Annotated in this window: 104 protein-coding genes, 1 tRNA gene and 2 pseudogenes (1 of these 107 running past the window's edge); 65 read left to right on the top strand and 42 right to left on the bottom strand. The window is 72.4% G+C overall.

The genetic code is table 11. The features are described from left to right. A pseudogene (locus ABZ671_RS12695) lies at positions 1-220 on the bottom strand (IS110 family transposase); the annotation flags it as partial. A 323-nt stretch (positions 221-543) separates the two neighbouring features. Between ABZ671_RS12695 and ABZ671_RS12700 the strand changes: the two are divergent. Further along, positions 544-1506, top strand: coding sequence for a zinc-binding dehydrogenase (locus ABZ671_RS12700; RefSeq protein WP_357855785.1), 963 nt, complete (start codon positions 544-546; stop codon positions 1504-1506). On the opposite strand, the gene ABZ671_RS12705 is transcribed toward ABZ671_RS12700, so the two are convergent. After that, positions 1503-2627: an alpha/beta hydrolase gene (locus ABZ671_RS12705; protein ID WP_357855788.1), complete on the bottom strand. Its 1125-nt coding sequence runs from the start codon at positions 2625-2627 to the stop codon at positions 1503-1505. The genes ABZ671_RS12700 and ABZ671_RS12705 overlap by 4 nt on opposite strands. A gap of 158 nt (positions 2628-2785) precedes the next feature. Here ABZ671_RS12705 and ABZ671_RS12710 point away from each other — a divergent pair, with 158 nt between their 5' ends. Continuing rightward, on the top strand, positions 2786-2956 hold the full coding sequence (locus ABZ671_RS12710) for a hypothetical protein (RefSeq protein ID WP_357855791.1): 171 nt from the start codon (positions 2786-2788) through the stop codon (positions 2954-2956). Positions 2957-3001: 45 nt separating this feature from the next. On the opposite strand, the gene ABZ671_RS12715 is transcribed toward ABZ671_RS12710, so the two are convergent. The 8 genes from ABZ671_RS12715 to ABZ671_RS12750 all read right to left on the bottom strand — a co-directional run bounded on the left by ABZ671_RS12715 (position 3002) and on the right by ABZ671_RS12750 (position 13888). Then, complete coding sequence (locus tag ABZ671_RS12715; RefSeq protein WP_357855793.1) at positions 3002-4123, bottom strand: acetate kinase; 1122 nt, start codon at positions 4121-4123, stop codon at positions 3002-3004. Further along, positions 4120-6192: a phosphate acetyltransferase gene (gene pta / locus ABZ671_RS12720; RefSeq protein ID WP_357855795.1), complete on the bottom strand. Its 2073-nt coding sequence runs from the start codon at positions 6190-6192 to the stop codon at positions 4120-4122. Before pta ends, ABZ671_RS12715 begins: the two co-directional genes overlap by 4 nt. Before the next feature lie 75 nt (positions 6193-6267). Beyond that, a complete protein-coding gene (locus ABZ671_RS12725; RefSeq protein ID WP_357855798.1) occupies positions 6268-6975 on the bottom strand; it encodes a DUF998 domain-containing protein in 708 nt (235 codons plus the stop codon). Between the two features lie 101 nt (positions 6976-7076). After that, positions 7077-7256, bottom strand: coding sequence for a DUF6104 family protein (locus ABZ671_RS12730; RefSeq protein WP_091570976.1), 180 nt, complete (start codon positions 7254-7256; stop codon positions 7077-7079). 92 nt (positions 7257-7348) lie between these two features. After that, entirely contained in the window at positions 7349-11068 is a 3720-nt protein-coding gene (locus ABZ671_RS12735; protein ID WP_357855801.1) for a multifunctional oxoglutarate decarboxylase/oxoglutarate dehydrogenase thiamine pyrophosphate-binding subunit/dihydrolipoyllysine-residue succinyltransferase subunit, read from the bottom strand. Positions 11069-11319: 251 nt separating this feature from the next. Further along, entirely contained in the window at positions 11320-12132 is an 813-nt protein-coding gene (locus ABZ671_RS12740; protein ID WP_357855804.1) for an ABC transporter permease, read from the bottom strand. Further along, a complete protein-coding gene (locus tag ABZ671_RS12745) occupies positions 12129-13067 on the bottom strand; it encodes an ATP-binding cassette domain-containing protein (RefSeq protein WP_357855806.1) in 939 nt (312 codons plus the stop codon). The genes ABZ671_RS12740 and ABZ671_RS12745 overlap by 4 nt, the downstream gene beginning before the upstream one ends. Before the next feature lie 164 nt (positions 13068-13231). Then, positions 13232-13888: a hypothetical protein gene (locus tag ABZ671_RS12750; protein WP_357855809.1), complete on the bottom strand. Its 657-nt coding sequence runs from the start codon at positions 13886-13888 to the stop codon at positions 13232-13234. A 261-nt stretch (positions 13889-14149) separates the two neighbouring features. Here ABZ671_RS12750 and ABZ671_RS12755 point away from each other — a divergent pair, with 261 nt between their 5' ends. The 9 genes from ABZ671_RS12755 (at position 14150) to ABZ671_RS12795 (ending at position 23368) form a co-directional block, all read left to right on the top strand. Beyond that, entirely contained in the window at positions 14150-14923 is a 774-nt protein-coding gene (locus tag ABZ671_RS12755) for a GNAT family N-acyltransferase (RefSeq protein WP_357855812.1), read from the top strand. After that, positions 14920-15780: a lysophospholipid acyltransferase family protein gene (locus ABZ671_RS12760; RefSeq protein WP_357855815.1), complete on the top strand. Its 861-nt coding sequence runs from the start codon at positions 14920-14922 to the stop codon at positions 15778-15780. Before ABZ671_RS12755 ends, ABZ671_RS12760 begins: the two co-directional genes overlap by 4 nt. 110 nt (positions 15781-15890) lie before the next feature. After that, a complete protein-coding gene (locus ABZ671_RS12765) occupies positions 15891-16727 on the top strand; it encodes a DUF4097 family beta strand repeat-containing protein (protein WP_357855818.1) in 837 nt (278 codons plus the stop codon). Then, positions 16724-17341, top strand: a complete 618-nt coding sequence (locus tag ABZ671_RS12770; protein ID WP_357855821.1) for a PadR family transcriptional regulator — start codon at positions 16724-16726, stop codon at positions 17339-17341. The genes ABZ671_RS12765 and ABZ671_RS12770 overlap by 4 nt, the downstream gene beginning before the upstream one ends. A gap of 85 nt (positions 17342-17426) precedes the next feature. After that, positions 17427-18128 carry a response regulator transcription factor gene (locus ABZ671_RS12775; RefSeq protein WP_357855824.1) on the top strand — a complete coding sequence of 234 codons (702 nt, stop codon included), beginning with the start codon at positions 17427-17429 and terminating at the stop codon, positions 18126-18128. Continuing rightward, positions 18125-19678: a HAMP domain-containing sensor histidine kinase gene (locus ABZ671_RS12780; RefSeq protein ID WP_357855827.1), complete on the top strand. Its 1554-nt coding sequence runs from the start codon at positions 18125-18127 to the stop codon at positions 19676-19678. The genes ABZ671_RS12775 and ABZ671_RS12780 overlap by 4 nt, the downstream gene beginning before the upstream one ends. 62 nt (positions 19679-19740) lie before the next feature. Further along, on the top strand, positions 19741-21333 hold the full coding sequence (locus ABZ671_RS12785; protein WP_357855830.1) for a trypsin-like peptidase domain-containing protein: 1593 nt from the start codon (positions 19741-19743) through the stop codon (positions 21331-21333). Positions 21334-21493: 160 nt separating this feature from the next. Continuing rightward, positions 21494-22162 carry a BON domain-containing protein gene (locus ABZ671_RS12790; RefSeq protein WP_357855833.1) on the top strand — a complete coding sequence of 223 codons (669 nt, stop codon included), beginning with the start codon at positions 21494-21496 and terminating at the stop codon, positions 22160-22162. A gap of 147 nt (positions 22163-22309) precedes the next feature. After that, complete coding sequence (locus ABZ671_RS12795) at positions 22310-23368, top strand: glycosyltransferase family 4 protein (protein ID WP_357856128.1); 1059 nt, start codon at positions 22310-22312, stop codon at positions 23366-23368. On the opposite strand, the gene ABZ671_RS12800 is transcribed toward ABZ671_RS12795, so the two are convergent. Beyond that, the gene (locus tag ABZ671_RS12800) at positions 23358-24881 is read right to left on the bottom strand and encodes a serine/threonine-protein kinase (RefSeq protein ID WP_357855836.1); all 1524 of its coding nucleotides are present in this window, start codon (positions 24879-24881) and stop codon (positions 23358-23360) included. The two genes, ABZ671_RS12795 and ABZ671_RS12800, sit on opposite strands and share 11 nt — an antisense overlap. Before the next feature lie 176 nt (positions 24882-25057). On the opposite strand from ABZ671_RS12800, the gene ABZ671_RS12805 reads away from it, so the two are divergent. The 6 genes from ABZ671_RS12805 (at position 25058) to ABZ671_RS12830 (ending at position 33316) form a co-directional block, all read left to right on the top strand. Next, positions 25058-25891 carry a patatin-like phospholipase family protein gene (locus tag ABZ671_RS12805; RefSeq protein ID WP_357855840.1) on the top strand — a complete coding sequence of 278 codons (834 nt, stop codon included), beginning with the start codon at positions 25058-25060 and terminating at the stop codon, positions 25889-25891. Further along, entirely contained in the window at positions 25891-26913 is a 1023-nt protein-coding gene (locus tag ABZ671_RS12810) for a 1-acyl-sn-glycerol-3-phosphate acyltransferase (RefSeq protein WP_357855843.1), read from the top strand. The genes ABZ671_RS12805 and ABZ671_RS12810 overlap by 1 nt, the downstream gene beginning before the upstream one ends. A gap of 49 nt (positions 26914-26962) precedes the next feature. Then, complete coding sequence (gene cutA / locus ABZ671_RS12815) at positions 26963-27283, top strand: divalent-cation tolerance protein CutA (RefSeq protein ID WP_357855846.1); 321 nt, start codon at positions 26963-26965, stop codon at positions 27281-27283. 47 nt (positions 27284-27330) lie between these two features. After that, positions 27331-30786: a hypothetical protein gene (locus ABZ671_RS12820; RefSeq protein WP_357855849.1), complete on the top strand. Its 3456-nt coding sequence runs from the start codon at positions 27331-27333 to the stop codon at positions 30784-30786. A gap of 148 nt (positions 30787-30934) precedes the next feature. Further along, the gene (locus ABZ671_RS12825) at positions 30935-31984 is read left to right on the top strand and encodes an acyl-CoA desaturase (protein ID WP_357855851.1); all 1050 of its coding nucleotides are present in this window, start codon (positions 30935-30937) and stop codon (positions 31982-31984) included. Positions 31985-32167: 183 nt separating this feature from the next. Continuing rightward, complete coding sequence (locus ABZ671_RS12830; protein WP_357855854.1) at positions 32168-33316, top strand: FHA domain-containing protein; 1149 nt, start codon at positions 32168-32170, stop codon at positions 33314-33316. A 60-nt stretch (positions 33317-33376) separates the two neighbouring features. Here ABZ671_RS12830 and rocD read toward each other — a convergent pair whose 3' ends face one another. The 4 genes from rocD to ABZ671_RS12850 all read right to left on the bottom strand — a co-directional run bounded on the left by rocD (position 33377) and on the right by ABZ671_RS12850 (position 36908). Then, positions 33377-34591, bottom strand: coding sequence for an ornithine--oxo-acid transaminase (rocD, locus tag ABZ671_RS12835; protein WP_357856131.1), 1215 nt, complete (start codon positions 34589-34591; stop codon positions 33377-33379). After that, a complete protein-coding gene (gene ddaH / locus ABZ671_RS12840) occupies positions 34591-35409 on the bottom strand; it encodes a dimethylargininase (protein ID WP_357855857.1) in 819 nt (272 codons plus the stop codon). Before ddaH ends, rocD begins: the two co-directional genes overlap by 1 nt. 298 nt (positions 35410-35707) lie before the next feature. After that, positions 35708-36418 (bottom strand): DUF4190 domain-containing protein, encoded by a 711-nt coding sequence (locus tag ABZ671_RS12845; protein WP_357855860.1) that lies wholly within the window; start codon positions 36416-36418, stop codon positions 35708-35710. Positions 36419-36677: 259 nt separating this feature from the next. Then, a complete protein-coding gene (locus ABZ671_RS12850; RefSeq protein WP_357855863.1) occupies positions 36678-36908 on the bottom strand; it encodes a GntR family transcriptional regulator in 231 nt (76 codons plus the stop codon). Between the two features lie 176 nt (positions 36909-37084). Here ABZ671_RS12850 and ABZ671_RS12855 point away from each other — a divergent pair, with 176 nt between their 5' ends. Both ABZ671_RS12855 and ABZ671_RS12860 read left to right on the top strand, forming a co-directional pair. Next, positions 37085-37621 (top strand): hypothetical protein, encoded by a 537-nt coding sequence (locus ABZ671_RS12855; RefSeq protein WP_357855867.1) that lies wholly within the window; start codon positions 37085-37087, stop codon positions 37619-37621. A 33-nt stretch (positions 37622-37654) separates the two neighbouring features. Then, on the top strand, positions 37655-38467 hold the full coding sequence (locus ABZ671_RS12860; protein ID WP_357855870.1) for a DNA-formamidopyrimidine glycosylase family protein: 813 nt from the start codon (positions 37655-37657) through the stop codon (positions 38465-38467). Between the two features lie 45 nt (positions 38468-38512). On the opposite strand, the gene ABZ671_RS12865 is transcribed toward ABZ671_RS12860, so the two are convergent. After that, on the bottom strand, positions 38513-39373 hold the full coding sequence (locus ABZ671_RS12865; RefSeq protein WP_357855873.1) for an aminoglycoside phosphotransferase family protein: 861 nt from the start codon (positions 39371-39373) through the stop codon (positions 38513-38515). 85 nt (positions 39374-39458) lie between these two features. Next, positions 39459-40829 (bottom strand): FAD-dependent oxidoreductase, encoded by a 1371-nt coding sequence (locus ABZ671_RS12870; RefSeq protein WP_357855876.1) that lies wholly within the window; start codon positions 40827-40829, stop codon positions 39459-39461. Between the two features lie 130 nt (positions 40830-40959). Between ABZ671_RS12870 and lysX the strand changes: the two genes are divergently transcribed. From lysX to fabG, 5 genes are all read left to right on the top strand, one after another. After that, on the top strand, positions 40960-44289 hold the full coding sequence (gene lysX, locus ABZ671_RS12875) for a bifunctional lysylphosphatidylglycerol synthetase/lysine--tRNA ligase LysX (RefSeq protein ID WP_357855879.1): 3330 nt from the start codon (positions 40960-40962) through the stop codon (positions 44287-44289). A 124-nt stretch (positions 44290-44413) separates the two neighbouring features. After that, complete coding sequence (locus ABZ671_RS12880) at positions 44414-45841, top strand: carbohydrate-binding protein (RefSeq protein WP_357855882.1); 1428 nt, start codon at positions 44414-44416, stop codon at positions 45839-45841. Between the two features lie 187 nt (positions 45842-46028). Further along, complete coding sequence (locus ABZ671_RS12885; protein ID WP_357855885.1) at positions 46029-47594, top strand: cellulose binding domain-containing protein; 1566 nt, start codon at positions 46029-46031, stop codon at positions 47592-47594. Positions 47595-47726: 132 nt separating this feature from the next. Further along, positions 47727-49379: an alpha-amylase family protein gene (locus tag ABZ671_RS12890; RefSeq protein ID WP_357855888.1), complete on the top strand. Its 1653-nt coding sequence runs from the start codon at positions 47727-47729 to the stop codon at positions 49377-49379. Between the two features lie 69 nt (positions 49380-49448). Next, complete coding sequence (fabG, locus tag ABZ671_RS12895; protein ID WP_357855891.1) at positions 49449-50207, top strand: 3-oxoacyl-ACP reductase FabG; 759 nt, start codon at positions 49449-49451, stop codon at positions 50205-50207. 85 nt (positions 50208-50292) lie between these two features. Here the strand turns inward: fabG and ABZ671_RS12900 are convergent, their stop codons facing one another. Then, positions 50293-50697, bottom strand: coding sequence for a hypothetical protein (locus ABZ671_RS12900; RefSeq protein ID WP_357855893.1), 405 nt, complete (start codon positions 50695-50697; stop codon positions 50293-50295). Then, positions 50690-51085: a hypothetical protein gene (locus tag ABZ671_RS12905; protein ID WP_357856134.1), complete on the bottom strand. Its 396-nt coding sequence runs from the start codon at positions 51083-51085 to the stop codon at positions 50690-50692. The genes ABZ671_RS12900 and ABZ671_RS12905 overlap by 8 nt, the downstream gene beginning before the upstream one ends. Positions 51086-51258: 173 nt before the next feature. Here ABZ671_RS12905 and ABZ671_RS12910 point away from each other — a divergent pair, with 173 nt between their 5' ends. Continuing rightward, a complete protein-coding gene (locus ABZ671_RS12910; protein WP_357855896.1) occupies positions 51259-52158 on the top strand; it encodes a Gfo/Idh/MocA family oxidoreductase in 900 nt (299 codons plus the stop codon). 9 nt (positions 52159-52167) lie between these two features. On the opposite strand, the gene ABZ671_RS12915 is transcribed toward ABZ671_RS12910, so the two are convergent. After that, complete coding sequence (locus ABZ671_RS12915; protein WP_357855899.1) at positions 52168-52359, bottom strand: DUF2795 domain-containing protein; 192 nt, start codon at positions 52357-52359, stop codon at positions 52168-52170. A 76-nt stretch (positions 52360-52435) separates the two neighbouring features. On the opposite strand from ABZ671_RS12915, the gene ABZ671_RS12920 reads away from it, so the two are divergent. Beyond that, positions 52436-53692 carry an erythromycin esterase family protein gene (locus tag ABZ671_RS12920; protein ID WP_357855902.1) on the top strand — a complete coding sequence of 419 codons (1257 nt, stop codon included), beginning with the start codon at positions 52436-52438 and terminating at the stop codon, positions 53690-53692. A gap of 95 nt (positions 53693-53787) precedes the next feature. Here the strand turns inward: ABZ671_RS12920 and ABZ671_RS12925 are convergent, their stop codons facing one another. The 3 genes from ABZ671_RS12925 to ABZ671_RS12935 all read right to left on the bottom strand — a co-directional run bounded on the left by ABZ671_RS12925 (position 53788) and on the right by ABZ671_RS12935 (position 58296). Then, on the bottom strand, positions 53788-55956 hold the full coding sequence (locus tag ABZ671_RS12925) for an MMPL family transporter (protein WP_357855905.1): 2169 nt from the start codon (positions 55954-55956) through the stop codon (positions 53788-53790). A 23-nt stretch (positions 55957-55979) separates the two neighbouring features. After that, positions 55980-56525, bottom strand: coding sequence for a TetR family transcriptional regulator (locus ABZ671_RS12930; RefSeq protein ID WP_357855908.1), 546 nt, complete (start codon positions 56523-56525; stop codon positions 55980-55982). A 346-nt stretch (positions 56526-56871) separates the two neighbouring features. Beyond that, on the bottom strand, positions 56872-58296 hold the full coding sequence (locus ABZ671_RS12935) for a PLP-dependent aminotransferase family protein (RefSeq protein ID WP_357855912.1): 1425 nt from the start codon (positions 58294-58296) through the stop codon (positions 56872-56874). Between the two features lie 46 nt (positions 58297-58342). Between ABZ671_RS12935 and ABZ671_RS12940 the strand changes: the two genes are divergently transcribed. Both ABZ671_RS12940 and ABZ671_RS12945 read left to right on the top strand, forming a co-directional pair. Continuing rightward, the gene (locus ABZ671_RS12940; RefSeq protein ID WP_357855915.1) at positions 58343-59131 is read left to right on the top strand and encodes an isocitrate lyase/phosphoenolpyruvate mutase family protein; all 789 of its coding nucleotides are present in this window, start codon (positions 58343-58345) and stop codon (positions 59129-59131) included. Further along, the gene (locus tag ABZ671_RS12945) at positions 59128-59607 is read left to right on the top strand and encodes a cupin domain-containing protein (protein WP_357855918.1); all 480 of its coding nucleotides are present in this window, start codon (positions 59128-59130) and stop codon (positions 59605-59607) included. Before ABZ671_RS12940 ends, ABZ671_RS12945 begins: the two co-directional genes overlap by 4 nt. A 4-nt stretch (positions 59608-59611) precedes the next feature. Here the strand turns inward: ABZ671_RS12945 and ABZ671_RS12950 are convergent, their stop codons facing one another. The 4 genes from ABZ671_RS12950 to ABZ671_RS12965 all read right to left on the bottom strand — a co-directional run bounded on the left by ABZ671_RS12950 (position 59612) and on the right by ABZ671_RS12965 (position 61959). Then, complete coding sequence (locus ABZ671_RS12950; protein ID WP_357855921.1) at positions 59612-60355, bottom strand: rhomboid family intramembrane serine protease; 744 nt, start codon at positions 60353-60355, stop codon at positions 59612-59614. 95 nt (positions 60356-60450) lie between these two features. Further along, a tRNA-Arg gene (locus ABZ671_RS12955) sits at positions 60451-60522 on the bottom strand. Between the two features lie 175 nt (positions 60523-60697). Continuing rightward, positions 60698-61393 carry a winged helix-turn-helix domain-containing protein gene (locus ABZ671_RS12960; protein WP_357855924.1) on the bottom strand — a complete coding sequence of 232 codons (696 nt, stop codon included), beginning with the start codon at positions 61391-61393 and terminating at the stop codon, positions 60698-60700. Between the two features lie 152 nt (positions 61394-61545). After that, positions 61546-61959, bottom strand: coding sequence for a hypothetical protein (locus ABZ671_RS12965; RefSeq protein WP_357855927.1), 414 nt, complete (start codon positions 61957-61959; stop codon positions 61546-61548). A 270-nt stretch (positions 61960-62229) separates the two neighbouring features. Here ABZ671_RS12965 and ABZ671_RS12970 point away from each other — a divergent pair, with 270 nt between their 5' ends. Beyond that, the gene (locus ABZ671_RS12970; protein WP_357855930.1) at positions 62230-64098 is read left to right on the top strand and encodes a BTAD domain-containing putative transcriptional regulator; all 1869 of its coding nucleotides are present in this window, start codon (positions 62230-62232) and stop codon (positions 64096-64098) included. 52 nt (positions 64099-64150) lie between these two features. On the opposite strand, the gene ABZ671_RS12975 is transcribed toward ABZ671_RS12970, so the two are convergent. Together ABZ671_RS12975 and ABZ671_RS12980 are read right to left on the bottom strand one after the other, a co-directional pair. Further along, entirely contained in the window at positions 64151-64813 is a 663-nt protein-coding gene (locus tag ABZ671_RS12975) for a DUF305 domain-containing protein (RefSeq protein ID WP_357855932.1), read from the bottom strand. A 2-nt stretch (positions 64814-64815) separates the two neighbouring features. Beyond that, positions 64816-65625 carry a DUF3105 domain-containing protein gene (locus ABZ671_RS12980; protein WP_357855934.1) on the bottom strand — a complete coding sequence of 270 codons (810 nt, stop codon included), beginning with the start codon at positions 65623-65625 and terminating at the stop codon, positions 64816-64818. Positions 65626-65722: 97 nt separating this feature from the next. On the opposite strand from ABZ671_RS12980, the gene argS reads away from it, so the two are divergent. The 8 genes from argS to rho all read left to right on the top strand — a co-directional run bounded on the left by argS (position 65723) and on the right by rho (position 79418). Then, on the top strand, positions 65723-67387 hold the full coding sequence (gene argS, locus ABZ671_RS12985; protein ID WP_357855937.1) for an arginine--tRNA ligase: 1665 nt from the start codon (positions 65723-65725) through the stop codon (positions 67385-67387). A 6-nt stretch (positions 67388-67393) separates the two neighbouring features. Next, positions 67394-68779: a diaminopimelate decarboxylase gene (gene lysA, locus ABZ671_RS12990; RefSeq protein WP_357855940.1), complete on the top strand. Its 1386-nt coding sequence runs from the start codon at positions 67394-67396 to the stop codon at positions 68777-68779. After that, positions 68776-70101: a homoserine dehydrogenase gene (locus tag ABZ671_RS12995; protein ID WP_357855943.1), complete on the top strand. Its 1326-nt coding sequence runs from the start codon at positions 68776-68778 to the stop codon at positions 70099-70101. Before lysA ends, ABZ671_RS12995 begins: the two co-directional genes overlap by 4 nt. A gap of 116 nt (positions 70102-70217) precedes the next feature. Next, positions 70218-71267 (top strand): threonine synthase, encoded by a 1050-nt coding sequence (gene thrC, locus ABZ671_RS13000; protein ID WP_357855946.1) that lies wholly within the window; start codon positions 70218-70220, stop codon positions 71265-71267. 207 nt (positions 71268-71474) lie between these two features. Then, positions 71475-74744, top strand: coding sequence for an efflux RND transporter permease subunit (locus ABZ671_RS13005; protein WP_357855949.1), 3270 nt, complete (start codon positions 71475-71477; stop codon positions 74742-74744). Between the two features lie 110 nt (positions 74745-74854). Next, positions 74855-76105, top strand: a complete 1251-nt coding sequence (locus tag ABZ671_RS13010) for an MFS transporter (RefSeq protein WP_357855952.1) — start codon at positions 74855-74857, stop codon at positions 76103-76105. 75 nt (positions 76106-76180) lie between these two features. Continuing rightward, on the top strand, positions 76181-77119 hold the full coding sequence (thrB, locus tag ABZ671_RS13015; protein ID WP_357856137.1) for a homoserine kinase: 939 nt from the start codon (positions 76181-76183) through the stop codon (positions 77117-77119). A gap of 295 nt (positions 77120-77414) precedes the next feature. After that, complete coding sequence (gene rho / locus ABZ671_RS13020; protein WP_357855955.1) at positions 77415-79418, top strand: transcription termination factor Rho; 2004 nt, start codon at positions 77415-77417, stop codon at positions 79416-79418. Positions 79419-79549: 131 nt separating this feature from the next. On the opposite strand, the gene ABZ671_RS13025 is transcribed toward rho, so the two are convergent. Beyond that, complete coding sequence (locus ABZ671_RS13025; protein ID WP_357856140.1) at positions 79550-80446, bottom strand: AAA family ATPase; 897 nt, start codon at positions 80444-80446, stop codon at positions 79550-79552. Positions 80447-80708: 262 nt separating this feature from the next. Between ABZ671_RS13025 and rpmE the strand changes: the two genes are divergently transcribed. Both rpmE and prfA read left to right on the top strand, forming a co-directional pair. After that, the gene (rpmE, locus tag ABZ671_RS13030; protein ID WP_357855960.1) at positions 80709-80933 is read left to right on the top strand and encodes a 50S ribosomal protein L31; all 225 of its coding nucleotides are present in this window, start codon (positions 80709-80711) and stop codon (positions 80931-80933) included. A gap of 115 nt (positions 80934-81048) precedes the next feature. After that, positions 81049-82137, top strand: a complete 1089-nt coding sequence (prfA, locus tag ABZ671_RS13035; RefSeq protein WP_357855963.1) for a peptide chain release factor 1 — start codon at positions 81049-81051, stop codon at positions 82135-82137. A 19-nt stretch (positions 82138-82156) separates the two neighbouring features. Here the strand turns inward: prfA and ABZ671_RS13040 are convergent, their stop codons facing one another. Next, a complete protein-coding gene (locus ABZ671_RS13040; RefSeq protein WP_357855966.1) occupies positions 82157-83710 on the bottom strand; it encodes a GGDEF domain-containing protein in 1554 nt (517 codons plus the stop codon). Positions 83711-83782: 72 nt separating this feature from the next. Between ABZ671_RS13040 and prmC the strand changes: the two genes are divergently transcribed. The 18 genes and pseudogenes from prmC to ABZ671_RS13130 all read left to right on the top strand — a co-directional run bounded on the left by prmC (position 83783) and on the right by ABZ671_RS13130 (position 99222). After that, on the top strand, positions 83783-84730 hold the full coding sequence (prmC, locus tag ABZ671_RS13045; protein WP_357855969.1) for a peptide chain release factor N(5)-glutamine methyltransferase: 948 nt from the start codon (positions 83783-83785) through the stop codon (positions 84728-84730). Continuing rightward, positions 84730-85371 (top strand): L-threonylcarbamoyladenylate synthase, encoded by a 642-nt coding sequence (locus ABZ671_RS13050; protein WP_357856143.1) that lies wholly within the window; start codon positions 84730-84732, stop codon positions 85369-85371. Before prmC ends, ABZ671_RS13050 begins: the two co-directional genes overlap by 1 nt. Beyond that, entirely contained in the window at positions 85372-85983 is a 612-nt protein-coding gene (locus ABZ671_RS13055) for a phosphotyrosine protein phosphatase (protein WP_357855972.1), read from the top strand. It begins immediately after the preceding gene. 150 nt (positions 85984-86133) lie between these two features. Next, positions 86134-88245, top strand: a complete 2112-nt coding sequence (locus ABZ671_RS13060) for a transglycosylase domain-containing protein (protein WP_357855975.1) — start codon at positions 86134-86136, stop codon at positions 88243-88245. 125 nt (positions 88246-88370) lie between these two features. Beyond that, the gene (gene glyA, locus ABZ671_RS13065; protein ID WP_357855978.1) at positions 88371-89660 is read left to right on the top strand and encodes a serine hydroxymethyltransferase; all 1290 of its coding nucleotides are present in this window, start codon (positions 88371-88373) and stop codon (positions 89658-89660) included. Then, positions 89653-90084: a hypothetical protein gene (locus tag ABZ671_RS13070; protein WP_357855981.1), complete on the top strand. Its 432-nt coding sequence runs from the start codon at positions 89653-89655 to the stop codon at positions 90082-90084. The genes glyA and ABZ671_RS13070 overlap by 8 nt, the downstream gene beginning before the upstream one ends. A 192-nt stretch (positions 90085-90276) precedes the next feature. After that, positions 90277-90513: a hypothetical protein gene (locus ABZ671_RS13075; protein ID WP_357855984.1), complete on the top strand. Its 237-nt coding sequence runs from the start codon at positions 90277-90279 to the stop codon at positions 90511-90513. Between the two features lie 11 nt (positions 90514-90524). After that, on the top strand, positions 90525-91322 hold the full coding sequence (gene atpB / locus ABZ671_RS13080) for a F0F1 ATP synthase subunit A (protein WP_357855987.1): 798 nt from the start codon (positions 90525-90527) through the stop codon (positions 91320-91322). Positions 91323-91389: 67 nt separating this feature from the next. Then, positions 91390-91620: an ATP synthase F0 subunit C gene (locus ABZ671_RS13085; protein ID WP_357855989.1), complete on the top strand. Its 231-nt coding sequence runs from the start codon at positions 91390-91392 to the stop codon at positions 91618-91620. 28 nt (positions 91621-91648) lie between these two features. Then, positions 91649-92179, top strand: coding sequence for a F0F1 ATP synthase subunit B (locus ABZ671_RS13090; protein WP_357855992.1), 531 nt, complete (start codon positions 91649-91651; stop codon positions 92177-92179). Beyond that, entirely contained in the window at positions 92179-93000 is an 822-nt protein-coding gene (locus tag ABZ671_RS13095) for a F0F1 ATP synthase subunit delta (RefSeq protein ID WP_357855995.1), read from the top strand. Before ABZ671_RS13090 ends, ABZ671_RS13095 begins: the two co-directional genes overlap by 1 nt. Before the next feature lie 86 nt (positions 93001-93086). Then, positions 93087-94739 carry a F0F1 ATP synthase subunit alpha gene (gene atpA, locus ABZ671_RS13100; RefSeq protein ID WP_357855998.1) on the top strand — a complete coding sequence of 551 codons (1653 nt, stop codon included), beginning with the start codon at positions 93087-93089 and terminating at the stop codon, positions 94737-94739. A gap of 2 nt (positions 94740-94741) precedes the next feature. Next, positions 94742-95680, top strand: a complete 939-nt coding sequence (locus ABZ671_RS13105; protein ID WP_357856001.1) for a F0F1 ATP synthase subunit gamma — start codon at positions 94742-94744, stop codon at positions 95678-95680. Next, positions 95680-97116: a F0F1 ATP synthase subunit beta gene (atpD, locus tag ABZ671_RS13110; protein WP_357856004.1), complete on the top strand. Its 1437-nt coding sequence runs from the start codon at positions 95680-95682 to the stop codon at positions 97114-97116. Before ABZ671_RS13105 ends, atpD begins: the two co-directional genes overlap by 1 nt. A gap of 111 nt (positions 97117-97227) precedes the next feature. Beyond that, a pseudogene (locus tag ABZ671_RS13115) lies at positions 97228-97353 on the top strand (LCP family protein); the annotation flags it as partial. A gap of 181 nt (positions 97354-97534) precedes the next feature. After that, positions 97535-97813, top strand: a complete 279-nt coding sequence (locus ABZ671_RS13120) for a F0F1 ATP synthase subunit epsilon (protein WP_357856007.1) — start codon at positions 97535-97537, stop codon at positions 97811-97813. Between the two features lie 12 nt (positions 97814-97825). Further along, positions 97826-98281, top strand: coding sequence for a DUF2550 domain-containing protein (locus ABZ671_RS13125; RefSeq protein WP_357856010.1), 456 nt, complete (start codon positions 97826-97828; stop codon positions 98279-98281). Between the two features lie 380 nt (positions 98282-98661). Next, entirely contained in the window at positions 98662-99222 is a 561-nt protein-coding gene (locus ABZ671_RS13130) for a hypothetical protein (RefSeq protein ID WP_357856146.1), read from the top strand. 151 nt (positions 99223-99373) lie between these two features. Here ABZ671_RS13130 and ABZ671_RS13135 read toward each other — a convergent pair whose 3' ends face one another. Continuing rightward, positions 99374-100480 (bottom strand): CapA family protein, encoded by a 1107-nt coding sequence (locus tag ABZ671_RS13135; RefSeq protein ID WP_357856013.1) that lies wholly within the window; start codon positions 100478-100480, stop codon positions 99374-99376. Positions 100481-100544: 64 nt separating this feature from the next. On the opposite strand from ABZ671_RS13135, the gene ABZ671_RS13140 reads away from it, so the two are divergent. After that, positions 100545-101345, top strand: coding sequence for an inositol monophosphatase family protein (locus tag ABZ671_RS13140; RefSeq protein WP_357856017.1), 801 nt, complete (start codon positions 100545-100547; stop codon positions 101343-101345). On the opposite strand, the gene ABZ671_RS13145 is transcribed toward ABZ671_RS13140, so the two are convergent. From ABZ671_RS13145 to ABZ671_RS13165, 5 genes are all read right to left on the bottom strand, one after another. After that, complete coding sequence (locus ABZ671_RS13145; RefSeq protein ID WP_357856020.1) at positions 101342-102196, bottom strand: alpha/beta fold hydrolase; 855 nt, start codon at positions 102194-102196, stop codon at positions 101342-101344. The two genes, ABZ671_RS13140 and ABZ671_RS13145, sit on opposite strands and share 4 nt — an antisense overlap. Next, positions 102193-103074, bottom strand: a complete 882-nt coding sequence (locus ABZ671_RS13150; RefSeq protein WP_357856023.1) for an SDR family NAD(P)-dependent oxidoreductase — start codon at positions 103072-103074, stop codon at positions 102193-102195. The genes ABZ671_RS13145 and ABZ671_RS13150 overlap by 4 nt, the downstream gene beginning before the upstream one ends. Continuing rightward, on the bottom strand, positions 103067-104578 hold the full coding sequence (locus ABZ671_RS13155) for an NAD(P)/FAD-dependent oxidoreductase (RefSeq protein WP_357856026.1): 1512 nt from the start codon (positions 104576-104578) through the stop codon (positions 103067-103069). The genes ABZ671_RS13150 and ABZ671_RS13155 overlap by 8 nt, the downstream gene beginning before the upstream one ends. 53 nt (positions 104579-104631) lie before the next feature. Then, entirely contained in the window at positions 104632-104757 is a 126-nt protein-coding gene (locus ABZ671_RS13160; RefSeq protein WP_357856029.1) for a hypothetical protein, read from the bottom strand. A gap of 169 nt (positions 104758-104926) precedes the next feature. Continuing rightward, entirely contained in the window at positions 104927-105403 is a 477-nt protein-coding gene (locus ABZ671_RS13165) for a hypothetical protein (RefSeq protein WP_357856031.1), read from the bottom strand. Between the two features lie 43 nt (positions 105404-105446). Between ABZ671_RS13165 and ABZ671_RS13170 the strand changes: the two genes are divergently transcribed. After that, complete coding sequence (locus tag ABZ671_RS13170; RefSeq protein WP_357856034.1) at positions 105447-106421, top strand: WYL domain-containing protein; 975 nt, start codon at positions 105447-105449, stop codon at positions 106419-106421. 76 nt (positions 106422-106497) lie between these two features. Here ABZ671_RS13170 and ABZ671_RS13175 read toward each other — a convergent pair whose 3' ends face one another. Beyond that, a complete protein-coding gene (locus ABZ671_RS13175; RefSeq protein ID WP_357856037.1) occupies positions 106498-107973 on the bottom strand; it encodes a PLP-dependent aminotransferase family protein in 1476 nt (491 codons plus the stop codon). 29 nt (positions 107974-108002) lie between these two features. On the opposite strand from ABZ671_RS13175, the gene ABZ671_RS13180 reads away from it, so the two are divergent. From ABZ671_RS13180 to ABZ671_RS13190, 3 genes are all read left to right on the top strand, one after another. Continuing rightward, positions 108003-108614 (top strand): LysE family translocator, encoded by a 612-nt coding sequence (locus ABZ671_RS13180; RefSeq protein ID WP_357856040.1) that lies wholly within the window; start codon positions 108003-108005, stop codon positions 108612-108614. A gap of 9 nt (positions 108615-108623) precedes the next feature. After that, complete coding sequence (locus ABZ671_RS13185) at positions 108624-109337, top strand: phenylalanine--tRNA ligase beta subunit-related protein (RefSeq protein WP_357856043.1); 714 nt, start codon at positions 108624-108626, stop codon at positions 109335-109337. Between the two features lie 598 nt (positions 109338-109935). Further along, complete coding sequence (locus ABZ671_RS13190; protein WP_357856046.1) at positions 109936-110364, top strand: archease; 429 nt, start codon at positions 109936-109938, stop codon at positions 110362-110364. A gap of 17 nt (positions 110365-110381) precedes the next feature. On the opposite strand, the gene ABZ671_RS13195 is transcribed toward ABZ671_RS13190, so the two are convergent. Next, a complete protein-coding gene (locus ABZ671_RS13195; protein ID WP_357856049.1) occupies positions 110382-111806 on the bottom strand; it encodes an RtcB family protein in 1425 nt (474 codons plus the stop codon). A 154-nt stretch (positions 111807-111960) separates the two neighbouring features. Here ABZ671_RS13195 and ABZ671_RS13200 point away from each other — a divergent pair, with 154 nt between their 5' ends. The 3 genes from ABZ671_RS13200 (at position 111961) to ABZ671_RS13210 (ending at position 113732) form a co-directional block, all read left to right on the top strand. Next, complete coding sequence (locus ABZ671_RS13200; protein ID WP_357856052.1) at positions 111961-112851, top strand: pentapeptide repeat-containing protein; 891 nt, start codon at positions 111961-111963, stop codon at positions 112849-112851. A 40-nt stretch (positions 112852-112891) separates the two neighbouring features. Beyond that, on the top strand, positions 112892-113383 hold the full coding sequence (locus ABZ671_RS13205) for an RNA-guided endonuclease TnpB family protein (protein ID WP_357856055.1): 492 nt from the start codon (positions 112892-112894) through the stop codon (positions 113381-113383). A gap of 115 nt (positions 113384-113498) precedes the next feature. Continuing rightward, positions 113499-113732, top strand: a complete 234-nt coding sequence (locus tag ABZ671_RS13210) for a preprotein translocase YidC (RefSeq protein ID WP_357856059.1) — start codon at positions 113499-113501, stop codon at positions 113730-113732. A 28-nt stretch (positions 113733-113760) separates the two neighbouring features. On the opposite strand, the gene ABZ671_RS13215 is transcribed toward ABZ671_RS13210, so the two are convergent. The 3 genes from ABZ671_RS13215 to rnhA form a co-directional block, all read right to left on the bottom strand. Beyond that, positions 113761-113973, bottom strand: a complete 213-nt coding sequence (locus ABZ671_RS13215) for a ferredoxin (protein ID WP_357856061.1) — start codon at positions 113971-113973, stop codon at positions 113761-113763. Positions 113974-113988: 15 nt separating this feature from the next. Then, entirely contained in the window at positions 113989-115209 is a 1221-nt protein-coding gene (locus tag ABZ671_RS13220) for a cytochrome P450 (protein WP_357856064.1), read from the bottom strand. A gap of 84 nt (positions 115210-115293) precedes the next feature. Beyond that, a protein-coding gene (gene rnhA, locus ABZ671_RS13225; protein ID WP_357856067.1) for a ribonuclease HI crosses the window boundary here: on the bottom strand, positions 115294-115343 show its final stretch. Its footprint extends 424 nt past the window's final position; only the last 50 of its 474 coding nucleotides appear in the window; the start codon falls outside the window, past its right edge; it ends in the stop codon at positions 115294-115296.

Raw genomic sequence — 115343 nt, forward strand, 5'->3', positions numbered from 1 at the left:
ACGCCTGCACCCACGGGCCCCGGTCCGTCTCGATCCCGACCTTCACCCGCCCGGCGGCGTCCTCGGCGTCCTCGGCGAGATGCTCACCGATCATCACGTGCAGCCGGGCCATGCCCGCCACGCCCTCGGGCAATCTGGCCTTGGCCAGCCTGCGCCCAGCGGCGTCCATCAGCTCCACGTCGTGGTGGTCCTCGGCCCAGTCATCTCCCACGAACAGCAACGCATCTCCCGTCCTCGACACCAGCAGCCGCAGCCGGCAGCCGGCAGCCGGCAGGAGAACCATCAGCGACCTAATGAAGCAGTGCTCACGCCGCAAACCAGCGGGCACGACATCCCATCAGCGATCAACTCTCCCGGCCATCCGGCAGGGGCACGGTCTTACATCAGGACTCAAGATCCAGGAGGGACGAGTGCTCACCCACCGGCGGCTACCACCGGACGAGTCTGCCTGAGGCCGACCCGCAACACTCATTAGGAGGGGCCCCTTCCTATCGTGTTGTGCATAGGAAGGGCCCCTTCTTAACGCCAGCTCAGCTTGTTACCGTGCGGATCATGCGTGCCGCCTATGCCTCCGCCCTGGACGCCGACAACCCGCTCGCCGCGCTGGCCGTCGGCGACCGCCCCGAGCCGACCCACCCCGATTCGGAGTGGGTCACCGTGCAGGTGCGGGCCAGCTCGCTCAACCACCACGACCTCTGGTCGCTGCGCGGGGTGGGGCTCACCGGTGACCAACTCCCGATGATCCTTGGCTGCGACGCGGTCGGCACCGACCCGGACGGCAACGAGGTGGTCGTCTACCCGGTGGTGCCCACCCCGGGTGACCCGCGCGGGGTCTCCATCCTCTCCGAGCACTTTCCCGGCACGTTCGCCGAGCGGGTGGCCGTACCCCGGATGAACCTGCTGCCGCTGCCGGACGGCCTGTCGGCGACCGACGCGGCCTGCCTGCCCACGGCCTGGCTCACCGCGTGGCGGATGCTCACCACCAAGGGCCGGGTGGCCGAGGGCGAGTCGGTGCTGGTGCAGGGGGCCGGCGGGGGCGTGGCCACCGCGGCCGTCGCGCTCGGCGTCGCGCTCGGCAAGCGGGTGTACGCGACCAGCCGTGACGCCGCGAAGCGGGAACGGATCGCCGAGCTGGGCGCGACCGCGCTGGAGCCGGGCGCCCGGCTGCCCGAGCGGGTCGACGTGGTGATCGAGACGGTTGGGGCGGCCACCTTCGATCACTCGCTGAAGTCGGCCGCGCCGTTGGCCCGGATCGTCGTCTCCGGCGCCACCGCCGGTCACGAGCCCAAGGTCAACCTGCGTCGGGTCTTCGCCATGCAGCTGGAGATTCTCGGCACCTCGATGGGCACCCCGGGCGAGTTGACCGAGCTGCTCTCGTTCTGCGCCGAGCACGGGGTGCGCCCGGTGATCGACAGCGTGGTGCCGTTCAACCGGATCGAGGACGCGTTCGCCCGCCTCGCCTCGGGCGACGTCTTCGGCAAGGTCGTCATCGACCACACCCCCTAACCCAACACGCCCGGGCTCCGGGGCAGCCCGACGCGGTCGATCATGGAGCCGTGGTGCCCGATCCAGGTGATCTGCCCCATTCGTCCGGCGCCACTACTCCATGATCGGCCCAGGGCTGGGGGCGGCAGGGTAACGGGGGTTAGGGGGGGGAGGTGGTGGGTGGTGAGGGTGGTGACGTTGGGGAGGTGGGCGTCGGTGGGGAGGCGGTGTAGGGCGGCCCGGTCGTCGTAGAGGGTCCATCGGAGGAAGTCGGTGGTGGTGGCGAGGACCTGGGGAAAGCCGGCATGGCCGGGGGTCAGGTACGCGCCGTGGTTCTGACCGGTCAGGCTCAGGAAGGCGGCTGGCCCGGGCGCGTGGGCGTACGCGGCACGGCCGACCGACTCGGGCACGGTCGGATCGGCGCTGCCGTGCACGAACAGCAGCGGCGCCACCGGGCCGGCGAAGCCGCCGGGCAGCTCACCGCCGGCCAGCACGATCCCGGCGCGCAGCCGGGCCGAGTGCCCCGCGCTGAACATGCCGGCCGTGGTGTAGCCGCCCGCCGAGTGGCCGGCCGCGGCGATCCGGTCGACGGCCAGGTGCCCGGCGAGCGGGTCGCTGAGGCGGGTGTCGAGGCGTACCAGCTGGCGGATCAGCCGCCAGCAGTCGGCGGGCTGGTTACGGACGTCATCCCGGGTGAAGTCCCGGGCCCGCTGGTTGGTACGCGGAAACGTCGGTGCGGCCACCACAAAGCCGGCGGCAGCCCAGCGGGTGATCAGCGGCGCGTGCATCTCGGGCAGGGCGCGCAGCCCGTGGCTGTAGATCACCACTGGGAACCGCCCGGCGGCCACCGGCGCGCCGGGCCGGACGACGGGCGCGTTCGGAGCGGCCGTGGACGCCGCTGGCCGCGTGGCCGGAATGGGTGCCGGCAGCGTGGCGGGTGCGGCGGCCGGATACCAGACGGTGACCGGTAACGGCCGGGGGCCGCCCGGGTCGACGACGAACTGCTGCACACCGACGGCGTACGCCCGTTGCGGGGCGTTCCGGACTGCGGACGGGCTCGGATCGCCAGTCGCGACGGTGGCCGGCCCACAACCCGCCAGCAGCGCCGTCACCAGCGTGGCGACCAGTCGCGGTACCTTCACGTCCTAACGGTAGGCGGCCGGGCGGCCGGTGCGGCCTGGACGACCGGACCAGGAGCCGCCGCTGACCGGCCGATGCGCCTGGGCCGGGCGGATTGTGTTGTCGCCACCGGCATGGCGGGAGACCGTCCGGGTGGACGAGCTTTACTAGGGTCACGCACATGGCTGAGAACTACACCGACCAGAGCGGCAACACGGCCCAGTTCCGTGCCTTCGTCGAGTCGCCCGACGCGGCGGCGACGGCAGAGGCGCCGTCCCGGCTGCCGTTGATCGCCGGCATCGGCGTCGCCGTCGTGGTGATCGCCCTGGTCGCCTGGCTGGCGCTGAGCTGACCCGACGCCGGCTGGTCGCCGGCATCGAGGCCACCCGCCGCCGGGTCAGCCGCGCGAGGTGAGCACCTCCCGGGTCTCCCGGGCGATCTCGCGCTCCTCGTCCGTGTTGACCACGCAGACCGCGACCTCGGCGCCGTCCGAGGAGATCACCCGGTCGCCGCTGCCGTCGTTGCGGGCCGGGTCGACGGAGATCCCGAGCCGCTCCAGGCCGGCCAGCGACGCGGCCCGGACCGGCGCGGCGTGCTCGCCGACGCCGGCGGTGAAGGTGACCGCGTCGACCCGCCCGAGCAGGGCGTAGTACGCGCCCACGTACGCCGTGATGCGGCGCTGGTAGACGTCGAAGGCGAGTGCGGCCGCCGGGTCGCCGGCGTCCCGCCGGGTCAGCACCTCGCGCATGTCGTTGACCCCGGTCAGGCCGAGCAGGCCGCTGCGGTGGTTGAGCAGGTCGTCGATCTCGTCCACGCCCATCCCGGCCTCGCGCCGCAGGTGGAAGATGACGGTCGGATCCAGGTCGCCGCTGCGGGTGCCCATGACCAGGCCCTCCAGCGGGGACATGCCCATCGAGGTGGCCACGCTCCGCCCGCCGCGGACCGCGCAGGCGCTCGCCCCGTTGCCCAGGTGCAGGGTGATCGTGTTCAGCTCCGCGTACGGCCGGTCCAGGAGCTCAGCCGTGCGGCGCGAGACGTACGCGTGCGAGGTGCCGTGGAAGCCGTACCGGCGGATGCCCCACCGCTGCGCGGTGTCCCGGTCGATCGCGTAGGTGGCGGCGGCCTCGGGCAGCGTGTGGTGGAACGCCGTGTCGAAGACGGCGACCTGTGGGATGCCCGGCAGCGCCTCCCGGGCGACCCGGATACCGGCCAGGTTCGCCGGGTTGTGCAGCGGCGCGAGCGGCACCAGGTCCTCGATCGCGGCGAGGACGGCGTCGTCGATCAGCACCGGCTCGCTGAACGTGCGCCCGCCGTGCACCACCCGGTGCCCGACCCCGGTCAGCCCGCCCAGGTCGAGCCGGCTGATGATCTCGCGTACCGCGCTCTCGTGGTCGACCGGCCCGCCGCCCGGCTCGCCGATCCGCTCGACGGTGCCCTTGTCGCGGACTTCCTCGCCGTCGTAGAGCCGGTACTTGACCGACGAGGACCCGCAGTTGAGCACCAGCACCCGGTCGGTCACGCGACCCCTCCCGACGACGCAGCGGCCTGAATGGCGGTGATCGCCACCGTGTTGACGATGTCCGGCACGGTGGCGCCCCGGGACAGGTCGTTGACCGGGCGCCGCAGGCCCTGCATGACCGGGCCGACGGCCACCGCGCCGGCCGACCGCTGCACGGCCTTGTACGTGTTGTTGCCGGTGTTCAGGTCCGGGAAGATGAACACGGTTGCCCGTCCCGCCACCGGGCTGTCGGGCAGTTTGGTGGCCGCGACCTGCGGGTCGATCGCCGCGTCGTACTGGATCGGGCCTTCCACCAGCAGCTCCGGCCGGCGCTGGCGGACCAGTTTGGTGGCCGCCGCGACCCGCTCCACGTCCGCGCCCAAGCCGGAGTCTCCGGTTGAGTACGACAGCATCGCCACCCGCGGCTCGATGCCGAACCGGGCCGCCGTGTCGGCCGACGAGATGGCGATGTCGGCGAGCTGGGCGGCGTCCGGGTCCGGGTTGACCGCGCAGTCGCCGTAGACCAGCACCCGGTCGGCGAGGAGCATGAAGAAGACGCTGGAGGCGACGGAGACGCCCGGCACCGTCCGGATGATCTCGAAGGCCGGCCGGATCGTGGCCGCGGTGGTGTGCGTGGCACCGGAGACCATGCCGTCGGCGCGCCCGCAGTGCACCATCATCGTGCCGAAGTAGTTGGGCTGCGCCACGATGTCGTGCGCCAGCTCGACCGTGACGCCCCGATGCGCGCGGAGCCTGGCGTACTCGGCGGCGAACTCGTCCCGCCACTCGCTGTCGGCCGGGTCGACCACCTGCGCGTCGCCAATGTCCACGCCCAGCTCCCGGGTACGCCGGGAGACCTCCGCCGGCCGCCCGAGCAGGGTGAGGTCGGCGACGCCCCGGCGCAGCAGGATCTCCGCCGCGCGCAGGATGCGCTCCTCCGCGCCCTCCGGCAGCACGAGCCGCCGGCGCTGCGCCCGCGCCCGGTCGATCAGGTCGTTCTCGAACATCAGCGGGGTGACCCGCCCGGACCGGCTGACCCGCAGCCGGCCGGCCAGGTCGACGGTGTCCACGCAGCGTTCGAAGGCGCCGAGCGCCGCCTCCACCTTGCGGGGGTGCGCCGTGCTAGGGCGGCCCTCGATCCGGCTGGACGCCGCGACCGTGTCGTAGCTGTCGCTGGTCACCGAGAGCACGGCCAGCCCGGTGTTCAGCCGCTCGACCAGCCGCATCGCCCGCGGGTCGGGCTGCTCGCCGAGGGTGAGCACCAGGCCGGCCAGGGAGACCTGCCCGGCCACGTGCGCGGCGCCGGCCGCCACCAGCAGGTCGGCGCGGTCACCAGGAGTGATCACCAGTGCCCCGTCGGTGAGGTGGTCGAGCAGGGTGGGCACGTGCGCCGCGCCCACCACGTAGTCGAGCACGTCCCGCTCCAGCGCGGTGTCGTCGCCGGAGAGCAGGGTGGCGCCGAGCGCCGCCGCCACCTCGGCCACCGTCGGCGCCGACACGGTCGGCACCTCCGGGATGGCGTACGCGGGGACGGGCAGCTCGGGCAGGGTCATCGGCCCGGGCACCCGGTTGGCCACCACGGCCACCACGGTCGCGCCCAGGTCCTCCAGGTCGTGGTACGCCCCACGCGCTGCCGCCGCGATCGCCTCGGGCTGCTGGCCGAACCCGTCAACCACCGGCACCACCACGCTGCCGAACTCGGTGGCCAGCCGAGCGTTGAAGGCCAGCTCGCGAGGGCCGGCACCATCCCCGTCGGCGAAGTCGCTGCCCACCACGACCACCGTCGGGCAGCGCCGTTCGACCTCGCGATAGCGGGCGACGATCCGAGAGATCAGCTCCTCCCGCCGGCCGTCGGCGACCAGCGCGGTCGCCTCCGAATACGTCGAGCCGTGCAGCTCGTCAACCGGCAGCTCCACGCGGTAGCGCTCGGTGAGCAGGGCGAGGATGTGGTCGGGGCCGGTGCCGGAGACCAGCGGCCGGAACGCGCCGATCCGCTCGACCTGCCGGGACAGCAGCTCGGCCAGCCCGAGGGCGACTGTCGACTTGCCACCGCCCGACCCCACGCCGGTCAGGTACACGCTGCGCGCCACGACCCCACGCTACAAGATCGCGCCACCTCTCGCCCGGGTCCTTGTGCCCGCCGGTCGCCCGGCCCGTGCCCAGCGTCAGGACGTCGTCGGCGCGACCGGCCGGGGGTCCGGGCCCGCGCCGATCGCGTCGACCGACGCCGCGGCCCGCAACAGCGCGTCGCTCTTCGCCACCCAGGCCGCTCCGAAGGCGAACACGGCGACCGCCTCGCACCACAGCAGCGGCCTGAGCGTGTCGCGTACGTGCGCGGGGAGCAGCGTGCTCGCGAGCGCGAGCGCGATCGCCGCCAGGATGAGCCCGCCGCAGCCCCGGTAGAACCGGACGGCCGGCCGGGACGGCGGCACCCCGACCCGGTCGGGGCGGGTGAAGAGGAAGAGGCAGAAGGCCGCGAGGAGCACGAAGAGCGCCGAAGCGGCGACCTGGTGCATCATGCCGACCATCCGGTCGTCGCGGCTGGTGCTGCCGGCCGACGCGCTCGCCGTGGTGGGGAAGAGGGCCACCACGATCGCCAACACCCCGGCGACGGTGCCGAGCGCGTTGTCCGGCCGGCGGTACCGGTAGGCGATCAGGAACACCCCGATGGCGCACAGCGAGCCGACGAAGACGTCGCGCATCTCGGTGTAGTAATACGCGCTGAGCGAGTCGAGCAGGGTGAGCCGGCGGGTCGCGACCAGGTGACCGACCACCAGCACGACCGGCAGTGCGATGCCGACGGATCCGATGCCGAGGCGCAGATGACGTACGGTCACCGCGTCCTGCGGCGGCTTGCGGGGTTCAGGATTCATCTCCGCCTCCCTGGCGTCGGGCGGCGTGTGGGTCCTCGTCGGACCCTGGACGCTGCTTTCCAGTTGACGCCCGGGAACGGCCTGCCGTCAACCCGTCACGGTCAGTCCTCGTCCTCGTCGTCGAGCCGGGCCAGCCAGGTGGCGAAGCGTTCGATCGGGGTCTCGAACTCGGGGTTGAGGTCGACGAAGTCGCGCAGCCGCTCGCCCAGCCACTCCAGGCTGACCTGCTCGTCGCCCCGGCGCTCGACCAGTTCCTCGATGCCACGGTCGGTGAAATACATGGGTGTCCTCTCAGCGAACGAAGAGCCGCCACGCGAGCGGGGCAGCGGCCGTCGTACGGTCGCTGCCCCGCTCGCGTGGCGGTGTGGTCAGGTCACGGGCGGGGGAGGGCCGCCTCGATCAGCGCCGACTGCTCGACCTCGTGCATCTTCGCCGAGCCGACCGCCGGAGCGGCGGCGGCCGGGCGGGAGATGCGGCGCAGCCGGACGTCGGTCAGGTGCTCCAGCAGGTTGAGCGCGACGAACGACCAGGCACCCTGGTTGGCCGGCTCCTCCTGGACCCAGGCGAAGTCCTCGGCGTTCGGGTACTGCGCCAGGGCGGCCCGGATCTCCTCGACGGGCATCGGGTAGAGCTGCTCCATCCGGATGATCACGGTGTCCGTGACCCCCCGCTCCTGCCGGGCCTGGAACAGGTCGTAGTAGACCTTGCCCGAGCAGAGCAGCACCCGCTTGACCTGCTCCGGGGCCGGGGCGGCGGGGTCCGGCAGGACCGGCTGGAAGGTGCCCGAGGTGAAGTCTTCCACCGGCGACACGCAGAGCTTGTGCCGCAGCAGCGACTTCGGCGTGAACACCACCAGCGGCTTGCGCTTCGGCGACAGGGCCTGGCGGCGCAGCAGGTGGAAGTAGTTCGCCGGGGTGGTCGGGATGGCCACCCGCATGTTGTCCTCGGCGCAGAGCTGGAGGAACCGCTCCGGGCGCCCGGAGGTGTGGTCCGGACCCTGGCCCTCGTGGCCGTGCGGCAGCAGCAGGGTGACCGCGGAGCGCTGGCCCCACTTCACCTCGCCGGAGGAGATGAACTCGTCGATTACCGACTGGGCGCCGTTGACGAAGTCACCGAACTGGGCCTCCCAGCAGACCAGCGCGTTGACGTTCTCCACCGAGTAGCCGTACTCGAAGCCCATCGCGGCGTACTCGGACAGCAGCGAGTCATGCACGAAGAAGCGGGACCGCTCGCCGTCGCCGGTGAGCGAGTTCAACGGGACGTGGTCCTCGCCGGTCTTCGAGTCCACGATCGAGGCGTGCCGTTGGACGAAGGTGCCCCGGCGGGAGTCCTGCCCGGCGAGCCGGACGGTGACCCCGTCGTGCAGCAGCGCGCCGAACGCGATGATCTCGCCGAAGCCCCAGTCGATGCCGCCCTCGACCGACATCTTCGCCCGCCGGTCCAGCAGCTGCTGGATGCGCTTGTGCGGGGTGAAGCCCTCCGGCAGGTTGACGTGCGCCTCGCCGATCGCCTTGACGACGGCGGCGTCGGTCGCGGTGTCGACCTGCGGCTCCGGCTCCTCCTCGCGACGGGGCCGGCTGACCTGGCGCGGCGTGGTGGCTGCGTCCCGGGTGGCCTTGAACACCCGCTCCAGCTGCGACTGGTAGTCGCGCAGCAGCTCCTCCGCGTCCTCGACGGTGATGTCACCCCGCCCGATGAGCTCCTCGGTGTAGAGCTTCCGGACCGACCGCTTCGAGTCGATGATCTTATACATCTGCGGGTTCGACATCGACGGGTCATCGCCCTCGTTGTGCCCGCGCCGGCGGTAGCAGACCATGTCGATCACGACGTCCTTGTTGAACGTCCGCCGGTATTCGAAGGCCAGCCGGGCCACCCGGACGACGGCCTCCGGGTCGTCGCCGTTGACGTGGAAGATCGGCGCCTGGATCATCCGGGCCACGTCGGTGCTGTAGAGGCTGGAGCGGCTGTATTCCGGGGCGGTGGTGAAGCCGACCTGGTTGTTGACCACCACGTGCACTGTGCCGCCGGTGCGGTAGCCGCGCAGCTGCGAGAGGTTGAGCGTCTCGGCGACCACGCCCTGGCCGGCGAAGGCGGCGTCACCGTGCACCGCCAGCGGCAGCACGGTGTAGCCCTCCAACTTGAGGTCTATGCGGTCCTGCTTGGCGCGGACTATTCCCTCCAGCACCGGGTCCACGGCCTCCAGGTGGGACGGGTTCGCCACCACCGAGACCTTGACCGCGTGCGCGCCGCTCGGCGTGGTGAACTTGCCGTTCTGGCCGAGGTGGTATTTCACGTCACCCGAGCCCTGGGTGGAGCGCGGGTCGAGGTGACCCTCGAACTCGGAGAAGATCTTCTCGTACGGCTTGCCGACGATGTTGGCCAGCACGTTGAGCCGGCCGCGGTGGGCCATGCCGATGACGACCTCGTCCAGGCCGGCCTCGGCCGCGCACTCCAGCACCTCGCCCAGCAGCGGGATCAGCGACTCGCCGCCCTCCAGCGAGAAGCGCTTCTGGCCGACGTACTTGGTCTGCAGGAAGGTCTCGAACGCCTCGGCGGCGTTGAGCCGGTTGAGCACGTGCTTCTGCTCGTCCGGGGACGGCTTCTCGTACTTGCGCTCGATCCGTTCCTGGATCCAGCGCCGCTCCTCTGGATCCTGCACGTGCATGTACTCGATGCCGACCCGGCGGCAGTACGAGTCGCGCAGCACGCCGAGGATCTGGCGCAGCTTCATCCGCTGCTTGCCGGCGAAGCCGTTGACCGGGAATACCCGGTCCAGGTCCCACAGGGTCAGCCCGTGCTGGAGGACGTCCAGGTCCGGGTGCTTGCGGATGGTGAACTCCAGCGGGTCGGTGTCGGCCATCAGGTGGCCGCGCACCCGGTACGCGTGGATCAGCTCGTGCACCCGCGCGGTCTTGTTGATCTGGCCCTCGGAGTTGACGGCCACGTCCTGCACCCAGCGCACCGGCTCGTACGGGATGCGCAGCGAGGTGAAGATCTGGTCGTAGAAGCCGCGCTCGCCGAGCAGCAGCTCGTGCATCACCTTGAGGAACTCGCCGGACTGCGCGCCCTGGATGATCCGGTGGTCGTACGTGCTGGTCAGCGTGATGACCTTGCTGACCGCCAGCTCGGCCAGGGTGGCCTCGCTCATGCCCTGGTACGGCGCCGGGTATTCCATCGCGCCGACGCCGATGATGGCGCTCTGGCCCTGCATCAGACGCGGGATCGAGTGGACGGTGCCGATGCCGCCCGGGTTGGTCAGCGAGATGGTGGTGCCGGAGTAGTCGTCCATGGTCAGCTCGTTGCGGCGGGCACGCCGGACCACGTCCTCGTACGCCTGCCAGAACTGCCGGAAGTCCATCTGCTCGCAGGCCTTGATGGACGGGACCACCAGGGTGCGGGTGCCGTCCGGCTTGGCCAGGTCGATGGCGATGCCCAGGTTGACGTGCTCCGGGCGGACCAGTGCCGGCTTGCCGTCGACCTCGGCGTAGGAGTTGTTCATCTCCGGGTGCTCGACCAGCGCCCGGATCATCGCGTAGCCGATGAGGTGGGTGAAGCTCACCTTGCCGCCGCGGCCGCGAGCGAGGTGGTTGTTGATGACGATGCGGTTGTCCACCAGCAGCTTCGCCGGGACCGCGCGGACGCTCGTCGCGGTCGGCACGGCGAGCGAGGCGTCCATGTTCTGCACGATCTTGGCGGCGACCCCGCGCAGCGGGGTGGTGCCGGCGGCGGTCGCGGTCGGGGCCTTGGCGGCCGGCTTCGGCGCGGCGGCCGGCTTGGCGGCGGGCCGCTCCGCCGGCTTGACGGTCGGCTTCACGGGGGCGGGCTTGGCGGCGGGGGCCGGCTGCTGGGCCACGCTCGCGACGGCCTCCTGCTGCTCACCCGGCTCGGGCCGAGCGGCCGGCGTGGCCTTGCTCTCCGGGCGCGGGGTGGCCGCGCCCGGGGCCGGCCGGTAGTCGGCGAAGAAGTCGTGCCAGGCCGGGTCCACGCTCGAGGGGTCGGTGAGGTAACGCTGGTACATCTCCTCGACGATCCACTCGTTCGGGCCGAAACCCGCCAGTGGGTTGTCCTGCGACGAAGTTTGCTGGGTCGACACGGCCGCTGATCGCCTCTTTCACGCCGGTTCGTATGCACGCGGTGTCCGCCGGTGCCCGCAAATGGGCACACGGACGGCTCCCAGGCTACGCCGTACGAATCGCGGGGGCATTTCCGCCTCCGACGGGTGGCTGGTTTCACAGAAGATGCCAGAAGTTCGACAAACGCTGCGTGTCCGGTCGACTCCTGCTAAGTGCGAAACGGCCCGACGGGCGGCAGGTCGCCACCCGTCGGGCCGTCTCCCGGTACGACTCAGGCGATGTCGCGCCGCCGCGTGATCAGCACGCCGGCGACCCCGCTGACCAGGGCGTAGCCGGCCAGCACGAGGGCGCCCACCCACCAGGCGGGCAGGAACTGGTTGGCTTCCCCGCCGATCATCACCTGGGAGGCGGTGGCCGGCCAGACGACCATCCACTTCAGCACGCCCTCGTTGTGGAGCGCGTTGGAGAGCAGGAAGAACAGCAGCTGCACGACCTGGGTGCCGATCAGGTAGAGCACCGCCGCGGTGATCACCGCGCCGAGCTGGTTGGGGATCAGCGTGCCGATGCCGACCCCGAGGATCGTCCAGATTGCGTACGCCAGCAGGTTGAACAGCAGCGCGCGCTGCACCTCCCACTCGCCGAGCTGAACGCCGTGGCCGTCCAGGGAGAGGAAGGCCGCCCCGGCGAGCAGGTCGAGCACCGTGGTGGCCAACCAGAAGCCGAAGCCGAGCAGCGACGCCGCGCCGAGCTTGCCGAGGATGACCGACGTGCGGCGCGGCGTGGTGAGGAAGGTGGTGGTCGCCGTCTGGTGGAAGAACTCGTTGGTGACCATCAGGATGCCGATCAGCATCACGAACATCAGCCCGAGGAACTGCCCCGAGGTGTAGAGGTTGGCGGCCATCGACGGCGCGCTGGCCTGCTCCCCGGTGACCCCGACCTCCTCGCCGTGGCCGCTCAGGACGGTGTGGGCGTACCAGGCGTTGAAGGCGAAGGCCAGGGCCGTGGCGAGGAACGCCCCGAGGCCCAGCAGCCACCAGGTGCTGGTGGTACGGATCTTGAGCAGCTCGGATCGGACCAGGTTCATCGAATGCCCGCCTTTCCGGCCGTCAGCTCCAGGAACACGCCCTCCAGGTCGGGCCGCTCCGTGGTCAGTTCGTGCAGTTCGACCTTGGCCGCGAGGGCGGTGCGGCCGATCGTCGGGGCATCCACCCCGCTGACCAGCAGCGCGCCGTGCTCGTCGGTGTCGACGGTGGCCGCCTGCTCGCGCAGCGCGGCGGTCAGTTCGCTCGCCTGGGGGGTCTGCACCCGTACCCGGGTGCCGTGCGCCATCGAGCCGATCACCTGGTCCACCGGACCCTGCCGGACCAGCTTGCCGGCCGCGATGATCACCACGTCGTCGGCGAGCAGCTGCATCTCGGAGAGGAGGTGGCTGGAGACCAGCACGGTGCGCCCCTCGGTGGCCAGCCCCTTGAGGAAGCCGCGCATCCAGCGGATGCCCTCCGGGTCGAGGCCGTTGGCCGGCTCGTCGAGGATCAGCACCTTCGGGTCGCCGAGCATCGCGGCCGCGATGCCGAGCCGCTGCTTCATGCCCAGCGAGTAGCCCTTGAACTTGCGGTTCGCCGCCGGGGTCAACCCCACCAGCGCGAGCGCCTCGTCGGCCCGCTCCCGGGGCAGGCCGGCCGCCGCGCAGATCACCCGCAGGTGGTTGATGCCGGTACGGCCCTTGTGCGCGCTGGACGCCTCCAGGACCGCGCCCACCGAGCGCAGCGGATCGGTCAGGTCGGCGTACCGGTGGCCGCCGATGGTCGCCTGACCGGCGGTCGGGGTGACCAGGTTGAGCAGCATGCGCAGGGTGGTCGTCTTGCCGGCGCCGTTCGGGCCGAGGAAGCCGGTCACCCGACCCGGCTCGACGGTGAAGGACAGGTTGTCGACCGCCCGGACGTTCTTGTACTGCTTGGTGAGTCCGGACACCACGATCTGGCCGGTCCCGGCGCTGGGCTTTGACTGCCCGTCAGACATTGCTCTCCTCTCCTGGCACGGCGCGCGGACGCGCCGGTGGGGGCGCGGTTGCGGATAGCGCCGTGGCATAGCCTGGCAACCTCACGCAACCAGGTCAATCCGGCGGGATGCGTACCACCCTCCTCCGTCGCGGGCAGGAGGTGATCATCCTCAGGGTGGACAGGTCAGGCCGCCGGCAGCGCGATCCAGGTGGCCCGGGCGTGGCCGAGCAGCGCGCCGTCGGGGCCGTAGAGGCTGGAGTGCGCCTCGGCCTTGCGTCCCTCGCCGCCGACCATCGCGCCGGTCACCACGCACCCGTCGCCCGGACGCGGCAGCGCCGCGACCACCACGGCGATCCGACCCAGGACGTACGGTCGGCCGGGCGCGATCACCGCCCAGCCGCCGGGGCAGTCCAGCGCGGCCCAGACCGTCGCCGGCACCACGTCGGCCGGGGCGCGGAACGGCGCGGCGGTCCGTCCGTCCGGCAGCCGACCCGGGAAGATCCGCAGGCCGTCCGGATTCTCGGGGCCGCACACGTAGCAGCCGGGGAAGGGGTGGGCGGTCAATCCCGGGTACGCCTTGGCGGCGGTCTCGGCCGTCGGCCGGTCCACCGGCGGGACCACGGCGTCGAACTCCTCGACCCGGCGTACCTGCGCGATCACCTGGCCATCCGGGTCGCGTACCTCGCCGTCGACGGCGGTCAGCGGGGTCTCCAGCGGGGGCGGCTTGCGCAGGGTGACCTCCACCGGCCCCCGGTCGTCGATCGCCGCCGCGAAGATGCCGGCGCTCCACCCGCCGTTGCCCGAGCCGAAGGGCCCGTGAAACCGGGACTCGATGATCATGCCGTTCCTCCGAAGCGCTCCGCCCGCCGGCCCGTCGGCCGGCCCCGCCCCGAGCCTCCCACGCCCGCCTCCACCCCTCCACCGCCCCACCGTCGCTGCCCCTCCACCCGGTCGATCATGAGGTTGGCGGCACCTTTCGCCCGATTTCCCGCTGTCAACCTCATGATCAGCGTGTCTGGTGGCGGGTGGTGGGCGGGGGTTTACCGGGGTGACATCCGTTGGCACTGCGGGCGGCAACCTGAGACATCTACACAGATACCCATGGCTGTTCTGCACGTCGCTGGCACCCCCCTCACGACCAGCGGCTACACCCTGCTGATCGCCGACGACCCGGCGCTGGTCGCGGCCGCGCAACGCCTGCGTCACGAGGTGTTCGCCACCGAGCTCGGCGCGACCCTGGACCCGGGTGTCGCCGGGCTCGACACCGACGAGTTCGACGCCCACTGTGATCACCTCGTCGTGCTGCGGGAGGGCACCGACGAGGTGGTCGGCACGTACCGGCTACTCCCGCCGGGGCGCACCGCCCGCTGGTACGCCGAGGGCGAGTTCGAGCTGACCCCGCTGGCTCCGCTCCGGGACGATCTGGTCGAGGCGGGCCGCTCCTGCGTGCACCCGGACCACCGCTCCGGCGCGGTGATCAACCTGATGTGGGCCGGGATTTGCCGCTACCTGCACCTGCGCGGTGCGCGCTGGCTCGGCGGCTGCGCCTCCGTGCCGGTGGCCGACGGCGGCACGGCGGTCGCCGAGGTGTGGCGGCAGGTCACCGCCCGGCACCTCGCCCCGCCGCCGCTGCGGGTCACGCCGCACCGTCCGTGGTTCGCCGAGGCGCCTCCCGTCATCGACCCCGACCTCGTGCTCGATCGTCGGACCCTGGTCCCTCCGCTGCTCCGCGGCTACCTGCGGCTCGGTTCATGGGTCTGCGGGGAACCGGCGTACGACCCGGATTTCGGCTGCGCCGACTTCTACGTGCTGTTCTCGCTGGACCGAATGAACCCGCGCTATCTGCGGCACTTCCTCGGCGGGGAGCCGTCGTGACCGCCGACGACCTGTGGCGACCCACCTCCGGCTGCGGGCCGTGCTGTCTGCCGGCCGGCACCGGGCCGGTCGTGTCGCTGCCGCGCCGGGTGGGGCGGCTGCTGAGCCTGGTCGGGATGCTGCTGGCCGGGATCGGGCTGGCCGTACTGCTGCCGCTGCTACCCGCGCGGCACCGGCGGGCGGCGCTGCGCGGCTGGGCCCGGGGCACCCTGCGTGCCGTCGGCGTACGGCTGGTGGTCCGGGGCCGGCTGCCGCGCCGGCCCGCTCTGCTGGTCGCGAACCACGTCTCCTGGCTGGACATTCTCGCGGTGCTCGCGGTCGGGCCGGCCCGGCTGGTCGCCAAGCGGGAGGTGCGGGAGTGGCCCGTGGTGGGGCCGCTGGCCGCCGCCGGCGGCACGGTCTTCGTGGACCGGTCCCGGCCGCGTGACCTGCCAACCACGGTCGGCCGGGTGACCGCCGCGCTGCGCGCTGGGCACTCGGTGGCGGTCTTCCCCGAGGGCACGACCTGGTGCGGCACGGCGGTCGACTGCCGGCCCGGGCGGGGATTCCGGCCGGCCGCGTTCCAGGCCGCGGTGGACGCTGGTGCGCCGATCGTGCCGCTGCGCCTCACCTACCGGTGCGCGGGTGTCCCGACCACCCTGGCCGCCTTCCTCGGTGCGGAGACGCTCTGGGCGTCGCTACGCCGGGTGCTGGCCGCCGAGGATCTGACCGTGTCGGTGGTGATCGCCGCCGCGCTGCACCCGGTCGGGAACGCGGACCGGCGGGTGCTGGCCCGGGCGGCCGAATCGGTGATCCACCTGCCCCCGGCCCGTCCGGTGCCCGCCGACCGGGCGGCGGTGCTGGACCTGGCCGCCTGACCCCCGCACGACATAGCTCGCGACAGTCTTGTTCAGTCGCGATGTATCGCGTTATGCTTCGTCTCGTCGCTCGACGCGCCGTCGGCGCGCGTTACCGAGGGGAGGCAGTCATGGCCAACTGGAAGGTCGACAGCCCGCAGCAGATCATCCTGGACGAGCCGGTCGCCCAGCTCGATGTCCGGCTGATCAGCGGCCGGCTCAACGTGGTGGCCACCGATGGCCCGGCCAGGGTCGACGTCACCCGGGTCAGCCGCCGCCCGATCCTCGTCGAGCTGCGCGACGGTCGGCTCAGCGTCGGCCACGAGCGACCTCCACGCTGGCCCGGGGTGTTCTGGTGGCTGGGGCAACTCGGCCGCCACTTCCGGGCCGAAGTTTCCATCGCCGTGCCCGCCCACGTGCTGGCCGACCTGCACCTGGTGTCCGGTTCGCTGGTCGCCTCCGGCCTGCGCCGGGACACCCGGGTCGACGTCACCTCCGGCCAGGTCACCCTGATGGGGCTGCGCGGGCACACCACCGCCAAGGTCACCTCGGGTCCGGTGGAGGCGCTCGGCGTGAGCGGCGATCTCAACCTGGAAACGGTCTCCGGCGAGCTGATCCTCGCCGACAGTGCGCCCGAGCGGGTGCGTGCCCATGCGGTCTCCGGGTCGATCACCTGCGACCTGGACAATCCCCGCGGCAGCGACATCCGGCTCAGCACCATTTCCGGCAGCATCACCGTGCGGGTCCGCGAGGACAGCGACCTCACCGTCCACCTGCACACCACCTCCGGGCGGATCACCAGCGGCTTCGCTCAGGTGTCCGGTGGCCCGGGGTTCGGCGCGGTGAAGGACAGCCACGGGGTGCTCGGCGCGGGCGAGGGTAGGCTCTGGGCCTCCGCGACGTCCGGCAGCATCGCCCTGCTCGCCCGGCCCGTCGAGGACGCCGACGACCTGAAGGAGCAGCCGTGACCGCCGTGTTCAGTCACGGGCGGCTCCGGCTCTATCTGCTCAAGCTGCTCGACGACGGCCCGAAGCACGGCTACGAGCTGATCCGGCTGCTGGAGGACCGCTTCCTCGGCCTGTACGCGCCGAGCGCCGGCACCATCTACCCCCGGCTGCAACGCCTGGAGGTCGAGGGGCTGGTCGTCCACACCGCGGCCGGCGGCCGCAAGGTCTACGAGATCACCGAGGCGGGCCGCGCGGAGCTGCGGCAGCGGGCCGATGAGCTGGCCACCCTGGAATCGGACATCACCGCCTCCGTCGAGGACCTCTCCGCCCTGGCGAGCGAGATCCAGACCGAGGTACGCGGCTCGGTGCGCGACCTCAAGCGGGAGCTGCGCGAGGCGGCCCGGCAGACCCGGCGGGGCAACTGGGAACCGCCGCCGGTCCGGCCCGTGGCCAACGGTGGCCCGACGACGCGCGCCGAGTCGCCCACGCTCGCCGAGTTCGACCAGCGGCTGGCCGCGTTCACCGTCGAGGTGGGCGCGCTGGTGCGCGCCGGCCGGCTCACCGACACCCAGCTGCGTACGGCCATCCGGCTGCTCGACGGCGCGCTGGACGGGCTGCGTCGGCTGCTCCGCTGAGCCCCGGGTGCCCGTCGCCCGGCTCACAGCTTGTTTTCAGGATTCATCCAGCGCGACCGCAGGCGAGGCGCGGATGATGGGTGCCATGGTGGCTACCCAGACCGAGGCTCGCCTGCTCGTCGTCGAAGACGACCCGAACATCCTCGAGCTGCTCTCCGCGAGCCTGCGCTTCGCGGGCTTCGATGTCGCCACCGCGACCAGCGGCAGCGCCGCCCTGGCCGCAGCCAAGGACCACCGGCCCGACCTGGTCGTGCTCGATGTGATGCTGCCCGACCTCGACGGTTTCGAGGTCATCCGGATGCTCCGGGAGGGCGGTACGCGTACCCCGGTGGTCTTCCTGACCGCCCGTGACGCCACCGACGACAAGATCCGCGGGCTCACTCTCGGCGGCGACGACTACGTCACCAAGCCGTTCAGCCTGGAGGAGCTGACCGCGCGGATCCGGGCGGTGCTGCGGCGTACCGCCACCGGCGAGCAGGCACCCGCCCGGCTCACCTTCGCCGACCTGGAGCTGGACGAGGAGACCCACGAGGTGCACCGGGCCGGCCAGCGGGTGCAACTGTCGCCGACCGAGTTCAAGCTGCTGCGCTACCTGATGCTCAACGCCAACCGGGTGCTCTCCAAGGCGCAGATCCTCGACCACGTCTGGAACTACGACTTCCGGGGCGACGACAACATCGTCGAGTCCTACATCTCCTACCTGCGGCGCAAGGTCGATAACACGCAGCCTCGGCTGATCCACACCCTGCGCGGGGTCGGGTACGTGCTGCGTAAGCCGGCGGCGTGAGCCCCGTCAACGACGCGAAGGGCTGGCTGCGCACCATCCCGCTGCGGGTCAAACTGGTCGCCTCGGTGCTGGCGCTGGTCGCCGCTGCGCTGGTCGTGATCAGCGCGCTGACCGCGTTCTTTCTGGGGAGCTACCTGGTGGGCCGGGTCGACGACCAGCTCAGCTCATACCTCAACCGGGTCGAGCAGGCGTTTCCCGTCGACACGACCGAAAACACCCTGCCGACCGACTACATGTTGGTCGTCGCCAATCGGACCACAGGCCTGGGTGACGTTCGTTACGACAAGAAGTCCTTCGCTCTGGAAGACCTGCCCGGCCCGCTCACTCAAATCTCCTGGTATGAGCAGCACGCCAACCGCGGGGCCTTCACCACCGACGCCGCTGACAAGCATCTGCGCTGGCGGGTGGTGATTAAGCAGGTGAGCCCGGACCAGTACATCGCGGTCGGGCAGAACATGGTCAACGTGGACATGGCGGTCAAGCAGCTGATCTGGATCGACCTGCTGGTCGGTGGGGCGGTACTGATCATCATGGCCTCGGTGGGCGCGGGGGTCGTGCGTACCAGTCTCAGGCCGCTCGTCGAGATAGAGCGGACCGCGGCGGCCATCGCCGGCGGCGACCTGACCCGGCGGGTGCCCGACCCGGAGGAGGGAGTGCCGGTGCCGACCTCCGAGCTGGGCCGGCTCTCCCGGGCGTTGAACGCGATGCTCGCCCAGATCGAGGCGGCCTTCACCGCGCGGGCGGCGTCCGAGGCGGCGGCCCGCAGCGCGGAGGCCGGCGCCCGGGACGCGGCGGCGCAGGCGCAGGCGTCCGAGGCGCGGGCCCGCCGCTCCGAGGAGCGGATGCGGCAGTTCATCGCGGACGCCTCGCACGAACTGCGTACCCCGCTGACGACCATCCGGGGCTTCGCGGAGCTCTACCGGCAGGGTGCGGCCCGGCAGCCCGAGCAGACCGCCGGCCTGCTGCGCCGGATCGAGGACGAGGCGGCCCGGATGGGGCTGCTGGTGGAGGACCTGCTGTTGCTCGCCCGGATGGACCGGGAACGGCCGATCGCGCTGGCCCCGGTGGAGCTGCCGATGCTCGCCTCGGACGCGGTGCAGGCGGCCCGGGCGGTCGACCCGGAGCGCCGGATCGAGCTGGACATCGCGCCCGGCGCCGGGCCGCTGGTGGTGCTCGGCGACGACGCCCGGCTGCGGCAGGTGATCGGCAACCTGATGACCAACGCGCTCACCCACACTCCTTCGGACGCGTCGCTGACCCTGCGGCTGCGGGTCGAGCCCGGCGACCTGGCCGTGATCGAGGTGGCGGACACCGGTCCGGGCCTCACGCCGGAGCAGGCCGAGCGGGTCTTCGAGCGGTTCTACCGGGTGGACGCGGCCCGGACCAGGCGGGCCGGCGGGCCGACCAGTACCGGGTTGGGGCTGGCCATCGTGGCCGCGCTGGTGGCGGCGCACCACGGCACGGTCGAGGTGGGCGAAACGCCGGGCGGCGGGGCCACCTTCCGGGTCAAACTTCCGCTGTTGCCCCAGCCGGTCGAACCGGGCGACTGACTTTCAGAAAACATTCAGGCGTATTCCAGGCTGATCGCAGTGCCAGCGGAGAAGGTGGAACCATGACCGACCACGAGACCGACCCCCAGCGGTCGCCGGCTCCCGCCGACGCCGAGCCGTCGCACCCCACCGCCGAGCTCCCCCGCACCGGGAGCGTGTCCTCGGACGCCAGCTTCACCCCGGCCGCCGCGCCGGTTCCGGCCGACTCCCCGGCCGCCGGGACCGCCGACGAGGCCGCCTCCGCCGCCCGCACCGAGATGGTACAGCCGGTCAGCCCGTACGCCCGGCCGACGGAGACCCCGTCCGCGCCGTCGTACCCGGTCTCCGGGCAGCCGCAGCAGCCCGGCTCGTGGTACGGGGGGCAGCAGCCCGGCGGCTGGACCGCCGACCCGCACCACACCGCCGGCGCGCAGTACGCCGCCGCCCCCGGCACGCACTACGGCTCCGGCACGCATTACGGCTCCGGCACCCACCACCCCGCCGGCTACCCGACGGCGGCCGGCGGGCCGGTCCCGCCGTACCAGGAGCACCAGCCCTATCCCGGTGCGCAGTCGCACCAGCCCGGCCAGCCCGTCCCGCCGTGGGGCCCGCCGCAGCCGGCGCGACCGAGCCGAGCGGGGAAGTTCATCGGTGCGGGCGCGCTGGTCCTGGCGCTGATGTTCGGCTCCGGGGTGGCCGGCGGCGCGCTCGCGCTCGCGGTGGGCAGGCACACCACCATCACCCGTACCTACTCGGCGGCCCCGGTGATCAACAGCGCCGACCTGCCGAGGATCGCGGCGTCCGTCCAGGACAGCATCGTCACGATCATGACGGACAGCGGTGAGGGCTCCGGGGTGATCCTCAGCGCCGACGGGTACGTGCTGACCAACAACCACGTGGTCGCCTCCGCGAGCGGTGACATGGTGAAGGTGGTCTTCGCCGACGGCAAGACCGCCCAAGCGAAGATCGTCGGCACCGACCCGAAGACCGACCTCGCGGTGGTCCAGGCCGAGGGGGCGAGTGGCCTGAAGGCGGCCAAGCTCGGCGACAGCGACGCGATGCAGGTGGGCGACCAGGTCCTCGCCCTGGGCAGCCCGCTCGGCCTGCAGGGCTCGGTCACGTCCGGCATCATCAGCGCCCGCGACCGCACCATCCAGGCCGGCGAGAGCGGCCAGCAGATGGCGCAGCGGCAGGGAATCAGCTCGATCTCCGGCCTGCTCCAGACCGACGCCCCGATCAACCCGGGCAACTCCGGCGGCGCGTTGGTCAACACCCGCGGTGAGGTGATCGGCATCAACACCGCCATCGCCACCGCCGGACAGGGCAGCAACGGCAACATCGGCGTCGGCTTCGCCATCCCGAGCAACAAGGCCAAGGACGTCGCCGGGAAGCTCCAGCGCGGCGAGAAGGTCAGCCACCCGTCGCTCGGGGTCAGCGTGAGTGGCGCCGAGGACGGTGGCGCACTGATCGGCTCGGTCATCCCGGGCAGCGCCGCGGACAAGGCCGGGCTGCAGCGGGGCGACGTGGTCACCCGGTTCGGCGACACGGTGATCAACGACTCGAACGACCTGGTGGCCGCCGTCCAGTCGGGCAAGGTCGGCGACCGGGTCGAGGTGCAGTACAAGCGGAACGGAACTGCCCAGACGGCAACCGTGACGCTCGCCGAGACGTCGTAACGACAAAGACCTGCCTCCTCCCGGGCGGCGGGTGACGGAGTCAAGGGGGTTGGCTCCGTCACCCGCCGCCCCCTTTCGTCTCCACCCGGTCCGGGTGAGCCCGACTCACCCCGTCCGGCGGGACCCTCGACTCACCGCCGCACGCACGGGAGGGGACGCCATGACGACCACCGCCGTCCGTATCGATCCGGAGATCCAGCGGGACGTGCTCGCCGAGCTGGACTGGGACGCGCAGACCCGGCCGACCGACATCGGGGTGACCGTCGCCGACGGCGTGGTGACGCTCACCGGCCAGGTGGACAGCTACGCCCGGCGTTGGGCGGCCGAGCGCTGCGCGCATCGGGTACGCGGGGTCCGCGCCGTCGCCAGCGATCTCGAGGTACGCCTGCCCGCCATCGAGGAGCGCACCGACGCCGACATCGCCATCGCCGCCAGTCGGACGCTGGAGTGGGACAGCTTCGTCCCGGCCGAGCGGCTGGACGTGACCGTCGCCGACGGCTGGATCATGCTCCGCGGCGAGGTGGAGTACGGGTTCCAGCGGCGTACGGCCGAGCGGGAGCTGCGCCGCCTGCGCGGCGTACGCGGGGTGACGAACCTGGTCGAGGTTCGGCCACCCGCCCCGTCCACGGCCGAGCAGACCCGCCGTGACCTGCAGCGGGTCCTGCTACGGCGGACCGGCACGGACCGCATCCGGGTAGGGGTCAGCGGGGACGCCGTGCTGCTCGACGGGGTAGTCCGGTCGTGGTGGCAGCGGGAGGAGGCGGAACGGGCCGCCTGGGCCACCCCGGGAATCCGCGAGGTGCACGACCGGATCATGGTCACCGGCTGACCGTTCCGCCCCCGCCAGCCGGCCGCGCCCGTTTACTCCCGGTCACGCCGGGAAAGCGTCGTCGATCAGCAACGCCGGGACCCTCGGGGAGGACTCGTGAACCACCAGCCGTCGGACCGTACGCCGGCCCGGCCGTTGCGGGTCGCCATGGTGGTGCCGCCGTGGCTGTCGGTGCCGCCGCCCGGCTATGGCGGCCTCGAACAGGTGGTGGCCGGGCTGGTGGACGCGCTGATCGACCGCGGCAACGCGGTGACCGTCTTCGGCACCGGGCGGGAACACGGCACCAGTGCCGATTTCGTGTCCACCGGTGCGGAACTCCAGTACCCCCGGCTCGGCGAATCCCTGCCCGAGCTGGCTCACCTGGCCCGGGTCAACCATCTGGTCGGACCCGCCGAATTCGACGTGATCCACGACCACACCACCATCGGGCCGCTGGTCGCCGGCCGTCGGGCGGTGCCCACGGTGGCCACCGTGCACGGCAACCCGGTGGGGGAGTACGGCACGGTGCTCAGCGACACCGACCAAGGGGTGGGGCTGGTGGCGATCTCACACGCCCAGCGCCGGGCGAACCCGGGCCTGCCCTGGGTGGGAACGGTGCACAACGCGATGCCGCTGCGGGGCTTCCCGCGTAAGCGGGCGCCGGGACGCGGACCGGTGCTCTGGCTCGCCCGCTTCAGCCCGGACAAGGGGCCCGACGTGGCGATCCGCGCCTGCCGTCAGGCCGGTTTGCCGCTCACCCTGGCTGGCAAGTGCAATGAGCCGGCCGAACGCCGCTACTTCGAGCAGGTGGTCGAGCCGTTGCTCGACGAGGCCGTGACTCTGGTGTTGAACGCCGACCGGGAGGCGAGCCTGCGGCTGCTGGTCGACGCCCGGTGCCTGATCATGCCGATCCAGTGGGAGGAACCGTTCGGCATCGTGATGTTGGAGGCGATGGCGACCGGCACGCCGGTGGTGGCGCTGCGCCGGGGCGCCGTACCGGAACTGGTCCGCCCCGGCCTGACCGGGCTGATCTGCGACCACCCCGACGAGCTGCCGGCGGCGTTGCTCGATTCGTCCCGCCTGGACCCGGCCGACTGCGTGGCGCACGTCGCGGAGAACTTCTCCGCGGAGCGGATGGCCGGCGACTACGAGTCGGTCTACCGCAGCTTCCTCGCCGCCGGGGCGGCGCGTCCGGGGCGGCGGGAGCCCACGCCGGTCACCCGTTGAGCGATCCGGACCGGGCCGCGGCGAGCTGGGCGGCGGCCGCGTCGAGCCGGGTGGCGTACGCCGGGCTGATGCTGCCCTCGCGCTGCCGCTCGCCGATCTTCGCGCGGAGCCGCTCCACCGCGCTGGTCAGCGCGCCCTCGCCGGTCGCGGCGGCCGCGTTGCGCAGCAGGTTGCGCAGGTCGACGCCGACGTCGTCCCGGATCTGACCGGCCGCCAGCCCCGCCTCGATGAGCCTGTCCATCCGGTCGGCCGCGTCGAGCAGGCCGCCGCCCGGCGGCACCGACACGTCGCTGCTGGTGGTCGGGGCCGGCCGGGTCGGGCTGGGGGGCGGCGGTTCCGTCCGCGGCGGGTCGGGGCTCGACGGCGCCGCGGAGGGGACCACCGCCGGCGCGGTGGTCGGGAGCGCCCCGGGCGATGGCTCCCGCTCCGGAAGCAGGGCGGGTGCCAGCAGAGCGATACCGCCGCCGACCACCACGACCACACCGACCACCGCCAGCGGCAGCCCTCGCCGGCGTTCGTTCCGCCGCGGCCCGGCCGTCCCCGGTCCGTCGCCGTCTGGACCGGAGGGCACCGGCACCCCGGCGGCGTCCGGAACGGTCCCGGCGGCCCCGGCCTCTTCGACGGCGTCCGGAGCGGTCCCGGCGGCCCCGGCCTCTTCGACGGCGTCCACACCGGTCCCGGCGGGCAGGAGCTGGTCGCGCAGCACGGTGGCCACCTGGTGCGCGGTGGGCCGCCGCCGCGGGTCGCGGTCCAGGCAGCGCAGGCAGACGTCCGCGACCGGCGGCGGCAGGCCGGGTACGTCCAGCGCCGGCGGCCCGGTCTCGGCGAGCGTCACGCTGAGCTGCTCCCAGGTGTCCGCCGGGTACGGCGGCTGGCCGGTCAGCGTCTCGAAGAGCAGCACGCCCAGCGAGTAGACGTCGGTGGCGGGCTGGGCCGGCGCCCCGTCCAGCCGCTCCGGTGCGACGTACGCCGGGGTGCCGAACGTGCCGCCGTCCTCGTCCTCGTCGGGTGCGCCGACCCGGGTGGCGATGCCGAAGTCGAGGACCTTTGCGCCGACCCGGGTCATCATCACGTTCGCCGGGGTGATGTCCCGGTGCACGATGCCGAGCCGGTGCGCGGCGGACAGCGCCTCGGCGACCTGGGCCCCGATCTCCACGGCTTCCGGCCAGGGCAGTGGCCCGTCGATCAGCCGGTGCTCCAGCTCCTCGCCGCTGAGCAGCTCCATCACCACGAACGGGGTGATGCCGCCGTCGGGCGCCAGCGTCTCGCCGTAGTCGTGCACGGCGGTGACGTGCGGGTGCACCAGTTGGGCGGCGGAACGGGCCTCCTCGCGCACCATGTCGCGGAACCGGGCGTCGGCGGCGAGGGAGGGGGCGAGCACCTTCAGCGCCACGACCCGGTCCAGCACCTCGTCCCGGGCACGCCAGATCACCGACATGCCGCCGGCCCCGATCTGGTCGATGAGCCGGTACCTGCGGGCCAGCAGCCTGCCGGCGTGCAGTGAGGCCTTCACATGGCACCTGCCTGGGCTTGGGAGAGGTATCAGGTTGCGGGAATGTGTCCGGGCTGTCAACGGCTGTCCGGTCCTCCATTGCAAAGTGCACTTCGACAGTTGCTCGGGGTGACCGCGGGTGTCCCGCCGGTCGGCTCGGGCGGGCCGTCCTTCGGGCCCATGCCAGGATGATTGGCATGGCTGGCGGTCCCGTGGCGTTCGTGCTCGGCGGTGGAGGCGTGCTCGGCGCGGTCGAGGTGGGCATGCTCCGCGCCCTGTTCCGGGCCCGGATCCGGCCCGACATGGTGCTCGGGACCTCGATCGGCGCGGTCAACGGCGCCCTGGTCGCCGCCGACCCGACCGAGGCGGTCACCGACCGGCTGGTGCGGCTCTGGGCCTCGCCGGAGGCGAGCGAGGTGTACGGCGACTCGGTGGCCCGGCAGCTGCGCCGCTTCGCCGCACGTACCCACCTGCACTCGCCCCGGCCGCTGCGCCGGTTGCTGGAGAACGAGCTGGGCGAGGAGACCACCTTCGCCGACCTGAAGGTGCCGTTCCGCTGCTGCGCGGCGAACATTGAGCGCGCCGCCGAGCACTGGTTCCACAGCGGACAGGTGGTGCCCGCGGTGCTCGCCTCCGCCTCGGTGCCGGGGCTGCTGCCGCCGACCGAGATCGACGGCCAGCACTACATCGACGGCGGGGTGGTCAACTCCATCCCGGTCGGGGAAGCCGTCGCCGCCGGCGCCACGCAGATCTTCGTCCTCCAGGTGGGGCGGATCGAGCGCGAGCTGAGCCCGCCGCAGCGCCCCTGGGAGATCGCCCAGGTGGCCTTCGAGATCGCCCGGCGGCACCGGTTCGCCCGGGAGATGGCGGCCCTGCCCGACGGGGTGGAGGTGCACGTGCTGCCCACCGGAGGGCTGGAGCCGCGCGATGACAGCCCGTGGGCGTACCGCGACCTGGCGGCCGTGGGCCGTCGGATCAGCCGGGCGTACACCGCCTCCCGCCGCTACCTGGACGCCCGGCTGGAGCGCTGATGCCGCTGCCGCCCCGGTGGGCACGCCGATTGTTGCTGGCCCCGGGTGTGGTGCTGCTCGCGCTCGCCGTGGTGGCCACGCTGCCGGTGTGGGCGTTGCTGGCGCTGGCCGCCTCACCGCTGGTCCCGGGGCGGCTGCGACCGCTGCGGCTGCTCTGGATCGGCACGGTCTACCTGGTCTGGGACGCCGCCGCGCTGCTCGCCCTCTTCGGGCTCTGGGTGGCCTCCGGCTTCGGCGCGCGCAAGCGGTCACCGGCCTTTCAACGGGCGCATTACCTGCTCGCCGGCTGGTTCCTGCGGGTGCTGTTCTGGCAGGCCCGCTGGGCGCTGCGGCTACGCATCGACGTGGCCGGCACCGATCCGGACGTCGCCCTACCCGGCGGCCCCGGCCTGGTGATCTGCCGGCACGCCGGGCCCGGCGACTCGTTCATCCTGATCCACGCCCTGATGAACTGGTTCCACCGGGAACCACGGATCGTGCTCAAGGAGAGCCTCCAGTGGGACCCGGCGATCGACGTCCTGCTCAACCGGCTGCCCAACCGGTTCATCGCGTCCGGACCGGACGGCCGGGAGGCGGTCCTCGCGCAGATCGGCCACCTCGCCAGGGGCCTGGACGGCGACGCCGCGTTCGTGATCTTCCCGGAGGGCGGTAACTTCACCCCCAAGCGGCGGCTGCGGGCGATCGCCCGGCTGCACGCGCTCGGGCTGGAGCGGATGGCGTCCCGCGCCGAGCGGATGCGGCACGTGCTCGCCCCGCAACCGGGCGGGCTGCTGGCCGCCCTGGACGCCGCGCCGGGGGCCGGGGTCGTCTTCGTCGCCCACACCGGACTGGACCGGATGCGCACCGTCACCGACGTGTGGCGGGAGCTGCCGATGGACAAGCGGATCGTGATGCGGTTCTGGTCGGTGCCGCCCGAGGACATCCCCGTCGGGCGGCAGGAGCGCATCGACTGGCTCTTCGACTGGTGGGCGCGGATCGACCGGTGGATCGCGGCGAACCGGGACGGGGCCGGCCCCGACTGACCTCGACAAGCGGCGGCGGACTGCGGGAACGCCACGTATCGTGCGCTCCGTGGAGCAGATCTGCGTGGTGACGACGGTGGTGGACGCCCGCCGGGTCGCGGACGTGCTGGCGGCCGCGGCCGTCGAGGGACGCCTGGCGGCGTGCGCCCAGGTCGGTGGCCAGGTGGACAGCACCTACTGGTGGCAGTCCACGATCCAGACCACGGGCGAGTGGTCGGTGCAGTTCAAGACCGCACCGGACCGAGTGGACGCCCTGGTCGACCAGATCCGCGCCAACCACCCGTACGAGGTTCCGGAGATCCTGGTGACCCGGGTGGAGAGCGGCGACACCGCCTACGCGTCCTGGGTGCACGAGCAGACCCGTTCCTAAGTACGGCTACTCTGGCCGGCCGGCCCGCCGGTCACGACGATGGCGGCGTGGAGCAAACCGGCTACCCCTGCCCCGGCTGCGGTACCCCCGCCGATCTCGTCTCCGGCTGCCCCGGCTGCGGTCGCCCGCCGTATCCGCCGGCCGCCGAGGTGATCCGGCTGGACCGGGAGATCGCCACGCTGACCCCGCAGGTCGAGCGCGCCCGGGTCGCGTACCAGGAGCTGACGGCCCGACTCGGCGCGGCTCGGCAGCGCCGGACGGAGCTGGCCGCGCGAATCCGATCGGAGATCCCCGCGCCGCGCCCGCTCGACTCGATGTCGCCGACGCATCCGGTGGGGCCGCCGCCGCGACCGATGGCGGCCGCCGCCCCGCGGCCCGGGGGCGCGGAGGCTTCGACCCGGACCGTGCAGAGCCTCCTCTTCGTGCTCGGCGGGCTGCTGCTGGGCACCGCGGCGGTGGTCTTCACCGCAGTCGCCTGGGCCGCCTTCGGGGTCGGCGGCCGGGCGTTGATCCTGCTCGGCTTCACCGGGCTCGCCCTCGCCGGGCCGCTGGTCGCGCGCTGGCGCGGGCTGCGCGGCACCGCCGAGACGTTCGCCGCGGTGGGGCTGCTGCTGGTGCTCCTCGACGGGTACGCCGCCTGGTCGGTGAACCTGTTCGGGGTGGCCAGCTGGCCGGGGAGCCGGTACGCCGCGCTGGTCGGGGGGGCCAGCGCGGCGGTCGCGGCCGGGTACGCGCGGCTCAGCCGGCTCACCGTGCCGTGGTTCGCGGCGCTGCTGGCCGCGCAGCCCGTGCTGCCGCTGGCCGCGGTCGAGGCGGAGCCGTCGCCCGCCGGCTGGGCGCTGGTCCTCACCGGCCTGGCCCTGGGTGACCTCGCGGTGGTGGTGCTCCTGCGCGGTCGGGTCGGCAGCGGGACGTCGACCACGGTGTTGGCCGGGCGGGTGCTCGGCTGGGTCGGGCACGCCACGGCGCTCGCCGCCGCGGCTGGCTGTGCGCTGGTGCCTCTCGTGCGCGGCCGGGCGGCCGGCACCCCGCTGCTGGCCGGTGGTCCGCTGCTGCTGGTGACGCTGGCCCTGTTCGCCGGGGCGCTGACCGCCGGCGGCCGGGTGTACCGGTCGGTCGTCGCCGGGCTGCTGGTGCCGGCGTTGGCCACCGCGCTGATCCGGCCGGTCGGCACGCTGCGTCCGGGGCTGTTGCTGCTGGCGGCCGGGCTGGTCGTGGCCGGGTCGGCCGGCGCGGTCCGGGCTCTGCCGGCGCGGCTGCGGACCGGGCCGCGGGTGGGCGCGTTCGTGGTGGCGGCCGGGCTGGGCCAGGTCGCCACGACCCTCACCGTGCTCGTTGCCGGGGCGGGCGCGCTCGCCGCGTTCCCGGCCTGGCAGGGCGGCAGGACGATACCGACCCCGGCCTGGGGCTGGCAGCTTCCGGTCGCCGTCCTGCTCACCGCCGGGGCGGTGGCGTTGCTGCTGTCCCGGGCCGCCCGGCCGCTGGTCGGGGTGATCGGTGGGGCGCTGGCCGTGTTGGCCGCGCCGGCCGTCGCGGCCACCCCGTGGCCGCTGGTGCTGACGATCGACCTGGTCGCGGCCACCGCGCTGCTGGTCGCCGCCGTGCTTCGCCCGGCCCGGCGGCTGCCGGCTGTGCTGGCCTGCGCTCTGGCCGCGGCGGTCCTCTTCGGCCACGCCCTGCTGGTCGGCTGCGCCGCGCCGGCCGGGGCGGCTGCCGCACTGGTCCTGCTCGCCGCCCTCGGCCCGGCCGTGGCGGCGCGCGGTCGTCGGGGCGAGGCCGCACAGCGGGCTGTCGCCGGCGTGGCGCTGGCGGTGGCGCTGCTCGCCGTGCCGGCGGGGGTGGCGGTCGCGCTGATCGGGTTCGGCGCGCCGCCCTGGTGGCAGTTGCGCGGCGCGGCCGTCGCCGTCGCGCTGCTGACGCTCGCCGTACCCGCCGTCCGTCGGCACTGGCCCGACCTGCACGGGTACGCCTCGGCGGGCTTCGCCGTCGCGCTCGCCTCGATCGGGGTCGCCCCGCTGGTCGTACCCGGCGCCGAACCGGTGTCGCTCTACGCCGCGGCGGGTGTGCTGCTGGCCCTCGCCGCCGGCGCGGCCACCCGGCCCGGCACCGCGCCGCGGGTGGTCGGCGCGGGGCTGGCCGCGCTGGCGCTGCTCGCCGCCGCCCCGGCGGTCCTGCGGGTGCTGCTGGAACTGCCCGTGCCGGTCTGGTCCGGGGTGCCGGCCGTGGCGCCGGTGCCGGACGCGGGCCGTGCCGGGCTGGCGTTGCTGCTGGTCGGGCTCGCCGGCGGGGCGTACGCCCGGGTCGCGACGGTGCGAAATGGCGGCCGGTGGCTGCCGGCGCTGGCCGCGCTGCCGCTCGGTGCGATCGCCCTGCCGGTGCTGCTGGCGGCGGTCGGCGCGCCGTGGCCGGTGGTGCCCGCGGTGGCGTGCGCGATCGGGCTGGCCGTGCTGCTGGTGGCGGCGCTCGCCGCGCCGCGTCCGCTGCTGGTGCCGGTCGCCCTGCCGCTCGGGCTGGTGCTGGGTCTCGCCGGGTTGAGCGGGTTGCTCGCCACCCGGGCCGGAACGCTCGCCGGGCTGGGCGCGGTGGTCGTAGCGGCGGCCGTGGTCGGGGTGGTCGGGCGGCACCCCGGCACCCGGCTCGCCGGCTGGCTGCTGGCCCTGGCCGCGGCCACCGGCTTCGCGGTGACCGCGTCGCTGGCCGGTGGTCTGCCGCTGCGTACCGCCGCCTTCACGGTGCTGGCCGTGGCGGTGCCGGCCCTGCACGCCGTGCCGCTGCTGCGCGCCCGGACGGCCGGTGCGGTGGCGGCGTCCCGGACGGCCGGGAGGCCCGGCGCCGGCCCGGGCGACGCGGTGGCGCTGGAGGTGGCTGTACAGGCGGTCGCACTGCTGGCGCTGCTGCTCACCGGCGGCGCGTTGCGGCACGCGGCGGCAATCTGCGCGCTGTGGGGCGCGGCCGTGGCGGTGCGGGTGGTGCGTCGGGGTGAACCGTTGACCCGGCGCTGGGTCTTCGCCGGTGTCGCGGGCGGCAGCGAACTGCTCGGCGGCTGGCTGCTGCTGGCCGCAGGCGGGGTGGCCGTGCTGGAGGCGTACACCGTGCCGGCGGCGGCGCTCGCACTCGGCACCGGCCTGGTGGCGCTGCGCACCCGGCCCGGCCTGAACAGTTGGCTGGCGCTCGGACCGGGGCTCGTCGCGGCGTTGCTGCCCAGCCTGGTGTCGGTGCTGGTGGCGGCGGACCCCCAGCCGGGCCGCCGGCTGGCACTCGGCGTGGCGGCGCTGGGCGCGGTGCTCAGCGGGGCGGCCCGACGCTGGCAGGCACCGGTCCTGCTGGGCGCGGCCACGCTGGTCCCGTTGGCACTGCACGAGCTGGCCCGGGGCTGGGACCTGCTGCCCCGCTGGATCTTCCTCGGCCTGGGCGGGCTGGCGCTGATCGCGCTCGCCGCCACCTACGAGCGGCGGCGGCGCGACCTGGCCCGGCTGCGCACCCTGGTCGGCCGGCTGGGTTGACGTCCTTCTCCGGATTGTCGTGGTAGGGAAAACACCACCCGCAGCTGGGGGGTTGGCTGGATTACCCAACGCAGTCGATCAAGGCATGCTTGGTTACGGAGAGTTGCGCTGCCGGCGTGACGCACCGACCGAGGAGACGGGTACCCGCATGACCTCATCGACGTTGACGGTGCCACCGGCCGGGCGGGGCAGCGACTACGCCCGGCTGTCCCGCCGGGTCGCCGCGGCCGGGCTGTTGACCCGCCGACCAGGCTGGTACGCGGCCCGGATCGGGCTCACCCTCGGCGCCTTCCTGGCCGGTTGGGCGGTGGTGGTCGCAGTCGGGGACTCCTGGACGCAGGTGCTGCTGGCGGCCGCGATGGCGGTGGTCACCACCCAGGTGGCGTTCCTCGGGCACGACGCCGGCCACCGGCAGATGTTCCGTCGACGCGGCCCGAGCGAACTGGCCGGTCTGATCGCCGGCAACCTTGCCGTCGGGCTCAGCTACGGCTGGTGGGTCGACAAGCACAACCGGCACCACGCCAACCCGAACCACACCGACGAGGACCCGGACGTCGGGGCGGGCGCACTGGTCTGGACGCACGAGCAGGCGGCGGCGACCCGGGGGACGGGCCGGTGGCTGGCCCGACGGCAGGCGTGGCTCTTCTTCCCGCTGCTCCTGTTGGAGGGGCTGGCGCTGCACGTGGCGAGCGTGCAGGCGCTGGCCGGCCGGGAGGGCGGCCGGTGGCGCACCCCGGTACGGCACCGGGCGGTCGAGGCGCTGCTGCTCGTCGCGCACGCCGCCGGTTACCTCGGCCTGCTGTTCGCGGTGATGTCGCCCGGGAAGGCCCTGCTCTTCATCGCCGTCCACCAGGGGCTCTGGGGGCTCTACATGGGGTGCGCGTTCGCCCCGAACCACAAGGGCATGCCGATGCCGACCGGCGACGACGACCTGGACTTTCTGCGCAAGCAGGTGCTCACCTCACGGAACGTGCGGGGTGGCCGGTTCGTGGACGTGGCGCTGGGCGCGCTGAACTACCAGATCGAACACCACCTCTTCCCGAACATGCCCCGGGCCAACCTGCGCCGGGCCCGGCCGATCGTGCAGGCGTACTGCGCCGAGCAGGGCATCCCGTACGCGGAGACCGGGCTGGTCGAGTCGTACCGGCAGGCCCTCGCACACCTGCACGAGGTCGGCCGCCCGCTGCGGGCCGGTTGATCCGGCCCTGGGTCGGGTCGGGCGTGTGCCGGGCCGGGTCGGGCGTGTGCCGGGGCCGGGACGCGGAAGACGCGCCCGGTAGGGTCGGCGCATGGCAGACGTGCTCACCGCCGTGGCGGTGCGGGACGCGTCGGGTCGACTGACCCCGACCCGGCGGACCGACGACTTCGTCCGGAGCGCCGCATGAGATTTGAGATCAGCAAGGTGCTCGACGCCATCGAGGGACGGGTCTCCACCGATCCCTCGATGACGCGGGCCGTGGTGGACCTGGCCGAGGTGATCCGCTGGCAGGACCTGGACGGCGGGCGGCCGGCCAGCCTGCTGCGGCTCGGCATGGTGATCGACGCCCTGTCCCGGCAACTTGAGGAAGACAGCGTCCCGGTCTACGCGATCGTGCATCGGGCGCTGCTCTCCGACGCCGACCTGACCTCCAACGAGCGGATGGTGGTCCGGCGCTGGGCCGACGACGGCCTGGTCGAGGTGCTGGACCACCCCGGCGACCGGATGTTGGAGGTGGCCGACCTGCTCGGGCTGCCGGTGCTCAGCCGGGTCCGCTTCGACGGGCTGGGCGGTCGCTACCCGTGGCTCGGCCAGGCCGGTCGAGTGCTCGCCCCGGTGCCCGGCGCCGGCGGCCCGGTGTTCATCGCGCACGTCGGCGGCGGGCAGAGCCCGGCCTCCGGTGGCCGGTCACCGGCCGGCGCGAAGCTGCTGGCCCGGCAGTGGCGCTGCCCCGAGTCCGGGTGCGCGCTCTTCGGCGGCGGCGGGGGCGGTGGCGCCTTCGCCGACCTGGCCCGGGTCGACCGCGCCCCGGCCGGGCAGCCGCCGCCCTCCCTGCGCAACGGCGTGCCGACCTGCCCGCGGCACGGCGCCCGGCTCGGCGACGCCGGGCCGCGACCGCGTACCGAGGTGCTGGCGGTCCGGATCGGCGGGCTGGTCCGGCGGCGGTTCGTGCTGACCGAGGCCCAGCCGGTGCTGGTCGGGCGGGCACCCGATTCCTCGGGCGGGATCGTGCTCGGTCAGTGGCTCAACGACGAGACGCGGCGCTGGATCAGCCGCAGCCACGTCCGGTTCGAGTTGCGGGCAGGTGAGGTGGTCGTCACCGACACCAGCACCAACGGCTCGGGTGTCCGGCCGGGCGGCTCGATGGCCGAGGCGGACCGGGTCGCGCTGGCCCCGCAGCAGTCCCGGGTGCTGGGCAAGGGCGACATCATCGAGCTCTACCCGGGTGTGCAGGTCGCCCGCGCCGACGCACTGCACAGCGACGCGAAGTTCACCCCCAACTCGGTCATGGCCGAGGCCCCCACCATGGCCATGCGCCTGCCCCGTCCCTGACGGAAACGCGCGAGGGCGCCGGGACCGTCGTGGGTCCCGGCGCCCTTTCGCGTACGGGGGTCAGCCCGCCAGCACGGCGGCGAGCTGGGCCACCGCGTGGTCGATCTCCTCCTCGGTGATCGTCAGCGGCGGGGCGAGCCGGATGGTCGAGCCGTGGGTGTCCTTGGCCAGGACGCCACGCGCCATCAGCCGCTCACAGGCCTGCCGGCCGGTCATCAGCGCCGGGTCGATGTCCAGGCCGGCCCAGAGGCCACGGCCCCGGACGGCGAGCAGGCCCTTGCCGATCAGGCCGCGCAGGCCGGCGTGCAGCCGCTCGCCCAGCTCGGCCGAGCGCCGCTGGAACTCGCCGGTGGCCAGCAGTCGGACCACCTCGGTGGCGACGGCGCAGGCCAGCGGGTTGCCGCCGAACGTCGAGCCGTGCTGGCCCGGCTGGAGCACGCCGAGCACGTCGGCGTTCGCGGCCACCGCGGAGACCGGCACGATGCCGCCGCCGAGCGCCTTGCCCAGCAGATACATGTCCGGGACGACGCCCTCGTGGTCGCAGGCGAAGGTGGCGCCGGTCCGCCCCAGACCCGACTGGATCTCGTCGGCGATGAAGAGCACGTTCCGCTCGGTGCAGACCCGGCGGACGCCCGGCAGGTAGCCCTCCGGGGGCACCACGACGCCCTGCTCACCCTGGATCGGCTCGAGCAGCACGGCGACGGTGTTCTCGTCGATCGCGGCGGTCAGCGCGTCCAGGTCGCCGTACGGCACGATGGTGAAGCCGGGGGTGTACGGCCCGAAGTCGGCGCGGGCGTCCTCGTCGGTGGAGAAGCTGACGATGGTGGTGGTCCGGCCGTGGAAGTTGCCCTCGGCGACCACGATGTTCGCCTGGCCCGGGGCCACGCCCTTGACCTGGTAGCCCCACTTGCGGGCGACCTTGACGCCGGTCTCCACCGCTTCGGCGCCGGTGTTCATCGGCAGCACCAGGTCCTTGCCGCACAGCTCGGCCAGCTCGCGGCAGAAGTCGGCGAACTGGTCGTGGATGAACGCGCGGCTGGTCAGGGTGAGCCGGTCGAGCTGCGCGTGCGCGGCCTCGATCAGCTTCGGGTGCCGGTGACCGAAGTTCAGCGCCGAGTAGCCGGCCAGGCAGTCCAGGTAACGGCGGCCGTCCACGTCGGTCACCCAGGCGCCCTCGGCGGACGAGACCACCACGGGCAGCGGGTGGTAGTTGTGCGCCGTGTGCCGCTCCGCGTCCCGTACAGCGGACGGCGTCCGCAGCGTGTCGTCGATGATCACTTGACTGCCTTTCCCTGGCGGAGTCGCAACGTGCAGCACTTCGGTCCGCCGCCGGCCTTGCGCAGCTCGGACAGGTCGATCCCGATGGTCTGGTAGCCCCGGTCGCGCAGCTTGGCGGCGAGTTCGGTGGCCTGAGCGGGCAGCACCACGTGCTTGCCGTCGCTGACCGCGTTCAGCCCCAGCACCTCGGCGTCGGCCATGGTCGCGTGGACCGCGTCCGGGAAGAGTCGGCGCAGCACCGCCTGGCTGCCCGGCGAGAACGCCTCCGGCAGGTAGGCCACGGTCCGCTCGTCGAGCACGGTGAGCGCGGTGTCCAGGTGGTAGAAGCGCGGGTCCACCAGCTGCATGGTGATCACCGGGTAGCCGAAGACCTCCTGCAGCTGCGCGTGTGAGGCGTGCGCGGTGCGGAACCCGGTGCCGGCGAGCAGGTAGTCGCCGACCAGCAGGACGTCGCCCTCGCCCTCGTTGACCTGCTTCGGGTCGTACATCTCGAAGCCGGCCGCCTCGAACCAGTCACGGTAGGCGGGGGCCTCGTCGGCGCGCTCCGGGTCGCGGAACTGCACCGCCATCGCCTTGCCGTCGATCACCGTGCCGCCGTTGGCGGCGAAGACCATGTCCGGCAGGCCGGCGACCGGGTCGATCAGCTCGACCTCGTGGCCCAGGTCGACGTACGTCTGGCGGAGCTGCTCCCACTGCCGGATCGCCAGGTCGGCGTCGACCGACGCGGTGGGGTCCATCCACGGGTTGATCGCGTAGTCGACGGCGAAGTATGTCGGCCGGCACATCAGGTAGCGCTGGCGGGTGGCCATCGTCATTGTCGTGCTCCCAGGGGTCGGGCGCGCCCGGCCACCGTCGGCCTACGGGCTGGCGCCGTGGTCCAACGGTATGCGGCGCGGGTCGGCGACATCCACCGTGGGAAGTTGCGTTCAACGTGGGATCGTTGCGTCTGAGGCGCGTTCTGCGGTTGATCGTTGCGTAGACGGGGGGCCGGTCGCTAAGCACACTTCGGGGGCGGCGAACCGCCGCCCCCGAAGAGAGAGGGTGCCCGGCTGGTGAAACCACCAGAACTGATCGGGCGGGCCGGCGCTGCGCCGGCGAGCGGGACAGTGCCCGTCAGAACAGACCGGCAAACTGTGAATCAAGCCACTCCCGGAACCGGCCGACCCACTCGCCACCGGTGGTCGGCCAGTCGAACTGGCCGGTCATCGCCACCACCCCGAGCACCACCGCGGCGAGGCCGACCACGATGCCGATCAGCGCGTCGGTCTTGCCGGCCACGTGCCGGCGGCGGGTGGCGATCAGTCCGAGCACGGCGAGGACCGCCCCGACCGCACCGAGCCCGATGCCGTAGCCGGCGAGGGTGCCGGTCAGCACGAACAGCGCGCCGACCACCGAGACGATCAGGCCGACGGTGGCCAGCAGGCTCGCCCGGGGCTTCGGGCCGAGCGCCGCCGGCACCACCCGGCCGTCGAGGTCGGCGCGGTCCAGCGGCCGATCCGGCCGGTCGTCCCGGTCCAGCGGCCGGTCCAGCCGGTCGTCCCGGTCCATGTCGACGGTGCGTCCGGGGCGCGGGCCCGGGTCGGCCGTGGCGCGGTCACTCCGAGGCTCTGTGCCGAGTGGCTGGCCGGGTGCGGCCCGCGCCGCCGCCCGTCGCCGCACGTCGGCCCGGTCCGCCGTTCGGGGCTCGGCCATGCGGTCCGGCGTACGCGGGTCGCCGTCGGCCTCGGCGACGGCGACCGGGTCGCGGTCGCGGTCGTCGACGATGCCGTCGCCGTTCACGTCCTGACTTCGCGCCGGTCCGTTTCGGCGGGACAAAATCTTCATTTTGACACCTCCTGACCTGCTGCGTGGAGGCCGGGGGAGAGCAGTGGCAGCCACGCGTGACACCCAGGAGGTACCCGGTCGCCGAGAAGTCGACACTTGTCGACGAACGGCCGCACTACCAGCGGCCAGCGCAGGACCACCTGAGATCTTGGAAGCTTTCGGCCCTACAGGGGCCGTTTCGCACCAAGATCTCAAGGCGATGGGTACACCGTGTCGGCCGTGGTCACGATCGGCGGGGCTGTTCCGAGGGCGGGCCGGGCTACTGATCAGCGACGAAGGTGCCGCGTGCGTGAACGGTGACGACGAGGCCCCGACTCCGTAGCTCCTGCATGGCCATTCGCACGGTGCCCCGAGCCACACCGTAGGTCTGTTGCAAGTGCAGTTCGCTCGGCAGCGGCTGCCCTGGGAGGAGCTTGCCCTCTTCGATCTGCTGTGCGAGCAGGTCCGCCAACTGCCGGTAGAGCGGCACGTTGGACAGCGGGCTCGTCATGGGCGAGAGCGTAGGCACGCACATGATCTGTACGTGTTCGGGGTTGTTCAGTGTCTGAACGTCTAGCATCTAGACGTTCAGTAGCTGTACGTTTGCCGTGGTCAGACAACAGAGCGGCCCCCGGCCAGCGACTGCACCGCCGACCGGGGGCCTTGATCGCCCCAGGGAGGCGACCCGTGAGCACCCTACCCATCACCCTGCCCGCCTGTGGAGAATCCGCGACGGTCCGCATCGAGCTGTACGCGGATGACTCTCTCGAGGCCTGCGCGTACACCTGCAACGTGCACGCCACCCTTGCGAGCGCGGAGATCGCACGGGCCGGGCTGAGTTCCCACCCGGTCGGCATGGCACCCGACGTCCACCGGCCTTGCGGCTACGTACACGTGTTTCCGACCGGCACCCTTGCCGACCCGGCCGAGCTCGGCCACCCGCGCTGGTGCGACCGACACGACTGCCAGCGTCGGGGGCAGCATCGCTCCCGCGCCCGCCATACGGACACCAACCGCCCGGAGGCGTTCATCGCTGACGTGGCCCTCGTTCAGGCCCTGGGTCCGACCGCCGAGCCGATGGTGAACCTGACCAGCGTGGAAGGCACTGCCGCAGCCAGCCTTGTGCTGTCCACAGGGCAGGCGCGGGTGTTGCGGTACCGGCTGGCTCACCTGCTCGACGTCGCCAAGGCGACCCGCAACGACGGTAGGGGGCACGCCCGGTAGATCGGCAGGGTGATGCGGCTACCCTTGGCGCCCGTGCCAGAGGGACACACGATCCACCGCCTCGCGGCCCGGCACGCCGAGCTGTTCGCCGGCGACAAGGTGCACGCCGCCAGCCCGCAGGGCCGCTTCGCCGTGGGCGCGGCCCGGCTCACCGGCAGCGTCCTGGACGGCACCGAGGCGTACGGCAAGCACCTGCTGCACCACTACGCCGGCGAGTTGACCCTGCGCGTGCACCTCGGGCTGTACGGCAAGTTCGCCGACGGCCCCGGCGAGCCGCCACCCCCGGTGGGGCAGGTACGGCTCCGGCTGTCGTCCGACCGGCACTGGCTCGACCTGCGCGGCCCGACCGCGTGCGAGCTGCTCACCCCGCCCGAGGTGGCGATGCTGCGCGACCGGCTCGGCCCGGACCCGCTGCGCGCCGACGCCGACCCGGACCGGGCGTACGCGCGAATCCGGCGCAGCGGCACCCCGCTGGCGGCGCTGCTGCTGGACCAGTCCGTGGTGGCCGGGACCGGCCTGATCTTCGTGACCGAGGCGCTGTTCCGGGCCGGGCTGCCGCCCGCCCTGCCCGGCCGGGAGCTGACCCCGGCCGGCTGGGCGGAGCTCTGGGCGGACCTGGTCGCGCTGATGACCCTCGCCGTGGAACGCGGCAGGATCGACACCGTACGCCCGGCCCACCTGCCCGAGGTGATGGGCCGCGCGCCCCGGGTCGACCGGCACGGCGGCGAGGTGTACGTCTACCGCCGCCCCGGCGCGCCCTGCCACGTCTGCGGCACTGAGATCAGCCGCGGCGACCTGGCCGGCCGCAACCTCTACTGGTGCTCCAGCTGCCAGGGCTCGGTGTGAGAAGGGGACCCTTCTCTACCGCAGGCGTTGATAAGGGGCCCTTCCTTACCCGAGCAGCCAGCGGACCACCTCGACGTTGCCGGGGAAGACCTGATCGCCGCCGATGCTCCAGGCCACGGTGTGCACGATCGTCCAACCCCGCACCCGTTCCCGGTCGAGGCCCAGCTCGGCGGTGAGCCGATCCAGCCGGTGGCGCACCGCCTCCGGCGAGTGCCCCAGCTCCGCGCCGCGCACCAGCGGCACCGGCGCGAACTCCCGCTCGCCGACCAGCGGCTTCGGGTCGATGGCCAGCCACGGCTCCCGGCTCGCCCGGAGCACGTTGCCGGCGTGCAGGTCCTGGTTGACCAGCACCTGCTCGCCCTGACTGGGCACCAGGTCGGCGAGCAGCCCGAGCGCTGAGTCCAGCAACCGCCGCTCGTACGGGCGGTTGGCCCGTTCCCAGTTGGCCGGCATCCGCTCCGCCCAGCCGGCCGCCTCCTCTGCCAGCGAGGTGAACGGCGGGCCGGCCGGCACACCGAGCCGGGGGAGCAGCTCGACCGCCACGTCCAGTGCCGCGTCCGGCGGCAGCTCGTGCAGCGGAGCCCCGGGCACGCAACGCTCGACCAGCAGCGCCCGGCTCGGCGCGTCGTGGTCCAGCAGCCGAATCGCGCCCCGACCGGCCCAGTGCGTCAGCGCGGTTGCCTCGTGCCGGCTGTCGTCGTCCGGGTACTGGATCTTCAGCACCGCCGGGGTGCCGTCCGACAGCTCGGCCGGCACCGCCAGCGACGCGAAGGCGTACGCGTACGGCCGACCGATGCGCAGGCCCCATCGCCCGACGCAACCGGCCAGCAGGTCCGGCAGCTCGGCCAGCCAGTCCCGGCCCGCCGGCGTCCGCCGGACCCAGCCCAACCCCTCGGGGATCTCCATCCGGCCATTCTCCGCGCCCCTCGACGGAACTGTGGATGCAGGTGTTGTCGTTCCAGCGACAACAAGTGCACCCGAAGGCCGACAGCTACCGGGCGAGAGCGTCGACGGCCTTGCGGGCGGCGATCAGCACGGGATCCCAGACCGGGGCGTACGGCGGGGCGTAGCCGAGGTCCAGCGAGGTCATCTCGTCCACCGTCATGCCGTTCCACAGCGCCACGGCCAGCGCGTCGATCCGCTTGGCCGCCTCGGACCAGCCGACGATCTGCGCCCCGAGCAGCCGGCCGCTGGACCGCTCGGCGATCAGCTTGACCGTCATCGGGCGGGCACCCGGGTAGTAGCCGGCCCGGCTGGTCGACTCGGCGATCACGGAGACGAACTCGAAGCCGGCGGCGAGGGCGTCCCGTTCCCGCAGGCCGGTCCGCCCCACCTCCAGGTCGCAGACCTTGGTCACGGCGGTGCCGATCACCCCGGGAAACGTCGCGTACCCGCCCCCGATGTTGATCCCGGCGACCCGGCCCTGCTTGTTGGCGTGGGTGCCCAGGGGCACGTGCACCGGCAGCCCGCTGACCCTGTGCAGGGTTTCCACGCAGTCGCCGGCCGCCCAGACCCCGGTCACCCCGGGCACCCGCATCCGCCGGTCGGTGCGCACCCCGCCGGTGGGACCGAGCGGCAGGCCGGCGGCCTCGGCGAGCGCGGTGTTCGGGCGTACGCCGAGACCGAGCACCACGACATCGGCGGGGATCGGCCCCTCCGGGGTGACCACCGCGGCGACCCGCCCGTCCCGCTCCCGCAGACCGGTGACCGTCAGGCCGGTACGGATCCCGACGCCGATCCGGCGCAACGCGTCGAGGACCAGGTCGGCCATGTCCGGGTCCATCGTGGCCATCGGCCGGTCGGCCTGCTCGACCAGGTCGACCGAGAGCCCGCGCTGCAGCAGCGCCTCGGCCATCTCCACGCCGATGTAGCCGCCGCCGACGACCACCGCGCGGCGGGGCCGGGGTTCGCGGTCCAGCCAGTCCAGCAGGGCCGTGCCGTCGTCGAGAGTCTGCACGCCGAACACCCCGGCGATGCTGTCGGCCGCCCACTCGGGCCGCACCGGCGTCGCGCCCGTGGCGTACATCAGGACGTCGTAGCGCTCGCGGACCTGCCCGCCGCCGGCCAGGTCCCGGGCGACCACCTCGCGGCGCTCGGGGTCGATCGCGGTGACCTCGTGCCGCAGCCGGACGTCGATGTCGAACCGCTCCCGGAAGGTGGCCGGGTCGCGGGCGACGAGCTGCTCCCGCTCGGACACCACCCCACTGACCCAGTACGGGATGCCGCAGGCGGAGTATGAGGTGAAGTGGCCCCGTTCGAAGGCGACGATCTCCAGCTCGGTCCGGTCGCGGCGACGCCGGGCCTGGGATGCCGCCGCCATCCCGGCCGCGTCCCCGCCGATGACGACCAGCCGTTCCGCCATGAGGCCCATCCTGGCACGTGGAGATCGACCGCGGGGTTGCTCCCGTACGGCGTGTCCCGGGTGGCGTCGACGGGCCTACGATGAGGCCCGGTCGACCCGTGCGTCGTCGCCGGCAGCCAGGGAGGTTTCGTTGACTCCGAGCAGCACGTCGCGGACGGGGAACGAGGCCCGGCGCACCGGCCGGGGCTGGCGACGGCAGGTGCCGCGCGGCTTCGCCACCCTGCTCTGGGTGGTCGCGGCGCTCTCCGCGGTGGCGGCGCTGAGCAGTGCCCTGCGCACCGGCGTCCAGCCGCTGCGCACCGCGATCGACGCCCTGCTGCTGCCCGCGCCGGCCAACCTGGCGTACGCGGTCTTCCTCGGCACCCTGGCCTCGGCGGTGCTGCGGCGCAAGCGGCTGGCGTACTGGGTGCTGGTGGTGTATTTCAGCCTCACCCTCGTGGTCGGCGTGGCGGCCGGGGTGGTGCTGCTGCTGTTCGGCAGCAACCAGCTCAACGCCGCCGCCGGGCAGCGGCTCTTCACCACGCTGGAAACGGTCGGGGTGTGGGTCGGCATCGCCTTCGCCGCCGGCGCGCTGGCCCTGTTGCTCGCCGCCCGGCGGGAGTTCTACGCCCGGGTACGCGGCGGCAGCTTCTGGCGGGCGCTCGGCGTCTTCTTCGGCCTGGCGGCGGTCTCGGTCGGGCTCGGCTACCTGCTGCTGCTGTTCGAGCCGGGCAGCCTGCACGGCTGGTCGGACCGGCTCGGGTACGCGGCCGAGAAGGTGTTCGGTGGCGCGATCACGCTCGACGTGACCCGCCGGGGCCAGGCGCCCGGCTGGGTCAACCTGCTGCTCGGCTTCTTCGGCGCGATCGCGTTCGTCACCGGCCTGTTCACCCTGGTCCGTTCCCAGCGAGCGAACGCGGTGCTGCACCCTGGCGAGGAGCAGCGGATCCGCGAGCTGCTCGCCCGGCACGGCGAGCGGGACTCCCTCGGCTACTTCGCCACCCGGCGGGACAAGGCGGCCGTCTTCTCACCCAGCGGCAAGGCGGCGATCACCTTCCGGGTGGTCAACGGGGTCAGTCTGGCCAGCGGCGACCCGGTCGGCGACCCGGAGGCGTGGGGCCCGGCCATCGAGGCGTGGCTCGGGCAGGCCCGCGCGTACGCCTGGATCCCGGCGGTGATGGGCACCAGCGAGGCCGCGGCCCGGGCCTACCAGCGGTACGGATTGAAGGTGCTGCACCTGGGCGACGAGGCGGTGCTGCTGACCCGCGAGTTCGACCTGGACGGCCGGGACATGCGGCCGGTGCGCCAGGCGGTGCACCGGGTGGAACGCGCCGGCTACGCCGCCCGGGTGCGGCGGCACGCCGAGATCCCGCCGGAGGAGATGTCCCGGCTGGCCGAGCTGGCCAGCGCCTGGCGGGACACCGACAACGAGCGGGGCTTCTCGATGGCGCTGGGCCGGCTCGGCGACCCGGCCGACGGCGACTGCGTGCTGGTCGAGGCCCGGGACGCCGAGGGCCGGGTGCGGGCGTTGCTGTCGTTGAGCCCGTGGGGCGCGAACGGGCTGTCGCTGGATCTGATGCGCCGGGACCGAACGGCCGAGAACGGGGTCATCGAGTTCATGGTGGCCGCGCTGCTGGTCGCCGCAGCCCGGCTCGGCGTCGAACGGGTATCGCTGAACTTCGCGGTGTTCCGTTCGGTCTTCGAGCAGGGCGCGCGAATCGGCGCCGGCCCGCTCATCCGGCTCTGGCGGTACGCCCTGATCTTCTTCTCCCGCTGGTGGCAGCTCGAGTCGCTCTACCTGTCCAACGCCAAGTACCAGCCGAACTGGATGCCCCGCTATCTCTGCTTCGCCGAGCGCCGGGAGTTGGCCCGGGTGGGCATCGCGGCGGCGATCGCCGAGGGTTTCCTCGCCCTTCCCGGGGGCCGGCCCACCCCGCTGTACGGGGTGCCGCCGCCCGGTGGCGGGGTGCGCTTCGTGCCGCCGGCCGCCGCGACGGTCCGGGCCGTGCCGCCGGAGCCGACCCCGATGGAGCGGCCGGAGCAGATCCGGGTACGCCAGGCGAAGCTCGACCGGCTCCGCGCCGAGGGGGTCGACCCGTACCCGGTGGGCTATTCGCGCACCGACGGTTGCGCTTCGGTGCGGGAGCGGCACGCGGGGCTGGCCCCGGACACCGGGACCGGGGAGACAGTGGCGGTCGCCGGCCGGGTGCTGCTGGTCCGTGACCACGGCGGGGTGCTGTTCGCCACCGTCCGGGACGGCACCGGCGACCTCCAGCTGATGCTGGAACACGACCTGGACCGGTGGCGGTCCACCATCGACATCGGCGACCACGTCGGCGCGACCGGCGAGGTGTACGCCACGCGGCGCGGCGAGGTGTCGGTCCGGGTCGCCGACTGGCGGCTCACCGCCAAGTGCCTGCGCCCGCTGCCGGACAAGCACCACGGGCTGGCCGACCCGGAGGCCCGGGTCCGGCAGCGCTACCTGGATCTGATCATCAACGCCGACGCGCGGGAGCTGCTGGCGGCGCGCGGTGCGGCCCTGCACAGCCTGCGCACCTCGCTCGTCGGGCGGGGCTTCCTCGAGGTGGAGACGCCGATCCTGCAGCGGGTGCACGGCGGTGCCAACGCCCGCCCGTTCGTCACCCACAGCAACGCGTACGACCTGCGGCTCAGCCTGCGGATCGCGCCGGAGCTCTATTTGAAGCGGCTGGCCGTGGGCGGGATCGAGCGGGTGTACGAGCTGGGCCGGGCGTTCCGCAACGAGGGCGTCGACCACCGCCACAACCCGGAGTTCACCGTGCTGGAGGCGTACCAGGCGTACGCCGACTACCACGACATGCGGACGCTGGCCCGGGAGCTGATCGTGGCGGCGGCGGTGGCGGTGCACGGCACGCCGGCGGCCCGCCGCCCCGGCGGCGAACTGGTCGACGTCGGCGGCGAGTGGCCGGTGCGGACGGTCAACGAGGCGATCTCCGCCGCGCTGGGTGAGGAGGTCACCGCCGACACCGAGCTGGACACCCTGCGCAAGTTCTGCGACTCCGCCGGGGTGCCGTACGACCCGGGCTGGGGGCGCGGCGCGGTGTTGCTGGAGCTGTACGAGCGGCTGGTCGAGGCGCGGACCGAGGAGCCGACGTTCTACCTGGACTTCCCGACCGAGGTGTCCCCGCTGACCCGGCAGCACCGGCACGATCCGCGGTTGGCTGAGCGGTGGGATCTGGTGGCGTTCGGGATGGAGTTGGGGACCGCGTACACCGAGCTGGTCGACCCGACCGAGCAGCGGCGCCGACTCACCGAACAGTCGCTGCGAGCGGCCGGCGGTGACCCGGAGGCGATGGAGCTGGACGAGGACTTTCTCACCGCGCTGGAGTATGCGATGCCGCCCACCGGCGGCCTCGGCCTCGGCGTGGACCGGCTGCTGATGCTCCTGACCGGCCGATCCATCCGGGAGACCCTCCCCTTCCCCCTGGTCCGCGAGTCCTGAGCCGGCCGCCCCGCGCCGAGCAGCGACGGCAGGCATCGATGAGCGTTGACAAGTGTGGGAGTGGGGCGTACTAATCGGGCTTAGAGCGCGCTCTCTCGCCCCGTCCCCGCAGAGAGGCATCCCGATGAACCCTGTCCCGGCGGCATGCGCCGCCCCGTCCGCCGTGCGCCCGTCGCGCCGGCGGCTCGCTCTGGCCGCGGCCGTGCTCGCCACCACCACCGCACTGGCCGCCGTCTCGATGACCGCCCAGGCCGCCGTCCCACCGCCCCCGTCGGGCTGGAGCCTGGTCTGGAGCGACGACTTCACCGGCGCGGCCGGCACCCTGCCCTCGTCCGCCAACTGGATCATCGACACCGGCACCAGCTACCCGGGAGGCCCGGCCAACTGGGGCACCGGCGAGATCCAGACGTACACCTCGAACACCGCCAACGTCAGCCAGGACGGTGCCGGCAACCTGCGGATCACCCCGCTGCGGGACGGTTCCGGCCGGTGGACCTCGGCCCGGATCGAAACCGTCCGGACCAACTTCAAGCCGCCGGCCGGAGGTGTCCTCGCCATCGAGGGGCGGATCCAGATGCCGAACGTCACCGGCGCGCAGGCGGCCGGCTACTGGCCGGCGTTCTGGGCCCTCGGCTCGCCGTACCGGGGCAACTACCAGAACTGGCCGGGCGTCGGCGAGTTCGACATCATGGAGAACGTCAACGGGATCAACTCGGTCTGGGGGGTGCTGCACTGCGGCGTCGCCCCCGGTGGGCCGTGCAACGAGTTCAACGGCATCGGCAACTCCCGGGCCTGCCCGGGCAGCACCTGCCAGGCGGCATTCCACACCTACCGCTTCGAGTGGGACGCCTCGGTCAACCCGCAGCAACTCCGCTGGTACGTCGACGGTCAACTCTTCCACACCGTGAGCCAGAGTCAGGTCGGCTCGTACTGGGGGCAGATGACCAACCACGGCGGCTATTTCCTGCTGCTCAATGTGGCGATGGGCGGCAGCTTCCCGAACGGGGTGGCCGGCACCGGCACGCCGACCTCCGCCACGGTCTCCGGCAAGCCGATGCTGGTCGACTACGTGGCCGTCTACAGCCGGGGCGGCGGCAACCCGCCACCGACCACCGCGCCGCCGACCAGCCCGCCACCGGGCGGGGTGGTGGACGCGTACTCGACGATCCAGGCCGAGGCGTTCAACGCCCAGAGCGGGGTTCAGGTGGAGGCGTGCTCCGAGGGCGGCCAGGACATCGGCTCGCTGAGCAACGGTGACTGGGCCCGCTACGACAACGTGGACTTCGGCAGCAGCCCGCCGCGGGACTTCCTGGCCCGGGTCGCCTCCGGCGCGGCGGCCGGGGTGAGCGGGCTGGTCGAGGTCCGGGTGGACAGCCTCAGCAACTCACCGATCGGCAGCTTCGCGATCACCAACACCGGCGGGTGGCAGAGTTGGCGCTCGGTGCCCGGCAACGTCAACCCGGTGACCGGCCGGCACACCGTCTACCTGACCTTCTCCAGCGGCCAGGGCGCCGACTTCGTCAACGTCAACTGGTTCACCTTCCGCCGCTGACCCTGAAGCAGGGGCCCCTTGTTCACGCCTGGCGTATAGGAAGGGGCCCCTCTCAACGCCCGGCTCCCTCTGGACAGAAACAGTTAACAGTCTTAATAATGGGCGCTGACGTCGACGGTCATGAATACCTCCACGCCGGCTCGCGCGGGCCGGCGTCCCACCACCGCAACGGTCCCTGGAGGACGCCGTGAGACTCCGCTCCCGCCGCGTGGCGACATTCGCCGCCGCGCTCGCCGCCGCCCTCGTCGCGGCCACCGTCGTGGCCGCGCCACCCGCCTCAGCCGCCACCGCCTCCTTTGTCCGCGTCTCCAGCTGGGGCACCGGCTACGAGGCGAAGTTCACCGTCACCAACAACACCTCGGCCAGCATCTCCTCGTGGAACGTCCAGTTCGACCTGCCCGCAGGCAGCAGCCTCGGCGTGTTCTGGGACGCCGTGCTGACCGCCTCCGGTCAGCACGTCACCGCGGTCAACCAGTCCTGGAACGGCACCCTGGGCCCCGGCGCCAGCACCACCTTCGGATTCAACGTCAACGGCAACGGCGACCCGACCAACTGCACGGTCAACGGCGGGTCGTGCACCGGTGGCGGCGGTGGCAACCCGGGAGCACCGGCCACCCCGGGCAACCTGCGGGTCACCGGCACCACCAACACCTCGGTCTCGCTCGCCTGGAACGCCGTCTCCGGCACGGTCACCGGCTACCGGGTCTACGAGGGCACCAGCGTGAAGGCCACCGTCACCGGCACCTCGACCACCATCTCCGGGCTGGCCGCCTGCTCGGCGCACAGCTACACGGTGACCGCGTACAACACCAGCGGGGAGTCGGCGAAGTCGGCGGTCGTGTCGGCCACCACCACCGGCTGCACCGGCGGCGGCACCGGCGCGATGGCCGCCGCGCCCTACCTCTACCCGGGCTGGGGTGACCCGCCCGCGCCGGCCACCGTGATGAGCGCGACCGGGGTCAAGTGGTTCACCATCGCGTTCATGCTCTCCGGCGGCGGCTGCAAGCCGGCCTGGGACGGCAGCGGGCCGCTCACCGGCGGCGCGCACGCCAACACCATCGCCGCGATCCGGGCCGCCGGCGGTGACGTGATCCCGTCCTTCGGCGGGTGGAGCGGCAACAAGCTCGGCCCGAACTGCTCCTCGGCAAGCGCCCTGGCTGGGGCCTACCAGCAGGTCATCAACGCGTACGGGCTGAAGGCCATCGACATCGACATCGAGAACAGCGACGAGTTCGAGAACGAGGTGGTGCAGGACCGGATCCTCGGCGCACTGAAGATCGTCAAGCAGAACAACCCGAGCATCAAGACGATCGTCACCATCGGCACGTCGACCACCGGCCCGAACTGGTGGGGCACCCGTCTGATCAACCAGGCCGCCGCGCTGGGCGCCAACGTCGACGTCTTCACCATCATGCCGTTCGACTTCGGCGGCGGCGCGAACATGTACCAGAACACGGTCAACGCGGCCGAGGGGCTGAAGAGCGCGCTCAAGTCCGCGTTCGGCTGGTCCGACGCCACCGCGTACGCCCACATGGGCATCTCCGGCATGAACGGTCTCTCCGACCAGCAGGAGCTGACCTCCCCGGCCATCTGGACCCAGATCCGGGACTGGGCCAAGGCCCGCGGGCTGGCCCGGTTCACCTTCTGGGCGGTCAACCGGGATCGCCCCTGCCCGAACGGGGGTGTGGTCTCCAACTGCTCCGGCATCGCCCAGAACACCTGGGAGTTCACCTCAATCACCGCAAAGTACTGACCCACCAGCACACCACTTTGTCGATCATGGAGTTGTGGCGCCGGACAAAGGCCGTGAAGCTGGTCTAACGGGCGTCACACCTCCATGGTCGGCGGGTTTGCCGGAGGCGTGGCGGGGAGAAGTAGTCGGGGCATGGGCGAGCGGTGGTATCAGGGGGCGGTGATCTATTGCCTCGACATCGATACTTTTGCTGATTCCAATGGCGACGGAGTGGGGGACATCCGTGGCCTCATCGGCCGCCTGGACTACCTGGCCCGGCTCGGCGTGACGTGCCTGTGGCTGCATCCGATCCATCCGTCCCCTCGGCGGGACGGCGGCTACGACGTCACCGACTTCTACAACGTGGACCCGCGTCTGGGCAGCCTCGGCGACTTCGCCGAACTGCTGCACCAGGCGCGGAACCGGGGCCTTCGGGTGATCATCGACCTGGTGGTCAACCACACCTCGGACGAGCACCCCTGGTTCCAGTCCGCCCGGTCCTCGCCCGACTCGCCCTATCGCGACTGGTACGTCTGGTCGGCGAAGGAGCCGCCGGACCGCCATCAGGGCATGGTCTTCCCCGGCGAGCAGAAGGAAACCTGGAGCTACGACCGGACCGCCAAGGCCTGGTACTACCACCGCTTCTACCACTTCCAGCCGGATTTGAACATCGCCAACCCGCAGGTCCGCGCGGAGATCAAGAAGGTCGTCGCGTTCTGGCTCCAGCTCGGCGTATCCGGGTTCCGGATGGACGCGGTTCCGTTCATCATCGAGCTGACCGAGCCCGGCAACCCGGACTCGTCAAAGGACCTGGACTTCCTCACCGAACTGCGCCAGCACCTGCAGTGGCGGCGCGGCGATGCGATCCTGCTGGCCGAGGCGAACGTCGAACCACACCAGCTCCCCACCTTCTTCGGCGACAGCGGTGGCGCGGCCAACCGGCTCCATATGCTCTTCGACTTCATGCTCAACGGTCGACTGATGCTCGCCCTGGCCCGGCAGGACCCGGAACCGGTGATCGAGGCGTTGCGGGACACACCGGCGCTGCCCGAGGGCGGGCAGTGGGCGACCTTCCTCCGCAATCACGACGAGAACGACCTGTCCCGGCTCACCGCCGAGCAGCGCAACCAGGTGTACGAACAGTTCGGCCCCGACGAGAACATGCGCCTCTACGACCGGGGCATTCGCCGCCGGCTCGCTTCGATGCTCGGCAACGACCGCCGGCGCATCGAGCTGGCGTACGCGCTCCAGTTCTCGCTGCGCGGCACGCCGGTGCTGCGGTACGGCGAGGAGATCGGCATGGGTGAGGACCTGTCGCTGCCGGGGCGGGAGGCGATCCGCACCCCAATGCAGTGGTCGTACAAGGAGAACGGTGGCTTCTCCACCGCAGCGCCCGAGAAGCTGGTCAGCCCGGTCATCGACCGGGGCGAGTACGGCTACCAGAAGGTCAACGTGACCGCCCAGCGAAAGGACCCGAGGTCGCTGCTGGGCTGGTTTGAGCGCATGATCCGCACCCTCCGGGAGGCGCCGGAGACCGGCTCGGGCAGGACCTCCCACATCGACGCCCCGATGCCGCCCGGGGTGCTCGCGCACCGAGCTGACGGGCCGACCGGGACAATGGTCTTCCTGCACAACCTCGGCACCGAGGACACCGAGGTCGACCTGAGCATGCTCGCCCCCGAGGCGGACCTGCCGATCGACGTGTTCACCGACCGCAACTACGACGAGGTCGGCAAGCTGGACCACCTCAAGCTCGCCGGCTACGGCTACCGATGGATCCGGCTCTGTCGGGGCAAGGGGCTGTGAGGGCCGGCTCGGCCCGCGTACGCCTGGGTTAGGCTCCTTCGATCGAGCTCAAGTTACCGGAGGGTAATCATGTCGGAGGAGCCCCGCGTCGCCATCGTGACCGGAGCCGCACGCGGCATCGGCGCCGCCACCGCCCGCCGGCTGGCCGCCGACGGCATGGCCGTCGCCCTGGTCGACATCGAGGCGGCGGCGACCACGGAGACCGTGGACGCCGTCGTCGCCGCCGGCGGCCGGGCGCTCGGGGTCGGCGCCGACGTCTCCGACCGGGCCCAGGTGGAGGCCGCCGTCGAGCGGGTCGCCGCCGAGCTGGGCGCGCCGACCGTGCTGGTCAACAACGCCGGCGTGCTCCGCGACAACCTGCTGTTCAAGATGACCGACGCCGACTGGGACACGGTGATGGGCGTGCACCTGCGCGGCGCGTTCCTGTTCAGCCAGGCCACGCAGCGGCACATGGTCGAGCGGAAGTGGGGCCGGATCGTCAACCTCTCCAGCACCTCGGCGCTGGGCAACCGGGGCCAGGCGAACTACGCCGCCGCCAAGGCCGGCCTGCAGGGCTTCACCAAGACCCTCGCCATCGAGCTGGGCCCGTTCGGGGTGACCGTCAACGCCGTCGCGCCGGGCTTCATCGTCACCGACATGACCGCGGCCACCGCCGCCCGGATGAAGGTCGACTTCGAGGCCCTCCAGCAGCATGCCGCGGCGGAGATCCCGGTCCGCCGCACCGGCCGCCCGGAGGACGTCGCGCACACCATCTCGTTCCTGGTCAGCGAAGGCGCGTCCTTCGTCTCCGGCCAGGTCATCTACGTCGCCGGCGGGCCCAAGGACTGACCGGGTCGCCGTCCCGCCCGGTCCCCCAGCGGCAGGACGGCCGTCCGCGCCGGGCAGGACGGCCGTCCGCGCCGGTGGGACGGCCTCAGGCGGGGTCGTGGCGGGTGCGCCAGAGCCAGAAGAGGCCCAGCATCGGCAGGACCAGCGGGATGTAGCCGTAGCCGCTGCCGAACCCGGACCAGACCGTCGCGTGCGGGAAGAGCGCCTTGTCGGCCACGCTGAGGATGCCGACCGCTACCACCCCGACCAACTCCACCGAGCAGCAGGCCAGGGCCAGGCTGCGGCCGGCGTGGCCGGCCCGGGCCAGACCGACCGCCGCCACGATGTAGATCAGCGCGGCCACGGCGGAGAGCAGGTAGGCCACCGGCGCCTCGTCGAACTTGGTGGCGATCTGCAGGCCTGCCCGCGAGGTGGCGGCGATGGCGAAGAGGATGTAGACCGCGATCAGCAGCCGACCCGGCCCCCGGTTCGTGGTCCGCGGCTCAGCCACCGACGACCTCCCAGGTCTGCTGCAACCGCACCACTACGACCGGGGTGACCAGGCAGACCGCGCAGACGATGGCCGAGCCCCAGCGGGTCGGCTCCATCCGGGCCAGCACCCAGGCCAGCGGCGGCAGGCACACCAGCGTCACCAGGTAGCCGAAGAAGGCGCCCGGCTCGCCCGGCCGCTCGCCGCCGCCGAGCGCCACCAGGGCCAGCACGGCGAGCGCGAGCAGCGCCGCCTCCAGCACGGCCAGCCCGGCGAACTGGAGCCGGTCCGGTGCGCGGTGGCGCACCGCCGCCACCAGAGCCCACAGCGCGAGTACGAGCGACAGCACGATCGCGGCCGTCGCGAGGATCCCGTCCACCGGCGAGCCGGCCGCCGCGGCGCTGGTCATCGACACCGCCGGCGAAACAGTCGCGTTCACCGGCACAGCCTACTAAGCGGCGTAGTAGCCACTGCCGCCCGGCTCTCCCGCCGCGTCGGGGCCCCCTGGCCCGGGCGAAACGACTAGCGTGGATCGCAGGCCACCGGCGTACGCCGGGGCGGACGACGACGGCAGGGGGACGCGTGCTGCGGTTCGGCTTGTTCGGCACCGGTCACTGGGCGGCGGAGACGCACGCCGCGGCCATCGACGCCCACCCGCAGGCCGAGCTGGCCGGAGTCTGGGGGCGGGATCCGGAAAAGGTCGGCGCGCTGGCCACCCGGCACGGCGTACCGGCCTTCAGTGACGTGGACGAGCTGCTCGGCGCCTGTGACGCCATCGCCGTCGCCCTCCCGCCGGACATCCAGGCCGACATCGCCGTCCGGGCCGCCGCCGCCGGGCGGCACCTGCTGCTGGACAAGCCGCTGGCGCTGAGCCTCGCCGAGGCCGACCGGGTGGTCACCGCCGCCCAGGCCACCGGCGTGGCCTCGGTGGTCTTCTTCACCCAGCGTTTCCAACCGAGCGTCACGGGCTTCCTCGCTTCGACCGCTGCGGCCGGCGGTTGGCAGCACGCCCGGGCCACCAGGTTCGTCTCGATCTTCCAGCCCGGGAACTCGTACGGGAACTCGCCGTGGCGGCGGGAGCGGGGCGCGCTCTGGGACATCGGCCCGCACGCGCTGTCGCTGATCCTGCCCGTGCTCGGCCGGGTCACCCGGGTGGCCGCGATGGACGGCCCGAGCGGGCTGGTGCACCTGCTGCTCACCCACGACGGGGGCGCCACCAGCAGCCTCTCGCTCACCCTGGACGCGCCGGCCGAGGCGGTCACCCAGGACTTCGTCTTCTTCGGCGAGAACGGCGTCGAGACCGTCCCGCCCGGCGACGGCAGCGTGCTCCAGGCCTTCGGCGCGGCGATCGACCAACTGCTGGAGGAGGTCGAAGCGGGCACCCGGGACCACCGCTGCGACGTCCGGTTCGGCCGGGAGGTGGTGGCGGTGCTCGACGCCGCCGAGACCGCCCGTGCCCAGGGCCGCACGATCGACCTGTGAGATCGGCGTTCAGGCCAGCGCGTTGAGCGCCGTGGCCAGCTCGGTGGGGGAGGTGAACTCCTCCGCCGGCAGCGCCCTGAGCAGTTGGAGCAGTTCGGTGCTGCCGCCGTTCTCCTGGCACCAGCGGATCAGATCCTCGCGGGAGACCGGAAAATCGAGCCCGGCGAGGAACTCCTGAAACTGCACCCCGGTGACCGCCATGCCGGCCGGCTACCCGCTCCACCCGCGGGTAAGCAGGGGCCGGTTTGCCGGGGTGGGTCGGGGGGAAGCCGCGGGCATGCTGGTACAGCAACTCGGCGCACCGAGCGACTTCGACCCGCTACTGGAACGCGTCCGGGACGCCCGGATCGTGATGATCGGGGAGGCAACGCACGGCAGTCACGACTACTACCGGCTGCGTGAGCAACTGACCCGGCGGCTCATCGCCGAGCAGGGTTTCGGGTTCGTCGCGGTGGAGGGGGACTGGCCCGACTGTGACCGGGTGCACCGCAGCGTGGTGGGCGCCCCGGGTGGGCTGGCCGATCCGCGGGTCGCGCTGGAGCGCTTCGAACGCTGGCCCACCTGGATGTGGGCGAACACCGAGGTAGCCCGGTTCTGCCGGTGGCTGCGGGCCTGGAACCTGGACCGCCCCGAGCAGGAGCGAGCCGGCTTCCACGGGCTGGACGTCTACAGCCTGTGGGAGTCGATGCAGGCCATCTTCGACTATCTGGGCGAGGAGGATCCGGCCTCGCTGGAGGCGGTCCAGGAGGCGTACCGCTGCTTCGAGCCGTACGGCAAGCGGGCCGAGGAGTACGGCATGGCCAGCCGGTTCGTCTCGGCCCGGTGCGAGGAGGAGGTCGTCCGGCTGCTGGCGCGTACCCGGGAACGGGCCGCCGCGGACGGCCCGGACCGCTTCTCAACCTGGCAGAACGCGGAGGTCGTGGCGGGTGCGGAGCGTTACTACCGGGCGATGGTCGGCGGCGGGCCGGGGTCCTGGAACGTTCGGGACATCCACATGGCCGACACCCTGGACCGGCTGCTCGACCACTACGGCCCGGAGTCACGGGGCATCGTCTGGGCGCACAACACGCATGTCGGCGACGCCCGCGCCACCGAGATGGCGGCGGACGGAATGATCAACATTGGGCAGCTCGCCCGGGAGCGGCACGGGCCGGACGTGGTGGCGCTGGTCGGCTTCGGCAGCTACCGGGGCACGGTGGTCGCCGCGCCGCGCTGGGGGTCGCCAGCCGAGACCATGGTGGTGCCGCCGGCCCGGGATGGCTCGGTGGAGCGGCGGCTGCACGAGTTGATGCCGGAGCGGGCGGTGCTGGTCTTCGGTGGCCCGGACCAGCCCGAGTGGGTCACCGGGGAGGCCGACCACCGGGCCATCGGGGTGGTCTACGACCCGAGCTTCGAATCCTGGGGCAACTACGTGCCCACCCGGCTCGGTGAACGCTACGACGCCTTCATCTGGTGTGACGAGGCGACCGCCCTACACCCGCTCCCGGCCCCGAGTTCTCCAGGCGAGTTGGAGACGTACCCCGCCGGCGTCTAGCAGTCCCGCCGATCATGGAGTTGTGGCGCCCAGGAGGGCCGTTTCACGGTGTTTGTCCGCTGCCACAACTCCATGATCGACGCGGTCAGACGGGGTTAGACGGGGGTGGGCTCGCGGTGGGTGGGGTGGGGGTCGAGAGACTCGCCCTCGATGTCGATGTTGGGGAGGACTCGGTCCAGCCAGCGGGGGATCCACCAGGCGGCGTTGTTCAGCAGGCTCATCACTGCGGGGACGATGGTCATCCGGACCACGAAGGCGTCGATGGCGACGCCGACCGCGAGTGCGAAGCCCATCGACTTGATCACCGGGTCATGGAGGAAGACGAAGCCGCCGAACACTGAGATCATGATGAGCGCGGCGGCGGTGACCACGCGGGCCCCGTGCCCCATCCCGTTGATCGTGGCCTGTCGGGCGGTGTCGCCGTGCACGAAGTCCTCCCGCATCCGGGAAACCAGGAAGACTTCGTAGTCCATGGCCAGGCCGAACAGGATGCCGATGAGCAGGATCGGCAGGAAGCTGACCAGCGGGGCCGGGGTGTCCAGTCCGATCAGGTCGGCCAGGTGGCCCTGCTGGAACACCGCGACCGTGATGCCGAAGGTGGCCGCCACGGTGAGCAGGAAGCCCAGCGCCGCCTTCAGCGGCACCAGAATCGAGCGGAACACCAGCATCAGCAGCAGCACCGACAGGCCGACGACCAGCAGCAGATAGACCGGGAGCGCGGCGGCGAGCTTCTCCGACACGTCGATGCCGATCGCCGTCGCGCCGGTCAGCAGCACGTCGGCGGTCCCGATACCGCCGACGTGGTGGCGGATGTCGTGCACCAGCGTCTCGGTGGCCGCGTCGGTCGGGCCGGTCTTCGGGATGACCCCGAGCAGCGCGGTCCGGCCGGACGGGTCGAACTGCGGCGGGGCCACGGCGAGCACCCCGTCGGCCTTCTGGACCAGCGCGGTGACCTGCGGTACGGCGGCCTGGGTTGCCTGCGGCGAGTCGGCGGTGACGACCACCGCGAGTCGGCCGGTGAAGCCGACGCCGAAGCCCTCCCGGACCAGGTCGTTGTTGGCCCGCGCGGCGCTGCCCTCGGCTGCTGCGGCGGCGTCCGGCAGAGCCAGGCGCATGTCCTGGGCGGGGACCGCGAGCAGGCCGAGGCCGATCAGGCCGACCAGGATGGCCGGGATGCGCAGTTTCGTCACCCAGTGTGCCCAGCGGAACCCGAAGCCCGAGCGGGTCCGCGCGCCGACGGCCGGGTTTCGGTGGCGCAGCCGGCGGGGGAGCACCTTCCGGCCGGCGAAGCCGAGCAGCGCCGGCGCCAGGGTGATCGCGACCAGGACGGCCACGGTCACCGTGCCGGCGGCGGCCAGACCCATCACGGTGAGGAATGGAATGTTCACCACCGCGAGGCCGGCGAGCGCGATGACCACGGTGGCGCCGGCGAAGACCACGGCGGAGCCGGCGGTGCCGACCGCCCGGCCGACGGCCTCCTCGGGGGAGAGCCCGTCGAGCAGGTTCTGCCGGTGCCGGGAGGTGATGAACAGCGAGTAGTCGATGCCGACCGCGAGGCCGAGCATCAGGGCCAGGATCGGCGCGGTGCCGGTCAGCTCGACCGCGCCGCTGAGCGCGTACAGGCCGGCCATGCCGACGCCGACACCGATCAGGGCGTTCAGCATGGTCATTCCGGCCGCGACCAGCGAACCGAAGGTGACGATCAGGACGATCGCGGCGACCAGCACGCCCAGCGCCTCGGTCGAGCCGACCTCCGGTTCGCCGTTGAGCACCTCGCCGCCGGGGGCGATCTGCCACCCCTCCGCCTTGGCCTGCGCGCCCACCTTCTCGTACGCGGCGCGCTGCGCGTCGGTCACCGCGTCCGCGCGTCCGGCGAACTGCACCTGGATCAGCGCGTATCGGCCGTCGGGGCTGAGCGCCTGCACCTGGTACGGGTCGACCGCGCCGACCACGCCGGGCAGGGTGGCCGCCTCCTTGGTGACCTGCTTGACCACGGCCTGCCCCTGCGGGGTGCCGAGCTGGCCGGCCTGGGGTGCCTTGACGGCGATCGTGCCGGTGGCCCCGCTGGCTGCGGGGAACCGCTCGGCGAGCAGGTCGATCGCGCGCTGCGACTCGGTGCCCGGCATGGTGAAGTTGCTCGCCGTCGGGCCCTTCAGGGTCAGCGCTGCGGCGCCGAGGCCGACGAGTACGACGAGCCAGACGACGGCGACGAAGCGCCGCCGGCGAAACGATGCCCGGCCGAGCCGGTACAGCAGGGTCGCCATGGACCTTCCTTTGTCCTCAGGGATCAGGTGGTGGGTTCGAGGGCCCGCCGGACGACGGCCAGCAGTGCCGGCCGTAGTTCCTCGTCGGGGATGTCGATGAACTCGGCGCAGCTCTCGGCGATCCCGGCCAGCACGACCCGCGCGGCGATGCGCGCGGACGGACGGTCGGAGTAGCCGGCGAACGCCGCGATGAGCCGTTCGGAGATTTGCTGGATGTGTGTGAAGGCGGGCTGCTGGAGCAGGTCGGGGAACTCGCCGCGAAGCAGCGCGATCTCCCGGCGGAAGCGCACCGCCAGGTCGACGAAGCCTTCGGCGGCGACCCGCTGCGCGTCGGCGCCGGCGTGCCCGGCGATCCGCGCGTCGAGCGCCTCCAGGACCGCGATGGCGGGTGCCATCAGCTTGCTGAGCAGGGCTTCCTTGTTGGCGAAGTGGTAGAGCACGGTGGCCTTGGAGCAGCCCACCTCACGCGCGATGTCCTGCAGCGAGGTGCCCTTGTATCCGGTGACGGCGAAGCGTCGCGCCGCGGCGGCGAGGATCTCGTCGTGGGTCTCCGGTACCGAACGCGCCATGTGAACCAGCATGCCTGACCGATCGGTCAGCGCCTGACCGATCGGTCAGAAGGTGGCCTTCGCCACAACGGTTTCGGTGCGGCGGGGAACCGCTGATGACATCAAGCCCCGCCGGGCTGCGGCGGACGCCCTCCTTCGCTCGCTACGAACTTGATGTGGTGAACGGATCGGCGTAGCGGCCGCCGTCGGATGGGCGTTACCTCTGAATCGTCTACGACATCAAGTTTGTAGCGTGTGCGGAGCCGGGTCGTGCCTTGCTGGCGGCGTTGGAGCAGACCGCTCCCGCCCGGCCGGACCGGCGACGCCGCGCGGGGGCGGGACAGGCTGGACGGAGGCCAGGACGAGGTCAGGGGCCAGGGCGAGGTCGGGCGCCCAGGTCGGCGAGCACCCGGGCAAGGACGTCCACCGCCGCGGGGTACGCGTGCGACGGCGGGCGGGCATAGCCGACCACCAGGCCGGGCGGCTGGCCCTCCGGGCGGTGCCGGTGGCTACCCAGGCCGTCCAGGGCCAGCCCACGCGCGGCGGCTGCCGCCAGCACCTCCGCCTCGGGCGGGCCGTCCGGCGGCAGCAGGACGGTGGCGTGCAGGCCCGCCGAGATTCCGCCCAGGATGAAGCGCCCGCCCAGCCGACCCAGCAGCAGGTCCCGCCGCTGCCGGTAGCGCCGCCGGACGGTCCGGACCTGCCGGTCGTAACCGTGGGTCGCGATCAGGTCGGCGAGGGCGAGCTGGCCGATCGCCTCGGTGTGTAGGTCGAGGTGGCGTTTGGCGTCCACCACCGGATCCACCAGCCGGGCGGGCAGCACCAGCCAGGCCAGGCGTAACGCCGGGCCGAGCGCCTTCGCCGCCGTGCCCACGTACGCGACCTGCTCGCAGGCGGTGCCCTGGACCGCGCCGACGGGCTGCCGGTCGTACCGGAACTCACCGTCGTAGTCGTCCTCGACCACCAGGCCGCCGGTGGCGCGGGCCCAGTCGGTCAGCGCGTGCCGGCGGGCCGGGTGCAGCGTCACCCCGGTCGGGAACTGGTGCGCCGGGGTCACCACCGCGGCGCCCACCCCGGCGAGGCTCCCGGCGCCGAGCAGGTCGGTCCGGGCGCCCCGGTCGTCCACCGGCAGCGGCAGCAGCGTCCCACCGTGCCGGCGGACCACCTCCCGGTGGAAGCCGAACCCCGGGTCCTCCATCGCCAGGCTCGGCGTACCGGCGTCGCGGAGCACGGTGGTGAGCAGCACCAACGCCTGCACGTACCCGGTGGTGACGACGATCCGCTCCGGGTCGGCGAGCACGCCCCGGGCCCGCCCCAGGTAACCGGCGAGCGCGCTGCGCAGTTCGGGCCGGCCGCGCGGGTCGCCGTAGCCGTACGCCTCGGCGGGAGCGACGGCGAGGGCTCGCCGGGTGGCCCGCAGCCAGGCGGTGACCGGGAAGAGCCCGACGTCGGGGCTGCCGGGGCGCAGGTCGTACCGGAACGGTGGCGGCCCGGGCGGCGGCGTCGCCGGCGGCGGAGCGACCCGGCGCAGCGGGCCGACCTCGGTGCCGGAGCCGACCCGAGCCACCAGCCAGCCCTCGGCGACCAGCTGGTCGTAGGCGGCGCTGACCGTGCCCCGGGACAGCCTCAGCTCGGCGGCGAGGGCGCGGGTGGCCGGCAGCCGGGTCGACGGCGGCAGCCGGCCGTCGCGGATGGCGTCCCGCAGCGCCCGCTCCAGCCCGGCCCGCCGGCCGTGACTCGCGTCCAGTTCCAGGTGCAGGTCGACGCCGAAATCGGCCCAGTCATTCGGCACGGAATTGGAGCTTAGGGCCGGACGCTGGCGTGCCGAGAATCGTCGTATGACTGAGTTGAGCCAGCGGGCCGCCGCGCTGCGCGCCCTGCACCGCCCCGCAGGTCCGCTGATCCTGCCCAACGCCTGGGACGCCGGATCGGCCCGGGCCGTGGTCGCCGCCGGCTTTCCGGCCGTCGCCACCAGCAGCGGCGCGGTCGCCGCAGCCCTCGGCCACGCCGATGGCGAGGCCACCCCGGTGGTCGAGATGTTCGCCGCGGTCGCCCGGATCGCCGCAGCGGTGCCGGCGCCGGTCACCGCCGACCTGGAACGGGGGTACGGGCTGCGCCCCGTCGAGCTGGTCGACCGGCTGTTGGCCACCGGCGCGGTGGGGTGCAACATCGAGGATTCCGACCCGCGTACCGGCGAGTTGTCCGACGTGGAGGAGCAGGTCGACCTGCTCGCCGGGATCCGGGCGGCGGCTCGGGAGGCCGGGGTGGACCTGGTGCTCAACGCCCGGGTGGACGTCCACCTGCGGGCGTACGGGCCGCCGGAGGGGCGACTCGCCGAGGCGGTCCGCCGGGCCCGCCGCTACCGGACGGCCGGCGCGGACTGCGTCTACCCGATCATGTTGGCCGACCCGGAGCAGATCCGTTCCCTGGTGACCGAGGTGAACGCCCCGGTCAACGTGTTCGCCCGCCCCGGCGCGCCCGGGGTGGCCGAGTTGACCGCCCTCGGCGTGGCCCGGATCAGCTTCGGCTCGTGGCTGTACGCGGCGGCCCGCGCCCGTACCGTCGAGATGCTCGCCGCGATCCGGGCGGGCGACGAGGCGTTCCCGACCGGAGAGGAGACAGGGTGACCTACCCGCCGCCGCGCTACTCAGGAGACCGGGGCGAGCCGACCGCCACCTACCGCCCGGCCGACCAGCCCCCGGAGCTGGTCTATCCGAGCGGCGGTACGGCGCATTACCTGGCGACCGGCGCGTCGACCAACGGGCAGTTCGGGCTCTACCGCTGGGAGATGGGGCCGCAGCCGAGCGGCCCGGCTCCGCACTTCCACCGGTCCATCTCGGAGTCGTTCTTCATCCTGTCCGGCACCGTACGCATCTACGACGGTCGGCAATGGATCGACACGGTGCCCGGCGACTTCGTGCACGTCCCGGAGGGCGGGGTGCACGCGTTCCGGAACGAGTCCGGCGAGCCCGCCTCGATGCTGCTGCACTTCGCCCCCGGCGCGCCGCGGGAGGGCTATTTCGAGGGCCTGCTGGAGCTGGCCGGTAAGACCGAGGAGGAACGGACGGAGTTCTTCCTGCGGCACGACACGTTCTGGGTCTGATCGACTACTCGGACGCCGCCGCCACCCCCGGCCGACCTGGTCGCCGAGCGGGGGACCGCCCCGGTGGCCCGGGTGCCGCCGGGTCGCCGGGGCCGGGCAGGCTCAGCGCGCCGAGGAGCAGCCCGCAGAGCAGAGCCGCGCCGTGGTGGTCCTGGACCGCGAGCAGCGCGCCGCCGGCCAGTACCACCAGGCCGGCCAGCACCCGCCCGGCGAACGCCGCACCGGACCGCCGGCCGAGCGCGGCCGAGGTGAGCACGACCACGCCGATCGCCGCCACCTGCGCGGGCCAGCCGCCCAGGGCCAGCCCGGCCAGTGCGGCGGCGTAGAACGCGGCGAACTGGCCGGCCTGTTCCGGCAGGCCGCCCCGGCCGCGCAGCAGGGCGGTGGCGATGCCGCCGACCAGGCCGCAGACCGCCACCGAGTTGCCACCACCGGGCGGCTCCCAGGCGTAGCCGAGAGCCTGCCCGAGCAGCCCGGCCCCGAGATAGAGGACCAGCCACCGGGCCCGGCCCAGGGCGCGCTCTGCCAGCACGCCGAAAACGGCGAGCGTGACCAGGTTGAATACCAGCTGGGCCGGCCCGTCGGACTGCACCAGCAACGGGCTGGCCAGCCGCCACCAGTGGCGTACGGAGAGGCCGTCGGGGTCGCGTTGGAGGGCCCGCATCACGGACGGCGCGGCGGCGGCCCAGAGATTGACGGCGGTGGTGCCGGTCAGCACCGTGGCGGTGAGCCAGGGAATTTTCCGCACCCCGGTGATGATGCCCGGTGCGCGTGGGCCCGTCAGCCCCGCCAGCACCCGTACGCGGAAAAGCCCGGACCGACGGCCCGGGCTTTTCGTGTCTGTGCCCCCGGCAGGATTCGAACCTGCGCCCCCGCCTCCGGAGGGCGGTGCTCTATCCCCTGAGCTACGGGGGCTCAGCGACCCGAGAAGAGTAGCAAACCCCCCGCCGGATCACCCAACCGGCACCCCTGCGCGCGCTCATTCCTCGCCATTCCCGCTGATCATGAGGTTAGCGGCGGCCTCGGAGATCATTCTCGCCGCTAACCCCATGATCGTCTGTGCGGGAGCCGGGGCGACGGGGCCGGGGGTTCAGGCGGCGGCTAGGGGGCGGCCGCAGCTGGGGAGCGGGTGCAGGACGATGCGGCGGGGGAGGCGGCGCGGCCACTCGTTGCGGGGCCACGAGCCGTCGACGATCAGGTGCACCGTGCGCTCCTCGGCGCCGCTGAGCCGCAGTGTGAAGTCGCGGGGGAGCGGCGGGTCCACCGAGGGTGTGGTGATCATGAAGCGCACCCGGCCCCGGGACGAGACCGCCGAGATCACGTCGGCCGCCGGCATGGTGCCGCGCAGGCGGATCCGACCGATCCAGTAGATCTCCGCGGCGTGCTCCTGGGCGGCCCGGGTGATCGACGGGTACTCGCTGCGCACCCAGTGCTCGACCGCGCCCACGCACAGCCCGCAGGCTCGCTCCCGGGGCTCCCGCGGGCCCAACCCCCAGGCCCGCAGGTACGCCCCGACCGTGCCGGCGTCCATGGCCAGGCCGAACCGGCGCTGTACGAGGGTGGTCAGGCTCTGTCGAGTCCAGAGCTCCTCGTCCAGGCCGAACTCGTCGGGGTGGACGCCCCGCAGCACGTCGATCAGTTCGAGTTCCTGTTCGCGACTGAGCGCTCCCGACTCGCCCGGCCGCTGTCCGCGACGGACGGCTGCCACCGCTCCGTCACCGCCGATGGTGTGGCGTCGGCACCAGCTGGTCACCGACCGCCCTGCGTCTCTGAGTGCAACCCCCACGACAGGGACAACGACGGCGGTTCCTGACAAGTAACCCTTAGGTCGGAAAACGCCCACAAGGTGTAGATGGGCTATTCTTGCAGGATCCCTGAGTGCGACGGTGACCCGCGCGGCCGAGGTCGGCCGCGCGACTCACTGCAGCACCCGGAGGATCAGGCGAAGAAGCTGACAATCGGGCTGATCGAGGTGGTGTGTTCCACCCAGGCGGACGTGTACAGCGTGACCTTGGTTTGGCCCGTCTGCCACCTCTGCGGATTGCCAGCGACGGCCAGGTTCCAGCAGCAGTTGCGGCCCGCGACGGTGTTTCCGTTGTCCTTCACCAGCTGCCAGGCGCCGCCGTTGACCTTCATCCAGACCCTGAAGTGCGCGTAGCTGCTGTCCACCGTCCGGTTCATGTAGAAGTCGGCTCGGGCGTAGGTGCCGCTGGCGTAGTCGAAGCAGGCGCCGACGGTGCTGTTGGTCTGATCGCAGGCACCCGCAGCGAGGGCCGGGGAGGCGGTGGCGACGAGCGTGCCGCCTGCCGCCAGGGCGGTCGCGGCGATGTACCCGCCCAACTTCTTCTTCATGCTGATGCTCCTTTGCGGTCGGCTGTCTGACGACGTCTTGGAAGCAGTCTGTGCGCTCCCGCTATGCGCCCTCTAGCCGGCTGCCACTCATCGTCGACAAGCCATCTGACCTGCCTGAATCAGGTGGCGACCCGCCGCCTGGCCGAGCATTCAATGATTTTCGATGGTCAGGCATGTCGATGCGGCGGCTATCATGATCCGGCCAAACCACGGATGGTCGTATCGGCAACGGGGGCCGTAATGCGGTGGAGAATTCTTGGACCAGTAGAGGTGTACGCCGACGAGCGCCAGCTGCATCTCCAGCGCCCGCAGCATCGTGCGGTGCTTGCGTACCTGCTGCTCAACGCAAATCATGTCGTCCCGACCGGCCAGGTGATCGATGCCCTGTGGGGCGAAGCCCCACCGGCGAGCGCACGGGCCCAGGTGCAGGCGTGTGTCTCCCATATTCGGCGGGCGTTGTCCGGTGGTAAGGGCGGTGGCGTGCTCATCAGCCAGGCGGGAGGCTACCGGATCGTCGTCACCGAGGGTGAGCTCGACCAAGCGGACTTTGCCCGGCGGGTGAGGGAGGCGCGGGTCATTGCCGCAGACGGCAACCTGGCATCCGCTGCCGACCTGCTTCGGTCTGCCCTGGCCTTGTGGCGCGGTATGCCGCTCGGCGGGGCCAGGGGCGCGTTCGTCGCCGATGCCGCAGCCGCGCTGCAGGAGCAGCGGCTCGCGGCACACGAGGAACTGATTGACATCGAGCAGGCGCTCGGTCGGCACACCCAACTCATTCCCGAGTTGTCGGTGCTCGTCAGCGAGAACCCGCTACGAGAGCGGCTGTCGAGCCAGTTCATCCTCGCGTTGGCGAGCGCCGGCCGGTCCGTGCAGGCCTTGCAGTTCCACAACGCGGTCAAGCTCCGCCTCGCGGACGAACTCGGCCTGGAACCCGGACCGTATCTGGCCGCCGCGCAGTTGAGGGTCCTGCGTCGGGAGGTCCCGGTCGGCAAGCCGCCCTCCGGGGCCGTGGCGAACCTGGCCGCCCGCGAGCCGTCCCAGGTCGTACCCGCTCAGCTGCCGCCGGGCCCGGCCTCGTTCGTGGGGCGTGAGCAGCACTTGGCCCGGCTCGACGAGGTGCTCCTGGATCCGACGCCTGGGGCGCGGGCGGTGGTGCTGTCGGGTACCGCGGGAGTGGGCAAGAGCGCACTCGCCCTGCAGTGGGCACATCGATCGGTTGACCGGTTCCCGGGCGGGCAGCTCTATCTGGACCTGCGGGGTCGTGCCGGCCGTAATGAGCTCAGTCCGTCGGCCGCGCTGGGGATGCTGTTGCGGTCTCTGAGCGTGCCCGCTGCTGATGTGCCGGCGCGCTGCCAGGAGGCGGCGAACCTCTACCGCTCCATGCTGGCGGGCCGAAGGGTCCTGGTGTTGCTGGACGACGCGGTGTCGGTGGACCAGGTTCGACCCCTGCTGTCGGGCTGCAGCACTTCCGCGGTGGTCATCACCAGTCGGGATCATCTCGTCGGTCTTGTGGCGCGGGACGGAGTTCAGCCCGTGCCCGTCGACCTCTTCACGCCGGAGGAGTCGCGCGCCCTGTTGGTTCGGGCTCTCGGTGAAAGGCGCGTGAACGACGAATCTGAGGCAGTGGACGCGTTGGCCGTGGCCTGCGCTCACCTGCCGCTCGCGTTGCGCATAGCAGCCGCGAAAATCGCCAGGCAGCCTCAGCGATCCATCGCTCGCCGAGTCGCGGAACTGCGCCTCGGGGATGCCATAGCCGCGTTGGCTATAGAGGATGACCCGGAATCGCGGCTGGAAGGAGCCTTCGACCGCTCCTACGGGTCGCTGTCGCGGGCGGCGCAGCGACTCTTTCGTTTTCTCGGGCACCTGCCCGGGGATTGGTTCACGGCGGAAGCAGTCGCCGCGCTCACCGGCGGAACGCCGATCGACACGGTTTCGTTACTGAATCAGCTGGCCGCCGCGCATCTGGTGTACGAACGAGCGCCCGGGCTCTTCAATGTGCACCGGTTGCTGCGGCAGTACGCGCGAATGCGCCTGGCGGAGCATGAACACACCGGGCTGCGGCCCGTGGGCACGTCCGGCTGCGGACGAGTCCGGTGCCAAATGCCCGCTGCCATCGGCTCTGATCCGACGATTGCTGTTTAGTGGCCGGCCCGGTGGCTGTCCGCAGCCGACGTGCGGACAGCCACCGTCCGTTCTACCGGCCCAGCTCCTGCTGATATTCCCGCAGCTGGGTGATCTCCTGCTGTTGGTTGCGCTTCATGGCACTAGCCAACTCCACAACCTCGTCACGGTGGGTGCGCTTGAGCACCCCGTCGGCCATGTGGATACCGCCGAGATGGTGCTTGATCATCAGGTCCAGAAAGAGGCGGTCGACCTCCGCAGCCCTCGCCTTCCGGAGCTGATCGATCTGCTCGCTCGTCGCCATACCCGGCATCAGGCCGTCCGCGCCGACCTGTACGCCGTCCGGCATCCAGGTCATCGCGGGCTCGCTGCCCGTGGGCATCAGCCGCCACTCCTGCAGCCAGCGCTGCATCTGACCGATCTGGTTCTGCTGGGTCAGCGCCATGTCGTACGCCATCTGCTGGATCGCCGGGGTGGGCGAGTCGGCGTAGGCGATCATGGCCATCTCCACGGCCTGCGCGTGGTGACGTGACATGTCCCGGGCAAAGCCCGCCTCGGCCGAGGTGTCGCCCGGCGTCCGCACAGGCGGCGCGACCACACCGGCACCATAACCGAGCACGAAGATGAGGACGGCAGCCAGAGCTAGGAGCGGTGCCCGGTACAGGGCTCTTCGCGACCGGGCGGAAACACTCTCGTCTATCATTTCCGGAACGTCAACGTCGGTGGCGACAGTCATTGTCAGTTGCCCATTGAAGCCGGCAGGCTATCACGAGGCGTGGTTCCGGTGCCCGTGGTGTAGCTGCCGGAGGAGCAGGGCACGCCCGGCTCGACCGTGGCGTTCAGCGCCAGCGTGGTGGCGAACTCCTTGATCCGCGGGTCGTCGGCGTTGTCAACCTTGAGCTGGTAGCCCCAAGCCTGCAGGGAGATCGGCTTGTCCAAGCCCTCGTACGGGCTCATCAACATGAAGTCCTTGCCTCGGACCAGGGTGGCAAGCTTCTCGACCTGATCCTCTGGCAGGTCCGGCCGGTACGTGATCCACACCGCGCCGTGCTCCAGGCTGTGCACCGCGTGCTCGCTGGCGATCGGGGCGTCGTACACGTCTCCGAGGCAGCGCTGCCAGGTGGCGTTGTGCACGCCGCCCACCGGCGGGCTGTACTTGTAGGTCTGCTTGCCCGGCTCGTGCGCCGCCTGCTTGAGGCTCTCCGGGTCGGTCTTGCGGTAGTTGACGATACCCTTGATCGCGTCGGCCCGCTTCTGCCACGGCTGGGACCCCTGGAAGGCGTAGTACACGCCCACGCCGATGATGCCGGCGGCGAGCACGCCGACCGCGACGAAGAGGGCGATCGGACCCCACGGCCGGCCCTGGCTCACCTTCACCGGCGCGATGGGCTTGCGGCCCTTGCCGCCGGCGTTCGGCCTCGGGCCCTTGGCGGACTCCGCCTTGCCGTCGGCGGGCTTGTCGGCGGCCGGCCGGCCGGCCGCCGGCTTCTTGCCGGTGCTGACCACGGTCGGGCGGCGCTCCGGGCCGCCCGGGGTGCTGATGCTCATCGTGCCTCGTCAGGTCGGTCGGTCAGGGGAGCCGCGGCCAGATTCATATGCTGGTCGCTGCCGCGGTGCCCGAGTCTAACCCCGATACCATGGATCGGTGACTCCCGCAGAACTCGCCGAGGTCGTCCTCTCCGCAGCCCATGCCGTCTTCGCCGACCGGGGCCTGGACCGCTCCGCGCTGCCCGCGCAGACCACCGTCGAGCGACCCCGTAACCCCGAGCACGGCGACTACGCCTCGACGCTGGCGCTGCAGCTCAGCAAGAAGGTGGGCGTACCCCCGCGGGAGCTGGCCGCCGCCCTGGCCGAACAGCTCGGGCGGGCGCCGGGGATCAAGTCGGTGGAGATCGCCGGCCCGGGCTTCCTGAACATCCGGCTCGACGCGGCCGCCGCCGGCCAGCTCGCCAAGGTCATCGTCGAGGCCGGCCCGGCGTACGGCCGCAGCGACACCCTCGCCGGCCAGAAGATCAACCTGGAGTTCGTCTCGGCGAACCCGACCGGCCCGGTGCACATCGGCGGGGTCCGCTGGGCGGCCGTCGGCGACGCGCTCAGCCGGCTGCTCCGCGCCACCGGCGCCGAGGTCGGCACCGAATACTATTTCAACGACGCCGGCTCGCAGATCGACCGGTTCGCCCGCTCGCTGCTCGCCGCGGCCCAGGGCGAGCCGGCCCCCGAGGACGGCTACGGCGGCGCGTACATCGCGGAGATCGCGACCGAGGTGGTCCAGCGCCGGCCGGGGGTGCGCCAGCTGGACGACGCCGCCGCCCAGGAGGTGTTCCGGGTCGAGGGCGTCGAGCTGATGTTCGCCGAGATCAAGTCGTCGCTGCGCGACTTCGGCGTCGAGTTCGACACCTACTTCAACGAGAAGGACCTGCACGAGCGCGGCGAGCTGGACCAGGCCCTCGCGCGGCTGCGCGAGCAGGGGCACACCTTCGAGTCCGAGGGCGCGACCTGGCTGCGCACCACCGACTTCGGCGACGACAAGGACCGGGTGCTGCGCAAGTCCAACGGCGAATGGACCTACTTCGCCGCCGACTGCGCCTACTACCTCGACAAGCGCGAGCGCGGCTTCGAGCGCGTGGTGATCATGCTGGGCGCCGACCACCACGGCTACATCGGCCGGATGAAGGCGATGGCCGCCTGCTTCGGCGACGACCCGGAAGTGAACCTCGAGATCCTCATCGGTCAGATGGTCAACCTGGTCCGCGACGGCGCCCCGGTGCGGATGAGCAAGCGGGCCGGCACCGTGGTCACCCTGGAGGACCTGGTCGACGCGATCGGCGTCGACGCCTCCCGCTACGCGCTGGCCCGCTACTCCAGCGACTCGCCGATCGACATCGACGTGGAGCTGTGGACCCGGGCCACCCGCGACAACCCGGTCTACTACGTGCAGTACGTCGCCGCCCGCACCGCCAGCGTCGGGCGTAACGCCGCCGAGGTGGGGCTGGCCCGGGGCGACGCCGTCGACTTCCGTGCCGAGCTGCTCTCCCACGAGAAGGAGAACGAGCTGCTCAAGGCGCTCGCCGAGTTCCCCGCCGTGGTGTCCTCGGCGGCCGAGCTGCGCGGGCCGCACCTGGTCGCCCGCTATTTGGAGCGGCTGGCCGGGGCGTACCACCGGTTCTACGACAACTGCCGGATCCTGCCGCGCGGCGACGAGGAGGTCACCGACCTGCACCGGGCTCGGCTCTGGCTCAACGACGCGACGCGGGTGGTCATCGCCAACGGTCTGCACCTGCTCGGCGTCTCCGCCCCGGAAAGGATGTAGCGACCGATGCGCGCGCACGAGGCCGGTGCCCTGCACGGCGAGATCGGCCACCGGGGGCCGGCCTGGCTGCGTACCCCGATCGACGTCAACGCCCTGGTGCCGCAGCTGTGGCCGCGGCACGTGACGCGCGGCGCCGGCGGCGCGCTGGCGGTCGCCGGCCTGGACGTCCGCGACCTGGCCGCCGAGTTCGGCACCCCGGCGTACGTGCTGGACGAGGACGACCTGCGCGAGCGCTGCCGCGAGTTCCGGGCCGCCTTCCCGGACGCCGACGTCTACTACGCCGGCAAGGCGTTCCTCTGCCGCGCGGTGGTCCGCGTGATCGCCGAGGAGGGCCTCTTCCTCGACGTCTGCACCGGCGGTGAGCTGGCCACCGCGCTGTCGGCGGGGATGCCCCCGGAACGGATCGGCTTCCACGGCAACAACAAGTCGGTGGCCGAGCTGATTCGGGCGGTCGACGCCGGGGTGGGCCGGATCATCGTCGACTCGTTCGCCGAGATCGACCGGCTCACCGCGCTCGCCCGCGAGCGCGGGGTACGCCCCAAGGTGCTGGTCCGGGTCACCGTCGGGGTGGAGGCGCACACCCACGAGTTCATCGCCACCGCGCACGAGGACCAGAAGTTCGGCTTCTCCCTGGCTGGCGGGGCGGCCGCGGCGGCGGCCTTCAAGATCCTCGACGAGGGCGTGCTCGAGCTGCGCGGGCTGCACTCGCACATCGGCTCGCAGATCTTCGACGCCAGCGGCTTCGAGGTCTCCGCCCGCCGGGTGCTCGGCCTGCAGGCGCAGATCCGCGACGCGCGCGGGGTGGAGCTGCCCGAGCTGGACCTGGGCGGCGGTTTCGGCATCGCGTACACCACCCAGGACGACCCGGCCGCGCCGCACGAGCTGGCCAAGCGGCTGCGCAAGATCGTCGACGGGGAGTGCGCCGTCGAGAAGCTGGCCGTGCCGCACCTGTCCATCGAGCCGGGGCGGGCCATCGTCGGCCCTGCCGTGTTCACCCTCTACGAGGTCGGCACCGTGAAGGACGTTGACGGCTTGCGGACGTACGTGAGCGTCGACGGTGGGATGAGCGACAACATCCGCACCGCGCTCTACGACGCGTCCTACTCGGCGACGGTGGCCAACCGGGCCTCGACGGCGGAGCCGCTGCTCGCCCGCGTGGTGGGAAAGCATTGTGAGTCCGGGGACATCGTGGTGAAGGATGAATTCCTGCCCGCTGACGTGCAGCCCGGAGATCTTGTCGCGGTGCCCGGCACGGGGGCATATTGCCGGAGCATGGCCAGCAACTACAACCACGTCCCACGGCCCCCGGTCGTCGCCGTCCGCGACGGTCGGGCCCGGCTGATCGTTCGCCGGGAGACCGAAGCGGACCTGCTCGCATTGGATGTCGGATGACCTCACCCGTTCGCTTGGCGCTGCTCGGCTGCGGCACGGTCGGCAGCGACGTGGTGCGGCTGCTGCACGAGCAGTCGGCCGACCTCGCCGCCCGGATCGGCGCCCCGTTGGAGATCGCCGGGATCGCCGTACGCCGGCTCGGCCGTGATCGCGGCGACCTGCCGATCGACCCGGCGCTGTTCACCACCGACCCGCTCGGGCTGATCAAGCGGGACGACGTGGACATCGTGGTGGAGGTGGTCGGCGGGATCGAGCCGGCCCGCGGCTGGCTGGTCGAGGCGCTGCGCGCGGGCAAGAGCGTGGTCACCGCCAACAAGGCGCTGCTCGCCGAGGACGGTGCGACGCTGCACGACGCCGCCGCCGAGGGCGGCGCCGACCTCTACTACGAGGCGAGCGTCGCCGGGGCCATCCCGCTGCTGCGTCCGCTGCGCGAGTCGCTGCACGGCGACCGGATCAACCGGGTCACCGGCATCGTCAACGGCACCACCAACTTCATCCTCTCCGCCATGGACGCCACCGGCGCCGGCTTCGCCGAGGCCCTGGAGGAGGCCACCGAGCTGGGGTATGCCGAGGCCGACCCGACGGCCGACGTGGAGGGCTTCGACGCCGCCGCCAAGGCCGCCATCCTCGCCTCTCTGGCGTTCCACACCCGGGTCACCGCCGCCGACGTGCACCGCGAGGGCATCACCGAGGTGACCGCGGCCGACGTGGCCAGCGCCAAGGCGATGGGCTGCACGATCAAACTGCTCTGCATCGCCGCCCGGGGCGCCGACGCGGCGGGCCGCGAGACGGTCAGCGTCCGGGTGCACCCGGCGATGATCCCGCGGACCCACCCGCTGGCCAGCGTCGGCGACGCGTTCAACGCGGTCTTCGTGGAGGCCGAGGCGGCCGGGCAGCTCATGTTCTACGGCCGGGGCGCGGGCGGCGCGCCGACCGCCAGCGCGGTGCTCGGCGATGTGGTGGCGGTGGCCCGCCACCGCCTCGCCGGGGTGCACGCGGCCAGCGAGTCGGCGTACGCGGACCTGTCGGTGCGGCCGATGGGGGAGGCGCTCACCCGCTACCACATCAGCCTGGACGTGGCCGACCGGCCGGGTGTGCTGGCGGCGGTGGCCGGCGTTTTCGCCCGACACGAGGTTTCCATCGCCACCGTGCGGCAGGGCCCGGCGGGCGGCGGCCCGGCCGGCCGGGGCGAGGACGCCGAGCTGGTCATCGTCACCCACGTGGCGCCGGATGCCGCGCTCGCGGCCACCGTCCGGGAGTTGCGCGGGCTGGCCATCGTCCGCTCGGTGGCCAGCGTGCTGCGGGTCGAGGGCGAGGCGTAGCCTCGGCGTCCCGCTTTATGGTTGATCAAGAGCCTGCCGGCGGCCGGTCCGAGCGGCTGGCCCATGCTGGTAGGGGCCCTGACGCGAGGCGGGGCGGTCAAGGCGAGGAGAGCGACATGTGGCGCGGCCTGATCGAGACGTACCGGGACCGGCTGCCGGTGACCGACGCGACCCCGGTGATCACGCTGCACGAGGGGAACACCCCGCTGCTTCCGGCGCCGGTGCTCTCCGCCCGGCTCGGCGCGGACGTGTGGCTGAAGGTGGAGGGGGCCAACCCGACCGGCTCGTTCAAGGACCGCGGCATGACGGTCGCCGTCTCCAAGGCCGTCGAGGCCGGTGACAAGGCGATCATCTGCGCCTCCACCGGCAACACCAGCGCCTCCGCCGCGGCGTACGCGGCCCGGGCCGGGATCACCTGCGCGGTGCTGGTGCCCCAGGGCAAGATCGCGCTGGGCAAGCTGGCCCAGGCACTGGTGCACGGCGCCAAGCTGCTCCAGGTGCAGGGCAACTTCGACGACTGCCTGGCGCTCGCCGGCAAACTCGCCCAGGACTATCCGGTCGCCCTGGTCAACTCGGTCAACATCGACCGGCTGCACGGGCAGAAGACCGCCGCCTTCGAGATCGTCGAGGCGCTCGGCGACGCCCCCGACATCCACTGCCTGCCGGTCGGCAACGCCGGCAACATTTCGGCGTACTGGATGGGCTACTCCGAGGACCTGCGCGCGGGCCGGGCCACGAAGGCCCCGAAGATGTACGGCTTCCAGGCGGCCGGCGCGGCTCCCCTGGTCAGCGGGCTGGCGGTATTGGAGCCGTCGACCATCGCCACCGCCATCCGGATCGGCAATCCGGCGAGCTGGACCAAGGCGATCGACGCCCGGGACGCCTCGGGCGGTCTGATCGAGGCGGTCACCGATCGGGAGATCCTGGCGGCGTACCGGCTGCTCGCCCGCGAGGTGGGCGTCTTCGTCGAGTTGGGCAGTGCGGCCAGCGTCGCCGGCCTGCTTCAGCAGGCCGACGCCGGCCAGGTGCCGGCCGGGTCCACGGTGGTCTGCACGGTGACCGGTCACGGCCTCAAGGACCCCGAATGGGCCATCTCGACGGCCCCCGCCCCGGTGACCATCGCCAACGATTCCCTGGCTGCCGCCCGCTCCCTAGACCTAGCCTGACCCACCCACCTCCACCCCGCCCGCCAGGCTGGGTTGATCATGACGTTCACGACGCATGGGAGCGCTCCCGTGACCGCTAAGCTCATGATCAACCGTGGGAGGGGAGGCCTGAGCGTGAGGTGGGGGTGGGGTGGGGGTGGGGAGCGTGGTGGGGTGGGGGAGACTTTGTGGACACCGCCGAATCCATTCCAGGAGTGAGTCACGCCGATGTCGCTGCTCGCCAGATTCAGCCTCGCCAACCGAGGGCTGGTCGCCCTCATCGCGCTGGTTACCACGGCGTTCGGGGCGTTCGCCGTGCCGTCGCTGAAGCAGCAGCTCCTGCCGTCGCTGGAGTTTCCCGCCGCGTTCATCGTGGCGACCTATCCGGGCGCCGCGCCGGAGATCGTCGAGTCCCAGGTCACCGAGCCGATCGAGAACAGTCTTCAGGGCATTCCGGGGCTGGAGAAGGTCACCTCGACCTCGCGTGAGGGCTCCACCACCGTCCAGGTGCAGTACGCGTTCGGCACCAACCTGGACGACGTGGTCAACAAGATGCAGACGGCTTTGAACCGCCTCGGCGGGCAGCTTCCCGAGGGAGTCAACCCGCAGGTCATCGCCGGCAGCACCGACGACCTGCCCGTCGTGGTGGTCGCCGCGACCGGCGGCGACGACGAGCAGGCCCTGGCGGAGAAGCTGCGCCGCAACGTCGTACCCGAGCTCGAGGGCCTGGACGGGGTACGCACCGTCGCGGTGACCGGCACCCGCGACCCGGTCGTGCTGATCACCCCCGACCCGGCGAAGCTGGCCGCGGCCCGGCTGGCCCCCACCGCGATCGGCCAGGCGCTGCGGACCAACGGTGTCGTGGTGCCGGCGGGCGCGGTGGCCGACGACGGCAAGTCGCTCCCGGTGCAGGTGGGCAGCCCGATCCGGACCGTGGACGAGCTGCGTGGCATCGTGCTTTCCACCGCCCCCGCCGCCCCGGTACGCCTCGGCGACGTGGCCCAGGTTGAGCAGCAGCTCGCCCCGGCCACCGGCTTCACCCGGACCAACGGCAAGCCCAGCCTGGGCATCGCCGTCACCGCCACGCCGGACGGCAACGCGGTCCGCATCTCGCACGACATCCGGGACCGCCTCGACGCGCTGAGGGCCGCCTCCGGGGCCGAACTGACCGTGGTCTTCGACCAGGCGCCGTTCGTCGAGCGCTCCATCGAGAGCCTGACCACCGAGGGCCTGCTGGGCCTGCTGATGGCGGTCGTGGTGATCCTGGTCTTCCTGCTCTCGATCCGCTCCACCGTGGTCACCGCGGTCTCCATCCCGCTGTCGGTGCTGGTCGCGCTGCTCGTGCTCTGGGCCGACGGACACTCGCTCAACCTGCTCACCCTCGGCGCGTTGACCATCGCCGTCGGCCGGGTCGTCGACGACTCCATCGTGGTGCTGGAGAACATCAAGCGGCACCTGGAGTACGGCGAGCCGAAGCGGTCCGCCATCCTCGGCGCGGTCCGCGAGGTGGCCGGCGCGGTGACCGCCTCCACGCTGACCACGGTCGCCGTCTTCGCGCCGATCGCGCTGGTGGGCGGCTTCGTCGGGCAGCTCTTCGCGCCGTTCGCGATCACCGTTACGGTGGCCCTGCTCGCCTCGCTACTGGTGTCGCTGACCGTGATCCCGGTGCTCGCGTACTGGTTCCTCAAGCCGCCCAGCGGTGGCGCGGACGAGGCCGGGGTCCGGCGCGCCGCCGAGGAGCGGGAGCTGCGCAGCCGGTTGCAGCGGACGTACCTGCCGGTCATCGGCTTCGCCACCCGGTCCCGGGGCACCCGCTGGGCCACCGTGGGGCTGGGCCTGTTGGTGCTGGTCGGCACGTTCGGCCTGGCACAGAAGCTGGAGACCAATTTCCTGGACGACTCCGGCCAGGACACTCTGACCATCCGCCAGGAGCTGCCGGCGGGCACCGGGCTGACCGGCACCGACCAGGCCGCCGCCCGGGTCGAGGAGGTGCTTCGGCGTACGCCGGGGGTGAAGACCTACCAGGTCACGGCCGGCGGCGGCAGCATGCCGTGGGCGCGTGGCGGCGGTGGCAACACCGCCTCCTTCTCGGTGGCGCTCACCAGCGACACCGACGCCGCGGCGGTCCGGCGGAGCCTGCGCACGGAGTTCGACGCCCTTGGTGCGGAGGTGGGCGAGCTGAGCTTCGGCGCCGGGCAGGGCGGTGCCTCCGCCAACCAGCTCGCGGTGGTCGTGCGGGCCGCCGACTCGGACACGCTGACCCGGGCCGCCGAGGCCGCCCGGAGCGCGGTGGCCGATACGCCCGGCATCGAGGATGTCACCACCAGTCTCGCCACCCGGGTGCCCCGGGTTGAGGTGACCGTGGACCGGGTCGCCGCGGCCCGGGCCGGGCTCACCGAGGCGGCTGTCGGGCAGCTCGTCGCGCAGGCGTACCGGGGGGCCCCGTTGGGGCAGGTGACCCTGGACGGCACGCCGCAGGACGTGGTGCTCGCTACCGGGGCCCGGCCTCCGCTGACTATGGACGAGCTGCGGGCGCTGCCGGTGGGTCCGGCCAGGCTGGGCGACATCGCCGCGGTCAGCCAGGTAGAGGGCCCGCAGCAGGTGACCCGGATCGACGGCGAGCGCAGCGTCTCGGTCACCGGTACGGCCACCGGCTCGGACCTCGGCACCACCACCCGTGAGCTGCAGCAGCGGCTGGACGCGCTGGACGTGCCGGGCGCGACGTTCAGCATCGGCGGCGTGAGCGCCGACCAGAAGGAGGCCTTCGCCGACCTGGGGCTGGCCGTGCTGGCCGCGATCGCGATCGTCTTCCTGATCATGGTTGCCACGTTCCGCAGCCTGACCCAGGCGCTGATCCTGCTGATCTCCGTACCGTTCGCGGCGACCGGCGCGATCGCGCTGCTGCTGGCCACCGGGACGCCGCTGGGCGTGCCGGCGTTGATCGGCGTGCTCATGCTGGTCGGCATCGTGGTGACGAACGCGATCGTGCTGCTCGACCTGATCAACCAGTACCGGGCACAGGGGATGGGCGTCGCCGAGGCGGTGGTCGAGGGCGGTCGCCGGCGGCTGCGGCCGATCCTGATGACCGCGGTCGCCACCGTGTTCGCCCTGCTGCCGATGGCGTTCGGGCTCACCGGCCAGGGCGGTTTCATCTCCCGTCCGCTGGCGATCGTGGTGATCGGCGGCCTGATCAGCTCGACGCTGCTGACGCTGATCCTGGTGCCGACCCTCTACACCATGGTGGAGCGCACCAAGGAGTCACTGCGGGGGCGCCGGGACCGCCGCTGGGGCACGCCGGCACCGGTGGCGCCACCAGCCCCGAAGCCGGTGCCGGTGACCGTCGGCGGCGGTGAGTCGCCGGCCGAGGCCGACGCGCCGTCGGCACCCGCGCCGCCGGCCCGGCCGGGCCCGTCGGGCGCGCTTATCGACGGTACGGACCAGTTCGAGGTGCTGCGCCTGCCGAAGAGCCGTCGCTCCCCGCTGCCACCCACCGACTGACCCGGCGCCGCCGGGTGACGTTGCCCGGCGTCGGGCCGCGTTGCCCGGCGTCGGGCCGCGTGACCATGCGGCACGCCGCTGCCGGATGGCCGGCCCGGTAGGGTTCCGGCGTGTCGCCCACCCTCTCGGTCGTCGTCCGCAACCGTGACTTCCGCAACCTCTTCCTCGCCGAACTGGTGGTCTTCGGCGCGGACTGGTTCGTCATGGTGCCGCTGCTGGTGCTCCTGCCGGAGCTGACCGGCAGCGGGGTGTGGGGTGCCCTGGTGCTTGCCGTGGACACCGGTATCACGGCGCTGCTGCTGCCGTACGCCGGAACCGTCGCCGACCGGGTCGACCGGCGGAAGATCATGATGGCGGCGAACCTGGCCGCACTGGCCGGGATCCTGCTGTTGCTCGGGGTGCGCAGTGCCGGTACGGCGTGGCTCGCCCTGGTGGCGATCGGGGCTGTGGCGGTGGCGAAGGCGTTCTACTCGCCAGCGGCCCAGGCCGCCCTGCCCAACCTGCTCGACCCGGCGGACCTGGCCGCCGGTAACGCGGTCGCGGGCTCCGCCTGGGGCACGATGACTGTCGTCGGCGCGTCGCTCGGTGGCATGCTCAGCGACGTCACCGGCCCGTACGTCAGCTTCTGGGTGGCGGCGGGCGGCCTGGCCGTGGCCGCCGGCCTCGCCGCGCGGATCCGCCGGCCGTTGCAGGCGCCCCGCGACCCGGAGCTCGCCGCCCCGCGCACCTGGACGGCGATCCACGAGGCGCTGCGCTACATCGCGCACCGGCCGCGGGTGCTGGCACTGGTCACCGTCAAGTCGGCGGTCGGCCTGGGCAACGGTGTGCTCACCGTCTTCCCGTTGCTCGCCGGGGTGTACGGGGTGGGTCCCGTCGGCACCGGCCTGCTCTTCGCCTTCCGGGGCGCGGGCGCGCTGGTCGGCCCGATCCTGATGAGACGGGTGCTCGCCAACCGGGCCTGGCTGCTCACCGGCCTCGCCGTGTCCATGTCCCTCTACGGCCTGGCCTACATCGGCGCGTCGGTGGTGGGCTGGTTCCCGCTGGTGTTGGCGCTGGTCCTGCTCGCCCATCTCGGCGGCGGCAGCAACTGGGTGCTGTCCAACTACGCCCTTCAGGGCGAGGTGCCGGACCGGTTGCGGGGTCGGGTGTTCGCCACCGACATGATGTTGGCGACGCTGGCCATCTCGATCAGCCAGCTCGTGGTGGCGCTGCTGGTGGACCAGGTGAGCGAGCGGAGCGTGCTGGCCGGCTGCGGCCTGGTCACCGTCGTCTACGCGGTGGGCTGGCGGCTCGCCACCCGGCGGCTCTCGCTCACCGACCCGGTGCCGCAGGCGGAGGCGGAGCCCACCCGTACGCCCTGACCGTCCCGCCGTTCACGCCGACGGTGGGCGGACCGCCGCGCTGTCGGTGTCGGGTCATAGCATGAGCCGGTGCCGATGACATTCGCCGCCGGTCCGATGCGGGTCCGGGTGCCCGCCACGAGTGCCAACCTTGGCCCCGGCTTCGACTCGCTCGGGTTGGCCCTCGGGCTGTACGACGACGTGGCGGCCGAGGTGACCGCCGGAGACGTTCGCGTGACGGTGACCGGCGAGGGCGCCGGCGAATTGCCGGAAGACGACCGGCATCTGGTGGTGGCGTCCATGCGCGCCGCCTTCGACGTGCTCGGTACGCAGCCGCCCGGGCTGGCCGTGGAGTGCGTCAACCGGATTCCGCAGGCTCGGGGCCTCGGTTCGTCCTCGGCGGCCATCGTCGCCGGGGTGCTGCTGGCCCGCGCGCTCGTCGACGACGGCGCGGCGCGGCTGGACGACGCCGGCGCGCTCCGGCTGGCCGCCGAGATCGAGGGCCACCCGGACAATGTCGCGCCCTGCCTGCTTGGCGGGTTCACGGTCGCTTGGACGGAGCCGGCCGGGGCACGTGCGATCTCGCTGGCCGTCGCGGAGAGCGTCCGCCCCACCGTCTTCATACCCGGCGAGCGGGGTCTGACCGCGACCGCCCGGGCCGCGTTGCCCGCCACCGTGCCGCACGCCGACGCGGCGCTGACCGCCGGTCGGGCGGCGTTGCTGGTGCACGCGTTGACCGCTGATCCGGCGCTGTTGCTGCCGGCCACCGTCGATCGGCTGCATCAGGACTACCGGGCCGAGGGGATGCCGGGGACGGCGGCCCTGGTCGGCGCGCTGCGTGGGGCTGGTGTGGCAGCCGTGGTCAGTGGCGCGGGCCCGACCGTGCTGGCGTTGACCGAGGTGCCCGCGGGATTCGCCGCGGGAACAGACTGGCAGCACTGGGAGTTGCCGATAGATGTCAGCGGAGCCCGGGTTGCCCGGGGTAGACTTGGACACGCCGAGCGGGACCCTGTTGCCGCAGGTCGGAAGAGTTGATTACGCTCTAGACTTAGCACAGCCGCGAAAGCATGCGATCTTCCTGCGGGGCGGCGCACCCCCGAAGCTCTCGGCGGTCAGCCCGTCACCCCTGCCAAAGGCCTACGCCGCACCGCAGTTTCCACAGGTCGCCGCAGACGGCAAGACCTGCTCACCGACGCTGGTGGGTCGGAAATCGACCGGCTGCTGTGTCACAGACTCCCGCGAAGCGTCCATGCGAGGCGGGTGCACCGAGGCCGCCCGGCCACCTGGTTTCGACTCCGGGCAGCCCCGGCCTATCGAGGGAAGGAATCCATTGAGCGACACCACCGACGTGACGTCGGATGTTTCCAACGTCGCTGGCGAAGGCACCACCGCCGCCCCCACGCGCCGCCGGCGCAGCGGTACCGGCCTGTCGGCGATGCTGCTGCCAGAGCTGCAGAGCCTGGCCGCGTCGCTCGGCATCTCCGGCACGGCTCGCATGCGTAAGGGCGAGCTGATCACCGCGATCTCCGAGCGGCAGGGCGGCGCCGCCGCCGGGACCCCTCGACCACGAGCCGAGGTCGCGGCCGCGACCACGCCCGCCCGGGAGGAGGTGCACGCCGAGGTACGCGAGGAGCGGGCCGAGACTCGGCCCGCCGAGCAGGCGCCGGCCGCCGAACCGGCCGAGGGTCGTACTACCCGTACCCGGCGTGGCCGGGCCGCCGCGGCGCCGACGACCGAAGCCCGACCGGCCGAGACGCGCACTGAGGAGGCTCCCGCCGAGACCGCCGAGCGGACCGAGCGCGGCGCCGAGCGGACCGAGCGCGGCGCCGAGCGGACCGAGCGCGGCGCCGAGCGCGGCGAGGGCCGGGGCCGGGAGCGGGCCGAGCGCGGCGAGCGGGCCGAGCGCGGCGAGCGGGCCGAGCGCGGCCAGCGGGCCGAGCGCGGTGAGCGGGCCGAGCGCGGTGAGCGGGCCGAGCGTGGCGAGCGTGGCGAGCGGGCCGAGCGCGGTGAGCGTGACCAGCGGGCCGAGCGTGGCGAGCGGGCCGAGCGTGACCAGCGCGCCGAGCGTGACCACGACGGGGAAGACGACGGCGAGGGCGGCGGCCGGCGGGGCCGGCGTAGCCGGTTCCGGGATCGCCGGCGTGGCCGCGGCGAGCGGGCCGAGGGCGGCGAGGGCGGCCGGGAGCCGCAGGTCGGCGAGGACGACGTGCTCGTTCCGGTCGCCGGCATCATCGACGTGCTCGACAACTACGCCTTCGTCCGGACCACCGGCTACCTGGCTGGCCCGAACGATGTGTACGTCTCGATGTCTCAGATCAAGAAGTACGGCCTGCGCCGCGGTGACGCGATCACCGGCGCTGTGCGGGCCGCCCGCGAGGGAGAGCAACGGCGCGACAAGTACAACCCGCTGGTCCGGCTCGACACCATCAACGGGATGGAGCCGGAGGAGGCGAAGCGCCGGCCGGAGTTCTACAAGCTCACCCCGCTGTACCCCCAGGAGCGGCTGCGGCTGGAGACCGAGCCGCACATCCTGACCACCCGGGTGATCGACCTGGTCATGCCGATCGGCAAGGGCCAGCGGGCGCTGATCGTCTCGCCGCCGAAGGCGGGCAAGACGATGGTGCTCCAGGCACTGGCGAACGCGATCACCCGCAACAACCCGGAGTGCCACCTGATGGTGGTGCTGGTGGACGAGCGGCCGGAAGAGGTCACCGACATGCAGCGGTCGGTGAAGGGCGAGGTCATCGCGGCCACGTTCGACCGTCCGCCGCAGGACCACACGACGGTGGCGGAGCTGGCGATCGAGCGGGCGAAGCGCCTGGTCGAGCTGGGGCACGACGTGGTCGTGCTGCTCGACTCGGTGACCCGGCTCGGTCGGTCGTACAACCTGGCGGCGCCGGCCAGCGGCCGGATCATGTCGGGTGGTATCGACTCCACCGCGCTCTACCCGCCGAAGCGCTTCCTGGGCGCGGCGCGCAACATCGAGAACGGCGGTTCCCTGACGATCCTCGCCACCGCGCTGGTGGAGACCGGGTCCATGGCGGACACGGTCATCTTCGAGGAGTTCAAGGGCACCGGCAACGCGGAGCTGAAGCTGGACCGGAAGATCGCCGACAAGCGGACGTTCCCCGCGGTCGACATCAATGCCTCCGGTACGCGCAAGGAGGAGGTCCTGCTCGCGCCCGAGGAGCTGGCCATCGTCCACAAGCTCCGGAAGGTCCTGCACTCGCTGGACTCGCAGGCGGCGTTGGACCTGCTGCTGGACAAGCTCAAGCACACCCGGACCAACATCGAGTTCCTGATGCAGATCGCGAAGTCGACGCCGGGCGAGTGACCCGATAGGAGCGACGCGCGCGAGGGGCACGGCCTTCGGGTCGTGCCCCTCGTCGCGTACGGGCTCAGCCAGACTTGTTAACAAGGGGCCCCTGCTCTACCGCAGGCGTTAACAGGGGCCCCTCCTTCCGTTCAGAAGTTGCCGTCGGCGACTTGGAAGACGGTTAGGCCTAGGGAGCGCCACATTCGGACCACCTGCTGCCGGTCGTCGAACACGCCGACCACCCGGTACCGGTCCCGGATTTCCCGTTCGTAGATCTCCTGCTTGACCACGGAGTCCTTGCGGTGGTCGCCGACCGCCCGTAGGTGCAGCGCCAGGTAGGGGACCTTGACGTGCCGGTCCAGCCAGGCCACCGTATCGGCTCGGGCTGAGGCGTCCCGGCCCGAGCAGAAGATCACCCCGTGCCCGGCCGCGTGCATCGCCCGGACCGCCGCGATCACCGCCTCGTTCGGCACGTCCTGTCCGACCCGGGTCATGTCGTACGGGCTGCGCGACACGTTCAGCGCGACCGTGCCGTCGATGTCGACCAGCACGATGTCGGGACGCTCGCTCCGGGCCGGCTCCACCCGGGCCGGCCCACCTGTGCGGGCGGTCGGGACCGGCAGCGGCAGCGGACGGTTGGCGAGGTAGCGCTCGTGCAGCCGGCGGATCGCCGCCTCGCCGACCCGGTCGACCTCCGGCCGCGCGGCGTCCCGGCGCAGGCACTCCTCCAGCGGTACGTCGGTGAAGTCGTGCACCTCGAACGCGGCGCCGAACCGTTCGGCCAGGTCCGCCCAGTCGCGCAGGGTGCGGGAGCGCAGGTTGGTGTCGTCCACGCAGACGCTCACCCTGGCCGCCAGCAGCGCCGTCACCTGCGCCCGCTGGACCTTGGTGACCTGTCCCTCGGCCCACTGGGTGAAGAGCCGCTCACCGTGCATCATCCGGCGCAGGTCGTCCCGGTTGACGCGGACCACGTCGGGCTGGAGCCGGCGGGCGAAGGTGGTCTTGCCGGAGGCGGGCAGCCCGCGGGTCGCGATCAGGCGAAACATCCCGCTCACCCCCGATCCGTCCGATCCCGGTGCCGGGCCCACCGTACGCCGGGGGAATGCCCGCACACCCGGCGGGAATGCCTATCTCGATGCGAGCGTTGCGCCTGTCGGACCCGCTGTGCGGCCCGCTCGTCGGGTCGGCGTACGGCCATGGCACACTGGTCAATCGGCCACCGGTTCCGGTTCACGCCCGAGCCCGTCGCGGAGACGACGGGGCACGCGACGGCGACCCGGCGACCACCGACGAAAGGACCGAGGCGAAATGAAGCAGAACATCCACCCGGAGTACACGACCACCGAGGTCCGCTGCTCCTGCGGTAGCACCTTCACCACCCGCAGCACCGCCAAGGGCGGTCAGATCAGCGTCGAGACCTGCAGCGCCTGCCACCCGTTCTACACCGGCAAGCAGCGCGTCCTCGACACCGCTGGTCGGGTCGCGAAGTTCCAGCAGAAGTACGCCAAGGTTCAGGCCAAGAAGGCCAAGTAGCTGTTTCGACGACGCCCGTGTCCGGCTGCGCGCCGGACGCGGGCGTTCGTCCGTTTCCGCCCGGTTGACCCCGACCGCCGTCCAGTTTCGTCGCCGCCGAAGGAGCATCCGCAGCATGAGCAGTGAGCGCCTGGCCACCCTCCTCGACGAGTACGCCGAGTTGGAGAAGCGGCTGGCCGACCCCGCCATCCACGCCGACCAGGGCACCGCCCGTCGGGTCGGCCGGCGCTACGCGGAGTTGGTCCCGCTGCACAAGGCCGCCGGCGAGTTGGAGCAGGCCCGGGCCGACCTGGCCGCCGCCCGTGAGCTGGCCGTCGAGGACGCGGCCTTCGCGGCCGAGGCGGAGGCGATCGCCGCGTCCCTGCCAGCGCTGGAGGGGCGGCTGGCGGAGCTGCTGATCCCGCGCGACCCGCACGACGCGAAGGACGTCATCGTCGAGATCAAGGCCGGCGAGGGCGGCGAGGAGTCGGCGCTTTTCGCCGGTGACCTGCTCCGGATGTACACCCGGTACGCCGAGCGGCACGGCTGGACGACCGAGGTGATCGACTCGCAGGAGTCCGACCTCGGCGGGGTCAAGGACGTCTCCCTGGCGATCAAGACCAAGGGTGTGCCGGAGGGCGGCAACGGGGTCTGGTCCCGGCTCAAGTGGGAGGGCGGCGTGCACCGGGTGCAGCGCGTCCCGGTCACCGAGTCGCAGGGTCGGATCCACACCAGCGCGGCCGGCGTGCTGGTGCTGCCGGAGGCCGAGGACGTCGACGTCACCATCGACCCGAATGAGCTGCGGATCGACGTGTTCCGCTCGTCCGGCCCCGGCGGGCAGTCGGTCAACACCACCGACTCGGCGGTCCGGATCACCCACCTGCCGACCGGGATCGTGGTCTCCTGCCAGAACGAGAAGTCGCAGCTGCAGAACCGGGAGCAGGCCCTGCGCATCCTGCGCGCCCGACTGCTGGCCGCCGCGCAGGAGCAGGCCGACGCGGCCGCCTCGGACGCCCGCAAGGCACAGGTCCGCACGGTGGACCGGTCGGAACGGATCCGCACGTACAACTTCCCGCAGAACCGGATCACCGACCACCGGATTGGCTACACCGCGTACAACCTGGACCTGGCCCTGGCCGGTGAGCTGGACGGGGTCCTGGACGCCCTCACCGAGGCCGACCGCGCCGCCCGCCTGGCCGGCGAGACAGAGCTCTCCCGCCGCTGACCCCCGCCCGCCGGCGAGGTCAGGAGGCGCGGAGGCGGTCCTTGGCGCGCAGCATCTCCCGGTCGGCGAGCTCGAACGCGGTGCCCAGCGCCTCCCGAATGCTCACCCCGGAGCCGCCGGTGACCTCGGCGAAGCCGATGCTCACCCCGACCGGGGTGCCGGGAACCAGCGTCTCCCAGTCTTCGGTGCGGACGGCGGCCTGGATCCGGCGGGCCACCTCGGCCGCCTCGGTCATTCCCGTCTCGGGCAGTACCACCACGAACTCGTCACCGCCGTAGCGGGCCACGAAGTCGCCGCGCCGCATCACCCGGTTGATCACCCTGGCGATTCGTTGCAGCACCAGGTCGCCGGAGTGGTGGCCGTGCCGGGTGTTCACCGCCTTGAAGCCGTCCAGGTCGCAGACGCCGATCACCACCCGCTCGCCCCGGGCCACCACCGCCCCGATGTAGCGCTCCAGCCGGCGCCGGTTGGGCAACCCGGTCAGCGGGTCGGTGAGCGCCTCACCCTCGTACCGGGCGGCCTCGCGGCGCATCTCCTCGTGGTCGATCCGGGCGGCGATGCCGTCGATGTAGACGTCCCGCAGCCGGTCGCTGCGTTGTGCCGCCAGCCGGAACGCGTGCCGGTCGGCCTGGTGCGCGCCGGCGTGGTCACCGGCCCGGGCCAGCGCGATGCTGCGCAGCCGGAGCGGCTCGGCCGCGCCCAGCGTCTCGGCGGAGACCCGGGTGGTGTCCAGCCGGGCCACCGCCTCGATCGGCCGGCCGTCGGCGACTGCCAGGCAGACCTGGCCGAGCTGGCGCAAATCCCGGGCGCGAGCACTGTCCCCGCCGTGGTCGAGCAGCCGGGCGGGGTCGCCGTCGCCGCCGGACTCCACCCGGTCGCCGAGCGCGGCCCGCCGGGCGGCGGCGTATCCGTACGCGGCCAGGCTGCTCGGTCGGATGTTGCCGGCCCGCCCCTGCCCGAGGAAGCGGCTGAAGTCGCCGGCCACATCGCGCAGCACCCGCAGGCAACCGTCGCTGTCGCCGTGGTGGTCCAGCGCGACCGCGTTGCGCAGCCGGATGCCGGGAGCGGCGAAGGCCTCCTCCGGGATGCCGGCGGTGAGCCCCACCTGGCGGGCGCGCTCGATCGCTCCGAGCGCGTGGCCGTGGAAGCTGAGGTAGGAGTAGGCCATCGCCAGGTCGTGCCAGCCCCAGGCGGTGTCCCGGTCCGGATCGTCGTCGGCGGTCAGCGCCCGGGCCGCCCTCACCAGATGGGTCACGCAGCGGTCCAGCGCCCCCTGATGGTGCGCGGCGAGCGCCGCCAGGGCGTTGAGGTGCCCGTGCAGGTAGGGCTCGGCCAGGTCCCGGACGGCGGCGGACGCCTCTTCGACGGCGCGGGTGAACTCGGCCGTCCGACCGAGGTTGATCAGCGCGGAGAGGCGCTGGACCAGCGCGTCGGCCCGTGCGTACGGGTCGGTGGTGGTGCGGATCACCCCGTCGAGGAGGGTGCAGGCCTCCGCCGAGCGGCTCACCTCCTGGAACGCCCGTGCGCGCCGGAGGGCGTCAACCTGGTCGTCGACCCGGTCGAGCCAACCCACTCGGACCTCCTGTCACTGTGCGTCCGGGCGCACCCGCTCGTGCGGCGGCCCGTGACGCCTCATGATTATGTCGTGACATCCCTCCCGCAACACCCGTCCGAAGGGACAGAACGCGAGCGTCCGTCACTGGCGGTCGCCCGGACGGCCCGGGCCCTGGCCGCGGCCGGAATCGAGGCGCCGCGCGCGGAGGCCGAGCAGCTCGCCGCGTACGTGCTGGACGTGCCGCGCGGCCGGCTGACGCTGGCCGACGGCTTCACCCCGGAGCAGCGCGGCCGCCTCGACGCGTTGGTTGCTCGGCGGGTGGCCCGGGAACCCCTCCAGCACCTCACCGGCGTTGCCGGTTTCCGACACCTGGAGCTGGCGGTCGGCCCGGGGGTGTTCGTGCCCCGGCCGGAGACCGAGTTGCTCGCCGGCTGGGGTGTCGAGCAGGGGCGGCGGCGGAGGTCCCCGCTGGTGGTGGACCTGTGCAGCGGCTCCGGCGCGATCGCGCTGGCGGTGGCCCAGGAACTGCCCGAGGCCCGGGTGGTGGCGGTGGAACGCTCCCCGGCGGCGCTGACCTGGCTGCGCCGCAACGCCGCGGACCGGGCCGCCGCGGGGGACACCCCGGTGGAGGTGGTGGCGGCCGACGTCACCGACCCGCAACTCCTCGCCGACCTGGTCGGCCGGGTCGACGTGCTGCTCTGCAACCCGCCGTACGTGCCGCGGTCGGTGGCCGTGTCGCCCGAGGTGGCCGGGTACGACCCGGACGAGGCGGTCTTCGGCGGCGCGGACGGGCTGGACGTGATCCGGCCGGTGGTCGCCCGGGCCGCCGCGTTGCTGCGACCCGGTGGCGGGCTCGGTGTCGAGCACGACGACACCCACGGGGCGGCGGTGCCCGCGCTGCTCGCCGCCGACGGCCGGTACGAGCGGGTCGAGGAGCACCACGACCTGGTCGGGCGTCCCCGGTTCGTGACCGCGTCCCGGCGGGCGGACGGCCGGCACGCCGAGTCCGACCCGGCGTGGCAGACTGGCTCCTCGTGATGCTCTACGACTGTCGGTCGCCCGCCGACCGGGACCGCGGCATCGCCGCTGCCATCGAGGCGGTCAAGAACGGCGAACTCGTCGTCCTGCCGACCGACACGGTCTACGGCGTCGGCGCCGACGCCTTCACCTCGTACGCGGTGCGGGCCCTCGCGGACGCCAAGGGATCCCAACAGCCGCCCCCGGTGCTGATCGGGTCCCGGCACACCCTTGACGGCCTGGTCTTCTCGCTGCCCCGCGCGGCCCGTGACCTGGTCGAGGCGTTCTGGCCGGGCGCGCTGACCCTCGTGGTGGAGCACTCGCCGAGCCTCGCGTGGGACCTGGGCGACACCAGCGGCACGGTGGCGGTGCGGATGCCGTTGCACCCGGTGGCGCTGGAGGTGCTGCGGGAGACCGGCCCGATGGCGGTGGCCTCGGCCAACAAGGTCGGGCAGCCGGCCGCGCTCACCGCCGAGGAGGCGCGCGAGCAGCTCGGCTACGGCGTCCGGGCCTACCTGGAGGCCGGGCCGGCCCTGGATCCGCTGCCCAGCACCATTGTCGACCTCACCGGTGAGGTGCCCCGGGTGCTGCGCCAGGGTGCCGTGTCGCTGGACAAGCTGCGCGACGTGGTGCCGGACATCCTCGACGAGCGGGGGGTCTGAGTGCCGCCGTTCACCGTCCTGCATGTCTGCATGGGCAACATCTGCCGGTCACCGATGGCCGAGCGACTGCTGACGCTCGCCGTCCGGGAGCGGCTGCGCCGCCTCGGCGTCGACCCGGCCGGCGTTGACGAGCTGGTACACAGCCACAGCGCCGGCACTGGCGGCTGGCACGCCGGCGAGGAGATGAACCCACCGGCCGCCCGGCAGGTCGTCTCGCGCGGTGGTGACGTGGCGGGCTTCGCCGCCCGTAAGCTGCGTTCCGACCTCATCGACGCCGCCGACCTGGTCCTTACGGCCACCGCCGACCAGCAGGAGTACGTGGTGGCGTTGCGGCCGGACGCCGCCGCCCGCACGTTCGTGCTCGGCGAGTTCGGCCGGCTGCTGGGCGGGGTGGACCGGTCCGGGCTGCCTCCGGTCGAGGCCACCCCGGCGGCGGTGTACGCCCGGGGCGTGGCCCTGGTGGCCGCGGTGGACGCGGCCCGGCAGGGCGTCGCGTCGCTGCCCTCCGACGATCTCGACGATCCGTGGGGCCGGGGTGACCAGTGCTTCACCCGGGTGGCCGACGAGATCGAGGAGACGGTGCACCCGCTGACCGCCGCGCTGCTGCCCTGAGCCCCGGCTGGCCCGATAGCTGGGGCGTTCTGTCCAACTTCATCCGTCCTCGCGAAATTCCTGCGTGTTTCGGCGAAGGTGGCAGTGAAACCGCCTGATTAGCGTCATTCTGAACGGGTCTCGTAAAGCTGGCTCCTGCGGGGAGAGCTGATGAACCGGGCCCATCTCAACAAGCTGTTCACCGTCCTGCTCGCCGGCGTGCTCGCCGGAATGGTTCTGGCCGCCGCCGCGCTGCCGGCCGCGCTGGTGTTCGGGTTCGGCTTCAAGGGGCTGATGCCCTACGCCGAGCTGCCGGAGTCGCTGCACACGGCGCAGCCGGCCCAGCGCTCCAACCTCTACGCCAACGACGGCCGCACTCTGATCACCTCGTTCTACGTCGAGGATCGGGTGGACGTGCCGGTCACCGAGGTGGCACCGGTGATGCGCCAGGCCATCGTGGCTGCCGAGGACGTCCGCTTCTATGAGCACCACGGCGTCGACATCCGCGGCGTGCTGCGGGCCCTGACTGCCAACCGGGATGGCGAGACTCGGCAGGGCGCCTCCACGCTGACCATGCAGTACGTGCGCAACGCGCTGGCCAGTGACCCTCGGCTGACCGAGGAGGATCGGGCCAGAGCGACCGAGATCAGCGCGAGCCGCAAGATCCGTGAGATGCGGTACGCGCTGGCCCTGGAACGGGAACTGAGCAAGGATGAGATCCTCAACCGCTACCTGAACATCGCGTACTTCGGCGCCGGGGCGTACGGCGTCGCCGCGGCCAGCAAGCGCTACTTCTCCACCACTCCGGCGCGGCTGACCCTGCCCCAGGCGGCGATGCTGGCCGGGCTGGTCCGCTCGCCGAACAGCGACGACCCGATCAACGGCAACGCCGACGCGGCCCTGACTCGCCGCGCGTACGTGCTGGACCGGCTGGTGGAGACCGGGCAGGTCAACGCCGCGGACGTCGAGCGGGCCAAGGCCGAGAGCTTGAACCTGCGGCCCAGCGCCACGCCGAACGACTGCGCTGCGGTGCCGGCCGATCACAACGACTGGGGCTTCTTCTGCGACTGGTTCACCCAGTGGTGGAACGCCCAGCCCACCTTCGGTCAGTCGCCGGAGGAACGGCAGCAGACGCTGCGCCGGGGTGGCTGGTCGATCGTCTCCTCGCTCGACCCCGACGTGCAGAGCAAGACCATCGAGCAGGTGCTCGGGATCTACGCCGTGACCAACCAGCGGGCCGCGCCGACCGCGGTGGTGCAGCCGGGCACCGGCCGGGTGCTGGCCATGGCGGTGAACCGCAACTACAGCGTCGCCGCGAACCCGAAGGGACAGCAGAACTACCCGAACACGGTCAACCAGCTCATCGCCGGGGGCGGTGGCATCGTCGGCTACCAGGCCGGCTCGACCTTCAAGCTCTTCGCGATGCTCGCCGCGCTGGAGTCCGGGCTGCCGCTGGACACCAGGTTCGACGCCCCGTCCGTGTTCGTCACCAACTATGCGACCGGTTCCGGGCCGGCCAGCTGTGGCGGCCGGTGGTGCCCGGAGAACGCCAGCCCGGACTGGATGGACGGCCCCCGCACCATGTGGAGCGCCTTCGGCCGGTCGGTGAACACCTACTTCGCCTGGCTGACCCAGCAGGTGGGCGCGGACCGGGTGGTGGAGATGGCCGAGCGGCTGGGCATAGTGCTGCGCTCGCCCGAGGACGCCCGGCTGGCCCGTGAGGGGGCGAAGGGCTGGGGTCCGTTTACCCTCGGCGTCGTCGACACCACCCCGCTCGACCTGGCCGGGGCGTATGCGACGGTGGCCGCCGAGGGGGTCTGGTGCCGTCCCACCCCGGTGACCTCCATCACCGACTCCTCGGGCCGCAAGATCGCCGCCGGCAGCCCGGACTGCCGGCAGGTGCTCGACACCGACGTGGCCCGGGCGGCGGCCGACGCGGCCCGCTGCCCGGTCGGCGACCAGTCGATGTACCGGCGCTGTGACGGCGGCACCGCCGAGGAACTGCGGCCCACGCTCCGTCGCCCACTCGGCGGCAAGACCGGCAGCTCGGACGGGAACGCGACGGAAACCCTGGTCGCCTTCACCCCGCAGCTCACCGTCGCCACCATCGCCGCCAACCCGGACGATCCCGGGGACGCCGTCGGCGGCGGCGTGCAGGCCCGGCAGGTCACCGCCGTGGGCAAGCTGCTGGCGTACGCCCTCCGTGACCAACCGGTGCTCGACTTCATCCCCCCCACCCAAACCACCGCCTTCAACCGCACCACCCCCCATCCCGGCGACTAACCCCCGGCGATCTTGCAGGTGCTGCCGGGGCGAAACGGAGGTAAGCCGCGAACCGGGGGCCGAAACTGCAAGATCGCGCGAAGGCGGGGCGTGGGGTGGATGGGGGGTTCGTAGACTTGGGGGTTGTGGGGAATGTGGCGGGCGCCTTTTGGGGGCCGGACTTTGAGCAGCTCAGGCGCGTAGACCCGGAGATAGCCGGGGTGGTGTTGGGGGAGTTGGGGCGGCTGCGCGGCGGGTTGCAGCTGATCGCCAGCGAAAACCTGACCTCCCCGGCCGTGCTGGCCGCCCTCGGCTCCACGCTGACCAACAAGTACGCCGAGGGCTATCCGGGCCGGCGCTACTACGGCGGCTGCGCCGAGGTGGACCGGGCCGAGGAGATCGGCATCGCCCGGGCGAAGGAGCTCTTCGGCGCCGAGCACGCCAACCTCCAGCCGCACTCGGGCGCCAGCGCCAACCTGGCCGCGTACGCCGCCTTGGTGCAGCCGGGCGACACCGTGCTGGCGATGGATCTGCCGCACGGCGGCCACCTCACCCACGGCAGCCGGGTGAATTTCTCCGGCAAGTGGTTCCACGCGGTCGGCTACCGGGTCCGCCCGGACACCGAGCTGATCGACTACGACGAGGTACGCGACCTGGCCCGGGCGCACCGGCCCAAGATGATCATCTGTGGCGCGACGGCCTACCCGCGGCTGATCGACTTCGCCCGGTTCCGGGAGATCGCCGACGAGGTCGACGCGTACCTGATGGTGGACGCCGCGCACTTCATCGGCCTGGTCGCCGGCCAGGCGATCCCGTCCCCGGTGCCGTACGCCGACGTGGTCTGCGCCACCACCCACAAGGTGCTGCGCGGCCCGCGCGGCGGCATGATCCTCTGCCGGGAGTCGCTGGCCGCCCGGATCGACAAGGCGGTCTTCCCGTTCACCCAGGGCGGCCCGCTGATGCACGCCGTCGCGGCCAAGGCGGTCGCGCTGCGCGAGGCGGCCGAGCCCGAGTTCCGCGCGTACGCTGCCCAGGTGATCAACAACGCTCGAGCGCTCACCGCGGGCCTGGCCGCCGAGGACATGCGGCCGGTCTCCGGCGGCACCGACACCCACCTGACCCTGATCGACCTGCGCGCGCTCGGGGTGACCGGGGCGGACGCGGAGGCGCGCTGCGACGCCGCGCGCATCACGCTCAACAAGAACGCCATCCCGTACGACCCGCAGAAGCCGATGGTCGCCTCCGGCCTGCGGGTGGGCACGCCGAGCGTCACCACCCAGGGCATGCGGGAGGGCGAGATGCGCACGATCGCCGCGCTCATCGCCCGGGCGGTCCGCACCGACCCGGAGGCACCCGGGGGCACCGACGAGCTGGCCCGGATCGCCGCCGACGTGACCGAGCTGGTCACCGCCTTCCCGGCGTACCCCCGTGGCTGAGCCCGGGGCGCACGCGGCGGAGGCGACCGCGGACCGTGGCTGGCGGCTGCGTCATCTGCCGGTGTTGCTGATCGCGTCCGTGGTGTTGGCCGCGGCGGCGGCGGTGGTCGGCGGGGTGAGCCAGGGCGCGGACGGCGCGCTCGGCGCGGCGCTCGGGGTCGCCGTCACCGCACTCAGCTACACGCTCACCACCGTCGTGCTGGCCTGGGCCGACGCCCGCGACCCGCAGCTGGTGCTGCCCTTCGGGGTCGGTGTGTACGTGGCCAAGATGACCCTCCTCGGGGCGGTGATGGTCCTGGTGGCCGCGACCGGCTGGCCGGGGCTGATCCCGTTCTGCCTGGGCATCGCGGCGGGCGTCGCGGTCTGGACCGGGGTGCACATCTGGTGGCTGACCACCGTCCACGCCCGGCGGTCCCGCCCCTGACCTGCGGACGCCCGGCGTGCCGTCCCACGCTTCGGACGGCACGCCGATGTGTCCGCGATCGGTCATTCTCTCAGGGGCGGGAGGGGAGTAGGTTTCCTCCAGACGACTTCGCCCACCCGTGTCCCGCACAACCAGGTTGTGCGGGGGGTGTGGCACAGCCTTGTCTTCTCGACTGATATCGTTCGCCCCGTCATGGCCGGTGACCAGAAACCCCCCAGCGCTGGCGGCCCGGGCGACGTTCCGTCCGGTGCCGGTCAGGGTTGGACCGCGCTCTCGTACCTCATCGGGGGCATGCTCGTCTGGGGCTTCGTCGGCTGGCTGGTCGACCGTTGGCTCGATACCAGTGGCATCGCCACCGGTATCGGGATCGTGCTCGGCATGACCGGGGGGATCATCCTGGTCGTCCGTAAGCTCGGTACGCCTGAATAGGAAGGGACGCGGTGTTCGGACAGGTGAACGTCCTTGCACAGGGCGAGGCAAATTTCCCACCCAGCGTGGAGGACTTCTACCTGCCCAGCATCGCACCCTGGGGTGCGCACAATTCCTACTGGTTCACCAAGATCACCTTCATGGTCTGGCTGGCGGTCGGGATTCTGATCCTGTTCTTCCTGCTCAGCTACCGCAAGCCGCAGCTGGTGCCGACCAAGAAGCAGTGGTTCGCCGAGTCGATCTACGGCTTCGTGCGGAACAACATCGCCGTCGACATGATCGGGCACCAGGGCGTCCGGTTCGCGCCGTACTTCACGACGCTCTTCTGCTTCGTGCTGCTGACGAACTTCTTCGCGATCGTCCCGTTCTTCCAGATCTCGCCGAACTCGCACATCGCCTTCCCGGCGTTCCTCGCGATCATCAGCTACGTGCTCTTCAACTACGTGGGCATCAAGAAGCACGGGTTCGGCAAATACTTCAAGGGCGCGCTGATCCCGCCCGCGCCGTGGTACATCCTGCCGCTGCTGATCCCGATCGAGGCGTTCTCGACGTTCCTGGTCCGGCCGTTCTCGCTGGCCGTCCGTCTGTTCGCCAACATGTTCGCCGGGCACATGCTCCTGTTGGTCTTCACGCTCGGCGGCTTCGCGATGCTCAACGCCACCGCGCTGCTGGCGCCGGTCTCGGTGCTCTCCTGGGTGATGACCGTCGCGCTGACCTTCCTCGAGTTCCTGGTGATCTGTCTGCAGGCCTACGTCTTCACCGTGCTGACCGCCAGCTACGTGCAGGGCGCGCTCGCCGAGGAACACTGATCCACTTCGCACCAACCGTTGTCGTCCCGCGTGACAGTCACGCGTGATAACCAGGAGGAACACACCAATGGACGTTCTCGCCGCGGTAACGGGCAGCACCGCCGCCATCGGCTACGGTCTGGCCGCCATCGGCCCGGGCATCGGCGTCGGCCTGGTCTTCTCGGCCTACATCCAGTCGACCGCCCGCCAGCCGGAGTCGTCCCGGATGACCCTGCCGTACGTCTGGATCGGCTTCGCGGTCATCGAGGCCCTGGCCCTGCTCGGCGTCGCGTTCGGCTTCGTCTGGGCTGGCAAGTAATCCCGTCCCTCAGATCGGGAGGTCTTCCATGTACTTCCTAGCCGAGCCTGCTGATCACAACCCGATCCTCCCGATCTGGGAAGAGATCGTGGTCGGTGGTATCGCCTTCATCGTGCTCTGCTTCGTGCTGATGAAGTTCGTCTTCCCGCGCATGGAGCAGACGTTCCAGGCCCGGGTCGACGCGATCGAGGGCGGCATCAAGCGCGCCGAGGCCGCCCAGGCCGAGGCCAACCAGCTGCTCGAGCAGTACCGGGCGCAGCTCGCGGAGGCGCGTACCGACGCCGCCAAGATCCGCGACGACGCCCGGGCCGATGCCGAGGGCATCCGCCAGGACGTCCTCGCCAAGGCGCGCGAGGAGTCCGACCGGATCATCGCGGCCGGCAAGGAGCAGCTCGCCGCCGAGCGGGCCACCATCGTGCGCGAGCTGCGCACCGAGGTTGGCACCATCGCGGTCGACCTGGCCAGCAAGATCGTCGGTGAGTCGCTCGCCGACGAGGCGCGTCGCAAGGGCACCGTTGACCGGTTCCTGAGCGGTCTCGAGAGCACGGGGGCCCGCTGATGCAGGCCGCCAGCCGGGAGTCGTACAAGGTCGGGGCCGAGCGCCTCGACGCGTACGCCCGCGGCGCGGAGCCGTCGGCGGTGGCCGCCACCGCCGACGACATCCTCTCCGTCGCCGCGTTGCTGCGGCGCGAGCCGCGGCTGCGCCGGGCGCTGTCGGACCCGGCCCGTTCGGGTGAGGACCGCGCCGGCCTGCTCACGGGCGTCCTGACCGGCAAGGTCGGCGCGGACGCGCTCGACCTGCTCGTCTCGCTGGTCTCCGGCCGCTGGTCGGCATCGTCGGAACTGCTCGACGGTACCGAGCGGCTGGGTGTCGAGGCGCTCCTGGCGACCGCCGACAAGGCCGGCGAGCTGGGCGAGGTCGAGGACGAGCTGTTCCGCTTCGGCCAGGTCGTCTCCGGTTCCGCCGACCTGTCCAACGCGCTCTCCGACCCGATGGCCTCGGGTGAGCGGCGGGCCACGCTGGCCCGCGAGCTGCTCGCCGGCAAGGCCCGGCCGGTCACCGTCCGCCTCGTCGAGGCCGCGCTGGCCGGTTTCGGGGGACGCTCCTTCATCGGGGCGCTCACCCGGCTGGTCGAGCTGGCCGCCGACCGGCGGGACCGCCAGGTCGCGTACGTGACCGTGGCAGCCCCGCTGAGTGACGAGGAGGAGCGACGCCTGGGTGCCCGCCTCTCCGCCATGTACGGTCGAGAGGTTTCCGTCAAGCAGACGGTCAACCCCGAGGTGCTCGGTGGAGTGAGTGTGCGGGTCGGCTCCGACCTGTACGACGGCACCGTCCTGCGCCGCCTCAACGAGACCCGCAACGCGCTCGCGAAGCGCTGACCAGCGTCTCCTAAGCCCTGATTCGACGCCATCGGACCGGTCGGTACTAGGTATCCCGGGCCCCTGATACTTGAAGGAAGCAGAGGATGGCCGAGCTGACCATCTCGACGGAGGAGATCCGTGGCGCCCTCGAGCGTTACGTCTCCTCCTACACGGCCGACGTCTCCCGTGAGGAGGTCGGCACCGTCGCCGACGCCGGCGACGGCATCGCCCACGTCGAGGGTCTCCCCTCGACCATGACCAACGAGCTCCTGGAGTTCGAGGACGGCACGCTGGGCGTGGCGCTGAACCTCGACGTCCGGGAGATCGGTGTCGTCGTCCTCGGTGACTTCGCCGGCATCGAAGAGGGGCAGCGCGTCAAGCGCACCGGCCGGGTGCTCTCCGTCCCGGTCGGCGACGCCTTCCTCGGCCGCGTGGTCAACGCGCTCGGCCAGCCGATCGACGGCCTGGGCGACATCCCGAACGAGGGCTACCGCGAGCTGGAGCTCCAGGCCCCGAACGTGATGTCCCGCAAGTCGGTCGACGAGCCGCTGCAGACCGGCCTCAAGGCCGTTGACGCGATGACCCCGATCGGACGCGGTCAGCGTCAGCTGATCATTGGTGACCGGAAGACCGGCAAGACCACGGTCGCCCTGGACACCATCCTCAACCAGCGGGACAACTGGCGCTCCGGCGACCCGAAGAAGCAGGTCCGCTGCATCTACGTCGCCGTCGGCCAGAAGGCCTCCACCATCGCCTCCATCAAGGGGACGCTGGAGGCGGCGGGCGCGATGGAATACACCACCATCGTCGCCTCCCCGGCCTCCGACCCGGCTGGCTTCAAGTACCTCGCCCCGTACACCGGCTCGTCCATCGGTCAGCACTGGATGTACGGCGGCAAGCACGTTCTGATCGTCTTCGACGACCTGAGCAAGCAGGCCGAGGCGTACCGGGCCGTGTCGCTGCTGCTGCGCCGTCCGCCGGGCCGTGAGGCGTACCCGGGTGACGTCTTCTACCTGCACTCCCGGCTGCTGGAGCGCTGCGCCAAGCTCTCCGACGAGCTGGGCGGCGGCTCGATGACCGGTCTGCCGATCATCGAGACCAAGGCGAACGACATCTCGGCGTTCATCCCGACCAACGTCATCTCCATCACCGACGGCCAGATCTTCCTGGAGACCGACCTGTTCAACCAGGGCGTCCGGCCGGCCATCAACGTCGGCACCTCGGTCTCCCGGGTCGGTGGCGCCGCGCAGGTGAAGCCGATGAAGAAGGTCGCCGGCTCGCTCCGGCTCAACCTGGCCCAGTTCCGCGAGCTGGAGGCGTTCGCCGCCTTCGCCTCCGACCTGGACAAGGCCTCCCGCGCCCAGCTGGAGCGCGGCTCCCGCCTGGTCGAGCTGCTCAAGCAGGCGAACTACTCGCCGTACCCGGTGCAGGAGCAGGTCGTCTCGGTCTGGGCCGGCACCGAGGGCAAGCTGGACGACATCCCGGTCGGCGAGATCCGCCGCTTCGAGTCGGAGTTCCTGCAGTACCTCCGGCACAAGCACGCCGGCGTCCTGGCCGGGATCGCGGACAACCAGTGGAACGACGAGATCATCGCCTCGCTCGACTCGGCCATCACCGAGTTCAAGCAGGTCTTCCTGGGCAAGGAGGACGAGGTGCGGATCAACGAGGCCCCGGCCAAGGCGCTGGAGGGCGAGGAGACCCGCGAGACGGTGACCCGCTTCCGCGACGGCTCGACCGACCGCCCGGCTGAGAGCTGACCATGGCCGCCCAGGTACGCGTTCTTCGTCAACGGATCCGCTCGGCGAAGTCGATGAAGAAGATCACCAAGGCGATGGAGCTCGTCGCGACGAGCCGGATCGCCAAGGCCCAGGCCCGGGTGGCGGCGTCCCTGCCGTACGCCAAGGCGATCACCGGCGTGCTCACGGCGCTGGCCTCCAACGCGCGGATCGACCACCCGCTGCTCACCCCGCGTGAGCGGGTGCGGCGGGCGGGCGTCCTGCTGGTCACCAGCGACCGGGGCCTGGCCGGCGGTTACAGCTCGAACGCGATCAAGACCGCGGAGTCGCTGATCGCCCGGCTTCGTGCCGACGGCAAGGAGCCGGTGCTCTATGTCATCGGCCGCAAGGGCGTCACGTTCTACCGCTTCCGCAACCGAGACATCGAGGCGAGCTGGACGGGCTTCTCGGAGCAGCCGTCCTTCGCCGACGCCCGCGAGGTGGGCGAGACGCTGATCAAGGCGTTCGTGGGCGGTGCGGACGACGTGGACGGCGGCCCCGGCGCGGACGGCGTGCTCGGCATCGACGAGCTGCACATCGTCTACACCGAGTTCAAGTCGCTGATGACCCAGACGCCGGTGACCCGGATCATCGGGCCGATGCAGGTCGAGGAGCGGCCGCGGTCGGAGGCCCCCCAGGGGCTGCTCCCGGCGTACGAGTTCGAGCCGGAGGCGGAAGCGCTGCTCGACGCGTTGCTGCCGAAGTACATCAACACGCGGATCTACGCGGCGTTGTTGGAATCGGCGGCGAGCGAATCGGCGGCCCGGCGGCGGGCGATGAAGAGCGCCACCGACAACGCCGAAGAGATGATCGAGAAGTACACGCGTGAGATGAACTCGGCCCGCCAGGCCGGGATCACCCAGGAGATCAGCGAGATCGTCGGCGGCGCCAACGCGCTGGCCGCGTCGGGAAGTGAAGTGTGATGACTGCCCCAGTAGAGACCAAGACGGCCACCGGTCGCGTGGTCCGGGTCATCGGCCCGGTCGTCGACGCCGAGTTCCCGCGCGACGGCATGCCGGACCTGTTCAACGCCCTGCACGTCAACGTGACGCTCTCCGGCGGCGAGAAGACGCTGACCCTGGAGGTCGCCCAGCACCTGGGTGACAACCTGGTCCGCGCCATCTCGATGCAGCCGACCGACGGCCTGGTCCGCGGCGCCGAGGTGCGCGACACCGGCTCGCCGATCAGCGTGCCGGTCGGCGACGCGGTCAAGGGCCACGTGTTCAACGCGATCGGCGAGTGCCTCAACCTCACCGAGGGCGAGACGCTCAACCCGGACGACCACTGGGGGATCCACCGCAAGGCCCCGGCCTTCGCGGACCTGGAGCCGAAGACCGAGATGCTGGAGACCGGCATCAAGGTCATCGACCTGCTCGCCCCGTACGTCAAGGGCGGCAAGATCGGCCTGTTCGGCGGCGCCGGCGTGGGCAAGACGGTGCTCATCCAGGAGATGATCACCCGGGTCGCCCGTAACTTCGGTGGTACGTCGGTCTTCGCCGGCGTGGGTGAGCGCACCCGTGAGGGCAACGACCTCATCGCCGAGATGACCGAGTCCGGCGTTATCGACAAGACCGCGCTGGTCTACGGCCAGATGGACGAGCCGCCGGGCACCCGGCTGCGGGTCGCCCTCTCCGCGCTGACCATGGCGGAATACTTCCGCGACGTGCAGAAGCAGGAGGTGCTGCTCTTCATCGACAACATCTTCCGCTTCACCCAGGCCGGTTCCGAGGTTTCCACGCTGCTCGGCCGGATGCCGAGCGCCGTGGGTTACCAGCCGACCCTGGCCGACGAGATGGGCGAGCTCCAGGAGCGGATCACCTCCGTCCGGGGCCAGGCCATCACCTCGATGCAGGCGATCTACGTGCCCGCCGACGACTACACCGACCCGGCGCCGGCCACCACGTTCGCTCACCTGGACGCGACCACCAACCTGGAGCGGTCGATCTCCGACAAGGGCATCTACCCGGCCGTGGACCCGCTGGCGTCCTCGTCCCGGATTCTCGCCCCGGAGTTCGTCGGCCAGGAGCACTTCCAGGTGGCCACCGAGGTGAAGCGGATCCTGCAGCGTTACAAGGACCTGCAGGACATCATCGCCATCCTCGGTATCGAGGAGCTCTCCGAGGAAGACAAGATCACCGTGCAGCGGGCCCGGCGGATCGAGCGCTTCCTGTCGCAGAACACCTACGCCGCCGAGCAGTTCACCGGCGTGCCGGGCTCGACGGTCCCGATCAAGGAGACCATCGACGCGTTCAAGAAGATCAGCGAGGGCGAGTACGACCACTTCCCCGAGCAGGCCTTCTTCATGTGCGGCGGCCTGGAGGACCTCGAGGCCAAGGCCAAGGAGCTGATGGAGGGCTGAGCCCTCGGCACCTTCGCAGAGGCCGCCCCGACACCGTCGGGGCGGCCTCTGTCTGTTCAGTCCCGCCATGCCATCCTGAGGACCGTGCAGAAGGTCGTCGACGCGAGCCCGCAGGACGTGTACCCGAAGGGCAACGCCCACCTCGACGGCGGGCAGGCGCTGGACTACGCGCGTCAGCGGTACCCGCGCAACGGCGTGCCGGACTCCGACCACGGCCGGCAGCAGCACCAGCGACAGATTGACGCGGTTCCTGCTGGAGCGCCCCGATACAAGCAGAAGAGCAGCTAGCCTGAGCGCCAGCGGATCCCCGCGGGTGCCGGGCTCGGTGACCGTGTCGCAGGTCTCGCCACCCGCGTTGGGTGACGCTCGGGGCCGCGACTAGACTTTCGGCAATCCGCCGCCGCAGCAAGGAGACAGCGTGGCACAGCAGCTTCACGTCGAGCTTGTAGCCGTCGAGGAGAAGGTCTGGTCCGGCGAGGCCGAGATGGTCGTCGCCCGGACGACCGAGGGCGAGCTGGGTGTGCTGCCGGGGCATGCGCCCCTGCTAGGCCAGCTCGCCGAGCCCTGCCAGGTACGCATCAAGCAGCCCGGGGGCCAGCAGCTCGCGTACGACGTCGCCGGCGGTTTTCTGTCGGTGACCGGTGAGGGCGTCACGGTCCTCGCCGAGAGCGCCACCCCGGCCACTCCGGCGCGCTGAGCCGACCCGCCGATGGAGATTCTGGAAGGGATCGGAATCGGCATCGCGGTCGTGTTCGCCGCGCTGATGATCCTCTTCGTCCGGCGGGCCTTGTTCACCCGCAGCGGAGGCATCATCCGACTCAGCGTCCGGGTTTCCACGATTCTCGACGGCCGAGGCTGGTCACCCGGCTTCGGCCGTTTTGTCGGCGACGAACTCCGCTGGTACCGCATGTTCAGCTTCGCGCTTCGGCCCAAGCGAGTGCTCTCCCGTAAGGGGCTCGCCGTGGAACGACGCCGGCTGCCCGAGGGGCAGGAGCAGTTCTCGATGCCGGCGGACTGGGTCATTTTGCGCTGTACCAGTCATCATGCGCCGGTCGAGATCGCCATGGCGCGCTCCACGGTCACCGGTTTCCTTTCCTGGCTTGAGGCCGCCCCGCCCGGGGCGGCCTCGCCACGTATGGCCTCCCAGGACTGGCCCGCCGCCTGACCCGCGTCGTGCGCGCTCGCCGTCCGCACGCGCCACCCGCGTGTCCGGTGTCCCGGGGTACGTCCCTGCTGGCTTGGGGTGAATGTCCGGTTCTTGGGTGTGGCCGTGGGACGTCCGCCGGCCGGAATGGCGGGCGGGTCGGGGTGGTTGAACCCGGGTGCACGGCCGAGGAAGACGCCCCTGTCGGTGAGGCGGGTGTGCGGGCCCGGAATGTTGGTGGGCAGCCGGTCGTTGTACATGGTCCCGGCGCCGCGAAGAGGCCCCGCCCCGCGAGCCGGCCGGGCAGAGACTTTTTCCCCTTGTTTTGAGCGCCTGACGTGGTGCTTGCGCGTGACCTGACCCCCGGGTCGCGTGCCAACCCCCGAATGGAGCTTCTGGTTATGAACTCGATGCTGCGTAAGAGCATTCTTGGTGTTGCTGGTCTGGCTTTCACCGGTGGTGTGTTCGCCGGTCCGATCGCCGCTCATGCTGCCGAGCCGGTGCAGGCCGCCCCGGTGGCCGCGGTGCAGGCCGGCAAGCCGGCCGTGCAGGGCGCGCAGTCGAAGATCGATCTGAACGGTGAGCAGGTCGCGAATGTGAAGGCGATCATCGCGGCGACGAAGAAGGCCGGCCTGCCCGAGCGGGCGGCGGTGATCTCGATCGCCACGAGTCTGCAGGAGTCGAAGCTGGAGAACCTGGGCCACCTGGGTGACCAGAATGACCATGACTCGCTGGGTCTGTTCCAGCAGCGCCCGAGCTCGGGTTGGGGCAGCCCGGAGCAGATCACCGATCCGGAGTATGCGACGACCGCGTTCCTGAAGGGTTTGAAGCAGGTTGACGGGTGGCAGGACATGCCGCTGACCAAGGCCGCGCAGACGGTGCAGGTGTCGGCGTACCCGGATGCCTACGCCCAGTGGGAGCAGCAGGCCGCCGACCTGGTCGCCCAGTACTGGAACAGCTGACACAACGCCGCTGGCCGGCACCCGAACACGGGTGCCGGCCAGCGGCATCTGCGGATCTTGGAGAGCTGCCGTTCACGAGGAACGGCAACTCTCCAAGATCTGCCAGCGGCGTGCGGGCGTACCCGGAGGAAGACCGCGACGGGCGGGCCGTTCACTCCGGGTTCAGGGTGATCAGGTCGTCGTTGGCGAGCGCGAACCGAGTCCGGCAGGGCGCGCCGAGCCCGTCGAGCAGGTCGGCCAGCCAGCGGGCCTCGTCCGGGGCGGCCAGTTCGAGCCGCATCCGGCGCGTCCGCACCGGCACCAGACGCAGCCGGCGCAGCTCACCGGTGTCCAGGTCGAGCGTGGGCAGGTGCAGCAGCCGCAGCTGCGGCCGATACGACTCCTGCCCGCCGATCCCCTCGTAGTCGTCGATCAGGTCGCCACAGCCGTACAGCACGAGGCGTCCTCGGTACCGCTCGATCGGGCGCGGATGGTGCGACGAGTGGCCGTGCACCAGGTGCACCCCGGCGTCGATCAGCGCGTGCGCGAAGCGGACATGTTCGGGCGGCACCTCGTACCCCCAGTTCGAGCCCCAGTGCACCGAGACCACCACCAGGTCCCTCGGCCCGGCCTCCCGGGCGATCCGTTCGGCGAGCGCGGCGGCCGACGCCGCCGACACGTCCGGCAGATATGCCACTCCGGTCCGCCCGTCGGCCGCCGCCCACTGCGGGTACACGCCGCTGGAGGGTGCGCCGACCGCCCAGACGAGCAGCCGGTGGCCGTCGGGAAGCGGCACCACGGCCGGTTGCCACGCCTCGTCGGCATCCCGACCGGCGCCCACGGTCCGGATGCCGGCCGCACGCAGGGTGTCGAGCGTGTCGGCCAGCCCGGCCGGGCCGAAGTCGAGGACGTGGTTGTTGGCCAGCACGCACACGTCGAGCCGGGCGGCGGTGAGGCAGGCCAGGTTCGCCGGGTGCATCCGGTAGTGGATGTCCTTGCCGGGGGCGTACCCGCCGCGCCCGGTCACCGACGTCTCCAGGTTGACGATCCGGACGTCCGGGCGCAGCGCGTCCAGCAGGCGCAGCGCCTCGCCCCACGGCCACTCGGGCGGCGCCGGTCGCGGCACCGGACCGTTGACGGATTCCGCCAGCTCGACGTAGCGGCGGGCGTCGGTGACGGCCGGCTCCCGCAGCGCGGGCGGCCCCGGATGCGGCAGGATCTGGTCCACGCCCCGGCCGGTCATCACGTCGCCGGCGAGGAAGAGGGTCACCTCGGTCATGCCGGTGGTCTTCCCGCCTCGGCCGCTCGCGCACCTCCCGCACCGGCCGACCTACACTGCCCAAATGTCGATCATGGATCGGAACGTGGCAATTGCCGCGGCGCAGGCGGGAGCCGATGTCGTGCGTGGCCGGTACGGCACATCGCTCGAACGCGTGGACAAGTCCGGGGGCGACTTCGCCACCGCCGCCGATGTCGAGGCCGAACAGGCGATCCTCGACGTCATCCGGGCCGCCCGGCCCGACGACGCGGTGCTCGGGGAGGAGAGCGGACGCACCGGGCCCACCACCGTCGACCGCACCTGGCTGGTCGACCCGCTGTGCGGCACCCTCAACTACGCGGCACGGATGCCGCTGGTCGCGGTGAACGTGGCCCTGCGCGCCGGCGCCGACATCACGGTGGTCGCCTCGGCCGACCCGTTCGCCGGGGAGGTGTTCTGGACCGACGGCGGCCCGGCCCGGGTCCGCCGCGACGGGGTGGACGAGCCGCTCACCCCCTCCGCCGAGTCGCGGCTCGTGGACGTCAACCTCGACCCGCCGTTTCCGAACGGACCCGCGTTCCAGGCCGCCCGGTTGCTCGGGCACCCGGGGTTCGTCGCGCGGTTCCGGCCGCGGGTGGTGTCCACGACCCTCGCGGTGGCCTGGGTGGCCGCCGGTCGGCGCGCGGCGTACGTGACCGACGGCCACCTGCGCGACAGCGTGCACTTCGCCGCCGGGATCGCCCTGTGCCGGGCCGCCGGTTGCCTGGTGACCGACCTGCAGGGCCAGCCGCTGCACACCGGCGCGGGCGGGCTGCTGGTGGCCGCGGACCACGACACGCACCGCGCCCTGCTGACGCTCATCGAGGACCAGATGCGCCAGCCCTAACCGGCTGCGGGACGCGACCAGAACTGCGTGACCAGCGCGTGAAACGCCGCGGCCCGCTCGACCTGCGGCATGTGCCCGGTGTCTCGGAACAGGTGGCAGCGGGCCTTCGGCAGCCGGGCGCGGGCGTTGGCCAGGTGGCTGGCCGGCAGGATCAGGTCCCGGTCGCCCCAGACGACCAGCGTGGGCAGGTCCAGCGCGGCCACCGCGTCGAGCAGCTCCTCCCGCCAGCGCGGTCGTACGCCCCGCCAGGTGCCCAGGCTGCCGACCAGTTCCAGCATCACCCGGGCGGAGTGCGGCTGCCGGGCCACCGCGAGGGCGGTGGCGACGCGTTCCTGCGTGACGTACGCCGGGTCGTGGAAGATGGCCCGCTCGACGCGGCGGGCGATCGCCGGGTGCGGGCGCAGCAGCAGCCGGCCCAGCGGGCGCAGCGCGAGCAGCCGCAGCGCCACGGTGACCTGCCGGCCGAAGCCGGCGCTGTTGACCAGCACCAGGCTCGCCGCCCGGGCCGGGTCGTCGGCGGCGATCCGCATCGCCACCGCCCCGCCGAGGGAGTTGCCGACCAGGTGCGCCGGGCCGGTGACCCCGGCAGCGTCCAGGGTCTCGGCGACGGCCGCGGCCAGGGCGGGGAGGGTGTGCGGCGGCTGCAGCGGCGCGCTGCCGCCGTGGCCGGGCAGGTCCACGCTGATCACCCGGTGGTCGCGACCCAGCAGCTCGTGCTGGTCGGCGAAGTCGTCGAGGGTGCGGCCGATGCCGTGCAGCAGCACCACCGGCGGGCCGTCGCCGGTGATCCGGCAGCGGACCCGCCGGCCAGCGACCATCAGCTCGTCGGCCGGCGGCAGCGCGACGGTCACGCTGACCGCTCCGCGTCGGATGCGGCCGGACGCGGCGCGGGCACCCGGGTTGCGGTGCCCTTCGTCGCCAGCGCCAGGACCTTCCCGTACGAGCCGGGCGCGACCCGGGCGAGCAGGTCGGGCAGCTTCGCCGACCAGCCGATCAGCACCCGTCCCCGGCGGCGCTGCACGTTGCGCAGGATCACCTCGGCGGCCTTCGCCGGGTCGATGACGAGCAGCTTCTCGAACTGCCGGCGGCCGGCCTCGAACTCGGCGCGGGGGACGCCGCTGCCCACCCGGGCGCTGGCCGCGATGCGGGTCCGGATGCCGCCGGGGTGCACCGAGGTGACCCCGATGCCGTCGTCGACCAGTTCGTGCCGCAGCGCCTCGGTGAAGCCGCGGACGGCGAACTTGCTGGCCGAGTAGGCGGTCTGGCCGGCGGGCGCGATCAACCCGAACAGGCTGGAGATGTTGACCAGGTGCGCGCCGGGCTCGGCCTTGAGCGCGGGCAGCAGCGCGTGGGTGAGCCGCACCACGGCCCGGAAGTTGATCTCGATGACCCAGAGGAACTCGTCCAGGGTGACCTGGTCGAACCGGCCGCCCAGGGCCACCCCGGCGTTGTTGACCAGCAGCCGGATCCGGGGATGCCGGCGGCGCAGTTCGGCGGCCACCCGGTCGGTGGCGTCGGCGTCGGCGAGGTCGACCAGGTGGGTGTCGATCCGCCGGTCGGGGTGGGCGGCGCGGATCGCGGCGACCACCGAGTCGAGCCGCTGCGCGTCCCGGTCCAGCAGGACCAGGTCGGCGCCGCGCCGGGCCAGCCCGTACGCGAGGGCCTCGCCGATGCCGCTGGCCGCGCCGGTCACCACCGCCGTGCCGCCGGAGAAGACAAAGTCACGCATCCGAAGTGCTCCTGTCGGCTCGGGTGACGGGTGCGGTGGGCCGAGCGGCGTCGCCGGCCCGGGAGAAGCGGACGCCCGCGTCGGTGAGCCGGCCGTGCCGCATCAACAGCACGTCCCGGGGGTAGTTCTGGTGCAGCCGCCACGGCGCCCTCGGGCCCTGCTTGGGCAGCTGGTCGACGGCGCGCAGCACGTACCCGGACCTGAGGTCGATGATCGGCGACAGCTCGTCCGAGTCGGGGACGAGCGGGGTGACGATCTGCTGGCCGGTGGCGTCGAGGTGGCGCAGCAGCCGGCAGACGTACGTGGCGACTAGGTCGGCCTTGAGTGTCCACGAGGCGTTGGTGTAGCCGAGGGTCAGGGCGAAGTTGGGCACGCCGGAGAGCATCATGCCCTTGTAGGCCACCGTCCCGGCGAGGTCCACCTCGACGCCGTCCACGGTCACGGTCATGCCGCCGAGGGCGAGCAGGTGGAGACCGGTGGCGGTGACGACGATGTCGGCGGGCAGTTCCTCACCGGAGTCGAGGCGGATGCCCCGCTCGGTGAAGGTGTCGATGGTGTCGGTGACCACCGAGGCACGCCGCTGGCTGACCGCGGCGAAGAGGTCCCCGTCGGGGACCACGCACATCCGCTGGTCCCAGGGGTCGTAGCGGGGCGCGAAGTGCCGGTCGATGTCGTACCCGGCCGGCAGCCGGCCCTGCGCGGCCCGGCGCAGGTACCGTTTCACCAGGCCCGGGGCACGCCGGCTGAGCCGGAAGGTGAGCACCCCCGCCAGCACGTTCTTCCACCGCACCACCGGGTACGCGGCCCTCGCCGGCAGCCAGCGCCGCAGCGCGTCGGCGAGCGGGTCGCGCGAGGCCAGCGCGATGACGTACGTGGGTGAGCGTTGAAGCATGGTGACGTGGCTGGCCCGGTGCGCCATCGCCGGAACCAGGGTGACCGCGGTGGCGCCGCTGCCGATCACCACCACCCGCTTGCCGGTCCAGTCGAGGTCCTCTGGCCAGTGCTGCGGGTGCACGAGCCGGCCGGCGTACCGGTCGACGCCCGGGAACTCGGGTGTGTAGCCGCAGTCGTAGCGGTAGTAGCCGGCGCAGGTGAACAGGAACGCGCAGGTGAGGAGGACGTCCTCGCCGGTGTCGTCGCGGTGGGCGTGCACGGTCCAGCGGGCGGTGCCGCTGTCCCATTCGGCGCGGACCACCCGGTGGTGGAAGCGGATGTGCTCCTGCACTCCGTGTTCCTGGGCGGTCTCGCGCACGTACGCCCGGATGGCCTCGCCGTCGGCGATCGCCTTCGGGTCGGTCCACGGCTTGAACGAGTAGCCGAGGGTGAACATGTCGGAGTCGGAGCGGACGCCCGGGTAGCGGAACAGGTCCCAGGTGCCGCCGATGGCGCCCCGGGCCTCGAGCACCGTGTAGGTCTTACCCGGGCAGTCGCGTTGCAGGTGGACGGCGGCGCCGACGCCGGAGAGCCCGGCACCGACGATGAGCACGTCGACGTGGTCGGCCATGGCGTCTCCGGTTCGGCGGCGGTGAACCGGACAGTACCGTGCCGACGCGCGGGTCAGCCGGCCCGGGTGAAGTCCATGGTCCAGTTCGTTTCCCAGGTGCGCTCGCCGTCGGTGGAGAACGCCTGTTCCCAGCGGCATGAGGTCGGGGTGATTCCGGACCAGATGAAGCGGCAGCGCACCGGCCGCCCTCGTCGGTGTCGTCGGCGTAGAACACGCCGACGCCGTCGACGAACTGGTGCGCCACCGAGGTGCCGGGGAACTCGTCCCAGTCGTCGCTGCCGACGTGCCGCTTGGTCAGCCGCCGGTTGGTCACGTCCCAGGTCCCGACGAGGAAGTCGAAGTCGCCCATCAGCGGCCCACCGGCCCCTCGGCGCGGGTGTCGGCCAGGTAGCCGGCCAGGTCCGGCTCGTCCGGGGCGAGCAGGTGGCGGACCCAGGCGGCCCGCTCGTGCTCCAGCACGCCCAGTTCCCAGACGCAGCCCACCCCCGGGCGGTCCATCGGGACGAAGTGCGCGGGGTTGTCGTCCGGGCAGTCCAGTGCGGGCTGGCCGGCGACCGCGATCCGGCACTCCACCACGTTGTCCCAGAACCAGCTGTACGCCAGCAGGTACGCCCCGGTGTCCGCGCCCCGGTGCAGCACCACCCAACTCGCCGGCGGTGTGCTCCCGTCCGGTTCCGGCAGCAGCTTCGGCAGGTAGGCGTACGCGGCGTCGACCACGGCGGGTTCGAGGCGGCGATCGGGCTGGTCGATGTGGTAGCGCTTGACGTGCCGTCCGGCGACCTCGACAGCCGCCGGGGCGGTCAGTTCCTTGTCCTGAAATGCCATGCCCGCACGGTAGGACCGGTCCCCTGACAGCTAGTGTCAGTGGATGCGGGCCAGTCGTCTCCTGTCGATCCTGCTGCTGTTGCAGGCCCACGGCCGGCTCACCGCCGCCGAGCTGGCGCGCCGCCTGGAGGTCTCCGTCCGCACCATCTACCGGGACGTGGAGTCGCTGCACGCCGCCGGCATTCCGCTGTACGGGGAGGCCGGCCACGCCGGGGGCTACCAGCTGGTCGACGGCTGGCGGACCCGGCTGACCGGGCTCACCGCCGAGGAGGCCGATCGGCTCCTCTTCGCCGGGCTGCCCGGGCCGGCCGCCGAGCTGGGCTACCAGTCGGTCGTCGCCGCCGTTCAGCTCAAGCTGCGGGCCGCGCTGCCGACCCCGCTGGCCGACCGGGCCGCCCGGCTCGAACAGCGTTTCCACCTGGACACCCCCGGGTGGTACTCCGACGGGGACCCGTCGCCGTACCTCGCGTCGACGGCGGAGGCGGTGTGGCGGCAGCACCGGGTCCGGGTCCGCTACCGCAGCTGGGCCGGCGAGGCGACCCGGGTCCTGGAGCCGTACGGCCTGGTGCTCAAGGGTGGCCGCTGGTATGTGGTGGCGGCCCGGCCGGACCGGGCCCAACCGGCCACCTACCGGGTCAATCAGATCCTCGACCTGACCCCGCTCGACGAGCCGTTCGACCGGCCCGAGTTCGACCTGCCCACCTGGTGGCGGGCCCACGTGGCGGACTTCCGGGCCCGCCTGCACCAGGACGAGGCCACCGTCCGGCTTTCCCCGCGCGGCCGGGCACGGCTGCGGGAGATCGCCGCCGGCCCGGTGGTCGCCGCGGTGGACGCCACCGCCGGCCCGCCGGACCAGGCCGGCTGGGTCCACGCCGTCATCCCGATCGAGTCGCTCACCCACGCCCACGGCGACCTGCTGCGGCTCGGCGCCGAGGTGGAGGTCCTCTCCCCCGCCGCCCTGCGCGACCGCCTCGCCGACACCGCCGCCGCCCTCACCGCCCTCTACCACCGTTGCTGATTCCGTAGTTGGGTGTCAGCAATCCCGGCCTTGCGGTTGGGACGGTCCCGTGGGCACCGAAGGGGTTGGGGCGGTCTCAGGGGAGGTCACGGAGGGCTGCGGCGATGGTGGTGATGGCGCGCTCGATGTCGCCGGGTGAATTGGCGGCGTAGCCGAGCACCAGGCCGGGTGGCTGCGGTCGCTGCCCGTGCCAGGACAGCGGCTGCACTTTGACGCCCCGGCGCAGCGCCGCGGCGGCCAGCGCCACGTCGTCGACGCCGCCGTCGAGGGTGACCATCAGGTGCAGGCCGGCGGCGGCGCCGTGCACGACCGCCCCGGGCAGGTGGTCTCGGATCGCCCGGATCATCGCGTCCCGGCGACGTACGTGCCGGCGGCGCAGCAGCCGCAGGTGGCGTTCCAGCGCGCCGGAGTCCATCAGCTCGGCCAGCACGAGCTGGGGCAGGGCCGCGTTGCCGAGGTCGGCCATCCGTTTGGCGGCCACCAGCGCGTCGTGGAGCCGGGGCGGCACCAGCACCCAGCCGATCCGCAGCGCCGGGGCGAGCAGCTTGGAGACGCTGCCGGTGTAGCAGACCCGCCCGGGGAGCATGCCGCGCAGCGCCGGCACGGGCGGCCGGTCGTAGCGGTGCTCGGCGTCGTAGTCGTCCTCGATGACCAGGCCGCCCCGCTGCGCCCAGCGCAACAGCCGCCGGCGCCGGTCCCCGTCCAGCACCACCCCGGTCGGGAACTGGTGGGCGGGGGTGAGCATCACCGCCGGGGCGCCGGTGGCCGCCAGCCGGTCGACGCGCAGGCCGTGCCCGTCGACCGGCACGGGCGGGGTGTCCAGCCGCCAGTTGCGCAGGTGCTGGCGTACGCCGAGGGAGCCGGGGTCCTCCACGGCCACGGTGTGGACGCCGTCGGCGTGCAGCACCTGGGCGAGCAGGCCGAGCGCCTGGGACACCCCGGCGACGATCACCACCTCGGCCGGGTCGACCTGGATGCCCCGGTTGCGGGCCAGCCAGGTGGCCACCGCCAGCCGCAGCACGGGCTCGCCGGTCGCGTCGCCGTACCCGAAGGCGGCGGGCGCGAGGCGGTGCAGCACCGCGCGTTCCGCGCGCAGCCAGGCCGCGCGGGGAAAGGCCGCCAGATCGGGTACGCCGGGCGTCAGGTCGAGCTCCGCCGCGGCGGTGCGCAGCGCGTCGAAGATGTCGGTGCCCGGCGGGCCGGTGAACACCTCGGCCGGGGCGGGTGGCCGCGGCGCGGGGGTGACCACCGCGGCGGGCGTGGCCACCACGACCGTGCCGGCCCGGCCGCGCCCCACCACGTGACCGTCCTCGGTGAGCCGCTGGTACGCCTCGGTCACGACTCCCCGGGAGACGCCCAGTTCGGCGGCGAGCACCCGGCTGGCCGGCAGGCGTGCGCCCACCGGCACCCGACCGTCGGCGATGGCCGCGCGCAGCCGCGCGGCGAGCCAGTCGGCTCGCCCACCGGGCGGGGCCTGACCCACATCGAGCTGGAGGAAATCCGCGCCAGCCGTTATGGACTCTTCAGCCGGCATCGGTTTGGCTCTGTCCACGGGTCCATTGTGAGCGCAGGCTGGGGTGCGTGAGCATCGCTTTTCTGTTGACCACGCTGGTCGTGGTGGCCACACCGGGCACCGGGGTGGTGTATACGCTCTCCACCGCGCTCAGCGCGGGCCGGCGCGCCGGCGTTCTCGCCGCCGTCGGTGGCACGATCAGCCTCGTGCCGCACCTGGCGGCGGCGGTCACCGGTCTGGCCGCCGTGCTGCGCGCCGGCACCCCGGCATTCCGGGTGCTGACCTGGCTGGGGGTGGCGTACCTGCTGTGGATGGCCTGGTCCGCGTTGCGCGACCGGGGTCCGCTGCCGGTCGACGACGCGCGCCCGCCCCGCTCGGCCGGCCGGCTGGTCCTCGACGGGGTGCTGATCAACCTGCTCAACCCGAAGGTGACCGTGTTCTTCGTGGCCTTCCTGCCGCAGTTCGTGCCGCCGGACGCACCCGCGGCTACCAGCCGAATGCTGCTGCACGGCGGGGTCTTCATGCTGATCACGCTCGTGGCCTTCGCCGGCCTCGGTGTGCTGGCCGGCACACTGCGGCGTCGGATCCTCGCCCGGCCCCGGCTGATCGCGCTGCTGCGCCGTGGTGTCGCCGGCAGCTTCCTCGCGCTGGGTCTCGGCCTGGCCCTCACCGCCCGATAGGAGCACCGCGTGCGTTTCCAACACGCCCCGCAGGTCTGGTCGGCCTTTCCCGAGCTGGTCTGCGGCGTCCTGCACGCCACCGGCGTCACCCCTGCCGTCGACGTCGGTCCGCTGCTCGCCCGGCACGCCGACACCGCCCGGGCCCGGCTCGCCGGCGGCCCGGAGGGCGGCTTTCCGGAGATCCAGGCATGGCGGCGGGCCTTCGCGCGGATGGGTCTGCCGCCGACCCGCTACCGCTGCGCGGCCGAATCGCTGCTGCGCCGCTTCCGCCGCGACGGCGCGTTGCCGCGGCTGCACCCGCTGGTCGACCTGGGCAACGCCCTCTCCCTCGGGTACGCGGTGCCGGTTGCCGTCCTGGACGTCGACCGGATCGCCGGCGACCTGGCGGTGCGGCCGGCGACCGGCGAGGAGACCTACCTGGCCCTCGGCGGTGGCGATGACGAGCGCCCCGAGCGGGGCGAGGTGATCTTCGCGGACTCGGCCGGCCGGGCGCACTCCCGGCGCTGGACGCACCGGCAGAGCGGCACCTCGGCGGTCCGGAACGACACCACCGAGGTGCTGGTGGTCATCGAGGCGTTGCACGACGGCGCGGCGGAAACGGTGCCCCGGATGCTCGCGGAGCTGTCGTCGGCGCTGGAGGACAGGTGGCAGCTGCCGGCCCGGACGGCGGTGCTGACCGCCGACGCGCCGGTATTCCCGACGGCGCGGGCGGCGGCCGGCTGAGGCATGCCGCCCACGGCGCGGGGCGTCAGGAGGCCGCCTCCCCGCGTCCGTGGTCGTCGGTGTGCAGGATCTCGTGGAACTCGGCGGCGCTGATCTCGCCGGTGCGCAGCCGGCGGGCGTTCGCGGCGAACGGGCGATCCCCGCGCCTCGCGGGTCGCGCTCGGGCAGCAGGCCACCCTCGGCGGCGAGGGAGACGCCTCGTCCGCCACCTGGCGGGGGTCGTCGGTGTCGACCGGCTCGCCGTGCAGCTCGCGCAGCGCGGCCGCGAGCTGCGCGTCGGCGGCAGCGCTGGTGCCCCACCGTCGGGCCAGCTCGACCGTGCGGCCGAGGCTGTCCGCACCGACCTTCTCAGAGCGCAGGGTGGCAGAACATCCTCGCCGCCGGGCTGGCGGAGAGGTAAAACGCCTGCGGAGCTGATGTAAGACCTCAAGGGAAGAAGTTTTCCCGGACAGGCGGTCGGCGATGAAACAGGAAACCCCACGGGCAACCGTGGGAATCCCGGCACCTTCAGGGCCGGGAGGATGTCAAGTCCGGCACGCTAGCCGACCGATGCGACAAAACCCGGTGGGCGACCGAGCGGCGGCGGCAGGATCAGGTCATGGAGCGACGACCGGCGCGGGGGCACCGGAACGTGCCGCACACCGCCGACGTGCGGATCGAGGCGTGGGCGTCGGACCGGGAGGGCTGCGTTGCCGAGGCGGTGGCCGCGATGCTCGACAGCTTCGTCGACGTCGCCGGCGCGGACGCGACCGCCGAGACCGACTTCGCCGTGCCGCCCGGCGACGACGCGGACATGCTGGTGGCCGTGCTCGACGAAGTGATCTTCCGGTTGGAGACGGCGGGCGTGCTGCCGCTGGCCACCGAGGTGCGCTCGACCGACGGCGGCGGGCTGCTGGTGCGGTGGTGGACGGTCGACGCCGACGCGGTGGAGCTGGTCGGCGCGGTCCCGAAGGCGGTGGCCCTGCACGAGCTGCGCTTCGGCCCCGACCGGGACGGCTGGTCCTGCGCGGTGACGCTGGACGTGTGACCGGCTGACCCGCCGGGTCAGCCTTTCACCACGCCGACCGGGACGAGCCGGGCCACCCGCCGGCAGAGCCCGGCTCCCTCGGTCGCCTCGATAACGGCGTTGATGTCCTTGTACGCGGCCGGCATCTCCTCGGCCAACCCGCGCCGGGACCTGCCCCGTACCGCGATGTCCTGCGCCTCCAGCTCCCGGCGCGGATCATGCCCGCCCACCGCCCTGGTCGCCTGCTTGCGACTCTGCGTACGACCCGCGCCGTGGCAGGTGGAGGCGAAGGCGGGCGCCCCCGGCGTGCCGACCAGCACGTACGAGCCGGTGCCCATCGACCCGGGGATCAGCACCGGCTGCCCCACCGGGCGCAGGTCGTCCGGCAGATCCGGGTGGCCCGGCGGCAACGCCCGGGTGGCGCCCTTGCGGTGTACGCACAGCCGCCGCTGGTCGCCGTCGACACCGTGGGTCTCGATCTTCGCGAGGTTGTGCGACACGTCGTACACCAGGCTCAGGTCGCACCCGACGACCCGCTCGAAGACCTGACGGGCGGCGTGGTGCAGCAGTTGGCGGTTGGCCCGCGCGTAGTTCGCCGCAGCGGCCATCGCCCCAAGGTAGGCCCGCCCCTCGTGGGACGACACCGGCGCGCAGGCGAGCTGCCGGTCGGGCACGTGGATGCCGTACCCGGGCATCGCCTTCTCCATGGCGTGGACGTAGTCGGTGCAGATCTGGTGGCCGAGCCCCCGCGAACCGCAGTGGATCATGACGCAGACCTGTCCGGCCCGCAGCCCGAACGCGCCGGCCACCGGCTCGTCGTACACCTCCGCCACCGCCTGCACCTCGAGGAAGTGGTTGCCCGAGCCGAGGCTGCCGACCTGGCCCGCGCCCCGTTGCACCGCCCGCTCGCTGACCTGCGCCGGGTTCGCGTCGCCGACCGCGCCGTAGTCCTCGCACCGGTCCAGGTCGCGCCGCACCCCGTAGCCGCGCTCCACGGCGTAGCGGGAGCCGCCGCGCAGCAGGGCGTCGAGCTCGGCGCCGTCGGCCAGGTGCCACACCGCGCCCTTGCCCATGCCGCGCGGGGTGGCCTCGCTCAGGCCGTCCATCAGCGCGTTGAGGCGGGAGCGGGAGCGCAGCTCGGCGCGGTCGAGGCTCGCGGTGAGCAGCCGCACGCCGCAGGAGATGTCGAAGCCCACCCCGCCGGGCGAGACCACCCCGCCGGCCTCGACATCGGTGGCGGCGACCCCGCCGATCGGGAAGCCGTAACCCAGATGCACGTCCGGCATGGCGTAGGAGGCGCCGACGATGCCGGGCAGGGTGGCCACGTTCGCCACCTGTTCCAGCGACCTGTCCGCCCGGGCGTCCGGCAACAGCGACCGGGACGCGAGAACCACCCCAGGGACCCGCATCGGGTCGCGCCGGTCGATCCGGAACCGGTACGGCGACTCCTCGACCAGCTCCATGACGCCGGGCTACCCCGCTCGGGGGCCAATACACCCGCCGCCGGGTCGCGTCGCCGGCGGCCCACGAGAGCAGCCGGTGAGCCGGGGCGGAGAATGGGACCCGGGCGCGACGGTCACGCCCGAGGGGTGCCGAGACGGTGGGAGGCCGGGCGACGTGTCCGACACGGTGCGGCAGCGGCCGTCGACGCCGGCCGGCGATCGTGAACTGCGGGCCGACTGCGCCCGATGCTTCGGGATCTGCTGCGTCGCGCCGGCGTTCGCCGCCTCCGCCGACTTCGCCATCGACAAGCCGGCCGGTCAGCCCTGCCCCAACCTGCGCGCCGACTCCCGCTGCGGCATCCACCGCGACCTGCGCCAGCGAGGCTTCCCCGGCTGCACCGTCTTCGACTGCTTCGGCGCGGGCCAGCACGTCGCGCAGGGCACCTTCGGCGGGCAGGACTGGCGCGGCGACCCGGCTACGGCCCAGCTGATGTTCGACACCTTCGCGGTGATGCGGCCGCTGCACGAGCTGCTCTGGTATCTGGCCGAGGCCCTCGCGCTGACCCCGCCCGGGCCGCTCCGGGACGACCTGGCCGCTGCCCTGGCGCAGACCGGACAGCTCACCGACGGCAGCCCGGACCAGCTGCTCGCTCTGGACGTCGACGCGCACCGGGACCGGGTCAACCGGCTGTTGTCCCGAGCCGGCGAGCAGGCCCGAGCCGGACGGGCCGGCGCGGACCGGCGTGGGGCGGTGCTGATCGGGGCGGACCTGCGCCGGGCCGGGCTGTCCGGGGCGAACCTGCGCGGGGCCTGCCTGATCGGCGCGGACCTGCGCGAGGTCGACCTCGGCGCGGCCGACCTGACCGGCGCCGACCTGCGCGGCGCCGATCTGCGCGGCACCGACCTCGGGCGGTGCCTGTTCGTGCACCAGTCGCAGGTCGACGCCGCCCGCGGCGACCACCGGACGATCCTGCCGCCGGGCCTGCGCCACCCCGCGCACTGGTCGCTGGCGATCGCCCCGGTCCGGCCCCCGCGCGGGCGGGCCGCCGCACCCCGCCGCCGCTGATCGCCGGCCGGCGGGCCGACGATTCCCCCGCGGCACCGTCGTGGTCGAAGACCTCAACGTGGCCGGGATGCTGCGCAACCGGCGCCTGGCCCGCAGGATCGCCGACGCCGGGTTCGGTGAGATCCGCCGGCAGGTGGAGTACAAAACTGTATGGAACGGCGGTCGGCGGATAGTGGCCGACCGCTGGTATCCCTCCAGCAAGACCTGCTCGGCCTGTGGCGTGGTGAAAGCCAAGCTGCCGCTGCACGTCCGAGTGTTCACCTGCGATGCCTGCGGTCTGGTCATCGACCGGGACGCCAACGCAGCCCGCAACCTCGCCGCCCTCGCGACGGCACAAGCAACGGGTACCGGAGTGGCCGGAGACCCGGGCGCGCAAGCGCCGAAACCGCGTGGAGCCGACCGCAAGACCCGCACCACCACCCGCAGCCGCACGGCCACGGGTGGGCGGGCAGGTGGCGAAACCCTGCCACACCAACGGCAGGAGGAAACGCGAGACCGTCATCAGGACACCGGACCGCTCGCGTTTCGGTGACACCGTTACGGACCTTCCCAGCCGAAAGGCCGGGATTGCTGACATCCAACTACGGAATCAGCAACGGTAGCCGGAATCCGCGTCACCTCGCGCGGCGCGGACGGGAGGCAGACGGGTGGAGTATCGGGCACGCCAGGGTGAGCAGCCGATCGATCCGACGCACGCCGAGGACGAGGCCGGTCAGGCCCGGCTGGTCCAGGTCGACGCGGACACCGACGTGCCGGCACCGAAGCCCGGCACACCGAAACCGGACGTGGTCACCGAGGACGACAGCTCCGGAGTAGCCGGCGGATCGTCCGGCAGCGCCGGTGGCTTGTCCATGCCGACGCACCCGGACGCGCCCCGCTGACCCAGCCGGCGAGCCGCCATACGTGGAGTCACCCGGCCCGCGGCGGCGGGGGGTCGAAACTGATCGCCCCGGCCGGGCACAGGTCGGCGGCCCGCCGCGCCCGGTCGGCCACGTCGGACGTGGGCTCGGCGAAGCGAAGCAGCACAAGGCCGTCCTCGTCGTCCTGGTCGAAAACCTCCGGCGCGGTCACCACACAGTTACCCGACCCGCAGCAGCGGTCCCGGTCCACCTGTATCCGCACGGCCACCTCCTCGCCTCACCAGGTCACGGGCAGCGCGTCGAGGCCGTAGACGACCGAGGTGTCCCGGGTTGACGGCCGCCCGGCCTCGTCGGCGAGGCGCAGCCGGGGGAACCGTCGGGCCAGCTCCACCAGGGCAATCCGCAGTTCCGCCCGCGCGAGCGGCTGGCCGATGCACTGGTGCACGCCGAAACCGAACGCCACGTGCTGCTGCGCCTGCCGGTACGGGTCGAACTGGTCCGCCCGGTCGAACACGCCCGGGTCACGGTTGGCCAGGGAAAGCACCGCGATCACGCCCTCCCCCGCCCGGATGAGCTGCCCACCGATCTCGACGTCCGCCGTGGCCAGCCGCGCCAGACCGGTCCGCACGATGCTCAGGCAGCGCAGCAGCTCGTCGACCAGACCGTCGGCGTGCCCGGGCTCGTCGCGCAGGGCCGCGTACCGGGCCGGGTGGCGCAGCAGCAGCAGGGTGCTCAGCCCGATCATGTTGGCGGTGGTCTCGTGGCCGGCGATGAGCAGCAGCACCGCCATGCCGACCAACTCGTCGACGGCCAGCTCACCGCCCCCGACCCGATCGCGGGCCAGCCGGCTGAGCAGGTCGTCGGCGCGGTCGCCGGCGGCCACCTTCGTCTCGACCAACCGGTGCAGGTAGTCGCGCAGCTCCCGCACGTGCCGCTGGACGCGTTCCGGTGGCGCGTCGCGGTCGATCAGCGTCCGGCTGCGCTCCTGGAAGAAATCGTGGTCCTCATACGGGACGCCGAGCAGGTGGCAGATCACCATCGACGGCACCGGCAGGGCGAAGTGCGCCACCAGGTCGGCGGGCGGGCCGGCGTCGCGCAGCTCGTCCAGGGCCTGGTCGACGGTCTGCCGGATCAGCGGCTCGACCCGCCGCACATTCTTGATCATGAACTCGGCGGTGAGCATCCGACGCAGCCGGGCGTGCTCCGCACCGTCCATCCGGATGAAGCCGCCCCGCCGGTTGTCGGCGCCGGGGGCCACCTGGCGCAACAGGGGGAAACCCGGGCGACTGAGATCGGCACTGAAGGCGGGATGGCGCAGCAGCTGCCGGACGTCGGCGTGCCGGGTGACCAGCCAGGCGGTCACGTCGGTGGGCAGCCGGACCCGGGTGACCGGCCCGGAGAAGCGGTGCCGCTCGGCCGCGTCCAGCGGCACGAGCGGATCGCGGTCGAGGTTGATCGGCGGCCACAACGGCAGGTCGGTGAGCGGCGTAACCGCCATGCGGACACCTCCGGTAACGACTGTCCGTAACGGGATCAATCCGTCACGTTACTCATTGACCGGTTTCGACACAACCCGTCGACGTCAACGGACGACCGCCTCCGCCCGCGCCTCGGCCATGCCCCGATTGGCCA

The organism is Micromonospora sp. NPDC006766, from assembly GCF_040636055.1.
GTDB lineage: Bacteria > Actinomycetota > Actinomycetes > Mycobacteriales > Micromonosporaceae > Micromonospora.

Excerpts from the sequence above, each read along its gene's own strand:
- ABZ671_RS12710 (WP_357855791.1), top strand. The coding sequence starts at position 2,786 with ATGGCTGAGAACTACACCGACCAGAGCGGCAACACGGCCCAGTTCCGT.
- ABZ671_RS12725 (WP_357855798.1), bottom strand. The coding sequence starts at position 6,975 with ATGAATCCTGAACCCCGCAAGCCGCCGCAGGACGCGGTGACCGTACGT.
- ABZ671_RS12730 (WP_091570976.1), bottom strand. The coding sequence starts at position 7,256 with ATGTATTTCACCGACCGTGGCATCGAGGAACTGGTCGAGCGCCGGGGC.
- ABZ671_RS12740 (WP_357855804.1), bottom strand. The coding sequence starts at position 12,132 with ATGAACCTGGTCCGATCCGAGCTGCTCAAGATCCGTACCACCAGCACC.
- ABZ671_RS12745 (WP_357855806.1), bottom strand. The coding sequence starts at position 13,067 with ATGTCTGACGGGCAGTCAAAGCCCAGCGCCGGGACCGGCCAGATCGTG.
- ABZ671_RS12750 (WP_357855809.1), bottom strand. The coding sequence starts at position 13,888 with ATGATCATCGAGTCCCGGTTTCACGGGCCCTTCGGCTCGGGCAACGGC.
- ABZ671_RS12755 (WP_357855812.1), top strand. The coding sequence starts at position 14,150 with ATGGCTGTTCTGCACGTCGCTGGCACCCCCCTCACGACCAGCGGCTAC.
- ABZ671_RS12765 (WP_357855818.1), top strand. The coding sequence starts at position 15,891 with ATGGCCAACTGGAAGGTCGACAGCCCGCAGCAGATCATCCTGGACGAG.
- ABZ671_RS12775 (WP_357855824.1), top strand. The coding sequence starts at position 17,427 with ATGGTGGCTACCCAGACCGAGGCTCGCCTGCTCGTCGTCGAAGACGAC.
- ABZ671_RS12785 (WP_357855830.1), top strand. The coding sequence starts at position 19,741 with ATGACCGACCACGAGACCGACCCCCAGCGGTCGCCGGCTCCCGCCGAC.
- ABZ671_RS12790 (WP_357855833.1), top strand. The coding sequence starts at position 21,494 with ATGACGACCACCGCCGTCCGTATCGATCCGGAGATCCAGCGGGACGTG.
- ABZ671_RS12795 (WP_357856128.1), top strand. The coding sequence starts at position 22,310 with ATGGTGGTGCCGCCGTGGCTGTCGGTGCCGCCGCCCGGCTATGGCGGC.
- ABZ671_RS12805 (WP_357855840.1), top strand. The coding sequence starts at position 25,058 with ATGGCTGGCGGTCCCGTGGCGTTCGTGCTCGGCGGTGGAGGCGTGCTC.
- ABZ671_RS12810 (WP_357855843.1), top strand. The coding sequence starts at position 25,891 with ATGCCGCTGCCGCCCCGGTGGGCACGCCGATTGTTGCTGGCCCCGGGT.
- ABZ671_RS12825 (WP_357855851.1), top strand. The coding sequence starts at position 30,935 with ATGACCTCATCGACGTTGACGGTGCCACCGGCCGGGCGGGGCAGCGAC.
- ABZ671_RS12830 (WP_357855854.1), top strand. The coding sequence starts at position 32,168 with ATGAGATTTGAGATCAGCAAGGTGCTCGACGCCATCGAGGGACGGGTC.
- ddaH (WP_357855857.1), bottom strand. The coding sequence starts at position 35,409 with ATGACGATGGCCACCCGCCAGCGCTACCTGATGTGCCGGCCGACATAC.
- ABZ671_RS12845 (WP_357855860.1), bottom strand. The coding sequence starts at position 36,418 with ATGAAGATTTTGTCCCGCCGAAACGGACCGGCGCGAAGTCAGGACGTG.
- ABZ671_RS12850 (WP_357855863.1), bottom strand. The coding sequence starts at position 36,908 with ATGACGAGCCCGCTGTCCAACGTGCCGCTCTACCGGCAGTTGGCGGAC.
- ABZ671_RS12865 (WP_357855873.1), bottom strand. The coding sequence starts at position 39,373 with ATGGAGATCCCCGAGGGGTTGGGCTGGGTCCGGCGGACGCCGGCGGGC.
- ABZ671_RS12870 (WP_357855876.1), bottom strand. The coding sequence starts at position 40,829 with ATGGCGGAACGGCTGGTCGTCATCGGCGGGGACGCGGCCGGGATGGCG.
- ABZ671_RS12880 (WP_357855882.1), top strand. The coding sequence starts at position 44,414 with ATGAACCCTGTCCCGGCGGCATGCGCCGCCCCGTCCGCCGTGCGCCCG.
- ABZ671_RS12890 (WP_357855888.1), top strand. The coding sequence starts at position 47,727 with ATGGGCGAGCGGTGGTATCAGGGGGCGGTGATCTATTGCCTCGACATC.
- fabG (WP_357855891.1), top strand. The coding sequence starts at position 49,449 with ATGTCGGAGGAGCCCCGCGTCGCCATCGTGACCGGAGCCGCACGCGGC.
- ABZ671_RS12905 (WP_357856134.1), bottom strand. The coding sequence starts at position 51,085 with ATGACCAGCGCCGCGGCGGCCGGCTCGCCGGTGGACGGGATCCTCGCG.
- ABZ671_RS12915 (WP_357855899.1), bottom strand. The coding sequence starts at position 52,359 with ATGGCGGTCACCGGGGTGCAGTTTCAGGAGTTCCTCGCCGGGCTCGAT.
- ABZ671_RS12920 (WP_357855902.1), top strand. The coding sequence starts at position 52,436 with ATGCTGGTACAGCAACTCGGCGCACCGAGCGACTTCGACCCGCTACTG.
- ABZ671_RS12925 (WP_357855905.1), bottom strand. The coding sequence starts at position 55,956 with ATGGCGACCCTGCTGTACCGGCTCGGCCGGGCATCGTTTCGCCGGCGG.
- ABZ671_RS12930 (WP_357855908.1), bottom strand. The coding sequence starts at position 56,525 with ATGGCGCGTTCGGTACCGGAGACCCACGACGAGATCCTCGCCGCCGCG.
- ABZ671_RS12940 (WP_357855915.1), top strand. The coding sequence starts at position 58,343 with ATGACTGAGTTGAGCCAGCGGGCCGCCGCGCTGCGCGCCCTGCACCGC.
- ABZ671_RS12965 (WP_357855927.1), bottom strand. The coding sequence starts at position 61,959 with ATGAAGAAGAAGTTGGGCGGGTACATCGCCGCGACCGCCCTGGCGGCA.
- ABZ671_RS12975 (WP_357855932.1), bottom strand. The coding sequence starts at position 64,813 with ATGACTGTCGCCACCGACGTTGACGTTCCGGAAATGATAGACGAGAGT.
- ABZ671_RS12980 (WP_357855934.1), bottom strand. The coding sequence starts at position 65,625 with ATGAGCATCAGCACCCCGGGCGGCCCGGAGCGCCGCCCGACCGTGGTC.
- lysA (WP_357855940.1), top strand. The coding sequence starts at position 67,394 with ATGCGCGCGCACGAGGCCGGTGCCCTGCACGGCGAGATCGGCCACCGG.
- ABZ671_RS12995 (WP_357855943.1), top strand. The coding sequence starts at position 68,776 with ATGACCTCACCCGTTCGCTTGGCGCTGCTCGGCTGCGGCACGGTCGGC.
- thrC (WP_357855946.1), top strand. The coding sequence starts at position 70,218 with ATGTGGCGCGGCCTGATCGAGACGTACCGGGACCGGCTGCCGGTGACC.
- ABZ671_RS13005 (WP_357855949.1), top strand. The coding sequence starts at position 71,475 with ATGTCGCTGCTCGCCAGATTCAGCCTCGCCAACCGAGGGCTGGTCGCC.
- thrB (WP_357856137.1), top strand. The coding sequence starts at position 76,181 with ATGACATTCGCCGCCGGTCCGATGCGGGTCCGGGTGCCCGCCACGAGT.
- ABZ671_RS13025 (WP_357856140.1), bottom strand. The coding sequence starts at position 80,446 with ATGTTTCGCCTGATCGCGACCCGCGGGCTGCCCGCCTCCGGCAAGACC.
- rpmE (WP_357855960.1), top strand. The coding sequence starts at position 80,709 with ATGAAGCAGAACATCCACCCGGAGTACACGACCACCGAGGTCCGCTGC.
- prfA (WP_357855963.1), top strand. The coding sequence starts at position 81,049 with ATGAGCAGTGAGCGCCTGGCCACCCTCCTCGACGAGTACGCCGAGTTG.
- ABZ671_RS13050 (WP_357856143.1), top strand. The coding sequence starts at position 84,730 with ATGCTCTACGACTGTCGGTCGCCCGCCGACCGGGACCGCGGCATCGCC.
- ABZ671_RS13060 (WP_357855975.1), top strand. The coding sequence starts at position 86,134 with ATGAACCGGGCCCATCTCAACAAGCTGTTCACCGTCCTGCTCGCCGGC.
- ABZ671_RS13075 (WP_357855984.1), top strand. The coding sequence starts at position 90,277 with ATGGCCGGTGACCAGAAACCCCCCAGCGCTGGCGGCCCGGGCGACGTT.
- ABZ671_RS13085 (WP_357855989.1), top strand. The coding sequence starts at position 91,390 with ATGGACGTTCTCGCCGCGGTAACGGGCAGCACCGCCGCCATCGGCTAC.
- ABZ671_RS13090 (WP_357855992.1), top strand. The coding sequence starts at position 91,649 with ATGTACTTCCTAGCCGAGCCTGCTGATCACAACCCGATCCTCCCGATC.
- ABZ671_RS13095 (WP_357855995.1), top strand. The coding sequence starts at position 92,179 with ATGCAGGCCGCCAGCCGGGAGTCGTACAAGGTCGGGGCCGAGCGCCTC.
- atpA (WP_357855998.1), top strand. The coding sequence starts at position 93,087 with ATGGCCGAGCTGACCATCTCGACGGAGGAGATCCGTGGCGCCCTCGAG.
- ABZ671_RS13105 (WP_357856001.1), top strand. The coding sequence starts at position 94,742 with ATGGCCGCCCAGGTACGCGTTCTTCGTCAACGGATCCGCTCGGCGAAG.
- atpD (WP_357856004.1), top strand. The coding sequence starts at position 95,680 with ATGACTGCCCCAGTAGAGACCAAGACGGCCACCGGTCGCGTGGTCCGG.
- ABZ671_RS13125 (WP_357856010.1), top strand. The coding sequence starts at position 97,826 with ATGGAGATTCTGGAAGGGATCGGAATCGGCATCGCGGTCGTGTTCGCC.
- ABZ671_RS13130 (WP_357856146.1), top strand. The coding sequence starts at position 98,662 with ATGAACTCGATGCTGCGTAAGAGCATTCTTGGTGTTGCTGGTCTGGCT.
- ABZ671_RS13135 (WP_357856013.1), bottom strand. The coding sequence starts at position 100,480 with ATGACCGAGGTGACCCTCTTCCTCGCCGGCGACGTGATGACCGGCCGG.
- ABZ671_RS13140 (WP_357856017.1), top strand. The coding sequence starts at position 100,545 with ATGTCGATCATGGATCGGAACGTGGCAATTGCCGCGGCGCAGGCGGGA.
- ABZ671_RS13150 (WP_357856023.1), bottom strand. The coding sequence starts at position 103,074 with ATGCGTGACTTTGTCTTCTCCGGCGGCACGGCGGTGGTGACCGGCGCG.
- ABZ671_RS13155 (WP_357856026.1), bottom strand. The coding sequence starts at position 104,578 with ATGGCCGACCACGTCGACGTGCTCATCGTCGGTGCCGGGCTCTCCGGC.
- ABZ671_RS13165 (WP_357856031.1), bottom strand. The coding sequence starts at position 105,403 with ATGGCATTTCAGGACAAGGAACTGACCGCCCCGGCGGCTGTCGAGGTC.
- ABZ671_RS13170 (WP_357856034.1), top strand. The coding sequence starts at position 105,447 with ATGCGGGCCAGTCGTCTCCTGTCGATCCTGCTGCTGTTGCAGGCCCAC.
- ABZ671_RS13190 (WP_357856046.1), top strand. The coding sequence starts at position 109,936 with ATGGAGCGACGACCGGCGCGGGGGCACCGGAACGTGCCGCACACCGCC.
- ABZ671_RS13195 (WP_357856049.1), bottom strand. The coding sequence starts at position 111,806 with ATGGAGCTGGTCGAGGAGTCGCCGTACCGGTTCCGGATCGACCGGCGC.
- ABZ671_RS13220 (WP_357856064.1), bottom strand. The coding sequence starts at position 115,209 with ATGGCGGTTACGCCGCTCACCGACCTGCCGTTGTGGCCGCCGATCAAC.